Raw genomic sequence first — 113,409 nt, forward strand, 5'->3', positions numbered from 1 at the left:
CGCCCCCCCGGGGGGGTTGGGGGGGGGGGGGCGGGCCCGGGCCGGCCGCCCCCCCCTGGGGGGGCCCCGGGGGGGGGGGCGCCCCCGGGTTGGGGGGGGGGCCCGCCCGGGACCGCGTCCGGGCCGAGGCGTTCGCCGCCGAGCACGGCGTGGAGCGGGTGGTCGCCTCCGACGCCGATCTGGTCGCCGATCCCGAGATCGAGGTCGCTACAACCCTCCCCCAGACTCCGTCCGGGGGCACCCCCATCTCGCTTCGCTCGCCAACGGCCTGCACGGGCCGTGGAACCTGGCCGCGCTTCAGGCCGGCAAACACGTCCTCACCGAGAAGCCGTCAGCGAGCAACGCCGAGGAGGCGGCCGAGGTCCACGACGCCGCGGCCAAGGCCGGCACGGTGTTCATGGAGGGCTTCCACTACCTGTTCCACCCGGTCACCCGGCGCCTGCACGAGCTGCTGGACAGCGGGGAGTCGGGCGAACTCCGGTATGCCGAGACCATGGTCGCCATGCCTGCACCGCCGGACGACGACGTACGGTGGTCGCTGCCGCTGGCCGGGGGCGCGCTGATGGACCTGGGCTGCTACAGCCTGCACGCGCTGCGGATGCTCGCACCCTGGGCCGGGGGCGCACCACGGCTGGTCGCCGCGCACGGCGAACGGCGCACGGGGGCCGGGGACGTCGACGAGTGGCTGTACGCCGACCTGGAGTTCCCGGGCATCGCCACCGGCACCGCCCGCTGCCACATGGGCCACCACGAGTGGGGGATGAGCCTGCGTGTGGTGGGCACCCGCGGGGAGGCCACGGCGATGAACTTCGTGCAGCCGCACCTGGACGACCGGGTGGTGGTGCGCACGCCCGCCGGCGAGCGCACCGAGGAACTCGGCCGCCGGTCGTCGTACACCTACCAGCTGGAGGCCTTCGCTGCCCACTTGCGGCACGGTGCGCCACTGGCACTCGACGCCGAGGACGCGCTGACGACGATGCGGCTGATCGACGGGTGCTACCGGGCGGCCGGCTTCCCGGTCCGGCCGCGTTCGGCCCTGGCGAGCTGAGTGGACGGGAGGCAGGACGGGATCACGAGGTGCACGTCCGTCGAGCAGGTGTCCCACGACCGCACTTGCCAAGCGGGACGCTGTTCCGGTTATATTCGGGACAGTGTTCCGCTTAGGAGTCCATCCGGTGGTCGCGTCGGCAGAATCCGCGCCGACGACGTATCCCCGTGGATCCGGCGCTCTTCGCAAGTGAAAGGCAGTGACATGCCAGTATCCGAAACGGTCACCCAGGGCACCGTTCCCGCTTTGAACTCGGCAATCATCAGCGTCAGGCCGGTGGTCCTGCCCGCGCCGGAGCGCGGCGACGACCTGCAGGTACGTGTGTCGGCGCCGGTCACCGGCACCGACCTGCCGATCGTCGTCCTCGCCCATGGCTTCGGTCAGTCGATGTCCTCGTACGACCCGCTGGTCGATTTCTGGGCCGCCAACGGCTTCGTCGTCGTACAGCCCACATTCCTCGATTCGCTCACCCTCGGCATCGCTCCCACCGACCCGCGCTACTCCGACATCTGGCAGATCCGAGTCCAGGACGTCGAACGTGTACTCGACGAACTCGACCGGATCGTCGCCGAGGTCCCCGGGCTCAGCGGCCGTATGGACCGCAGCCGCATCGCCGTCGCCGGACACTCCTGGGGCGGACAGACCGTCAGCATGCTTCTCGGTGCCCGCGTCGTCGGTGCGGACGGGCAGCCCGGTCCCGACAAGACCGACACGCGCGTGAAAGCCGGTGTGCTCCTCGCCACGACAGGCATCGGCGGTGACACCTTGACGCCGTTCGCCGCGGAGAACTTCCCCTTCATGAACCCCGACTTCGACCGCCTGACCACGCCGACCCTTGTCATCGCGGGCGACCACGACCAGTCACTGCTCTCGACCCGCGGCCCCGACTGGTTCACCGACGTGTACCAGTACAGCCCTGGGGCTCAGAGCCTGCTCACCGTGTTCGGGGCCGAGCACTCGCTCGGTGGGATCCACGCCTACAACGCCAAGGACACCACGGACGAGAGCCCCGAACGCGTCGCTCTGATCCGCAAGGCTTCATGGGCCTACCTCCGCAGCGCCCTCGGGATCGACGACACGGCATGGAAGGAGACCCGGACCACGCTTGCGGAGGCTCCCGAACCGACCGGACGCATCGACGACAAGTAGGACCGTCAACACCGCGGGCCGCAGCGGGCAGCCGTAGCGGACGACCGTAGCGGCGGCCCGCGCCGGCTGAAGGAGTTCGACGACGAAGGGGACCAGGTCGTCGTGCAGCCCTCGATCCCGTCGGTACGGCGAGAACCGATCGCGTCCTTGGCCCTGGCCGTTCTCTGCTCAAGTGCCTGCCCACCGACCCGCTAGCCGGACCTGGACGCGATACGGCTGGAGTCGACAGGGGCTCCTGCCCCCCTTCTCTCCTCTATGCGAGCAGCGCCACGGCCGTGCGGTAGGCCGTGTCGGCGGCCTCGCGGACCGGGAGTGTCCTGTGCGTGTCGGAGAGGATCTCCACTCCCCAGGGTCCGCACCAACCGGCCGTGCGGAGCGCGCTGATGATCCCCGGCAGGTCGAAGGTGCCCTCGCCGCACAGGCGGCGGCGCCGGACGGTGTCCTCGAACAGGGTGCCGATGACCTGTGCGTCGGCGTCGTCGAGTTCCACGCCCACGATGCGGGAGCCGGGGACCTCGGCCAGTTCGGCCGCCGGGGTGCCGGCCCGCTCGGTGTGCCAGGCGTCGATGATGAGGCCGCCCGCCGGATGCCCGGCGGCCTCGACGAGCCGCAGGCCGTCGTGCACGGTCTTGAGGTTGGACCAGGGCAGGAACTCGATACCGAGCCGGGCTCCGACTCCGTCGGCCTGTGCCGCCAGCGCGGCGAACTCCTCGGCCCAGACGTCGGGGTCCCAGGGGCCGTCCGTCACATCGGGACCGATCTTGAGAGTGCGTGCGCCGAGTACCTCGATGGCCCTCAGCAGGTCGCTGCGGACGGCGTCCGACGCGGCACGCCGGGGGCCGTCGGCCCACCAGTCGGTGAGGAGCTCCAGCTCTATGTGGGTGAGTCCGTTGTCCTCGAAGAGGGAGCGGATGCCCGCGAGCCCGTAGCCGCGCTCGGCCTCCACCAGGTCCGTGTACAGCAGGCCGAAGCCCTTGAACCCGGCGTCGGCCGCGGCCTCCGCGCGCTCCCGCAGGCTCAGCGGGCTGCGTTCGTCGGCGCGGCCGGGCGCGGCGTCGCCCGCAGTCGTCCAGCAGGTGGCCAGCAGGTCCTCAGTGGTCATGTTTTCCCGCTTCCTCGATCCGCCCGTGACTCACGGCCCTTGTCGATACGGCCGGAGCGCCACTGAACCCGCCGCCGTCCTCACGCCGCCGTCCTCACGACGCCGTGCTGCGCAGCACCGAACGCAGGTGTTCGGCGCTTTCCCACACGTCCTCGACCGGTCCCTTCTCCTTCGGCTCCTCGGTGAGGATGGTGTCCTGTTCCAGGACGTACCAGCCGTCGTAGCCGCGGGCGCTGAGGTGGGTGACGATGGCCTGAACGTCGACGTCACCGGCGCCCAGCGGGCGGTACATACCCGCGCGGACGGCATCGGTGTAGGTGAGCCGGCCCGACTGGACCTTGGCGGCGAGGGAGGCGTCCACGTCCTTCATATGGGTGTGGGCGATCCGCTCCGGGGCCTGCCGGGTCAGCTCGGCCGGGTCGGTGCCGCCGATGAGCAGGTGGCCGGTGTCGAGGCAGAGGGAGATCGTCGAGTGCTCCAGGACACGGCGGACCTCGTCGCCGTTCTCGATCATCGTGCCGACGTGCGGGTGCAGGACGGCACGCACACCGCGCTCGGCGGCCAGTGCGGTCAGCCGGTCGAGGTTGGACAGCAGCAGCTTCCAGCCGTCGGCGTCGAGTTCGGGGCGGGAGTCGTAGCCGTCCTGGCCGGTGATGGCCGACAGGACGAGGACTTCGGCGTTCGAGGCGGCGTAGCCCTCCAGGAGCCGTTCCGCCTCCGGCAGCGGGTCGTGTCCGGGCACGTGCAGCAGCAGCGGGGTGAAACCGCCGATGGCGTGCAGGTCGTGGTCGGCGAGGACCTGGGCCATGGCGTCCGGCGCGGCGGGCAGGAAGCCGTCGGGACCGAACTCGGTGGCGGCCAGACCGACCTCGCGCATCTCGTTCAGGACCCGGTCGGGCGTCAACTGGTAGCCCCAGCCGGGCACTTCGCACACACCCCAGGAGATGGGCGCGCCGGCGATCCGGTTCAGCTGTGGGGTGGTCATGCCATGGCCTTTCGGTGGTTCCGGTCGGGGTCGGCGACCGCGGTCGGCGGTCGGCCGGCGAGGACGTCCGCGACGCCTCGGGCCGCGTGACGAAGGCCGGCTTCATCGCGCACTACGTCATGCCCCTCAGGTGAGGGGTGAGGACGATGTCGGGGTGGTCGAAAAGCGGGTGGTGGAGGGTCGGCTCGGGCTCGAACACGTCCGGTCCGACGCCCGCATACCGGCCTCGCTCCAGGACGGCCGACAGAATGCGACCCTGGCGGCCTGCCGGCGACCGCCGGTCAGCAACTCCACGGGCGCCATCGCCCCCTCCCTCCTGGAAACCGTCCGGGCAAGGCCGTGGCGAGCGGGTCAGATGCTGTCGCACGGCCAACGGCCAGGCCGTTTACGTGCTTGCAACGCTAGGTTCGCGAAGGGAGTTGTTGAAGCCCTCAGATCCATCATTTGGCCATCATCAAGACCCTCATTTTCCCTTCACCGCACATCACCGACATGTGCCGGCGATGCCGTCGGATCACGGACGGGTCTTACGACAGGGGGCCGTCTCCTCATAGAGGGCCGTGCGCCCACGCCCTCTCATGGCCGGGCGATGGCCTCCTGGCACCCCGAACACAGTCCCCACCAGGTGATCTCGGCCTCGTCGACGGCGAAGCCCTTGTCCTCGTCGGGGCTGAGGCACGGTGCCGCGCCCACGCTGCAGTCGACGTCCTCGATCAGACCGCATCGACGGCAGACGAGGTGATGGTGATTGTCGCCGACCCGCAGTTCGTACCGGGCGGGCGAACCCGCGGGTTCGATACAGCGGATGAGCTGCGCCTTCGTCAGGTCTTCGAGCACGTTGTACAGACCCTGCCGGGAGAGTCCGCCGGTCTCGGGCTTGTCCGTGCCCGCACCGATACGCGTCTCGAGATCGGCCGCCGTGGAGTGCGGATGACCTTGGAGAGCGGTCAGTACGGCTCTGCGCTGGGCCGTACTGCGCAGTCCCCTGCGCTTGAGCAGGTCGCCCGCAAGCTGATCCATGGCCATTTCGCTCTCCTACGGCATTCCGGCCACCCACGGTACAACCCAGAATTGACTCGGTCCGTTCTAGGCGGCTTCCGCCGTGCGGCAGGCGCCGCAGACCAGGCGCCGGGCCGGGAGGGCGCTCGTCATGGGGATCACCCCGATGGGCCGCTGGACGGTCGTGCGCACGACCTTTGAGTGATCGGCACAGGTGAAGAGCCCGCAGCGGGTGCAGGCGCCGATCCCGGTGTTCTCGTTTCGCCCTTCTTGGGCGCAGTCGTAACAGTGCATGGTGCTTCCCGGAGAGAACTGGCCCACTCGCCTTGCGAAGTGGGGTGTGTTGGGTGCGTGGCATCGAACATAACCCACTAGTTTTGACAGAGTCAATTCTAGGGTTGATGTCGGGGCGGGTCGCCGCGGCGAAGGAAGTGGCTGGCGACCTCTGGACCTCGGCCACTTGTTCACCTACTGTCTAGACATGCCTGGACAGGTACACAAGCATCATCGCATCGCCCGCGTACTCGCCGACGAGATTCGCTCCGGGGTTCACGCCGACGGCAGCCGGCTCCCCGGGGAGCACGCGCTCCGGGAGCGGTTCGGCGTCAGCCGCACCACTCTTCGGCAGGCCCTGCAAGTTCTCGGTGAGGAGGGACTCATCTCCACCCACGCGGGCATCGGCTCGTTCGTCACCTTCGACGGGACGCCGCTCGACAACCGCCTCGGCTGGACCCGGGCCCTGGCCGAGCAGGGCACCGAACTGACGACGGAGATCCTCCGCTTCGAGGAGGTGACCGACCCCGCACTGGCCGCCCGGCTGGAGCTCGCCTCGACCGCGTTCGTCGCCCTGGACCGGGTCAGACGGCTGCCCGGTGGGCAGGGCGTCTCGCTGGAGCGCAGCAGGGTACCGGCCGTCGGGATCCTGGCCGGGCTGCCCGGGCGCGGGCTCGACGGGGGGTCGCTCAGCCGGACGCTGATCGCGGCGGGCCGGATCACCGACTCCGGTGAGGGGGTCGTCTCGGTACGCGGTCTGGAGGAGGCCGAGGCCGAGGTGCTCCGGCGCTCCCCCGGCACCTCCTTCCTCCGCCTGGACCAGGTGTACCGGGCCGCCGACGGCTCGGTGGTCGAGCAGGTCGGCAGTCTGCTCGACCCGGCCCACTTCGAACTGCACGTACGCTCCGGCAACGGAGGCCGCTCGTGACAGGTCAACTCGACCGCGCTCTGGGCGCGTTCTACGGACTCGCCCTGGGTGACGCCCTCGGCATGCCCACGCAGGTGATGTCCAGGCAGGACGTCGTCCGGGTCTACGGCTCCGTCACCGGCTTCGAGTCCGCCCGGCCCGACAACCCGGTCAGTGCGGGCATGCCCGCCGGGTCCGTCACCGACGACACCGAACAGGCCGTCATCGTCGGACGGCTCATCGACGAGGGCCGGGGCCGGATCGATCCACTGCGACTGGCCCACGAACTGCTCGACTGGGAGAAGGAGATGAAGGCCAAGGGGTCCTTCGACCTCCTCGGTCCGTCCACCAAGGCCGCGCTGGACGCGGTGGCCCGTGGTGTCTCCCCCCGGGAGGCGGGCAGGTACGGCACGACGAACGGCGCCGCGATGCGTGTCACCCCGGTGGGGATCGCCTTCGCCGCCGACCCGCTCGACGCGTTCGTCGACCGGGTCGTGGAGTCCTGTCAGGTCACCCATGACACGACCATCGGCATCGCCGGCGCGGCCGCCGTGGCCGCGGCCGTCAGCACGGGTGTCGCCGGCGGCTCGCTGGGTGAGGCCGTCACCGCCGCCGTGACCGCCGCTCGCGCCGGTGCGCGGCGCGGGCACTGGATCGCCGGGGCGGACATCGCCGCCCGGATCGAGTGGGCGTGCGAACTGGTGCGGGACCTCCCGGAGACCGAGGCCCTGGACCGTGTCGTCGCGCTGGTCGGCACCAGCGTGGCGAGCCAGGAGTCGGTGCCCGCCGCGTTCGCGGTGCTCGCCGTGGCGGACGGCGATCCGTGGCGGGCTGCGCTGCTCGCCGCCAACCTGGGCGGCGACAGCGACACCATCGGTGCGATCGCCGGGGCAGTCGCCGGTTCGGTCGCCGGCTTCTCCGCACTGCCGGCCGAGGCGGTACGGACCCTTCGCACCGTCAACTCCCTTGAGCTGGAGCCCTTGACAGCCCGTCTGCTCACCTTCCGCTGAATCACCCCGTCATCCGGCCCCAGGGCAGCGAGGTTTCCGTCCGCTGCCCCGGGGCGCCATGCCCGCCGCCCTTCCGCACCATGCAAGGAGGTTCCGTCATGGCCGTTTCGAAGACGAACGATCGCGTCGGTGCCATCGAGACCCGGGGGATCGAACCGGTCCCCGACAACGAACGGCACGGCCACGCCGGGCAGATGTTCTGGACCTGGTTCGCCGCGAACATCAGCATCCTCGGGCTTCCGCTCGGGGCCACCCTGGTGGCGTTCCGCGGCCTGGCCGTCTGGCAGGCCGTACTCGTCGCCGTCCTCGGCTCCTTCGGCTCGTTCGCCCTGGTGGGCGCCCTGAGCCTGGCGGGCAAGAAGGGCGGCGCCCCGGCTCTGACCCTGTCCCGTGCCGTCTTCGGCCAGCGGGGCAACGCGGGCCCGACCCTGGTCACCTGGCTGAGCCGGGTCGGCTGGGAGACCATCTCCACGACCACCGCGGCCTACGCGCTGCTGGCGCTGCTCGACACGGCGTTCGGCATCCGGCGGAACACCGTGCTCACCCTCGTCTGCCTGCTGGTGTTCATCGCCTGCACGCTGCTGATCAGCGGTCTCGGCCACGCCACCATCATGTGGATCAACAAGTGGGCCACGGTCGTCTTCGGTGTCCTCAACCTGGTCGTCATGGGCTTCCTGATCTCGACCGTCGACTGGAGCAAGGTGCTCGACGCCCCGGCGGGACCGACCAGCGCGGTGGTCGCCGGCGTGGGCTTCATCGCCTCCGGGACGGGCATCGGGTGGGCCAACGCCGGCGCGGACTACGCCCGTTATCTGCCGCGGACGATCCCGGGCCGCCGGCTCGTCGCGGCCTCGGCGTTCGGCGCGGGCATTCCGCTCGTGCTGCTGATCTCGCTCGGCTCGCTGCTCTCCGCGGGCGACCGGACGCTGGCCACCGCCTCCGACCCGGTCGCGGCGGTCGACGCGATGCTGCCGTCCTGGATGGCCGTCCCGTACCTCGTCGCGGCCTTCGGCGGACTGCTGATGTCGAACCATCTGTCCACGTACTCCGCGGGGCTCACGATGATCACCCTCGGCCTCAAGGTGCCGCGTGCGTACGCCGTCGCCCTCGACGTCGTGCTGATGTTCGCGGGCGGTATCTACTTCATGCTCGTCGCCGACGATTTCTACGGGCCGTTCTCGACGTTCCTGACGCTGCTGGCCGTGCCGATCTCGGCCTGGATCGGGGTGATCGCGGTGGACTCGCTGCGCGGGCGCACCTACGACCCGCGCGCGCTGATGGACACCAGCCGCTCCAGCGCGTACTGGTACACGGGCGGTCTGCGGCTGCCCGCCGTGCTCGGCTGGGTCCTCGCCATCGTGGCCGGACTGCTCTTCACCAAGGCATCGACCGGCGCGACCGACGTCTGGTTCGCGGGCCCGCTCTCCGACACCTGGTTCGGTGTCAACGGCCTGGGCTGGGCCGTGTCGATGGCCGTCGGCGCCGGGGTGTACGCGCTGTTCGGCCGTCGTGGCACGCCTGTTCCGGTTGGCACCGACGAACCCGCCGCCGCCCGCCTCCAGGGAGCCGACCGATGAGCGGCCGGGTGGTCCTCGCCGGGAACGTGATCGCCGATCTGGTGATCGAGGTCCCCGCGCTGCCGGAGCGCGGCGGCGACGTCATCGGTACGCGTACCGAGACGACCGCCGGCGGCGGTTTCAACATGCTGGTGGCGGCCCGCCGGCTGGGCACGGAGGCCGTGTACGCAGGTCTGCACGGCACGGGACCGTACGGCGATCTCGTGCGCGCGGCGCTGGCCGCCGAGGGCGTCGGGGCGCTGCTGCCGGCCCGCGCCGACCGCGACACGGGCTTCACCGTGGCCCTGGTCGACTCCGGCGGCGAACGCACCTTCGTGACCAGCTTCGGAGCCGAGGCCACACTGGCTCCGGCCGACGTGGCCGCCGTAACGGCGCAGTTGCGTGCCGACGATATCGTCCAGGTCTCCGGTTACGGGCTGGTCCTGCCGGGCAACGGCCCACTGCTGTCCGGCCTCGCCGCCGCACTGCCCGCCGCGACCACCCTCTGCCTCGACCCGGGGCCGCTGGTCGCCGACATCCCCGCGCGCGTCCTCGCCCCCGTCCTCGCCCGCACCGACTGGTTGAGCGCCAATGCCCGCGAGGCCCGGCTCATGACCGGACACGAGGACCCGCGCGCCGCGGCCGCGGCTCTCGGGCAGCGACTGGCCCCTCGGGCGGGTGTGCTCGTACGGGCCGACAGGGACGGCTGCTGGCTCGCCGTTCCCGGTCACCCGCCCGTGCACGTACCGGGCTTCCCGGTCACCGCCGTCGACAGCAACGGAGCGGGAGACGCCCACGTCGGTGCGTTCCTCGCCCTGCTGGCCCAGGGTCTCGACCCGTTGACGGCCGCCCGCGGCGCCAACGCGGCGGCGGCCAGCGCCGTGACCCGCCGCGGCCCGGCCACGGCGCCCGACCGGACGGAACTGGCCGCGTTCCTGGCCGACGACCCCCTCGCCGCGACGATCGCCGGCCTCGGGAAACGCTGACCCCGAGGGCTGTCGGCGGGGCTGTGTTCCGCCATGGCCGAGGCCGCGATCCGCACCTCGACGATCCGGCCCACGGGCGGCGGCGCGCGGTGGGGTGCGCAGCGCCACGGAAGGGCTCGCCGGCCGCGGCGCCGTGTCCACTGGGTGCCCCCTCGGCGATTCCGTCCTTGGCATGACCTCCCTCAAACCCACAAAGGCCGCTATACGGAGGGATATTTACCGGCGTACGGTCGGAGGCGGTCGATCTCCGTACTCTCCGCGTAGTTCTTGCTCTCGCTGAGAAAATGACGGACGTGCGGCTGACGTCCGTGTTCGTCAAAGGCTGCGCGATCGGCGTACAGCTCGAAGAAGACGCGCTGGTCGGGCGCTCCCTCGACCTCGGTGCAGGCGTACACCAAGGTGCCCGGTTCATGTTCGAGGACCGCCGCAACGGCCTGCCGGACCAGCTCGTCGAACGCTTCACCGGCACCGTCACGTAGCGTGAAGCGAACACAAAGTGCCACCTGGCTCATCTCTGCCTCCTTCTTGCCACCCTCAGTCTCTCCACGCATCCCGTGGCCCGCGCGCGGCGGCGGGGCCACCACGCGCTCATGACGGCCGGCAAACATGAGCTCAACGGACGTGTGACCTGCGGACATACCTGTACGCAGGCATGGTGCGGTCCCCATGTCCCAGGCATCCGGGAACGGCGACTGCGGGGAGCGGACCGACGCCGGACTGCCCCGGCGTCACGTGCTGCGCACGACCGGTGCGGGTGCGCTGGGGGTCGGCCTGCCGGGCTGACTTCATCAAGACGTTCACCAGCCGTTTCGTCCAAGCCAATGGAATCCGTCGGCACGTGGTCGGCAGGACGCCTTGCGGGGCGGCTGCGGACGGCACCGGGCCCTCGACACCACCCGTGCCCAGGACCAGTGACGCAGGCGCTGGCCTGCTCGAACGGGGGCTTCGTCCGGCGGCCCTGGCGCGCCGCCGACGCAACTGGCAGGGCCGCTTCCTACCTGTCGTCCTCGTCCCGGCCGTCTTCGAAGACGAACAGAGGCTTGGTGCCGTGTGCGGGTGCTTCGGCGAGAGCGACGGCTTCAGGGAAGCGTTCGAGGGGGAAGGGCCGGCCTTGGGGAATGCTCAGCACCTCATCGGCGACGAGACCTCGAACCCGGGCCAGCGCGCGCAGAGCCGTCTCGGGTGAGGCGGTGCCGAACCAGCGGTTCAGCCAGAAGCCCCGGACCGTCTTGGTCTCGTAGATGACCGAGCGTGCCTGCAGCGGGATCGTCAGTGCCGCAGGGTCGCTCTGCCGGTGCGTGGAGAGCGCGCCGTAGACCACCAGCTCTCCTCCCGGAGCCAGTGCCTGGGACACCTGAGCGCCGACGGGGCCTGCAACGCAGTCGATGGCCTTGCGTACGCCGGCCGGTCCTGCTGTCTCAGCGACACGCCGCACGAGGTCTTCGTCCTCGGTGCAGATGACCTCATCCGCGCCGAGCGCCTTGATCTCCTCGACGGCACCGCGTCGCCGCACGACATTGATCGTGCGGATCCCCAGGTGCCGGCAGAGCTGGATGACAAGTCGGCCGACGGTGGAGCCCGCGGCGGTCTGCAACAGCCATTCGCCCGGCTGTACGTCGAGTTCGCGCGTCACGAGGAGCAGCGCGGTCAACGGATTGACAGCGAGTTGGCAGGCGCTGGAGTCGCTCAGCCGGTCGGGAACCGACAGGAGCCGGTGTGTGTCGGCGACGAGGTATTCCTGCCAGGTGCCGGCCACAGGGGGCCCGGGTACGGCCGGGATCGCAGCGGCCACCACGCGCTCGCCGACCTTCAGCCCCTCGGTTTCCGGGCCCAGGGCCGCGATACGGCCCACGCACTCCATGTTGCCCCCGACAGCGGGAAACTCCGGGGAGAAGCCGTAGCGGCCGCGCAGCACGTGCAGATCACTCGCGTGAACCGGGGTCGCCTTCACCCGGATCAACGCCTGACCGGCGTCCGGAATGGGAACGGGCCGGGATTCCAGCCGCAGGACATCGGTGGGCTCACCGGCCTCCACGGCTACGAGCGCGCGCATGGATCGAGGCATGAACGGCCTTTCGTCTCTCGGCCCGCGAGGAACCTGGAGGAACCCGGCGGGCCTCCCGGCAGAGCGATGCCGAGCCGGCGCCCTCGCGGGCGCCCTCGCCGGTGCCGCAGACGAGGATTCTGGGCTCACACGGTCCGTCAAGGCGCGACCCCAGGACCTCGCCACAGCACGAGTCCGGCTGTGAATCCGTCACTTCACGCTACGCCTGGCCTCGGGAAGGTTCTCGGCGGTGGACCCTGCACCACGGTGAGAACGAACCACGAGTGCGGACGGCTGCGACACGGCAGGGACAGTGAAGCCGACCGGGGCTGGGTAACCGGTCGGCCTGTACCGGTCCCGTCCCGGGGCACGGCCGGTTTCCTGGGCGTCCCGCGCCCCCGCCGAGTCCGCATCCGCAGCCGGCAATCCAGCGTCCGTGCGGCGACGAAGGGCACAGCGGAGGCGTTCAGCGCGGAATCACCCAGTCCGGGATCCAGGTCCCGGCGGCGCCGTGGCCGGACGCAGTGGTGGCGAGGTGGGTGCGGAGGATGGCCAGCGCCGGGTGGGGGTTGTCGCGGTGCCACAGCAGCGAGTGCGGGTAGACAGGGGTCGGGTCGGTGACCGGGATGCGGCGCAGGCCGTAGCCGGACGGCCAGACGAGGCGGGTCTGCTCGCTCATGAAGGTGGCCAGGGCCGGGGTGTCGGCGACGGTGTCGAGGAGTGCGTCGGAGCCGAAGTTGGGGCCGGTCGCCTCGATGGTGAGGCCGAACTCGGCCACGAGGTCGTCGTAGTAGGCGGCCCACTCGGTACCGGGGACGATGCCGGGCATCCAGATCCGGTGCCCGACGAGCTGGGCGAGGGTCACCGAACGGGCGCCCGCCAGCACGTGGGCAGGACCGGTGAGCAGCTGGAGCGGTTCGTCGAGCACCCGGACGGACTCGATGTCCTCGGGAAGGGGCCGGCCGGGCATGGCGACGGCCCGGAACGACGCGTCGATCGCACCGGACCGGATGGCGGCGACGGCCGCCTCGACGTCGAACAGCATCACCACGTCGAGGTCGATCTCGGGGTGTGCGCGGTGGAAACCGCGCATCAGGCTCGACTGCGCGCTGCGCGAGGCGATCACGTCGACGCGCAGCGGACGGCGGCCGGTGCGCACGGACTCGACGGCGCGTTCGGCGACGCGCAGCAGTTCACGCGCGTGGGGCAGGAACGCCTGCCCGTCGATGGTGAGCTCGGCGCCGCGCGGTGTGCGGGTGAACAGCCGTACTCCGAGGTCGCGCTCCAGCGCGGCGATGCGCTTGGACACGGCCTGCTGGGTGACCGCCAGATCGATGGCAGCCGTCTGGAACTGCCCCGATTCGGCGGCGGCGACGAAGGTCCGGACGGTGTCGAGGTCCATGCCGCCACCCTAGGGGTACAACCGTCGGTTGTGTCCGGCGGTCCTGCGCGCGTCCGGGGGGCAGCGGGCGGCCCGGCGAGGGCATGCTGGACCCATGATGGTGCTCGCCGTGCTCTTCGCCGTCCTGGGCGCCGTCAGCAATGCGGCGGGCACGGCCTTCCAGCGCAAGGCCGCGTCCACGGTCCCCGGCCGGAGCGGGCTCCGTCTGCTGCTCACTCTCGCGCGGCAGCCCGTCTGGGCGATCGGTATCGCCGGGGTCACGGGTGCCGCCGTCTTCCAGGCGCTCGCCCTGATCAACGGGCCGATGGCACTCGTCCAGCCCCTGTTCATGCTGGAACTGCCGTTCGCCCTGCTGATCGCCATGCCGCTGATGCACCGGCGGCTGAACCCGCAGGGGTGGCAGGCGATCGCGGGAGTGGTGACCGGTCTCGCCCTCCTCCTGGCCGCCGCGGCCCCGTCGGGCGGCCGGCAGCAGGCCTCCATGCACCGCTGGATCCCCGTTCTCTTCCTCACCCTGGGCGCCGTCACGGTCGCGGTGCGGCTCGTACGGTCCTCCTCGTCGCCGTTGTTCCGCGCGGCGGCCCTGGCCGCGGGAGCCGCGATCGGCAACGCGCTGACGGCCGCCCTCATGAAGTCGGCCACCGGCCGCCTCGCCGACGCGGGCCTGCCGGCCTTCCTCACCACCTGGCAGACCTACGGCTTCGCGCTCGCGGGGATCGGTTCGCTGATGCTCCTGGAGAACGCGTTGCAGGCCGGTCCGCTCGTCGCCTCGCAGCCCGCGCTGACGATCGGCGACGCGGCGGTGAGCCTGCTGCTGGGCGTGACCCTGTTCGGGGAGTCGGTCCGCACCGGCTGGTGGCTGGTGCCAGAGGTGCTCGGCGCCGGTCTGATCCTGTGGGGCGTCGTACGGCTGACGCGCGTCGTGCCGCACCTCATGAACGTCATCCGGTGAGGAGGGTCGGCATTCCCCGCCCGGTCGATACCGGCCGGATTCCGGCAGTTCAGTGGCTGTTACACGGACCGGTGTGCGCCGGGCGGGTGACCGGTGAGATGATCACAGGGTGAGACCGGAAGAACTCGTTCGGCGCCGGACGCGCCGACCCGCCACGCCGTGACCCGGCGTCCCTGATCACCGAGTAGACCTTCCGTGACCCCTGGAAGGGGAAGAAGAGTGTCCGTGTTTCAGCGCATCCTCGTCGCCGTCGATCCCAGCCCCGCCCGCCACTCCGCCGTACGGCTGGCCGGCGAGCTGGCACAGCTGACGAACGCCGAGGTCCGCGTCATACACGTCATCGCCTCCGCCGCCTCCATCGCCGCGATCGTCCCCCTGGAGGAGGACACCGAGGCCAAGGCGGTGCTCGACGAGGCGCTGGCGGCCCTGCGTGACAAGGGGGTCAAGGCCGAGGGAACCCTCGTCCGGGGTCTCACCACGCAGGTCGCGCAGGCCATCTCCGAGACGGCCGAGGAGTTCGCCGCCGATCTCATCGTCCTGAGCCCCCACCACCGGGGTGCCGTCGAGGCGCTGTTCGACCCGCGCGTCAGCGACGCCGTCGCGCACCGCACCAACACGGCGATCCTGCTGGCCCCGGAGGGCCACGAGAGCGCCTGACCGCACAACCACCGCCGATTTGGAAGGCCACGGAGCCGTTGCGGCCCCGTGGCCTTCCGGGTCGGCGGAGACCGCCGGGCGGGCGGCGCTCAGCGATCGTGGGCGGGCAGGTGTGCCAGGCCGGTGTCCAGCAGGACGCGGTCGATCGTCGCGGTGAGCGTGCTGTCGGCGCCGATGACGGTCTCCACCCCGCCGGGCAACAGATCGCGTTCCCGGTACCAGGCGCGCAGCTCGGCCTCGCCGAACTCGTGCGCCTGGGGCTTCGTGGCGTGGCGGGCGAGGGTCTCCTCGAACGCCACGTCCAGGTAGTAGCCGTGGGTCGGGCCACGGTGGTCGGCGCGCAGCCGGGCGAGCATGTCGCCGTAGCGGTCGGCGTACAGGACGCCCTCCACCACGACATGGAACCCGGAGTCGAGGGCGTAGCGGGCGGTCAGGTCGATCAGCCCGATGTTGGCCGCGCCGGGCCGGTCCCGCTCGCGCAGCACCGTGCGGCGCAGGTTGTCCTGGCCGACCAGTGCCAGGCCGCGGCCGAACTTCTCACGGAGTCCGGCCGCGACGGACGACTTTCCCGAGGCACTGTTGCCACGCAGCACGACCAGCCGGGTTTCCGCGGTTCCCACCATCATGGGAGTGAACCTAGCGGCGCGGCGCCGCCGCATCGCCCCCGATCGGCCGCGCCGCGGACGACTGCCCCGTGGGGTTACTGTCCGGATGCCTGACGCAACCGGCTCAGGGTTTCGTCCGAGGCCATGTTCGCCGCGCACGGCGGGACGGTCCCGTCCTTGGTGGCGGCCACGATGTAGTGCTCCCCCACCGTGAACGTGAGGGTTTCCGGCTGATCGGGGTCGCTGTTGAGCCGTACGGTCTTCGAGTCACCACCGCGGAACCAGTGATCGACGCGGAAGGTGACCGAGGAGCCCTTGACGGAGGTGGCCGTGCCTTCGAAGAGCGTCGGGTACCCGCGCAACAGCTCCGGAGTGGGCTCCATGCACTTGGTGTCGGCGGTACCGCCCACGACGGTGAGTGTCAGCGGGCCGGACGCGGACGGGTGACCGTGGTCGTTGTGCGTCATGATTCCTCCGGCGATACCGCCTCCGGCCAGGAGCAGTGCGGCAGCCGCCGCGAGGCCGAAGAGACGGCGGCGGCCCGCGACGGCCTGCGCGGGGCGAGTCGTGCTGCCGGTCGTGGTCGTCTCCGGCCGGGGCGTGGTGTCGGTGGTCAAGGCGGCCTCCACAAGGCGGTCGATGTCGGGCGGCGGAGCACTCGGGGTCAGTGCCGGATCCGCAGCCCTCAGCCGGGTCAGCAGTTCGTCGTCGTTCACTGACCGCTCCTTCCTTCATCCGTCTTGTGTCCGGACCGTTCCGTGTTCTTTCGCCCCGTCTCCAGCTGTTTCGCGAGTTTCTTCTTCGACCGGTGGAGCCGCAGGCTCACCGCGTTGGGGGTCAGGCCGGTCACGTCAGCGATCTGACGTGGCGCCAGTTCCTCCCACGCCCACAGCCGTACCACCTCGCGGTCGAGTTCCCCGAGGGCGTCCAGCGCGGCGTGCAGGTCGCCGTGGTCGGCGGTGTCCACCGGTTCGTGCTGACGGGCCCGTATCAGCCGCTCCACCAGCCGGAGCCTGCGCCCGTCGGCGCGGTGGGCGTTGGCCAGACAGCCACGTGCGACGCCGTAGCACCACGGCAGTACGTCATCGGGTCGCGGCGTGGCGTCTGTTCCGAGGCCGGGCACGTCGTCGATACGGCGCCACAGCACCAGCATGGTCTCCGACAGGACGTCGTCGACCAGGTCGGCGTCGGTCCGTCGCAGCAGATACCGGTGCAGCGGTTGCGCCACCACCTGCGCCAGTTCTTCGAAACGCGCCCGCTGCCGCCGGCACGTCTCCTGTTCCGTCATGGATTCCACGCCCTGTCCTGTCCGGCGCCGGGCGGTTCCTTTCAGCACGGCGACGGCGCGGTCTCATCGTGCGGTGGGCGGACGCCCGCCCTACCGTCGCCGCCAGGGCAGGGCCTCCTGGTCGTCGCTGTCGGCGTCCATGCGCTGGAGGGCGGTGTTGATCGCCTCGCCGATCGCGGCGAACTGGGTGACCTGCTCGGGGGTGAGGGCGTCGAAGATCGCGCGGCGGACCGCCCCGACATGGCCGGGGGCCGCGTGCTCCAGGAGTCTCGTACCGGCCGGGGTGAGGACGGCCAGCTGGTTGCGGCGGTTGGCGGGGTCCTCGCGGCGCTCGACGTAACCGGACTCCTGGAGACGGGTCACGGCATGGGTGAGGCGGCTTCGGGTGATCTTCAGGCGTTCGGCCAGCTCGGACATGGTCAGGCTGTGATCCTTGACCGACGACAGGTGGGCGAGCAGGGTGTAGTCGGCGTGGGTCACCCCCGCGTCGCGCCGCAACTGCCGGTTCAGCTGGTCGGACAGGTGGGTGGAGAACTGGACGTAGGCAAGCCACGCCCGTCTTTCCTCGGGATTCAGCCAGCGTGGCGCCGTTTCGGTCATGATCCCATAGTAACCTTTCAGTTTTAATCTTCAAACTTTTTCCCAGGGGGTTCTCATCCATCGCGTGGATGAGCCGGATACGCGATTCGGATCGCGTGAGGGATGGCGACCGGGGTTCCGGACGCCCCATAGTCGTCGGTACCCCGCACGTCGCTGTCCGGACCAGCCGCCGGTGCGCGGGTTCTTCCCCGCATGCCGTGCGCCCCCAGCGGTGCGCTGACGGCATGCCCGCTCCGTTCGTTCGCCATCCCTGGAGTCGCCATGCCCGGATCCGTGTCCCCGTCCCCCGTCGCGGTGGATGACGCCGAGCCGTCACCCGTCGCCGTGTCGGGGCCCGCGCATCTGCTGCGGGTGACCCTGCTGATGGCGGGCAGCTGTCTGCCGATCCTGGGCGCGGTACTGATCGCCCCCGTCCTGCCGAAGATGCAGGACTATTTCGCCGCCGTCCCGGGCGCCAAGGCGCTGGTGCCGCTCGCGCTGACCGTTCCGGCGCTGGCGCTGGCTCTGCTGGCCCCGTTCGCCGGGGTGATCGTGGACCGGCTGGGCCGCAAGCGTCTGCTGGTCGTCGCGACCCTGCTGTACGCCGTGTTCGGCACCGCCCCGCTGTGGCTGCAGTCGCTCGGCGCGATCATCGCCAGCCGCGCGCTGGTCGGTGTCGCCGAGGCGGCGATCATGACCTGCTGCACCACTTTGATCGGTGACTACTACTCCGGGCAGCAGCGGGTGAAGTACCTCGCCCTGCAGACCATGTGCGCGTCCGCCTCGGCCACCGTCTTCTTCGTGCTCGGCGGCGCCGCAGGGTCGGCCGGCTGGCGCGTGCCGTTCTGGGTGTACGCCGTGAGCCTGGTCCTCGCCCCGCTGATGGCCACCGCGCTGCCGAGCCCGGCGGTGGCCGGTACGGCCGTGACGGAGGCGCCCGGCGCGAGCCGACGGGCCTTCCCCTGGCGGCAGTTGGCCGGGATCTGTGCCCTCACCTTCTTCGGCGCGATGGTCTTCTACACCGTCCCGGTCGAGATGTCGTACCTGCTCGACGACCTCGGTGTGAAGAACACCGGTGTGATCGGGCTGGCCACCGCGATCGCGAGTGCCGCCACGATGGGCGGTGCGATCACCTTCGCGCGGCTCAAGCGTTCTCCCGACCCGATGCTGCCGGCCGTACTCGCCGTCTGCGCGGTCGGGTTCGGGCTGATGTTCCTCGCGGGGAACGCTCCGCTGCTGGTCGTCGGGGCGGTCGTCAACTGCGTCGGTACGGGGATGCTGTTGCCGGCCCTGCTCACCAGCGCGATGTCGCGGCTGTCGTTCGAGGACCGGGGGCGGGGCACGGGGCTGTGGACGGCGGCGTTCTTCGGCGGCGAGTTCGTGTGCCCGCTGGTGCTGCTGGCCGGGGAGTCTGCCGTGGGCACGCTCGCCGGGGCGGTGGGTGTGCTGGGGGTTGCCTGTGCGCTGGTGGCGGGCGGGTTGTTCGTCGTGCGGCGGCGGGCCGGGGCGGTGGATTCCCGGCCGTTGCCGGAGCAGTTGGCATGAAGGGCGGTACAGCGCCTGAGTACGTGCCTCAGTAGACCGTCGTGCGCCTGCGGCACCGTCGTGGTTGATCGCGCAGTTCCCCGCGCCCCTGTCGGGGCGCTGATGCCGGGCCGGAGATCAGTTCCGGCCCGGCATCAATGTCTCGCCCACCTCTGCCGCCTTCTTGCGCAGCCACATGTGGGCCGCGTCCTGGGCGTGCACCGGGTGCCACCACATCGCCTCCTGGACCGGGACCACCTCGAAGGGGCAGGGCAGGACGCGTACCGCGGCGGAGGGGGCCACCTTGCGGATCAGGCGTTCCTGGATCAACGCCACCCTGCGGGTGCCCTCGACCATGTACGGCAGCAGTTGGAAGGTCTGCACGGAGACCTCCACCCGCGGGCTGATGCCGAGCATGCTGAGCTGGCGGGCGGCGGGCACGTCGTACGGGCGCTGGTAGACCGCCCAGGGCAGTTCGGCCAGGTTGTCGAGGGTCAGGGCGTTGCCCACTTCAGGGTTGTCGTCGGCGACCATGCACAGCCAGCGGTCCTGGTAGAGATCGACCGCGGGGAAGCCGTCGATGATGCCGTGCGGCAGCAGCAGGCCGTCGATGGTGCTGAGGGTGGTGGCGGTGTTCTCCTCGACGTTCGGCTGTATCTGCCGGAAGGTGAGGCGCACCCCGGGGGCCTCGTGGTGCAGGGCGCGAGCCAGCGGGGCGCCGAAGACGGCCGCGCCGTAGTCGGAGGCGAGCAGCGTGAACTCACGGGTCTCGGCCGCCGGGTCGAAGTCGGGCTGGCTGGAGAACACCCGGTCCAGCAGGTCGCAGGCGGTCGCGCTGCGGTCGCGCAGGGAGGCGCCGAGCGGGGTCAGCTCGTAGGCGTTGCCGGTGCGGGCGAGCAATTCGTCGTCGAAATGGCGGCGCAATCTGGCCAGTGCGGCGCTCATGGCCGGCTGGCTCAGTCCGATGCGCTCGCCGGCCCGCGTGACATTGCGTTCCTCCAGCAGTGCCCGCAGGGCGACGACCAGGTTGAGGTCGAGTCGGGACAGGTTCACCGGGTACCGCCTAGCCGATCGAGAGCCATCCATGTCGTCGATTCGGCGCATCCACAGGATCTATTTCCGTGATTCGCCGATCAGGGCCAGAGTAGACCGCGACCCCGCAGGAGGAAATCTGATGGCAATGCTCGCGCAACCTGCCGGCCCGTTCGCGCTCGGCACGTTCTCCGCCCCGGACCGGGAGCCGTTCCCCGGTCTGCTGGCCCGGGAACAGGTGCTCGACCTGAGCAGAGCGCTGGACTGGACGCCGGCCGGCCTGCGCGCCGTGGTCGAACGCTGGGAGGAGACCCTCCCCGTACTGCACTCCCTGGCGGACGACGTGACGCTGGACTGGCAGCCGCTGGAGGGTCTGCGGGTGCACGCTCCCATCGAGCCGCGGCAGATATTCCAGTCCGGTGCCAACTACCGGCAGCACGTGATCGATCTGGAGGTCGCCCACCGCTCCCCCGACGACCCGCGCACGGTCGAGGAGGCGCGGGCGGAGATCGCCGCGGTGATGGACCGGCGGGCCGCCGAGGACCTGCCGTACGTGTTCATCGGTCTGCCGACCACGATCGCCGGGCCGTACGACGACGTCGTGCTCCCCGGGTGGGCCCAGCAGCCGGACTGGGAGCTGGAGTTGGCTGCCGTCATCGCCAAGCCGGCGTACCGGGTGTCGGTCGAGGAGGCCCTGGAGTACGTGGCCGGGTACACGATCGCCAACGACCTCACCGACCGGGCGACCGTCTTCCGGCGGGACATGAAGGCCATCGGCACCGACTGGCTGCGCTGCAAGAACGCTCCCGGCTTCACCCCGCTCGGGCCGTGGCTGGTGCCGGCCGGGTCGATCGCCGACCCGGGTGATCTGCGGGTGACGCTGAAGCTGAACGGAGACACCATGCAGGACGAGTCGACGAAGGACATGCTCTTCGGGATCGCCCGTCTGGTGTCGTACATTTCGCAGACGGCCCAACTGCTGCCCGGAGACCTGGTGTTGACCGGGAGCCCGGCCGGGAACGGCATCCACTGGGGGCGGTTGCTGCGCGACGGCGACGTGATGGAGGGTTCCGTCACGGGGCTCGGTGTACAGCGCACCCGCTGTGTCGCGGAGGGGACGGAATGAGCCTGGACCGGCACGACCCGGAGGGCGCGATCGCCGAGGCCGCCAAGGCGTACTCGAACTGGGGGCGTTGGGGCGAGGACGACGTGCTCGGCACCCTGAACTTCCTGGACGAGGCCAAACGGCGCGAGGGTGCCGCGCTGGTACGACGGGGTGTCAGCTTCTCGCTGTCGCAGGCCTTCGACATGGACGGCCCGCAGAAGGGCTGGCGCCGGCGCACCAACCCGGTGCACACGATGCTGGACACCGGCACCGACGCGGCCCTCGGCAACCAGGGCTTCCCGCACGGCATCGGCGGCGCCGACGACGTGATCGCGATGCCGTTGCAGTGCTCCACCCAGTGGGACGGGCTCGGGCACATCTTCGACCACGGCAAGGCCTGGAACGGGCGGGACGCGGCCAAGGTCGTCACCTCCGACGGCGACCTGGTCACCGGCATCGAGCACATGGCGCCGTACGTCGCGGGGCGCGGGGTGCTGCTGGACGTGGGCCACGTGGTGGGTACCGAGGGCGAGTTGCCCGACGGGTTCGCCATCACCGAGGAGCAGCTGGCAGCGACTGCCGCGGCGCACGGGGTGGCCGTGGGCCGCGGAGACATCGTCCTAGTGCGGACCGGGCGGCTGGCCCGGGCCCGGCGTGAGGGCTGGGGCGAGTACGCGGGCGGGCCCGCGCCGGGGCTGTCGTTCACCGCTGCCGGGTGGCTGCACGGCACCGAGATCGCCGCGATCGCGACCGACACCTGGGGGTTCGAGGTGCGGCCGAACGAGTTCGAGAACGCCTTCCAGCCGCTGCACCAGGTCGCCATCCCCAACATGGGTCTGCTCATCGGCGAGATGTGGGACCTCGACGCCCTCGCCGCGGACTGCGCGGCCGACGGTGTGTACGAGTTCTGGCTGACCGCCGCGCCGCTGCCCATCACAGGCGCCGTCGGTTCGCCGGTCAACCCGGTCGCCGTCAAGTAGCTCCCCAACTGCACCAGTTCCGCCAGGTCCGCCAGTTCCGCACAGCCGCCGGATGTGCCGCCCTCCTCGGACAGCAGCGGCGCATCCGGCCCGCACCTCCGTCTCCACCCCTGGCCCGCCGCACCGGCGGGCAAGAGCCGCATCCACGCCGCCCGAAGTCGCGCGGCCCGAACCCGGGAGGTATCCCCCGACATGGCTGACAGCCTCACCCCTACCGTCCTCGTCGTCGGCGGGGGCACCTCCGGTAACGCCCTGACGGTGCTGCTGCGCCGAGCGGGCATCGCCGTCGATCTCGTCGAGGCGAGCCCCGACTGGAAGGCCTCGGCCGGTTCCGGCATCACCCTGCAGGGCAACGCGCTGCGGGTGCTGCGCGAGGTCGGCGTCTTCGAGGAGATCGAGAAGGACGGGTACGCCGCCAACGGCGTCGCGGTCCTCGCCCCCGACGGCACCGTGATCCACGCCCACGAGGAACTCCGCACCGGCGGCGACCAGTTGCCCGCGCACATCGGCATGCAGCGGCCCAAACTCCAGCAGCACCTGATCGACCGGGTGCGCTCCTCGGGCGCCGACATCCGGCTCGGCACCACGGTCACCGCGTTCGAGCAGGACGACAAGGGCGTGGACGTCACCTTCTCCGACGGCACGAGCCGCCGTTACGACCTGGTGGTCGGCGCCGACGGACTGAACTCCGCCACCCGCCGGATGATCGGCATCACCGACGAGCCCAAGCCTGTCGGCATGGGCATCTGGCGTGCCCCGGCACCCCGCCCGGCCGGTGTGGACCGCACCGAGATGATCTACGGCGGCCGTTGTTTCATAGCCGGCTACTGCCCGACCAGCGAGGACACGGTCTACACCTACCTCGTCGAACCGGCCCGCGACCGCGCCACGATCGACCCGGCCTCGTACGCCGACGAGATGCGGTCGCTGTGCGAGGGCTACGGCGGCGCGTGGAAGGAGCTGCGCGAGGCGTTCACCGATCCCTCGGTCGTCAACTACACCTGGTTCGACCGGCACTTGGTGGAGGGGCCCTGGCACCGCGGCCGGGTGGTGCTCGTCGGCGACGCCGCCCACGCCTGCCCGCCCACCTTCGCCCAGGGCGCCGCGATGTCCCTGGAGGACGTCCTGATCCTGGCCGAGCTGCTGACCGGCCTCGACGACTGGGACGCCGAGTCCCTCGACCGGGTGCTCACCGGTTACCACGCCCGGCGGCTGCCCCGGGTGACCATGGTGGTCGACGCCTCCTGCCAGCTCACCGACTGGATGCTGGAGGGCCGACGGGACGCGGACGTGCCCGGGCTGATGTTCCGTACGCTCACCGCCCTCAAGGAACTGCCGTGACCGAGCCCGGGTCGACACCGACGATCGACGTCCACGCCCATCTCCTCCTCCCGGACGTGGAGGAGGCCGTCGCCGGGCAGCCGGGGCTCGCGGAGGCCCGCGCCCTGGACGCCCGGCGCAACGGGCCGGCGGCCCTGGCCGTGAACGGCCCGATGGTCGGGCAGCGGGTGCCCCGGCTGACGGACGTCGCCGTGCGCCTGGCCGCGATGGACGAGCAGGGCGTGGACGTGCAGCTGGTCAGCCCCTCGCCGTCGCACTACCACTACTGGGCCGACGCCCAACTGGCCGACCGTGTCTGCCGGTTGGCGAACGAGGGCACCGCGCAGCACTGCGCGAAGGCGCCGGACCGGCTGTACGGTCTCGGTCTGGTCCCGCTCCAGCACCCAAAGTCGGCTCCGGCGTTGCTCGACGACGCGCTGGAGCAGGGGCTGCGAGGGGTTGAGATCTCCTCGCACGCGCCCGGCCGTGAGCTGTCGGACCCGGCTTACGATGCCTTCTGGGCGCGGGCGGAGGAGACGGGGGCGCTGGTCTTCCTGCACCCGTTCGGCTGCACGCTCGACGAGCGCCTGGACCAGTGGTACCTGTCCAACACCGTGGGCCAGCCCACCGAGAACGCCGTCGCGCTCTCGCACCTGATCTTCTCCGGTGTCCTGGACCGCCACCCCGGCCTGAAGCTGATCGCGGCCCACGGCGGCGGCTATCTCCCCACCCACCTGGGCCGCTCCGACCACGCCTGGCGGGCCCGCCCCGACGCGCAGGACTGCGCGCGCGAGCCGAGCAGCTACCTCCAGCAGCTGTACTTCGACTCCCTCGTCCACGACCCGCACGTACTGCGGGAGTTGATCCGGGTCGCCGGCGCCGACCGGGTGCTGCTCGGCTCCGACTTCCCCTTCGACATGGGCACGGAGGACCCGCTGGGCGCGCTGCGCGCCGCGGACCTGTCCGACCCCGACTTCCATGCCGTGCGAGGCGGCACCGCCGCCGCACTGCTGAATCTTTTCTGAACTGCTGGATCTGTTCCGAACTGCTGAATTGTTCTGAGGAGGAACCCCCATGAGCAACCGTCTGCTCACCCACCTCCGGCACGTCGACCTCGCCGTGCCCGACTACGACAAGCAGCTGGACTTCTACGCCGGTGTCTGGGGTCTGACCAAGGTCGCCGAGGAATCGGGCATCTCCTTCCTGGCCGCCGAGGGCTCGCCCGAGCAGTACGTGATCCGGCTGCGCCAGGCCGACGAGAAGCGCCTCGACCTGGTGTCGTACGGCGCCGCCTCCGCCGCGGACGTCGACATCCTTGCCGAGCAACTCCTTGCCGGTGGCGTGCAGTTGATCTCACAACCGGGCAAGGTCGACACGCCCGGAGGCGGTTACGGCTTCCGGTTCTTCGACGTGGACGGCCGGACCATCGAGGTCTCCGCGGATGTCGAGGTACGCCGGCACCGGAAGATCGAGGAGAAGGAGTCGATCCCGGTCAAGCTGTCGCACGTGGTGCTCAACTCCCCCGACCTGGACAGGACCCGGGCCTGGTACGAGGAGCACCTCGGTTTCCGGCTCTCCGACACGCTCAGCTCGCCGCACATGGGCGAGGTCATGCACTTCATGCGGATCTCCAACCAGCACCACTCGATGGCGCTGGCGAAGGGCCCGCACACCTCGCTGCACCACGTCTCCTTCGAGATGCGCGGCATCGACGAGTACATGCGCGGCTCCGGCCGGGTCATCCGGGCCGGTTTCAAGAAGGTCTGGGGTCCGGGCCGGCACATGGCGGGTGACAACACCTTCACGTACTTCCTCGACCCGCACGGCAACACGGTCGAGTACACCACCGAGTTGGAGCTCCTCGACGAGGACACCTGGCACCCGAGCGTCTACGACTTCTCCAAACCCGAGGTCACCGACCAGTGGGGCACGGCCAACCCGATGAACGAACTGGTCGCCAAGGAGTCGTTCAACGACGTCGACCGCGGTGTCTTCGTGGCCCCGCCGGTCTGACCGTCCTGCTCCTCGCCTCTGCTCCGGGGGCGCGGCGACTCCCTGTCACTGCCCTGACTGCCCGCCGCGTCCCCGGGCTCGTTCCACCCGTTCTCCTGACGAACTGGACCTCCCATGCGTTTCGCCACGTACGAGTACCGCTCCCGACGCCAGGTGGCCGTCGTCGAAGAGGACGACCACCTGTATCCGCTGCCCGGGGTCACCTCGCTGGCCGGGCTGCTCGCGGCGGGCGGGGGGCTGCCCGAACTCCTGGAGGCGGGCGCGGCGATGCTCGATATGCCGGCCGGTCCGCATGTCTCGGAGGTGCGGCTGCTGCCGCCGCTCCAGCCGCCCACCGTGCGGGACTTCGTCACCTTCGAGGAGCATGTCGAGGGCGTACGGCGGTCCATCGACGGCAACGCGGGCGTGCCCGAGCAGTGGTACGCGGCTCCGACCTTCTACTTCACCAACCCCTACGCGGTGTACGGCCCGCACGACCACATCCCCGTACCGCCCGGCTCCCACGTGCTGGACTTCGAACTCGAAGTCGCCGCCGTGATCGGCAGGGAGGGCCGCGACCTCACCCCCGAGCAGGCCCGCGAGCACATCGTCGGCTACACCGTCTTCAACGACTGGTCCGCGCGCGACCTGCAGTCCGCCGAGATGAAGGTGAACCTCGGCCCCTGCAAGGGCAAGGACACCGCCACCACGCTGGGCCCGTACCTGGTCACCGCCGACGAGTTGGAGAAGTACCGGGACGAGGACGGCTTCCTGCGGCTCGCGCTCACCGCCGAGATCAACGGCGAGGTGGTCGGCGAGGACCTGCTGTCCAACATGAGCTGGACCTTCGAGGAGATGGTCGCGTACGCCTCCCGGGGCACCTGGGTGCGCCCCGGTGACGTGCTCGGCTCGGGAACCTGCGGCAACGGCGGCTGCCTGGCCGAGCTGTGGGGTGTACGGGGCCGACAGGACCCGCCGCCGCTCAAGCCGGGCGACACCGTCACGCTCACCGTGGAGGGCATCGGCAGCGTCTCCAACACGGTGGTGACCGGATCCGAGCCGCTGCCGCTGCCGGTCGCCCGGCGCCGTGACCGGGCACGGCCGTGACCGACGACCTGCATCCCAAGAGGCTCCTAGGCAAGGTCGTCGTGGTCACCGGCGCGGCCGGCGGGCAGGGCGCGGCGGAGGCCGAGGCGCTGACCCGCGAGGGCGCGCGGGTGATCGCCACCGACGTCGTCGAGGCACCGGGCTGCCGCCGCCTCGACGTGACCCGCGAGAACGACTGGGCGAAGCTGGCCGCCGATCCGAACGAGGCGTACGGGCAGGTGCACGGCCTGGTCAACAACGCGGGCATCACCTGGCGGGCCCGCATCGACGACGTACGACCCGCGGACATGGCCCGCGTCCACGCGGTCGACGTGACCGGGCCGCTGCTCGGCATCCAGTACCTGGCACCGCTGATGCGGCCCGGCGCGTCGATCGTGAACGTCGGTTCGGCGGCGGCCCTGACCGCCCATTACCCGGTGGCGTACACGGCCGGCAAGTGGGCGCTGCGCGGCCTGTCGAAGACGGCCGCGATGGAACCGGTCCGCGCGGTATCCGCGTCAACACCGTCCTGCCGGGCTTCATCGAGACGGAGATGACCGCCTCGGCCGCGCCCGCGTTCCGCGAGGCGAACCTCCGGGAGACCCCGCTCGGCCGCACCGGAACCGTCGACGAGGTCGCCCCGCTCGTGGTGTTCCTCCTCTCCGACGAGGCGTCCTTCGTCACCGGTGCCGAGATCCCGGTCGACGGCGGTCTCATGGTGCACGGCGGCATGAAGTCCCTCTCGCACGCCGTACGCGCCGGCTCCTGAACGAACAGCAACAACAGAACCCTGCCGCTGACCGGCGAGCACTGCGTCCACCGGGTCATCACCGGCCTCGGCGTCCTCGACGTGACACCCGGGGGACTCGCGCTCGTGGAGTGCGCGCCGCGGGTGACGGCGGAGGAGATCACGCACCGTACGGACGCTCCGCTGGTCCGGACGGTGTAGGCACCTGTTCCTGAACCGACTTGCGGGTCGCGGCGAGGAGCCGGTCGGCCAGGTCGCGGTCCAGCCGGACGGTCTTCGGGGGCTGCGGGGACGTGGTCCAGGCGGGCAGCCGTACCGAGTGTTCGTCGTGCAGGCGCTGGACGTGCTGCTCGGCGCGTGGCACGGATCCCGGGAACGTGTCCGGGGACAGGCACAGGACGAACAAGCCGATGCCCGGGGGGCCGGAGCCGTGGTCGAAGGGGGCCGCGTCGACGGAGAACGCGGCGCCCGCCAGGGTGGCCAGCAGTTCGCCGAGGAGCGCAATGTTGCCGCCCCGGTGACCGCCGAACGGCAGCAGTGCGCCCTGGAGCGCCTGGTCCGGGTCGGTGGTCGAGGCCCCGTCCGGTCCGACGGCCCAGCCTTCGGGAAGCGGTGTTCCGGCCTGCGCCGCCCGGCGCACGTTGACGTACGCCGTCTGCGACGACGCCTGGTCGATGACGAACGGCCGGCTGTCGGCGCGGGGCACTGCGTAGGCGATCGGGTTGGTCCCGAGCACCCTCGTGGCGGAACCCCCGAGTGACATCAGAGCCGGGCTGTTGGCGCATGCCACGGCGATCAGTCCGGCCTCGGCCAGCCGCCGGGGGTAGTGGCCGAGCTCGCCGCAGGTGTAGGAGTTCCGGATCCACAGCGTCGCCGTCCCCAGCCGTGCCGTCGTCTCCACCAGCTCCGGGAAGGCCTCGTCGAAGGCGACCTGGGCGAGTCCGTCGCGGGCATCGGCCACGATGCAGGCCGGTGCGGGCCGGAGCACCTCCGGTTCCACGTCGGCGACGATACGACCGGACTCGTACGACCGGAGGTAGTCAAACAGGTGCGCGACCCCTACGGCCGTGTTGCCCGCGCTCTCCGCCTCGACGGTGGCCAGGGCGAGCGACCGCGCGGCACACTGATCGGCACCCGCGGCCTGCGCCGCCTGCGTGCAGAGTTCGATCAGCCGATCGCGGTCGACCGTGACCGTCCCTGCCTCGCCGGACTGCTGTGCCATGGATGTCCTCTCCTCCTCGACGCACCGTGTGCCCGCCCTGTGGGTCACGCCCACAGGTCGCCAACCGTGAAGCCCTCGGTGAAGGGGTCGTCGGGATCGAGGACATAGGTGCTGTACCCGGAGATCCAGGCTTCGCCGCTGATCGTCGGAACGACCGCCTTGTACGGGCCGACCTTCGTCTCCTTGATGAGCTCGCCGGTGTAGACGGTGCCGAGGATCCCTTCGTGGCGGAACCGCTCGCCCAGTCGCAGCTCGCCCTTGGCGTGCAGGGTGGCCATGCGTGCGCAGGTGCCGGTGCCGCAGGGACAGCGGTCGATCGAGCCGGTCCAGGTCGCGGGGTCGGCGAAGTCGACGGGGCCGCTCGCCACGGTGACCGCGTTCTTCCGGTCGGTGGCCGGGTTGTCGGTGGGTCCGGAGAGCTGGGAGATCGTGATGCCGATCCCCGGGTACTCCGGATGCTCGACCGGCAACTGTTCCTGGGCGGCGCGGAGGATGAGCGAGGAGACCCGGGTGATCTCCCGGCCGTGCGACGGGGTCAGCCGCAGCCCCTTGAACTGCCGTACGTCCGCGATCACGTAGAACATGCCGCCCCAGCCGACGTCGACGGTGACCCTGCCCAGTTCGGGGACGTCGATCACGGCGTCGAGGTGTGCGGCGAAAGCGGGCACGTTCTCGAAGGTCACCTGCCTGACCTTGCCGTCCCGGCACTCGGCGCGGATCCCGATGAGCCCGGCCGGAGCCTCCAGCTTGAACTCGGTGACCGGCTCCTGCATCGGGATCATGCCGGTCTCCAGCAGCACGGTCGCAACGGCGATGGTGTTCCCGCCGCTCATCACCGGGTACTCGACCTGCTCCATGATGATGTAACCGGCCGCCGCGTCCGGGTGCTTGGGCGGAACGATCAGGTTGCAGCACAGGGGAGGATAGCCTCGGGGCTCGCGCAGCATGAGTCGGCGGAGCTGGTCGTCGTTCGCCTCCAGCCACTTCATCTGCTCGTGGACCGAGACACCGGGAATGTTGGGGACACCCCCGGTGATGACACGCATCGGCTCGCCCGAGTGCGTCTCGACGGCGTGGATCATTCGCTTGAACGTCATCACAGAATGCTGTCGATGAAGGAGCGTGTGGACTCGTGCGCGGGTGCGTCGATGACCTGGGACGGCGGGCCCTTCTCCACGAGCCGGCCCTCGGACATGAAGACCACCTCGTCGGCGACGCCCCGGGCGAAGCCGATCTCGTGGGTCACCACGATCATTGTCATCCCACTGGTGGCGAGCCGCTTCATGACGTTGAGGACTTCACCGACCAGCTCGGGGTCGAGCGCCGAGGTCGGCTCGTCGAACAGCATGACGCTGGGCTTCATGACAAGAGCGCGGGCGATCGCCACCCGCTGCTGCTGACCGCCGGACAGGGTACTCGGGTAGACATCGGCCTTGTGGGCCATCCCCACCTCTTCCAACGCCTGCAGCGCGTCCCGCGTGGCGGTGGCCCGGTCCACGCCCTTGACCCGGCGCGGGGCCTCGATGAGGTTCTCCATCACCGTCATGTGCGGGAAGAGGTTGTACGACTGGAAGACCATGCCGGTCCTGGTGCGCTGCTTCGCGATGGCCGACGGCGGCAGCTCGTGCAGCTTGTCGCCCTTGATGCGGTAGCCGATCACCTCGCCGTCGACGATGACGGTGCCGCTGGAGGGGCGTTCGAGGTGGTTGACGCACCGCAGCAGGGTGCTCTTGCCCGAGCCGGACCGCCCCAGCATGACTACCACCTGACCGCGGTGCACCTCCAGGTCGACGCCCTTGAGGATCTCGACCTGCCCGAAGCTCTTGTGGAGATCGATGACCCGGACGATCGGATCGGTCTTCGGGCTGTCAGTGGCGCGGGTTGCCGTCTCTGTTGCGTTCATTCGGAGCTTCACCGGTCCTTTCGTCACGCCGTGGTCGGGTTGTCGTTCGCCCGGGGCTGCTGCGGACGCCGCGAGCCCAGTGCCCGCAGTTTCGCGACTCCGCTCGGCCGGCCCGCGCCGGCCTGGACTCCGCGGCCGTAGTGACGCTCGATGTGGCCCTGGATGTAGGAGAGCACCGTGGTGCACACGAGGTACCAGATCGAGATCACGACGAGCAGCGGGATGGTGTGGAAGTTCTGGGAGTAGATGAGTTGTGCCGAGTACAGGAGGTCGGCGAGGGCGATGATGCTCACCAGCGAGGTGTGCTTGAGCATGCCGATGACCTGGTTGCCGGTGGGCGGCACGATCACTCGCAGGGCCTGGGGCAGCACCACCCTGCGGAAGGTCAGCCAGCGGTTCATGCCGAGTGCCACGGCCGCCTCCGACTGGTGTCCGGGCACGGAGAGGAGTCCGCCGCGGACGATCTCCGCCATGTAGGCGGATTCGTTCAGGGTCAGACCGATGATGGCGACGGCCCACAGGGTCAGCACACTGTTGGTGGACGCGCCGACGATCTCGACGCCGCCGAACGGCACGCTGATCGACAACCGGGGGTAGAGGGCCGAGAGGTTGAACCAGAAGATCAGCTGGACGAGGAGTGGTGTACCCCGGAAGAACCACAGGTAGGCGCCCGCAAGGTAGGAGAGCACCCGGTTCTCGGACATCCGGCAGGCGGCCAGGACGATCCCGAGGACGATGCCCAGGGTCATGGACACCGCGGTGAGGATCAGCGTGGTGCCCAGGCCCTTCATGATCTCGGCGTTGAACAGGTAGTCCCGGACGAGCGGCCAGTCGAAGTTGCGGTTGTTCACCACGGAGTAGCCCAGGTCCGCCGCGATGAAGAGAACGATCAGGGCGGTCAGGCGCCGGCCCTGGTACCGCATCGGCACGATCTCCGAAGGCGGAGTGGCTGACGGATCCACATGTGTGGCGTCGACGGTGGTAGCTGCTTTCATCGTTCGCGTCCCCTTCGATCAGCCGGCGGAGGACGGCAGGATCTCGGCCTTGTCGATCAGACCCTGGCCGTCGTTGAACTTGTCGAGGATCTTCTTCAACTCACCGTTCTCGATCAGGTGGTTGGTGGCCGCCTCGATCGCCTTCGCCATCTGCGCCGAATCGCTGTTGTGGCCCAGCACGAAGCCGGTCTTGTACTTGGGGGCCCAGGGCAGCTCGACCAGCTTGAACCCGTCCTTGGACTGGCTCAGCACGTAGGCGATCTGGCTGGCGCTGCTCACCGCCGCGTCGACGCGCCCGCCGCGCAGGGCGAGGTTGACGTTGGCCTGCGCCTCGAAGGTCTTGACGGTGATCGCCTTCTTGCCCGCGCTCTTGCACTTGTCCGCGAGTTCCCCGGCCAGCTTGGCCTCGGCGGAACCGAGCTCGGCGGCCAGGGTGTGACCGCAGAGGTCCGTTTCCGAGGCGGCGCTGGTGATCCCGCTGCCGGCGGGCACCATGAGCGCGTCGCTCGACGAGTGGTTGATCACGAAGGTGACGGTCGCGGTGCGCTCGGGCGTCGCGTAGATCTCTCCGGTCGCGCCGTCGTAACGGCCCGCCTGGAGACCGGCGATGATGCCGCCGAACGGGACGATCTTGACGTCGACCTTCAGGCCCAGGACCGCCGCGATCTGCCGCACGTTCTCTACGTCCCAGCCGGTCGGCGTGGCGCCGTTGGCCGGCTCGATCACCGCGGGCGGGTAGGTGGCCGCGGCGATCGTCAAAGTCCCCTTCTCGGCAATGGCCTTGGGGACCATGGCGGCGATCGAGTCGACCTTCTTCGACACATCGCCCGAGCCGGCGGAGGCGGTGGACCCGTCGTTCGACGAACCGCACGCGGCCGTCGACCCGATCAGGGCGAGGGATCCGACGATCGCCGCGAAGTGGACAAGACGAGGATGACGCAGACGCTTCATGACGCGCTCCTTTGGCGGAAAATGCCAGGGCGGATTGATTCCGACTCGGGCCCGGATCACGCTGACGCGGGGCTCGGTGGTGGCACGTAACTTCGCACCTCCACTAGGGCCTGACAAGATGTGATCACATATCTTTTTTGCTTCGTTATCTGCCAAAGAGCCTGTGACCTGGGAAAACGCTACTTTCGAAAAATTCGATGCGTTGGTGCGGGGCCGATCACGAGGCTCACGGGCATGCCGGAGCGGGCGGTGGCACGGCCGGCCACCGCCCGCGTGAACCACCTGTCCGACTCACGTCGGGCAGTTCGGGGCACAAGGATTCAGTGACGTTCAGTGACGATCCGGACGAATTCCGGTCACCGGACGCCGGTCCGGGAGTCCGCGAGGCAAGTCCCGGGCTCGGTCGAGGAGTTGAGAACCGCCGGAGCGGGCGTCAGCCCTGGGGTTCGAGTCGCGACTTGATCCGGTCGGTGGCATCGACGAGCGACTCGTTGGAGATCGCGGCCGCCGTCTCGGGATCGCTCGCGTCCGCGGCCTCGACGAGGCGTTCCTGGTAGCGCCAGAGCGAGTTGTCGCCGGGCGCGTCGAGCGCGGCGCGGGCACCGACGATCTTGTAGGCGCGGCAGTGCTGCCACATCGTGCGGATCGTGCCGAGCAGCACGGGGTTGCCGGCCGCCTCGTAGAGGATGGCGAGCAACGCCTCGTCGTGGTCGAGGTAGGGGACGACGGCGCCCTCGGTGATCGCGCGCCGCATCAGCTCGTACTCCTGGCGCATACGGGCGACGTCCGCGGAACCGATCCGCGCGGCACCGCGGCGCGCGGCCTCGACCTCCAGGAGGCGTCGTGTGTCGTAGACGTGGAGCAGTTCGGCGGGGTCCAGGCCCTTGACCACCGAGCCCTTGTGCGGAACGCGTTCGGCGAAGCCGGACTCCTCGAGGCGCCGGATCGCTTCACGCACCGGCATCACACTGGTTCCGACCTCGGCGGCGATGTCGCGGATACGCAGACGGTAGCCGGCCGGATACTCGCCGGTCGTGATGGCCTCGTGCAGCACCGCGTACACCTTGTCGGTCAGCGAGGGCGAGGGCTCGACGCGCTTGGACATAGGCACGACTGAATCATAAACAGGCTGGTCGGTGGAGGGGTTCGGGGCGCCACCTCCGCCGCGGCCTGCCCCCTGGACGCGGCAGGGACATGTGCGCGGTTTCAAGGGCTCCTGCTACGGACGCGACCTGTCACGGCGGCTCAGATCGCCCGGCAGAGGCGTGCCGCGTCCAGCATCGCGGCGTGGACGTTCCTGCTTGCCACCGCATCCCCGATGCGGAACAGCCGGAACGAGCCCTCTTCGTTGCGTACGACCGACTGGGGCCCGCGGTCGAGGAGAGCCGCCAGGTCGACGGCACCGAGGTTGGTCGAGGAGCCCACCAGTTCGTCGTACAGCTCCTGGACCGGGTCGGTGCCCATCTCCGCCACGACGGCGTCGAATGTGCGGCGTTCACGGAACCCGAAGCCGTCGACGCCGAATTCCGCCTCCAGGCCGTCCGGAGTCCTGCTGACCCCGTGCAGCCGGCGCAGGACCGTCACCGTGACACCGTTCTCCGCCAGCGAGTTGAAGTAACCGGCCGCTGTGAGGGAGCCGACGTCGGGCGACGGCGTTCGCTCCGGTGTGACGAGCTCGACCGTGGCGCCTCCCCCGACGAGGGCCTCCACCGCGTCGAGTGCCTGGTTGCCGCCGTGGTCGTCGTAGACCAGCACATGTCCCCGGGGGCGGTGTGCCCCGGAGAGGACGTCCCAGGTGTCGGTCACCAACCCGGCCCCGGGGATGCGGGGGGCCGCGGGTGTACCGCCGGTCGCGACGATCACGACGTCCCATGGCTGGTCGTCGAGGAGGGTCTCGGCGGTGACATAGGTGTTCAACGAGATCCGGACACCCAGACGGGCGAGTTCCTCGGTACGCCAGTCGATGATGCCGCGCAGATCACGGCGGCGCGGAGCGAGCGAGGCGAGCAGCAACTGGCCGCCCACCTTGTCGGCGGCCTCGAAAAGGTGCACGTCGTGGCCGCGTTCGGCGAGGACCCGGGACGCCTCCAGACCTGCGGGCCCGGCCCCCACGACCGCCACCCGGCTTCCCGTGCTCGCACGGTCGATGCGCTGGGGTACCTCCAATTCCCGCCCGGTGGACGGGTTGTGCATGCAGTACGCGGCGCCGGAGGCGTAGATGCCGTCGATGCACATGTTGGCGCCGACGCACGGGCGGATCCGGTCGGTGCGGCCGTCGCGGACCTTGTTGGGCAGTTCGGGGTCGGCCATCAGCGCCCTGGTCATGCCGACCAGGTCGAGCAGTCCCTCGGCGACGGCGTACCGCGCGGTGGCGACGTCGCTGATCCGGGCTGCGTGCATGACCGGGACGGAGAGCTTCTGTCTGATCCGGCCGGCGAACTCCAGGTGCGGGGAGGCCGGTGTGGACATCGGCGGAATGGTGCGGGCCAGATGGGCGTCGGTGCCGATCGAGCCCTTGATCAGGCTGATGAAGTCGATGCCGGCCGCGGTGATGTCCTCGGCGATGCGCAGCGCCTCCGGCGTCTCCAGGCCGCCCTCGCGCTCCTCGTCGAAGGTCATCCGGGCGCCGATGACGAAGTCCGTTCCGACTGCTGCTCGTACGGCTCGGATGACCTGGAGCGGGTAGCGCATCCGGTTCTCGTACGTGCCGCCGTAGTCGTCGTCGCGGTGGTTCCAGAACGGCGTCCAGAACGAGTCCAGCAGGTGCCCCCAGGCCATGAGTTCGATGCCGTCCAGGCCGGCCGCCTCGCAGCGCTGGGCGACGTCGACGAAGTCCTGGAGCACCCGGTCGAGGTCCCACTGCTCGGCCGCCTTGGCGAACGCCCGGTGTGCGGGCTCGCGGACGTTGCCGGCCGAGATGGCCGGGAGCCAGTTGTCGGTGTAGTTGCTGGTGCGATGGCCGAGGTGGGTGAGCTGGGTCATCACGGCGGCGCCCTGCTCGTGCACCTGGTCGGCGAGGCGGCGCAGCCAGGGCTCCGCCTCCTCCTTCCAGAGCTGGAGGTTGCCGAACGCGGGTGCGCTGTCCCGGCTGACCAGGGCGCTGCCGCCGATCATCGTCAACGCGACACCGCCGCGGGCCTTCTCGACGTGGTAAGCGCGGTAGCGGTCCTTGGGCAGGCCGTCCTCGCTGTACGCGGGCTCGTGTGACGTGCTGACGATGCGGTTGCGCAGGGTCAGGTTCTTCAGGACGAACGGACTCATCAGGGGGTCGTCAACGGTCACAGCAGACCTCCGGGTACGGACGGGTTCAGCGCCCGTGGTTGTGCATGACGTGCTTGGTGCGCGAGTAGTCGTCCAGTGCGTAGATCGAGAGGTCGCGGCCGTAGCCGGAGCCCTTGAAGCCGCCCCAGGGGACCTCACTGGCCAGCACGAGGTGGGAGTTGACCCAGACAGTCCCGAAGTCGAGGCGGGCTGCGATGTCGTGGCTGCGGCGGGCGTTCTCGGTCCACACGGACGCGGACAGGCCGAGGGGGACGTCGTTGGCTCGTCGTACGGCCTCGTCCTCGTCGGTGAAGGTCTCGACCGTGATCACCGGGCCGAAGATCTCCTCACGGGCGGCCTCGGCTCCTTCGGGGACGTCGACCAGGACGGTCGGGGCGACGAAGTAACCGGGACCGTCCAGGGCCCCGCCGCCGATCGCCACCCGGACACCCTCCTTCTTCGCCCGCTCCAAGTACCCCGTGACCCGGTCGAAGTGGGCCTTGGAGACCATCGGGCCGACCTCGACGTCCTCACCGGCCTGCGGCTCGCCGACGACCAACGCCCCGACCTCGCCTACGAGTTCCTCGACGAACGCGTCGGCGACCGACTCGTGGACGAGGACACGGCAGGCAGCCCCGCACTCCTGGCCCGAGTTCCAGAAGCCTGCGACGCGCAACGCTGCTGCTGCGGCCGTGAGGTCGGCGTCCTGGAAGATCACCACCGGTGCCTTGCCGCCGAGTTCGAGGTGGACGCGCTTGAGGGTGTCGGCGGCAGCCCGGGCGACGGCGCGGCCGCTGTTGACCGAACCGGTCAGGGCGATCATGTTCACGTCCGGATGCTCGGCGAGCCGGGCACCGACGGTCGTACCGTAGCCGTTCACCACGTTCAGCACACCGGCAGGCAGCAGGTCGGCGACGAGTTCGGCGAACTTCAGCGTGGTCAGCGGGGTCTGCTCGGACGGCTTGAGGACCAGGGTGTTGCCTGCGGCGAGGATCGGGGCGATCTTCCAGACCGCCATGAGCAGGGGGTAGTTCCACGGGGTGACCACGCCGACGACACCCAGGGGTTCGCGCAGGATGACCGAGAGGTGGTTCTCCGCGTAGTCGCCGGCGGCCAGGGACGTGGTCGCGCGGACCGCGCCGGCCATGAAGCGGAAGGTGTCGATCGCCTGGCCGACGTCGTCGCGGGACACCGCGAGCGGCTTGCCGGTGTTCGCCGACTCCAGCCTGCTCAGCAGGTCGGTGTGGTCGGCCAGCCGGTCGGCGATCGCGTGCAGCAGCTCGGAACGCTCCCTGGGCAGCAGCCGGGCCCACCGGCCCTTGGCCGCCACCGCGGCCGCCACCGCCCGGTCGACGTCCTCGGCGCTTCCCTCGGAAATCCGGGCGATGACGTCCTCCGTGCACGGGTCGACCACGTCGATGACACGGTCGGTCGCCAGCTCGGCGAAGGCACCGTCGACGAAGTGCCGGGCCGGCGGAAGGTCGCCCTCGGCGAGCAGGGACGGTACGTCGGCCGCGCGCCGAACGGCGGCTGTCGTCTGGTCGGCAGCAGTGCTCATGGTCGGTGGCTCCTCGGGGAGTGGTCGGGTCGTACTGCTGGGGTGCGGTGGCCGCCGTGTCGTACGGCCGGGTGCGGTGGCCGTACCGTCGTGCGGCCGATTGCCGTGGTGTCGTGCCGTTCGTCAGTGCGCGGCGGAGAGCTGCGGCAGTGTCGCCTCGACCAGGGCGGAGATCCTGGCCGTCGTGGCGGCGTCGAGCCCGAGGAGAGGTTCACGGGGGCCGCCGACCGGGACCCCGGCGGCGTTCAGTGCGGCCTTGACGGCCTGGATGAAGGGGGCGGACATGATCGCGTCCATCAGCGGGTAGATCCGCGCCCACTCGGCCCGGGCCCGGTCGAGTTCACCGGCGCGCAGTGCACGGTGGATGGAGACGAGTTCGGCGGGCATGACGTTGGCGGTGCCGGCCATGACGCCGGCGGCACCCTCGGTGATGGCCTGGAGGAGGAGGCTGTCCCAGCCGATGAACGTCGAGATGACGTCGCCGTGGTTGTGGATCAGGCGACCGGCCTGGGCCATGTCGGCGCTGGTGTCCTTGATGTACCGGATGTTGTCGACCTCGCGGGCGAGCTGTCCGACAGTGTCGGGGTCGAGGTTGACGCCGGTGGCACCCGGCAGGTTGTAGAGCATGATCGGGATCTGCACGGCCGCGGCGACGGTGCGCAGGTAGTGCAGGGTCTCGTCCATGGTCAACGGCTCGTAGTACGGGGTGACGACCATGAGGACGGAGGCTCCGGCGGCCTCGGCGTGCCGGGAGAGTTCGACGGCCTCGCGGGTGCTGACGGCGCCGGTCTGGGCGACGACGGGGACGCGTCCGGCGGCGTGGTCGACGACCGTCTCGACGACCTGGCGTCGTTCGGCGCCGGTCATCGCGGCGAACTCGCCGGTGGAACCGCAGGCGACGACGCCGTCGACACCGCCGTCGATGCTGCGGTCGACCAGACGACGCAGTGTCTTCTCGTCGAGCTGCCCGTCCGCGGCGAAGGGGGAGGCAAGTGCGGTCAGGACACCGCTGAGCTGTGCCGACATCTCTGGAGTCTCCTAAGGATCAGGATCAGGATCGGGTTCGGGTTCAGGTTCGGGTTCGGGTGAAGCAGTGGGTGCAGTGGGGCAGTGGGAGGGCCGGTCCTACGACGCGCTCGGCTCCCGAGTCAGGTCGCGCAGGGCCGTCTGCCGGTCGGTGGCGAGGAGGCTGCGGACTTCCTGAGCAGCGGAGAGGCCGGTCTGGATGGCGGTCTCGGTGTAGAGGGTGCCGAGGTAGTCACCGGCCAGGAACACCCGGCCACTGCGGCGCATCAGCGTCTGCTGGAGCCTGCCGCGCCCGGGGAAGCAGTACGGGGCGCCAGTGGGCCAGCGCTGGATCTCGGATTCCACGACGTTGTCGGGGAATCCGGGCAGGACCTGGTCGAGGTCGTCGAGGTAGATACGGCGGATGGTGTCGTCGTCGTGCTCCATCAGCTCGCGCGCGAGACTGCCGGGCGAGAAGGTCATGATGCTGCTGCCGGGCCGGCGCTCCCGTTCGTAGCCGTGCACCACGTTGGACATGTTCAGGGCGACGTTGAAGGACCGCTTCGGGGTGGCGATGCCGTAGGCGTCGTCCCAGACCTGACGGCCGGACTCGTCGGAGAGGAACGCGGCACTGACGTACGGGCCGTAGACGATCTTCGAGAGGGCCTCGCGGACCTCACGGTCGAGGTCGACCGCGACCCGGTGGCTCACCGTCGCCGGCGTGGCCAGGACCACGTAGCGGGCCTCGACCTCCTGCTCGACGCCGTCCTGGCGGTAACGGACCACGACCGAGGCGTCCTTCTGGACGATCTCGTCGACGGTCGCGTTCAGCCGCATCCGGTCGTCCAGGGCCGCGGCGATGGACTCGGTGAGGGTGGACGGGCCGCCCAGGATGCTCTGCGACAGACCGCCGCCGATGTTCCACACCAGGCTGAAGTAACCGACGCCCGCGCCTGCCGCGAGCTGGTCGATGTCCGCGGCGGACCGGGTGACCGTCGGCTTGAACAGGGCCTCGGCGTCCTCGGGCAGGTCGCCGATGAAGTCCTTGAAGGAGCGGTCGTTCATGAAGTCGTAGATCCGCTGCTGGTGCTGGGCCGCGCTCTCGTTCCGCCGCCGCTGCACGATCCGGGCGTAACGCGCCACGCGCAGCGCGACCTTGGCACCCGCCTTGACCATGCCGACCCGCGACTCCATGGACATCGGGATGCGGAAGGGGTACGTCTCGACACGGCCCTTGAGCAGCAGCTTGCCGTTCATCGCCAGACCCGCCAGCGAACCCGGCACCGCCACCGAGTCGACACCGGTGTTGTCCAGCAGCCACGCGGTCGCGGAGTTGCCGCCGGCGTAGACGTGCCCGCCCCAGTTCAGCCAGTACGGTCCGCGGCGCTCCGAGCGGATACGGCCGCCCACCCGGCCCTCGGACTCCAGCAGGACCGTGTCCCAGTGCCGCAGCCGCCAGCCGGCGGCCAGACCCGCGATACCGCCACCGACGATGACCACGTCTTTCATGGAAAACCTCCTGCGTATTCATGGGGGAAGATCTCGGCCGACGGACATGCCCGCGCGAGCCGCGGCGAGCGTCCGGGACTGCGGCCGAGGGGCGGCCCGGGGCCCCGGATGGTCGGGGCCCGTCCTGCCGGTGAAGCTCAGACGGCGGCGGGACGGCCGACGGGCTCTGACGTGGATGGCAGTGCGGCGGCCTCGTGCAGGGCCATGCCGCGGGTCTCGGGCGCCCACAGGACGGAGACCACGGCGCCGACGGCGTTGATGGCGGCGGCCGCGATCATGGTGCCGCCGATGCCCCAGCCGGTCAGGGCCATGGGCACAAGGTAGGTACCGACGGCGGCGCCGATGCGGCTGGCGGACGAGGCCAGGCCCACCGCGGAGCCGCGGACCTCGGTCGGGAACAGCTCGTTCGGGTAGACCCACTGCAGGATCTGGGTGCCGCCGATCAGGACGGCGTACGCGGCGAACAGCACCATGATCACAGCGGCCGGGGCGCCGGGGAAGACGCCGAGCAGCAGCAGGGCCAGGCCGGACCAGACGAAGCTGTGGATGACCAGCGGGCGCCGGCCCATCTTGTTGACGAAGAACAGCGAGATGACACAGCCGACCAGGAACATGACCGTGATCAGCGCCGAACCGACGTTGGCCAGGGAGCCTTCCAGGTGCAGCGCGCCGAGGATCTTCGGGCCGAAGGCGTAGACGGCGAACAGCGGCACGATGGAACAGGTCCAGAAGACGGAGATGTACAGCATCCGCCCGCCGTAGCCGGAACGCAGGATCGCCTTGATGTCGACGTTCTCGCGCTGCTCTCCCTCGTCCGGCAGGTCGGCGATCGACGCGTCCGGACCGTAGACCTTCTTCAGGACCGCCTCCGCCTCCGCGACTCGGCCCTTGTTCGCCAGCCAGCGCGGGGACTCGGGCGTGCCCAGGCGCAGCAGCACGATGACGGTGGCGGGCAGTGCGGCGCTCGCGAGCATCCAGCGCCAGCCGTCGTCACCGGTCTTCAGCAGCAGCTCGCCGACGATGTAGGCCGCCGCCGCGCCCACGAACCACATGACGACCAGACCGCCGAGCAGCGGGCCCCGGTAGCGGCGCGGGGTGAACTCGGCCAGCAGCGAGGTCGCGATCGGGTAGTCGGCGCCCACCGCCATACCGATCAGCAGCCGAAGCACGAACAGCCATACCGGGTCGTGCGCCCAGAACTGGGCGACGGAGCAGCCGATGATGGCGACCAGGTCGATGGTGTAGAGGACCTGCCGGCCGAACCTGTCCGTGAGGTAGCCGCCGGCGAAGGCGCCGAGGAAGATGCCGATGAGCGCGGACGCGCCGATGAGGCCCTGAGCGGAGTCGGACAGGTGCAGCTGCGGGGTGATCTGCACCATGGCGACGCCGATGATGCTCAGGACGTAACCGTCGAGGAACGGCCCTCCGGAGGAGTACAGCGCCAGTTTCTTGTGGAAACGCGACAGGGGCGCGTCATCCACCTTGTTTCCTGCGATTTCGGTCATCACAGCCTCCGGGAGCGGTCCCCGGACCACCTGTTCAAGGTACGTCCGGTCCGGGTGGGGTTTGATGGCTTGCCGGGAACGCCGCGACACCACTTGGGCTCTTGTCGCCCTGTGGGGACGTCGGCGCGGGCCGGCACGATCGGTACTGCGTTCTTCGGCCCGTCCGACAGGGGGACGGTGTCGTGGCGGGTGGGGCGAACTCTCGGTTTCCGGGGGACGCCGGCGGCATGGCCACCGGGTTGCCTCGAAGTATGTGAAGGCCGCGGTGGGCCAACAATGCCCTCGTTGCGGCAGGGGGTACGGGGGTACTTCCGAGTCAGAAGTTCGGCTACGGTTGCCGCATGGCCGGTCGCCCCCGAAACGCCGTGGTCCTCACCGAGGACGAACGGGCCGCACTCCTGCTGTGGACCCGCAGTCGCACCTGCTCACAGGCGCGGGCCCTGCGCGCGCGGATCGTGCTGGCCTGCGAGGGCGAGCCCACCAACACCGCCGTGGCCGAGCGCCTCGCCATCTCCCGCGACATGGTCGGCAAGTGGCGCGCCCGCTTCCTCGCCGAACGGCTGGCCGGTCTGGACGAGCAGCCCCGCCCCGGACGGCCGCCGGCGGCCGACGACGACACGGTGGCGCATGTCCTGGTCCGCACCCTCACCCCGCCGCCGCCCGGTGCGACGCGGGGCTGGTCGACCCGTTCGATGGCGGCCGAGACCGGGCTGAGCCAGAGCACGGTGAGCCGGATCTGGCGGACCTATCGCGCCCAGCCGGGTGTGCGCGTCCAGGCCGGCCCGCGTCGGGCGTGGTCCCTGCCCGACCGTGCCGAGGACGTGGTCGGACTGTTCATCGCCCCGCCGGTGTGCGTGCTCGCCGTGACGGTCCGGGCGGGGCGGGGCAGGTCCGTGCGCGGCTCCGGGGCGACCGTCGCCGGCCGGCTGTTCGGACAGGACCGGGACGCGGCCCACGTACTGGCCGTGGTCAGCGCGTTCGCGGCCCTGCGGGGCGAGCGGCAGACGGCGGACGTGCCCGGGCTGCAGGCGTTCGTGGAGCAGGTGAGTTCGGCCGCGGGTGCCGGGACGAGCGTGCACCTGCTGGCCTACGGCGCGTCCGGTGCCCTCGACCGGCCGGACACCTCCGGGCGCCGGCACCACGCGCCCAGCCCCGAGGCGTGGACGGAGGAGGCCCACCGCTTCCTCGCCGCCGACGACCGGCTCCCCCACGAACCGGCGTCCCGCGCGCCCCGTCTCCGTGACGCCCTGCTGACCTGGTCCACCACCTGGACCCCGTCCGCGGCCCCCTTCATCCGCATCGCCCCGCCGCGCCCGGCGTACGTCATCCCGGCCATCTGCGGCCCCGGAAACGACTCGAACGCCCCCGACACGCGCACACTCGGCCACCCCGGCCCGGCCGAAGCGGCGCAGATCACAGACCTCGATGCCGCGCCAGGCGCCCCGATCACCTCCGACCCGGTCATCGGCCGGCTGCGCGAGGCCCTTCTCACCGACGGCTACCGGCCGGGCGACCGGGTCCGGGAGGCCCCGCTCGCGCACGGCCTCGGACTCTCCCGCCGGGTCGTTCGCGCCGGCCTGCGGGGGCTCGCCGAGGAAGGCATGCTCGATCTGCTGCCCGGCGGTGCGACGGCGATCCCGGACGTCACCGCGAAGGACGTCCTCGACCTCTACGCCCTGCGCGCCAGCCTCGGTGCACTTCTGATGCGCCGCATCGCCATGCTGGGCCCCGAGAACCTCGCGCCGGCCTCGGCCGCACTGGCGGAGGTCCACGCCGCCGCCCGCGACAACGACCACCTCCGCATCCGGGAGGTCGACCTCCGCTACCAGGACGCCCTCGCCCGTATCGCGGACCTCCCCCAGGCCGCCCATACCTTCGAGCGCCTCACGGCCCGGCTGCGGATGTTCGTCACCGTCCTGGACATGGACTACAGCCAGGCCTGCGACACGATCGCCGACGAGGACACCGCCGTGCACGACGCGTTGCGCGCCGCGGACGGGAACGAGGCGGCGCGGCTGTGGCGGGTGAAGATCGAACGCTGCGTCCGCTACATGATCGCCCAGCTCTCCGAGGACGACGTGGCCCCCTACCTGTGGACCACGCTGGCGGGCAGGCCTCGCCTGCGACCGGGCGAGCCACGACGCGCGGCAGCGCACTGAGGCGAGTTCAGGCGCGCGGGTCGGTGGGCCGGGAGGTGAAGGCGGCCCCCGGTCATTGCCGCAGTCAGGTGGTCCTGGTCCGCCGGCGGCGTACGGCCGTGTAGCCGGCGGCGGTGACCGTCGCGCCGGCCACGACCGCGACTGCGACAACAGTGCCGGTGCGGGAGGAGGAACCGCCGGCCTGTTCGCAGTACCGGCCGTTGTCGTCCTCGACCGTGATGGTCAGGTGCCCCCGGTTGCCGATCGCTGCGGACTTCCCGTGCTGTCCGGCGATGTCGACCGGGTAGCTTCCCGGCCGGATGCCGCAGCTGATGGTTCCATAGCCCTCCCCAAGGCTGTTCTTCCCCATCTCCATCGTGACGTCCTTGGTGAACGCCGGGGACTTCACGGTGAAGCTGCCGTTGCCGTCCGCGGCCAGAGAGGTCAGGTCGGCGTCCGAGGTGACCACGACGGGCGCACCCCGCCGCAGGGGGCCGCCTGCCGTGCTGTCGCTGTCGTTTTCGCGGATGCTGACGCTCAGGCCCGAGCCGTCCGCCGCCGAGGCGGTGGGAGAGCCCGTGAGGCCGATGACGGTCGCGGTGAGGACGGTCGCCGCAGTACGCAGGTACATCGCGCGTAGCTCGCCTTCCTGGGAGGGGGTCAGCCGGCCTTGGGCGGTACGAGCATGTGCCCACGACCGAGGGTGGTGGAGGTGTCGGTGTAGAGGGTGGTCTCACCGTCCGACCAGCGCACCAGGAGGTCGTCGGGATCGCCCGGTGTGTAGGCACCCGCGGTCATGACCGAGGCCTGGGTCCACAGTCGGTCGGAGGGCGGCATCCGGACTTCCGTTCCCACACTGGAGGGGCCCGCGTCGCGGTAGAGCGAGACTCTGCCGTCCGACCAGCGCACCATCACGTCCCAGTTGGAGCCGCCGGTGAAGTTGCCGGCGGTGAGCAGCGTCGCTTTCTTCCAGGTGTCGTTGGGATCCCTGAGCCTGTGTTCGTGGAGGACGTCCTGGCCGTCGACGTCGGTGTACAGGGAGAGTTTCCCATCGCCCCAGCGGACCATGAGGTCGTCGGTCCGCTGGTTGTCGCTGAAGCGTCCGGCCGTGACCTGGGTGGCGTTCCGCCAGGTGGCGTTGGGTTTCTGGAGCTGCGTCTCCTCGGCGAACCCGCCATTGCCGTCGCCGGTGTAGAGGGTGACCTCACCGTCCACCCAGACCACTACGAGGTCGGCGGAGTCGCTGCCGGTGAAGTCGCCTCCGGCGATGACCCTGGCGTCCTTCCACGTGTCGGACTTCGTGATCCTTTTCTCGCCGGAGAAGCCGCCGTTGCCGTCACCGGTGTAGAGGGTGACTTCGCCGTTCCCCCAGACCACGACCATGTCGGTCCTGCCGTCGCCGTTGTAGTCACCGGAGGCCATCTTCTTGGCGTCGGTCCACCGGCCGCCGCCGGTGGGATACATGCTGTAGCCGCGCGGATATGTCTGTGGTTGGGTGTTGTTCTTCGCGGCGGCGTAGATCTCCAGGGCACGCTTGTCGTAGGTGACGGCGAAGGAGATGCGGTCGCTGTTGTTCTCCAAGCCGCCGCCGTAGTAGCCGCCGAGGTCGCCGATCACGGTTCCGCTGCCGGTCCTGGTGTTCAGGCCGGTGATCCAGGGGCTTCCGGAGGTGCCCCCGTAGAAGCCGCCGCAGTCCACACGCAGCTGCCGGTAGCCGGGAAGCCGCCGGGTCGTGACGCCGGGGCAGATGATCGGCCGGTTGCGGGGGTTGTGGCTTCCCGGGTAGCCGACCACGGTCACGGTCCGGGTGTAGTCGCCATTGACCTGGCCGAGCTTGAGGGCGGCACCGACGGCTTTCTGCAGGCTTTGGTTCCTGCTGTTCGTGCCCACCCGGGCGAAGGCGTAGTCCAGGTCGGAGTAGGCGTCGCGGGTGGGCTCGCCGCCCACCTTGTACCAGCGGGAATCGCGGATCCACTGCTGCACCGGGAACCGGCCGTAGGGAGCGGGGTTCGTCGCCAGGCCGTCGTAGCGGGGCACGAACATGCCCTTGCTGCCGCCTGAGCAGTGCGCGGCGGTCAGGATGACGTTGCCCTGCGGGCTGTCGACGACACTCGCCGAGCAGAAGCGCCCCTCCAGTTGGTCGGTGGCGGGATTCCTCGTGTAGTGGAAGAAGGTTCCGACGGTGGGAACGCCTGCGAAGTAGTAGCCGTTCTTGGCGGCTGCCGCGGCCGGCAGGCGGGCGGCGGGCTTCCAGCCTGCGGGCGCCTCGGAGCGGGGAGAGTCCGGTGTGGCCGCGGCCATCCGCTTGAACGTCCAGAACTTCTCGGCGGCTTCGCTCGTCCACTGGTCGTCTTGGACCGCTTGGACGTCGGCGGCGGGTGCGGGCGTCGAGGGTGTGGGCGTCGCCGACGTGGAGGGTGCGGTCGAGAGTAGGGGGTCGGCGATGGCGGGTGTGGCAGTTGCCAGCAGGACCAGCGCACAGGCTGACATCAGTAGCTTATGCATTCGAGTTATGTGCATGTTTCCTCAACGTGGCGGCATCCGGGTCCGAGGCGGCGGACTTCATGTGGTCGCCGCCGCGGCAACTGCGCTGTTCCGGCCGTTACTTCAGGGAGAGCCTGGCTCCCCGTTCATCCGATCTGCTGGTACCGCGTCATGGGTTCCCCGTTCCCTGAGCCGCGGCCGGACGGGCGAGTTGGTCGGACTCCCCCGTGCTCCGGCCCGGCATGCATGTCTTCGGCAGATCCCCGCCGACCTTGATCCAAAGCTACCCCCTGTGCGTCTGTCTCCCATGGCCGACGTACCGCGGCGGACACAGCTGAACGCCAAATGTCATCACCCAGGTGGTACATCCCGGGCATTATTGGCCCCATGAAGCACGATGGCGGAAAGGAGCCGAAACCGAGCGCCCCAAAACCTGTCCGCCATGAGGCCGCCGGGCTGCGGGTCGGCGTTCTCGGTGAGTTGACCGTGACGCGCGACGGACAGCCCCTGAACCTCGGCGGACCCCGGCCACGTACGCTGTTCGCGCTGTTGGTCCTGGCCCGGGGCGCTGTCGTCACCTGCGACCGGCTGATCGACGCCGTGTGGGACGAGGAGCCGCCGCCGAGCGCGGTCGGTGCTCTGCAGGCGTACGTCTCCCGACTGCGGCGGGAACTGGAACCGGCCCGGACGGCAGGTACCCGCAGCAGTGTCATCGTGCGGGAAGGGGCCGGTTACGCGATCCGCCTCGCCCCGGACGAGGTCGACGCCTGGCGGTTCGAAGCGCTGCTGGAGCGGACCGGGCGGTCCATGCCGTCGGCCTCGGAAAGGGTCGCCCTGCTCACCGGGGCTCTCGACCTCTGGCGGGGGCCGGCTTTCACCGGGTTCGAGGACGAGCCCTGGTCACGGACCGAGGCGGCGCGCCTCGCGGAACTGCGTGAGGTGGTACGGGAACGGTGCCTGGCGGCCCGCCTGGAACGCGGGGAACACGACGAGGCAGTGTTCGAAGCGGCGGAGGAACTCGTCGGCGCACAACCCCTGCGCGAGGAGCGCTGGTCTTTGCTGGCCCTCGCTCACTACCGAGCCCACGGCCAGGCCGAAGCCCTCTCGGTCCTCCGTCGCGCCCGCCGAACTCTCGCCGACCGGTTGGGCATAGATCCAGGTCCCGCGCTGCGTGACGTCGAGGCCGAGGTCCTCTCCCATGCACCGCGCCTCGCCGCGCCCGTACCGCCACCTGAGTCCGCGCCTGCTTCGGTCTCCTCCCCCGCGCTCGGTCGACTCGTCGAGCGAGAACACGAGTTGGAGGAGCTAGGGCACTGTCTGTCGGAGGCGGTCGCGGGCCGTGGCGGACTGGTGTGTGTTCAGGGCCCTGCCGGGATCGGACGGAGCGCGCTGCTGGCGGGGGTGGGGCGGCTGGGCGCGGAATGGGGCGTACGGGTCCGTGGCGTCGGTACCGGTCCGGGTGGTAGGGCGGGGGCTGCGCCTCTTCCTCGTGATCCCTACGATGTCGTACGACAGTTGCTCGGCCCGGTGGTCGCCGAGCAGGGCGGCCTGCCGGCGGCCGGGGCACCGCCGGTTTCCGAGGGGCAGGTCTCCGACGGGGCGGACGGATTCGACGTCCTGCACGGGCTCTACCGCCTCACGGAGCGCCTGGTCACCGTCGACGAACCGTCGCGACGGCCCCTGCTCCTCCTCGTGGACGACCTGCAGGCGTGCGATACGGCGTCCCTGCGCTTCCTGGCCCATCTGCTGCCGCGCATCCAGGCTCTGCCCATCCTGGTCGTCACCGCGCTGCGCACCGGGGAGTTCCCCGCCCCGCCCGAGCACGAGCAGGTCCTCGCCGACATCGCGCAGGATCCGACGGTGGTGCACATCCGGCCGGAACCGCTCAGCGCGGCCGGCGTCGCTCATCTCGTACGTCGGCAGCTCGGCAACTCTGCGCACGAGGAGGTCGTCCATGCCTGTCACCGGGTGTCGGTGGGGCTGCCGTCGCTGCTGGCACACGTGCTCGGGGCGTTGGAGACGGTGGAGCAGGTGCCAGACCCGCGCGTCGTGGAGGAGGCCGGTATCAGTGCCGTCTCCGACCTCGTGCTCGCCCGGCTGGACCGGCTGCCGCCCGCCGCCGGGGACGTCGTACGGGCGGTCGCGGTCCTCGACGGCGGAGCCTCGCTGCCGGCGGTCGCCGCCTTCGCGGAGCTGTCCGAGCGGGACGTGGCCTCGGCGACGGCGGTGCTGGTGCGGGCGGAAGTGGTCCGTGACCAGTACCCGTTGGCCTTCGTCCATCCCCTGGCCGCGGAAGCCGTGCTGCGGGCGGTGCCGCAGCCGGAGCTTCCGGCCCTGCGTGAAAGGGCGGCAAAGATCCTCGACGGCGCCGGTGCGGCTCCCGAGCAGACCTCCGCGCACCTGCTCCTGGTGCCCTACCGGGGCGACCCGTGGGTGGTGGACGTCCTGCGTACGGCCGCGGCCCGCGCGAGCGCCCGTGGAGCCAACGACGCGGCCGCCACCCTGCTCACCCGGGCGTTGCTCGAACCACCGACGCGGGACGTTCGGCCCGAGGTGCTGCTGGAACTGGGCCGGGCCGAAGCGCTCGTCGACGGGCCGGCGGCGGCCCGGCACCTGCGGGAGGCGTACGAGTCGTCACCGCCGGCCCTCGGCGCCGCGCGCCTGCTCGCGCAGACGCTGATCTACACCGGCAGGCCCGGGGAGGCGGCCGAGTTCGCGGCGCGGGCGGCGGCGGAGTACCCGCCCGCCACACAGACCACCGTGGAGGCCACCACGCAGACCACCGCGGAGGTCACCTCGCAGACCACCTCGGACGGTACGGCCGACGAGCGGCAGGGGTTGCTGGCTCTGGCACGGCTCGGCGCCTTCGCGCACGGGCTCTACACCGTGGGCGCCGACGGCGCGGATGTCCCGGCGCCGTCTCCCCTCGGCGACGGGCCGGGCGCGCGCATGCTCGCGGCCGAGGCCGCGAGGGAGGCCACCGTCCGGGGGCTCGACCGCGCGGCGGCCGTCGCCTCCGCCCGCTTCGCGCTGACGGAACGGGTGCTGCTGCACGGCGGCGAGATCCTCTCGTGGTGCACGGCCGGCCTTGTGCTGCACCTGGCCGGCGAGGACGTGAGGCTGCTGTGGGACGAGACCCTGACGTACGCCGAGCAGCGGGGGTCGCTGATCGGGACGCTCTCGGCGCATCTGTGGAAGGGGTTCACTCAGTGGCGGCACAGCGAGTTGACCCAGGCGCGCCGGTCGCTCGGAACCGCGCTCGAACAGTTCGGCGCGTGGGGGGTCACGCCCGGCGCCCCGCACTGCCGGGCCTTCCTGACGGGCGTGCTGCTGGACCTCGGGGACACCGCAGGGGCACGTGCCTGTCTGGAGCGCATGCGGCAGCGCAGCGCGGGGGCCGAGGGGGCCCGGTTGCGCGCGGAGAGCGAGGCTCGCGTGCTGATCGCCGAAGGCCGGTACGGGCAGGCACTGGCCGCCCTGGACGGCGTACGGCAGCTCCAGCCCGAGGTGGTGAACCCGGTGTGGTGGGACGGGGAACTGCTGCGGATACGGGCGCTGACCGGGCTGGGTGAGCGGGGCCGGGCCGAACGGCTCGCCCAGGAGCAGCTGGTGATGGCCCGTCGGTGGGGTGCGCCCGGCACCGTCGGCCGGGTGCTGCGGCTGCTCGGTGAGGCACGCGGGCTCGACGGCGCTGCCGAACTCCGGGAGGCGCTCGCTCTTGCGGCCGACAGCCCGAGCCGCCTGGAGCACACCCGTGCCCTGCAGTCCCTGCATGCCGTGACCTGCGGTGACAACTCCGGGGACGGCGTCGTACGCCGATTCCCCCCTGCGTGACCGGCGTACGACAGGCCGTCGGGAGGAGAATCCGACGCCCGACTTGCGATCGGCTTGCAAGCGGTTCGCAAGACCGGTGGTGCATCGTCCATGCCGCAGGCGAAGCAGCCGCCTCACGAGGCGCGCGCACCGCAGGAACACGAACGGGGGCGGCCTCTGCGGGGGCCGAGATCAAAGGACATGAGCGAAGCGATACGCGGCGGGGACCAGTGGACCGTCCCCGGCTACACACAGAACAAGGAGCTGGGCTCGGGAGCCAGCGGGCGGGTGGTCCTGGCCACGCACGACACCACCGGCACCCGGGTGGCGATCAAGTACCTCGCCGAGAAGCTCAGTGACGATCCCGCCTTCCGCGAGGTCTTCCGCGCCGAGGCCCGGCTGCTCGGCGAGCTCCGCTCTCCGTACGTCGTGCAGTTGTACGAGTACGTCGAGAGTCCGCGCGGTGCCGCCATCGTCATGGAGCTCGTGGACGGCGTACCGCTGCGCAAGCTGCTCCGCGAGCACGGCGCCACGGCCCCCGAGGCCGCGCTCGTCGTGCTCAAGGGCTCGCTGCTGGGCCTCGCGGCGGCCCACGCGGCGGGGGTCGTGCACCGCGACTACAAGCCGGACAACGTCCTGGTCGCCGCCGACGGTTCCTCCAAGCTGGTGGACTTCGGCATCGCCGTGCCGAGCGGGGTGGCCGCCAACGCCTCGGGCACCCCGACCTACATGGCACCCGAGCAGTGGACCGGCGGTGTGGCCGGGCCGGCCACCGACGTGTACGCGGCGACGGCCACCTTCTTCGAGTGCCTGACCGGTATGAAGCCCTACCCGGGTCAGACGCTGGCCGAGCTGGCCCTCCAGCACATCGAGGCGCCGATCCCGGACGAGCTGGCTCCCGAACCGGTGCGCCCGCTGATCCGCAGGGGCCTGGCCAAGACGCCCGAGGAGCGTCCGGAGAGCGCGGCGGTGTTCGTCGAGGAACTCGAAGCCGTCGCCGCGGGCGCGTACGGGGAGGAGTGGGAGGAGCGCGGCCGACGCGAACTCGCCGCTCTCGCCGCCCTGCTCTTCCTTCTCTTCCCGCTGGCGGACGATACGGCCTCGGGTACCACGGCGCTGGCCACGACCACCCTCGGACCGGGCGCCCGGCTGGTGCGCGGCCGCAGCGGGAAACTGCTCGCCGGGCTGACGGCGGGAGTCGTGCTGGCGGTCGGCGGGCTCGCGGTGACGGCGGTGGCCACGGGCGTGACCGGCGGACACCGCACGTCGAACGGCGCCGGGGCCGGTGCCGGGTCGGGCAGCCCGACCGACGGGGCCGGTCCCGGCGAGTCCGCCGGTTCTGCGGACGGGGGTCCCTCGGCGTCGGACGGTTCCTCGCCGTCCGCCGCGAGCGGGTCGCCGTCCGCATCGGCGTCCGGGGACGCCAGTGCCTCGCCCAGTGCGGGCGGCGGGTCCGGCGGCACGACCGGCGGATCGTCCGGCGCAGGAGGAGCGACGACCACGACGGGCGGGGGTACCGGCACGACCGGTGGCAGCGGAACCACCGGCGGCAGCACCTCCGGCGGCGGTACGACCACGTCCGGCGGTGCCTCCACCGGAGGCGGTACGACCACGACGGGCGGCGGCTCCACCAGTGGCGGTACGAGCACGACCGGCGGCGGTACGGGCACGGCGGGCGGCGGTTCCACGAGCGGGGGCGGCGCCTCCACACCCGCACCCACTCTCGACGTCAAATCCGCGCAGATCAACGCGGTGAGCGCGACCTCGGCCACCTGCACCATCGTGGCCTCCGTCAGTGTGACGACCGATGGCGCCGCAGACGGCACGCTCTACCTCAGCTGGTACGCGAGCGACTCGGCCGGCGCCGTCGGGACCGTCGTCGCCACCGACCCGATCGCGCTGCCCAAGGGGAAGACACAGATCTCGGGCCGCTACACCCACGCCTTCCCCGTCCCGACGCGCAACGCCTATCTCGGCGCCAGGGTCACCACCGATCCCGCGGCCGACTCCGGCAACGGTTCCTTCCAGTCCACCGCCGCACCCTGGGAATGCGACCCGCCCCGATGAGCACACCTTCCGAGGACCCCCGACTGCGGTTCGCCCGTACCGACCGGGCGTCCGGCCCCGGCACCCCCGACCTCGACGTCACCCTCCCCACCGCGGATCCGGCCGCGACCCTGCACCTTCCGCTCCCGGACGCGGAGGCGGCCGAGGGGGAGATCCGTTTCGGGCCCGGCGTGCCCGGTGCGGGGGACACGGCCGAGGACCGCGCGACGGGCATCTGGCGCGGCACGGTCACAACGGAGGTGTCGTCCGGGGCGGCCTCCCGGCGCCCTCGGCCGTGGTGGCGACGCGAACTGCGGTTCCTGCTGGTGGTGGTCGCGGTCGTCGTGGCCGTCGTGCTGGGCATGCGGTCCTGCACGGTGGCCGGACTGCACGTGCTGGGCGCCAAGGTCACGGCGCCCGAGGTCGGCCGCTGTGCCAAGACGGTCGTCGTCACCGGAGTCCTGCGGACGGACGGCCACCCCGGCACCGTCGACTACCGCTGGAAGCGCAGCGACGGCACGGCCTCTGCCGTCCTGCACCAGACGGTCGGCAGGAACGTCAAGAGCTCGGCGGTCGTACTGCGCTGGAGCTTCGACGGCCGCGGCACCATGAAGGCCACCGCCACCCTCGAAGTGCTGTCGCCGGACCGGGTGACGGCCTCCGCCGGCTTCACGTACACCTGCTCCTGATCACAGCCGACGAACCCCGGTCGCAACCGCCGTGGACACCGTCGGCTCTGATTACGGTCACCTGGCGACGCCGTGTTCCGCGAGACCCGCCGCCCCGCACTCCCGCGCGATGCTCCGGCCCCGGATCAGCAGAGGGCCGGCCTCGTCCTGCGGGGCGTACTCGGCGAGCGCGTACAGCGCGCGAGCGTACTCCAGACGCGCCGGACCGGGCGCGAGGACGGCGACCGCCTCGCGCAGCTGGGGCTCGCCCTCGGTCCCGCGCAGCTGCCCGACGGTCCGCAACACCCGCCCGAGCGCGCTGGGCGCTCCCCAAGTGCGGGCGACCGTCAGTTGCTCCTCGGCCAGAGCCAGCGCCTCGGCACTCCGGCCGACGCCCGCGAGCGCTCGCACCCGCAGCAGCGACCACGGCCACCACGCGGGGTTGGCCGCCGCGGGCTGGAGATGCCGTATGTCGTCGAGGGCGGACAGCGCCTCCTCGTGGCGTCCTTCCGCGTTCAGTACCCGTGCCTCGCTCTCCCCCAGCAGCCGCTGCCCTTCCGCACCCCGGATCCAGCCGCGCATCCGCTCCAGACAGGCGCGAGCCCCGGCGGTGTCGCCGAGATCCAGCAGGACGGCGGTCAGGAAGGTGCGGCCCTGCGGGGCGCCCGGCGCGAGACCCCAGACCTCCGACTGCCCGACCGCGGTCTCCAGTGACCGCCGTGCCGCGTCCAGGTCCCCGTGGTTCCACTGGGTGAAGCCGCGCCACAGATGGGTGGCGAGCACGGAGAACAGTGAGCCGCGCTCGACGGCACGGGCCACGGCGGCGTCCCACAGCTCGCCGACCTCCTCGTCGGCGAGGTGCAGCACGATGGCGGCGGTGTACCAGAGCATCTCCTCCCCGGCGGCCTGGAGCACGCCGTCGGAGACGGCGAAACGGGCCAACTCGACAGCCCTGCTCCGGTCGCTGCCGTCCGACGCGGCCTCCCGGGCGAGGTTGGCAGCGAGCATCCGGGCGCCGGGACCCTCGCCCTCGACGACCGGGTCCTCGGCGGTGCGCCAGAGCCGCTGGTCCAAACCGTGCATGAAGCCGCTGATGCGCTCCAGCGCCAGCAGCCCCTGCCGTTCGTCGCTCAGCCCGACAGGCAGTCCCGCCGCCGCCCGACGCGCGAACTCGGTGGCCTGGCCATGGCCGCCGGCGAAGACCAGGAGGCGGGCGAGCAGCAGGGCCGCGACCGCCCTGCGACCGGGGTCGGTGAGCGTGTCGTAGGCCTGGCGCAGATGTTCCACGGCGGCCGGGCCGTTGCCGAGCATCTCGACGCGCCCGAGTTCGAGCAGCACCTCGGGGCGGCGTTCGGGGTCCGGTGGTTCGTCGAGCACCCGGGTGAGGTAGGTGGCGGCGGCGTCGGGGGCGCCCCGGCCCACGGCCTCGCGGGCCGCCGTACAGAGGATGTCCACGACATCCGCGTCGCCACGATGCGGGGCGAGCAACAGCTGGGCCGCCGTGCGCTCCGGTGGTGCGCCCGCGGCGGACAGCGCACGGGCCGCCCGTTCGTGGCGCAACTGCCTTTCTCCAGGCGGCAGTTCACGGTAGATGGCATCCCCGACCAGGGGGTGCACAAATGCGTGGGGTTGGCCGTCGGTCAGGATCTCGGCGTGCACGAGCGGCGCGATCGCCTGTGCCGCCTCCGCCTCCGGCCGTTCCATGAGCGCCGCCACCTCGGCGAGCATCGCCGCCCCGTCGCCCAGAACGGCCACTGCCTGCGCCGCGATCCCCGCCTCTTCGGGCAGCCGCGCGAGCCGGCCCAGCACCAGCCCGGACACCGCCCGCGCCCCGGTCTCCGCGACCTCCTCGCTGTGCGCGGCGTCGGGCCGGGTGCCGCGCGCGTGCAGTGCCCGCAGCAACTGCCGTAGCAACAGCGGGTTTCCGGCCGTGGCGCGATGGCAGGCCGCCGTGAACTCCTCCTGCGGCTCTTCGCCGAGCGTCCGGCGCACAAGGCCTGCGACACCGCTCGCCGTCAACCGTGTGGGCCTGATCCGCACCACCGAGGGGCCGGCCATCAGTGTCCCCGGCAACTCCTCACCCTGCTGCGGCTCCCCCGTTCGCAGCGTGAGGGCGACGAGCACCGGCAGCCCTTCCAGCCGGCTCGCCAGATACGCCAGGAACCGTACCGAACCGCTGTCGCACCACTGCAGGTCGTCCACGGCCAGCATCAGCGGCCCACGGGCCTGGACCAGCCTCCGCGTCAGCTCGCACAGCCCGTTGAGCACCGCGAAACTCTGCGGCTGCTGCCCCCACACCGTGCCGAAGACCGCACCCGCCGCGGCGGCGGACCCGGCGAAGAACGCCTCCTGGCTGTCGCTCACCACCCGCTCGAACAACTGGCGCACGACACCGAAGCCGTAGTCCTTCTCCCGCTGGCTGCCCCTGGCGGTCAGGGTCAGTACCCGTTCCCCGGCCGCCAGTTCGCGGACCTCGCCGAGCAGGCGGCTCTTGCCGATGCCGGCCGGGCCCTCGATGAGAACGACCCCGGGTCTGCCGTCCATGGCCGCGCGCAGGCTGCCGCGCAGCTCGGCGATCTGGAGGTCGCGCTCCACGAGCAGGTCGGTCCGTGCAGCGGGGCGGGCACCCGGCTCCACCACCGGCGGGGCGGACCTCCCGGCCGGCGCCGGGGCGAGGTCCGGCCGGGGCCGGGACGGGGCATCCAGTGCGGGAGACTGGGCCAGGATCCCGGCTTCCAGGTCACCCAGGGCCGTTCCCGGGGCTCCGGATCCGGCCGGCAGCAGCTTCCTCCCGCGGCGGATCGTCTCCAGGGCGTCGGCCTGGCGGTGGGCCCGGTAGAGGGCGAGGGCGAGGAGGCGCCGGCGTTCCTCACGCAGCGGGTTCTCGGAGACCAGGGATTCGAGTTCGGGGACGAGGACGGCGTCCTCTCCGAGGGCGAGGCGGGCGCCGAGCAGGTGTTCGCGGGCCAGCTCGCGCAGGCCGGCGAGGCGCGCCGACTCCGGGCGGGCCCAGGGCTCGGTGGCGTACTCCGCATAGGCCGGCCCACGCCACAGCGCGAGCCCGGACTCCAGGACGAGCAGCGCCTCCGACGGGCGGCCCTGCTCGGAGTGCACACAGGCGGACCGCAGCGCCTCCTCGAACCGCCAGGCGTCCACCGCGTCGTCGGGCAGCCGCAACGCGTACCCCGCCCCCTCGCTGACGATGACGCCGACGCGTGCCCTCGCCGCCCGCTCCGGTTCGAGACAGCGCCTCAGATGGGAGACATGGGCGTGCAGCGAGGCGGCGGCACGGGCCGGCGGTGTGCCGCCCCACACCCCTTCGACCAACCGGTCGCGGCTGACGACGGAACCCCGGGCGACGACCAGCAGGGCGAGCACGCCACGCTGCCGCCGCCCGCCCAGCTCCAGGGGCCGGTCCCGGAACCGGGCACCGACCTCACCGAGCACCGTCAGACGCAGTTCGTGCAGTGACACGGGGGCATCACATCAGAACATCACTGCACGATTCCACGGCAATCCCACAACAGAAACATAAGTAATTCGCATGATCCCCAAATCTCACATGTCCGGGGAGGGGGGAATCGGTCACCTCCGGCCGCGGTCGCCGTTCACATGGCACACACAGGCGCCTCCTTGTCACGTCGGCACCAATCCCACCCTCTCGGGACTCAAGTCCCGCAAAGAGAACAGCGATCTTCCCGAACGGCACTCCCCCACTGCCATATTCGAAAGCCCCTTCGGAGGTGGCAGTGACCCAAGAGGCGACAACATCACGGGCGAAGCAGGCGCCGACGCCTGCGTTCGACCGTACAGTCGAGCGCATCGCCGACCTGGACGCCCGTCGGGCGCTGGCGGTGGCTCCGGGCGGGCCGAGAAGACGCGGGGAGTTCGGCGCGCGGGAGCGGATCGAACGGCTCCTGGACCCGGGCTCCCTCACCGAGACCGGTCTGTTCGTCAGAGCCAGAACCGCCGACGACGACACCCGGCGGCCGTACGGCGACGGGGTGGTCACCGGACACGGCACGGTCGACGGCCGTCCGGTCTGCGTCTTCGCCCAGGATTCCACGGCACCGCATTCGGCTCCGGGCCCAGTTCCTCCGCGGTCCGCCCCAGCGGTGCACAACGGACGACCGTGGGGGAGTCGCCGCCTGCCGCGCTGAACAATGTGCGATCAAGGAGATCTGGCGCGTGAACGAAACAAGTGCCACGGGTTCGAACGGCTGTTGCCGCGTTCCACCCCCGTTCGTAGCGGGCGACCACTCTGGGATCGCCGGACCCCCCTTCAGTGGTCGCCGAGCCGGAGAAGGTTGCCGCCCCGCAAGGCCAGTTGAGGGACTTGTCCGCGCCCTTCCGTGCCGACCTTCAGCCAACCGCGCGCCACGATGTGACCGGGGAACCGGCGACGGAGCCGGCAAGCAGACGGGGAGGCGGGCGGCACCGCACCAGCGGTACCGCCCACCTCCCCGGTGTTCTGTCAGGAGCCCGTGACAGCCGTCGCGTTCTGGGCGTGCTGCCCTGCCGGCGTCACCCCGTCGCGAATCCACAGGGGCTTCAGACGGTACGTCAGCAGGTACAGCACCGCCCCCGCTCCGGCCGCGACGAACATGCTCAGGTCGCCCGCGCCCGGATAGGCCTTGGAGAACGGCCCGGTGTAGAAGCTGGACTGCCAGAACGGCACCGACGCGGCGACCCCGCCCGCCCAGGCTACGAATCCCCAGTCCAGGACCCGGCGGCGGTCGTACAGCTCCGCGATCCGGGACGGGTCGGAGCGGCCGCCGAGGTAGAAGTCGAGGAGCAGCACGACGGCGAACGGGGCGATGAAGTACGCGGTCAGGTTGAGGAAGACCTTGAACTTGGCCTCCGTTCCGGACTCGCCCCACAGGCTGATGGCGTAGGCCAGCAGACAGATGGCGGTGACCGCCTGGGAACGGGTGACCGGGACCTTCAGGGTCTGGACGGAGATCGCTCCGCCGTAGACGTTGAGGAAGTTCTGCGCCAGGGCGGACAGGCCGACGGCGAGCAGGGCGGGGACGGCGAAGGGGCCGGCCAGCTGGTGCAGGGCGGTGATGGAGTCGGAGCTGGTGGCGCTGGAGCCGACGACCACACCGAGGATGCCCAGCCAGCAGATGGTCACGAAGTTGCCGAGGCCGGTGTACCAGGCGGTGCGGGTGACGACCTCGGGGGTGTCGGGGAGGTAGCGGGAGTAGTCCGAGGCGAAGGGGGCCCAGGCGACGAGGAAGGAGAGGAACCAGCCGCCGAAGGTGATCCAGCCGCCGGTGGAGCCGATGTAGCCGGAGGCGTGCGGGTCGGCGTGGAAGAAGCTTCCGCCGCGCACGACCGCGACCACGGTGATCAGCAGGAACAGCGGGGTGAGAACGTAGGTGAGCACCTTCTGCAGGTAGTTGATCATGTTGTAGCCGTAGATCGCGACCACCAGCTGGATGGCGGTGAGCACCCCGGCGCACAGCCAGAACGGCAGATGGGTCAGCCCGGCGAAGGCCTTGCCGCCCAGGATGACGGTGACGGCCGCCCAGCCGATCCCCGCGAAGACGTTGATGTACGCCACCGGCAGGAAGTTGCCGAAGAAGCCGAGCGGGCCGCGGGCCTGGATCTGCTGCGGCACGCCGAGCCGTACGCCCATCCGGGACATGACCGCCATCAGCAGCGAGCCGACCGCCGCGCCTATGACGATGGCGGTGACGGCGGTGGCGAAGCTGAGCCCGAACCAGGCGGCGCTGAAGCCGAGCAGGATGATCGGGAAGTTGAGGCCGGCGGCGAACCAGACGAAGAACTGCGAGCTGGGCTTTCCGTGGCGCTCGCTGTCGGGGATGTGGTCGACACCGAAGGGTTCGATCTTGGTGACCGCGCTGCCGTACACCGGCGCCGAGGCATCGTGGGACATGGCGTGCTCCTGGGGACGGAGAGAGAAAGATGCTTCAGTGGGGGGTGGGGCTGTGGGGCGCGCTGTCGGCCTACTGGAACGCCGGTACGACTTCCTTGATGAACAGTTCGAGCGAGTTGCGCTTCTCCTCGTGCGACAGACTGGTGTCGATCCAGAAGCTGTATTCGTCGACGCCGAGTTCCTGGTAGGCGCGCAGCCGTTCGATCACCTCGGCGGGGGTGCCGATCATCGCCGTCCTGTGCAGTGACTCCGGCGTGAACTCGGGGCGGCCTTCGAACTTCGACTCCGGGCTGGGGTCGAGGAACCCGTTCGTCGGGGTGGTCCGGTTGCCGAACCAGGCGTCGAAGGTGCGGTAGAACCGTCCGATCGCCTCCGCGGCCGGCCGCCATCCCTCGGGCTCGTCGGGCGAGTGGACGTGGGTGTGCCGCAGCACCATCAGCTCGGGACGCGCCACCTCGGGGTGGTTGGCCACCGCGGTGTCGAACTTCCGCTTCAGGTCGACGACTTCCTCGTCGCCCTTCATCAGCGGGGTGACCATGACGTTGCAGCCCTGGGCGACGGCGAAGTCGTGGGAGTCCGGGTCACGGGCGGCTATCCACATGGGCGGGCTGGGCTGCTGTATCGGCTTGGGCACGCTGGTCGACGTCGGGAACTGCCAGATCTCGCCGTCGTGGGCATAGTCGCCCTGCCACAACGCCCGGACCGCGGGCACCAGTTCGCGCAGGTGCTTGCCGCCCTCGCGGGCCGAAAGACCGCCCGCCAGTCGGTCGAACTCGAACTGGTAGGCGCCCCGGGCGATGCCCACCTCCATCCGGCCGTTGCTGATGACGTCGAGCAGCGCGCACTCACCGGCTGCGCGGATCGGGTTCCAGAACGGGGCGACGATGGTCCCGGCGCCGAGCCGGATGGTGGAGGTCTGAGCGGCCAGGTGGGCGAGGAGTGGGATGGGGCTCGGGGAGATGGTGTACTCCATCGAGTGGTGCTCGCCGATCCACACGGTGCCAAAGCCGCCGGCCTCGGCCATCAGGGTCAACTCGGTGAGATTCTCGAAAAGTTGGCGGTGGCTGACCTCCTCGTCCCAGCGCTCCATGTGCACGAACAACGAAAACCTCATGGCTGCTCCTCGTCCTGCGGGCCGGCCGGGCGTCGGCTCTTGTCCTGGCCGGGGTGTTCGTCGATGGCGGTGCCGGACGGTCCCGTGCCGGCGGCGTCCATCTCGGTGAGGGTGACGTCGCCGGTGGCCCAGTGCGACCTGGGCACCTCGTGGACGACGACACGGATGTGTTCGGGGCGGGTGTTCGTGGTGCGCAGGACCGCGGCGTGCACTTCGTGCAGCAGGGCCCGGATCTGCTCCGGGGTGCGGCCCTCGGCGAGGGTGATGGCGACCTGCGGCATGTCGGCTCCGGTCAGCTGCGCATGGTGAACGGGTCGGCGACCGGCTCTTCGCTGGTGTTGATCCACACGCTCTTGAGGCGGGTGTATTCCTTGATGGTCTCGGTGCCGTGCTCGACGCCGACGCCGCTGGTCTTGAAGCCCTGCCGCGGGGACATGGGGGACATGGCCCGGTAGGTGTTGACCCAGATCGTCCCGGCGTCGAGGCGCGCCGCCATCCGGTGCGCCCGGGCGAGGTTCGTCGTCCAGACGCCGGCCGCGAGTCCGTAGTCGGTGTCGTTGGCCAGCCGGACGACCTCCTCCTCGGTGTCGAACGGCATGACGGCGAGCACGGGCCCGAAGATCTCCTCACGGACGACGCGCATGTCGTTGTCGACGTCCACGAGGATGGTGGGCTCGTAGAAGTAGCCGCCGAGGCCGCCGTCGGTGGCCTTCCCGCCGGTCAGCACCCGGGCGCCCTCGCTGCGGCCGAGGTCGACGTAACCGGCCACCTTGTCACGCTGGCCGGCGAAGGCCAGCGGGCCGAGCTCGGTCCGAGCGTCCAGCGGGTCGCCGATCCGGATGGTCTCGGCGCGTTCGGTGACCCGCTCCAGCAGTTCGTCGTAGACGGACCGGTGGGCGAAGACACGGCTGCCCGCGATGCAGGTCTGTCCGGCGGCGGCGAAGATGCCGGCCACGACGCCCATCGCCGCGTTGGGGATGTCGGCGTCCTCGAAGACGATGTTGGGGGACTTGCCGCCGAGTTCGAGCGTGGAGCCGATGAACCGGCCGGCGGTCGCCGCCGCGATCCGGGCCCCCGTGGCGGTGGAGCCGGTGAAGGAGATCTTCGCGAGATCGCGGTGGTCGACCAGGGCCTGTCCCGCCTCGGCCCCGAACCCGGTGACGACGTTGACCGCGCCCGGCGGGAACCCGGCCTCCAGGGCCAGTTCCGCGAGCCTGACGACGGTCGCCGAGGTGTACTCGGACGGCTTGATCACGACCGTGTTGCCGGCGCAGAGGGCCGGGGCGAGCTTGCTGCTGGTCAGGGTCAGCGGGGAGTTCCAGGGCGTGATCGCCCCTACGACGCCCAGCGGCTCCCGGGCCGTGTAGTTCAGCACCTGGCGGTCGGAGGTGGGGATGAAGTCGCCGTGGATCTTGTCGGCGAGCCCCGCGTAGTAGTGGTAGTACTCCGGCAGGGTGGCCAGCTGTCCGCGCATCTCGCGCAGCAGCTTGCCGTTGTCCAGCGTCTCCATCCGGGCCAGGTCCTCGGCGTTCTCGGCGATCAGCTCACCGAGGCGGCGCAGCAGTTGGCCCCGGCGCGTCTGGCTGAGGTCGCGCCAGCGCGGGTCCTCGAAGGCGCTCCGCGCGGCGGCGACGGCCCGGTCGACGTCGGCGGCATTGCCGCGCGCCGCCCGGTAGAGGACCTCTCGGGTGGCCGGGTTGGTGCTCTCGAAGTACTCGCCGGACGCGGGCTCCACCGGAGCCCCGCCGATGAAGTGCTGCAGTGCGGTGAGGTCAGACATGAGCGCACTCTCCGAGGAAGGTGGTGAGGGGGTCGGCCAGCGCCTGGGGACGCTCGACGGGCAGCATGTGGCGCGCCCCGGGGACGATCACCGCACGGCAGTCGGGAAGGGCCGCGGCGAGCCGCCGGGTCATCTCGGGGGTGGAGCCCGGATCGTTCTCACCCGTCACCGCGAGTGCGGGTACGGCGATGGAGCCCAGGTCCGGTCCGAGTTCCACGTCCGCCGTGGCGAACACGCGGTAGCAGCCGAGGAAGGAGTCGACGTCGCCTGCGAGCAGCGTGGCCTCGGTGCGAGCCACCCAGCCGGCGTCGACGTCGGTGCCGTCGTACCACCGCTTCAGGGACGCGGCCGCGCTCGCCGCGAAGTCGGCTTCCGCGGTGCGCAGCCGGGCGAGGACCGAGCTCCGCTCCTCTTCCGTACGCTCGCACACCGAGCTGACCGAGGTCAGGGTGGCCGCCAACGCGGGCCGGTGCAGCGCCAGATGCTGGGCGACCAGCGCCCCAAGGGAGAATCCGACCAGGTGCGAGCCGGCCGGGATCTCGCCGGCCACTCCGTCGGCCAGGTCGGCGAGGGTCACTCCGTCGCCGACCGGCGGGCGGTTGCCGTGGCCCGGCAGGTCGGGGGTGATCACGGTGAAGCGGTCGGCCAGCAGCGCGGCGGTGGGCTCCCACATGGTGTGGTCGAGCCCGACGCCGTGCAGCAGGACCACGGTCGGCTTGCTCATGGAGCACCTACTGTTCGGTCGTGAGCGGCGCCAGGCGCTGCTGGGGGCGTCCCTGAGCCGCGGCGGCGAGCGCGATGACGATCTCGCCCGGGTGCGGGGCGTCGCTGATGCGGACCTCGAAGCTCTGATGGTGCGAGCGGATCGTGGCGTCGGTGATGTGCTTCAGCGGGATGTCGAAGACCACGCCGGCGGGGCCGCGCTTCTCGACCGCGGGCAGCAGCGTGGTGGCATTGGCCGCCTTGCGGAAGTGGTCGCCGAACTTGAGGGTGTGGATCAGCGCCGAGCCGTGCTCGATCTCGCCGTCCAGACCGACGATGGCGGCCTTGCCGTACGCCTCGGCCGGTTCTCCGAGGGCGTCGAGGACCGCCGGCGCGAGCAGCGCGCCGAGGTCGGAGGCGTTCTCCTCGATGCCGGGGGCCAGATCCTCGACGAAGCCCTGACCGGCCCAGGGGTTCTCGATCACCGCCGCGACGACGGCGATCCGCGCGGGACGGGCGAGTTCGCGGCCGCCCTCGGCGTGGATCTCCTCGACGACGGTGACGATCCTGCGGACGCTCATGAGGAAACAACCTCCAGGGTTTCGGTGGTGACGACGGGGTCGGTCAGGCGGTCCCCGATCCGGGGATGTGGGCGCGGTCCCGTCGACGCGGCCGCGATGACGACGATCTCGTCCGCGCGCGGCCCGTCGGACACCCGGGCGCTGATGGTCTGGTAGTGGCTGCGCGTCGCGGCATGGGTCTTGTGCCACAGGGGGATGATCAGCGGCTCCCCCGCCTCGGCACGCGTGTCGGCGAAACAGATGATCGACTCGCCCTGGAGGAACTCCCGCACCAGGTTGCCGAAGTACGGGGTGTGGATGAGCGCTCCGGCGTGCTCGATCTCCCCTGCCGTGCCGACGATGGCGGCCTTTCCGAACGACTCGATCTCGTCCACGCCGCCCAGGGAAGTGATGAGCCGGTCGGTCAGCAGCTTCGCGAGTACCGGTGCGATGCGGGCCTGCTCCAGGATCAGGTCGGTCGAAGGACCGGAGCCCAGCCATGGATTCCGTATGACCGCGGCGACGCTCGCTCGCCACGCGGGTTGCGCCGGCGCCTCACCCGCCTCGGTCAGGACGACGTCACGGTAGAGCACGAGCTTGCGGAGACCGATGCTTGCGTCAGTGTGTTCCAAGCTCTCTTGCATGGCACAGGACGATAAGCACACGCCCACAACCCGGTCAAGGGCTATGCCGAACGACCTGTGCACGCCTTCCGATTCTCGTGTGATGCGGCCGAAAAATCGCACTTGAACTGCATGTTCTGACGATCTGGAGAGGTCGGGGCGCGATCCGAAACGACTCACCCCTTGACGGTCCCCTTGTGGCGTGCATTACTGCTTCTTGTATGCAAGAGCTGCCGGAGAGGCAGCCGTATGGACCCAGCGGTCGAGCCGAGAGCGCTCCCGTTCACGCCGAATGACCGCGCACTCCAGAGAGCCGTCACCGTGGAAGGGAAAGAGATGGCGCACACCGACGCCCGTCGAGAACTGATCGAGAAGGTATGGGCCGAGGCCTGGGGGCAGGGCGACGTCGACGCACTGGACGCGCTGCTGAGCCCCTCCTACCTGCGCCACGGGACGGACCCGCACCCGGAGAACCTGGACGCCTTCAAGGCGGCGATCGTCTCCACCCGTGCGGCGTTCCCGGACCTGACCACCGTCATCGACGACATCGTGATCGAAGGCGACAGGGTTGCGATCCGCTGGCACAGCAGCGGAACCCATGAGAACTCCTTCCTCGGTGTCCCGCCCACCAAGCGGCACGTCGACATCAGCGGCGCCACTTTCGCCCGCTTCGCGGAGGACCGGATCGTCGAGGAGCACGTGACCTGGGACCCCCGGGCACTGCTCGCGGCGCTGGGCATCATCAGCGTGGGACAGGACTGACGACCAAGATGACAAGGAGCACCCTCATGACCGCCGCTGTCTCCTCCCCCGACATCGCCGTGATGAAGCAGGTCAACCGACAGTTCGTCACCGGTGTCACGGTCGTGACCGCCATGGACGGGGAGACGCCCAGAGGGCTGGCCGTCAACGCGTTCTCGAGCATCTCGCTCGACCCGCCCACGGTGATGGTGTGTGTCCAGCACACCTCCTCCACTCATGACTGTCTGTTCCGGGCGGACCACCTCGCGATCAACATCCTGTCCACGGACCAGCTCGACGTCGTCGGCACCTTCGCGAGCAAGGCCGCGGACAAGTTCCAGGACCTGGAGTGGGAGAGCGGCCCGTTCGGCAGCCCCCTGATCGCCCGGAGCAGCGCACAGATGGAGGTCCGGATCCGCGAGCGACTCCAGGCCGGCACCCACACCATATTCATCTGCCGAGTCGTGCACGCGGCAGTCACCGGGCTCCATCCCATGGTGTACAGCGCGGGCAGGTTCTTCGACGGCGGGGCACTCACGTCTCTGGGATGATCCAGTGGGCGGCACGGGAGATGGAGGAGCGTTCGGTGAATCGGGCGAAGAGCGAACCGAAGTCGGGGTCCCCCCGGCCGAAGGCCGGGGAAGGGTCGATGCAGGCCACGGTGATCGCCGAAATGCGCAGGCGCATCATCAAAGGCGATGTCGAACCCGGGTCTTCGCTCTCGGAGACTGCTCTCGCGGAGGAGTTCGGTGTCAGCCGTACGCCGGTGCGCGAAGCCCTCAAGCAGCTGCAGACCGAAGGGCTCGTGGAGATCCGGCCGCGCGTCGGGACGTTCGTCACCGTCCCTTCCCGCCGTGAGATCACGGAACTATTCGAGATGAAGGAACTCCTCGAGGGCGCGGCCGCGCGTCTCCTCGCCCAGCGCGGCCGGGTCCCGGAGATCGACGCGCTGGAGCGAAACCTGCGCGCGGCCGACGCGGCGGTGGAGCAGGACGACCGGGAGCAGTACGCGCTGTTGGTCCAGGAGTTCCACGACCTGCTCATGGCCGGCTCCGACAACAACAAGCTGCAGGCCCACTACCGGATCCTGATGAACCAGCTCGCGTACCCCCGGCTGGTGAACACCTCCCTGAGCCAGCCGGGCCGCGCCATCCAGTCGGACCGTGAGCACCATCTCGTCCTGGAGCTGATCCTGGAGAAGGACGGCGACAGCGCCGAGCGCGTCATGCGCGAGCATGTCAGGGCCAGCCGACGCGCCCTGCTGGCGGGCCTGCCCATCGCCGGCCGCCACGAGGGGTCCGACGGGGCACGCTCCTGATCTCATGTCGAAGGTGTTCGGCAGCCGGAGCCGGCGTGCGAACCGCTCGGCGCAGGCCTACCGGTCCAGCCTGCGGCTGCCGACGGCCACCCTGGTCTTCGTCGGCGGCAAGCGCAGTCAGTTCTTGTTCAGTGTTCGTGAGACCCCGGCGAGCGCCGCCGTCGTCAACAGCCATCCGGCCGCGATGAGGGCATAGGCCAGCCATGCTGTTGCTCCTCCCGTCCAGTACCAGGCGCTGCGCTGGCCGAGACCGCCGATGGGGATCAACAGGTCAAGCGTGTAGACAAAGGCGTTGAACGGGGGCACTTGGCCCGGCTGGGTCGGTTTCGGTGAATGTGCACTGAAGACGATCGTCCCGAGCAGGGCCAGCGCCGCAAGCCACACGCCGGCGAGCCACGGGCGGTACCCGTAACCGACAGTGGCGTCCAGCAGGTGCCCCCACATGCGTGCGGGGTGACTCAGAGTCCGCCTACGGTGGCGTTGCTTGGCAAGCAGTACGCGTCGGGCGTCGTCGTCACGGCCGGTCTGCCGGTACCACGTCGCCAGTTGCTCGTACGGCTGCGAGGCGAAGCCGGACTCCCGTCGTATCCAAGACACCCGGTATGCCACGGAGTTCGTCCGGGAACCGTCCTCCTCGTGCAGGGAACCGTAGGTGAACCCTTGCAACCGCACGGTGTCCGGCCACGCACCCGCTCGATCGCGGACGGTCACAACCTGGGCTCCCTGCAGGTCGATCAGGCCGGACGGCGGCGCGACCGGGGTGAAGACAAAGACGCCCGCGCGCATCTGCGTGCAGTCCAGCGCGATGTCCGGAGCATCAAGGACAGCACCGTCGAAGCTCAGTTGATCCGCTATCTGCGCGCCGCGCAGACTTATCGCCCCATGGGCCGTGAACGCGTCGGACAACATCAACGTCCCCACCTTTGCGCTGTCGGCGAGAAGTGCGACAGCGCCAGGGTGGTGAATCTGCGCTCGCTGCATGTGAAGGCCACCGGCGATGTGCGCCCCGAGGAGTCGCATCCCCCCGTACACGGTGGTTCGTCGGCAGAAGGCCCCGCCCTCCACCACGAGTCCGCCGGCGAAGAGAGCCCAGTCGTCGGGGTGCGAGAGGGTCGCCCGGCTGAGAATCAACTCGCCGACAACGCGAGCGTTCATCAGTGCCAGCATGCCGTGCACAACCGTGCCTCTCAGTGAGACGCGACCCTCGACACGGGCCATGGTCAGATCGAGACCGGGAATACGGCTGCCCTTGATCTCGATCGTCCGGGTCGCAGCTCCGTAGAAGCTCGCGCCCCGGTCGAACCAGCACTCGTCGAACCACAGCCCATGCCTGATCTCAGCGCTACTGAGATCGAGGGCTCCGCTGATGCGGGCACCCCTGAGCCTCAATGCCGGCGCAGTCCCCGGTTGCCCCGGATGTACACCGAGCAGCAGAGCTGCCACGACCGTGGCACGGATCGTCCGGCCGGCATCCCAGGCATCCCCGTTTTCCGGGTTGTCCTCCGCATCACCCGTACGGAGGTCCACCAGGCGACCGGTGGGGTACGCGTTCCACAACTCACGCTCTGGCGACGTCAGTTCCTCATACGAGTGCACTCGGGAAGGTTAACGGCTTCCCTGCGGCAGCTGATCAGCTCCGGCCACCGTGCTCGCGCCGTGCGCATCGAGTCGCCGTCCGGGATCCTCGGCGCCCACGCTGGGGTCACGTCTGCCGACGCCTTGCGAGGATGGGCTTCCGGCACCCAGCCCGAGCAGGCGCCGGTCGACTCAGGGGCCGCCAACTGGTCTGTGGCACAGGAACGTTCGCTACCGGGCTCGCCACCACCATCGCCTGACAGCAAGGCCGGGCGACTGCGATCGGCCTCCCGATCCAGCCCCCCGGCCAGTTACCCGTTCCTGTCCCACGCTCCTAACCGGCCACGTCCGCGGTCTCGGCGGTGCCGGTGGCCTTCTGTTGCAGGGTCGTGCCTGCCGGTGGCGCCTGTCGCACGGCGCGGTCGGCCGTGGTGAGGAGGGCCAGGGCCAGCAGCCATGCTCCGCAGAGCCAGACCAGGGGCTTGGCGCCGAGTGTGCTGATCAGCGCGCCGCTTGCCAGCGCACCGATCGACAGGGCTCCCGTCGTGAGCGTCGAGACGGCACTCGTCGTTCGGCCTCGCAACTCATCCGGGGTGATGGCCAGTTGGTGGGCGGTCATGGCCACCGCGTACACCGGAGCCACCAGCGACTCGGCGGCCGCGACCGCCGCCAGCAGCAGCGGGTCGGGGGCGAGCGCGTACAGCGGGAACATCAGCGCCTCCAACCACAACATCACCACGGCGATCCTCCCGAGCGGGAAGCGACGCGCGGCCCGGTCCGCGACCAGCGCCCCCGCCAGGGCGCCGACCGCCGCGCCGCTGAAGATGACGCCTATCCACAGGGAAGATGCGCCGAGTTGCCGGGCGAGGGTGATGATCAGCAGATACCCGGCGCCGTACCGCACTTTGTCAGCGGCCGAGACCAGAGTGAGGAAGCGGATGACCGGCTGGTGCCAGAGCCAGCCGAGACCTTCACGGATTTCGGCGGTGAGCCGGGATGTCCGCGCGTCCTGCCTGTCCAACTGGAACCGGGCGCGCATGAGACGGAGCGACGCCGCGGACACGGCGAAGGAGACCGCGTTGACGGCGAAGGGCACGGTCCGACCGGCGGCATAGAGCGCACCGGCGAGCGAAGCCCCGAAGACGCCCACCGCGCTGCCGGCTGACTGCGAGTAGCCGAGTGCGGCGGACAACTGCCGCCGACCGACCACGTTGGGCAGCGCCGCGGTGTTCGCCACCTGGAAGAGGGTGGTCAGGATCCCGGCGAGTACGGTCGTCGCGTAGAGCTGGGGCATCGTGAGTTTGTCCAGCCACAGCGCGACAGCGACGGCTCCGGCGAGCACGGTCCGACCGAGCTCGCACCAGATCATGGTGGCCTTGCGGTCCCACCGGTCGACGAGGGCACCCGCGACCAGCCCGAACACCAAGAAGGTAAGGGTACCGAGGCCGAGAACGAAGCCGGCTTGGGTGGCCGACCCGGTGAGGGCCAGGACGATGAGCGGCAGGGCCATGCTCTCGGCCTGGTTGCCGATGGCAGAGATCAGTTGGCCGCTCAACAGCAGCGAGAAGTCCCGGTTCCGGAACAGGCCGGGACCGTGAAGGGTAGTCATGCTCGTTACGCTCCGTAACAGCTCAAGGGCACAAGGGTGACGTCGAGGCTTGTGTCCGAGCTAAGAAACGCGGGGCGTTGTGAACATGGGCGGACCATATCCAGGGCACGGACGGGGCGGCAATCGCATTTGCCGTGAGGACCGCACCGGGCCAGAGCCTCTCCCCGGTTCGAAAGCGGTACGACCGCTCGCACCTGCCGCACGGCAGCGAGTACTTCGCCGGCTTGTTCAAGCCGGCGGGGCTCAAACCGACGAGGCGCCGCCGCTCGACGTCGCCCTCATCAAGGCGAAGCAGATTTCGGGCGCCTCGATTGCCGCGGGGAACGCTTCACCCAACGGCGTACGTCCAACGTTCTGGAGAACGATGGTCCATGCCGAACGATTCGAGTAACGATCCCTCTGCGGTGTTGTCCGAGCCGGGGCGAATCGGCCCACTGACCGCCAAGAACCGTCTGTACGGATCTGTACGGGACAGGTCGAGGATCACCCGGCCTCCGGCATCGGGCCTTTCATCGAATTGCGGATCTGGGACGACCAGGACATCCCCGTCATCGCCCGTATCGCCGACGCCATCCACGGCGGTGGCCCCCGCGCCGGCATCGAACTGGCCCGCAACGGCCTCAACTCCCCCAACCCCTACAACACGGAGACACCGCTCGGGTGAGGGAGTCGTTGCCGGCAATCACCGAGGTAGGACCGCTCAGCCCAGTACGTCGCGCAGCAGTCTCGCGTTCTTCACCACCTGACTCGAGCCGCTCCGCGCGGCGGCCGTCGCGACCTCTGCTATCCCGCCCTTCGCCGCGCAGCGCGAGGCGCAGTCGACGCCGAGGGCGAGCAGCGCTCCGGTGCCCCGGACCACGGGGTCGCACAGCAGCTGGGGCAGGGCGGCTTCGAGCACGGACCAGACGGTGGCGTACGCGCCGGTCTCGGCCGCCGTACGCAGGGAGGCGGTCACCCGGTTCGCCTCGATCTCCCCGCCGCGCAGCAGCTCGGCCAACTGCCGTCCGAGCAGACGGGCATTGAGCTGTCCTCGCGCGGCGAGCACCAGCAGCGCGTCCACCGCCGCATCGCGTTCGCGCGGCCGGTCGTAGGTGAGGGTGTACGCCAGTGCCAGGTGCAGCGCGAATCCCGCCGGGCCACCGGACTCCGCGGCGAACGGCAGGGCGTGGGCCCAGCGGCCCCGCATGAAGACGCGGTACCTGAAGTAGTCGCGAGCCAGCACGACGTCGCGGTGGTGGGGCAATTGGGCGAGCCAGAAGGGGACCATCGGGTCGCTGAGGCCGTGGTCCTGGCGCGGCCCGATCAGAGTCGCGGCGACCGGAAGGAGCGGCGGACCAGGGGCCGGCTCGGGGCGTACATGGCTCAGCCACTCCGTCGGGCGCCGGTGCGAGTGGGCGTCGGGCCAGTCCGGCGGCCCGCAGTCCCAGTGCGGCAGACCGCCCTCGCGCAGCCACCGCGCCAGCCGCTGCCCGGCGTCGGACCCGAGCCGCCCGGCCGCACCCAGTACCTTCTCGTCCGCGGTCGGGGAGACGCGCAGCAGCGCCTGTGCCAGGTCGACCGGCGCGGGTGTGATGCCGTGTCCGTCGAGCACCGAGATCCGCCGCACGAGAACGGCGGCGTCCAGCGCACCGGTGGAATCGGTCGGCACGGCCAGCAGGAACGGCTGCGCATCGGCCTCGATGATGTCGATCGCCTCGGCCAGGCGCGCCCTCAGCAGCTCCCCTGCCGGGGAGACGCTGCGGTATTTGAGGCGGACGGTGAAGTGGAGCTCCCTCGGCTCGTCGCCCCGCAGCGCCGCGGCCACGTCGTAGACGTCGGACTGGGTGCAGTCCATGTCCGAGCGGGGTTGCCTGCGCATGACCGGTTCCAGCGCCCGGGCCAGCGCGACCCGGTCGAGGTGGGCGTGCCGGACCAGCCCGTCCAGGACACGCTCGAACGTCACCACGTCCTGGTCGTTCGCGACGACCGCCGCGAGCTCCTCTGCTACCTCGAAGACCGTTTCGATGGGATCCGGAACAGGGCGCGGCTCGGGCACTGGAGGGAGCATGTCGGTGTACGGCTCCGAGAACTGGTCCGGCGCGCTGCCGAGCAGCTCGGCGGCCCGTTGCGCGAGACCGGGGCTGATCCGCGCGGCGGCCGTGCGCAGATCCGGCAGTACGGAGTCGCCCGCGGCCCCGAGGTGCCGGGCGACCACGTCGAGAGCGCGCTCCTGTATGTCGACGTCCCGGTGGTCGAAGGCCGTCGCCGTGTCGAGCACGGTGCGGGCGGCGCGTGCGGGGTCCCGGCGGGCCGCCCGGTCGAGCCGGGTGAGTTGGGCGCGGACCAGCTTCTTCTCCGGGCGGAACAGGACCCGTTCACACACCTCGGTGAACACGTCGGGCTCCAGCAGCCCGGCCTCGTCCAGACCGATCAGGACCTCCTGGGCGTAGGCGGCCACGGGCAACGACAGGTCGAGCAGCGCCACATGGTCCCTGACAGCGGGTGCGTTCTCGGCCGGCGTGAGCACGAGCGCGCGCAGGAACGCGAGCGGCGGCGCGGTCTCCGCGCGCGTGCCGTCCTGGAGCAGCCGCGCACGCAGGGGCTCGGCGAGCGCGGTGCGTTCACCGGCCACCGAGGCGAGTTCCGCCGGGGTGAGGGCGAGTTCCGTCAGCGCGAGGGCGGCGTCGAGGCCCCACGTCGTGGTGGCATCCAGGTCGGCGAAGACGCGCCGGATCAGTGCGGTGCGGTCGACCAGACCCTCCGCGCCGAGTCTCATGAATGCGCCCAGCCGGGTGTCCTCCCGCACATACGCCATGCCGTGCCGCGTCATCCGGTACTGGAAGCCGTCCACGCCGAGGTGGATCTCCGGGCGCTCCACGACCAGCGGGAGGAGTTTCGGCGACAGGTCGTCCGTGCGCAGCCGCTCCAGGAGGGTGGTGCCGGGCCGTGCCCCGCCGCGCAGGCATGGGGGATGCTCCCATCTTGCGTCGCGGCTGCTCAGCCAGCCGTCGATGAACCCGTCGGAGCGCGGGACCGGGCAGCCCGTGTCGTGGACGAGGTGTTCGACGAGGTCGGCCCGCGCGGAGCAGCCGGGCGTCAGACGCTCGGCGAGCCGCGCGGCCAGCTCGGCCCGCCAGGCCATGGGGTGGAGGTTCAGGACGTCGAGCACCCAGGCCCCCGCGAGGGGCAGATGGACCCACCAGGCGCGGGGTTCCCATTCCTGGATCCAGTCGGCCGCGGCCACGGGATCGGTCCGGCAGCCGAGTTCGGCGGCGAGCTGGGCGGCCTTCTCCTCGTCGGGGCGGTGGTACCAGTCGGCCCGCAGCGTCGCGCGCCGCGCTTCCAGAGCCTCCGTCTGTGCCGCACGTTCGTCCGGGGTCAGGGCGCCGAGTTCCTTCAGCACCCCCTCGACGTCGAAGGCTTCCGCGAGGTGGACCAGCTTCATCGTGCCGTCTCCGATCGTGCCGTGCGCGCGGTCGCCTCCGCGTCCGGCGCCGTGCCGTGCGCCAGGCCCACCGCGAGCACATGTGTGCAAGGACCTCGTCCGCCCCGGTACTTCGCCCACGAGGAGCAGGTGCGGCTCAGCTGACCCGACGCGTCATCGGCGCGGTCCGCATGGGCGTCGTCGCCTTTCCCGACCCGGGCCACCGGGCCGTCGAGCCGAGTGCGCCCCGCCAGGCAATCGTGCACGGCCGAGGGCCGTAAGTAGGAGTAGCTCCGCATGAGTCGAGTCACGCGCACACGCTACGACCATGGACTGACACCGGGCCGCGGGGGCAGCGCCCGCACCCCCGGAGCCCCTGTTGTGGCGGTGCACGGTTCCGGTTCGGTCGGCCGAGAGGGCCGATCCGTCCGGCGACACTGTTTGACCTTGGCTGAATTTCCGACGGCCGGCATTCTCCGCACGGACGAAGGAGCGATGACCGGTATCGACCTGATAAGGCCCTATATCTTTGGATCAGGACCTTTCAGGCCGGAGAAGGGCATAACGCTTTCCGTCGCGAGACTCCTGCGCCGCATAGGCCACATCACCCTGAAAGCTGTATAGTTCAGCCGTCAACTGGCACTGCCCTCATGCCAGTTCCTCTCCCTTTCTCAGAGCGGAGGCCAGGTGCCCTTCGTGCGTCTCGTCATGGGCGCAGATGCAACTCGGGCCACCACGGACTGCCTTGAACAACCATCACGAGAACCTGCCGCAGCCCGGCCCATTTCCATACATGCATTTCCCACGCAGGTGACCGGGATCCCTCTTCGCCCTCCCCCGCTACATCTCATCGAAAGCCTCCCCCTTTCGTGGCCATCACCGTGCACGAGGACCGGCCTGTCGGTCGGCATGCCGCCGTTCCGTCCGGCAGTCTCTTTCGGCGCATCTATGCTCCGCGCGCCAGTGACGCGCTGGCATTTTCCATGGCGACATACGCCATGCCACTCCTGGTCCTGACAATTACCGGTTCATCGTCCTTGACCGGCCTGGCGTTCGCGTTGGAGTGGACCCCGCGGATCGCGGCGTTCGTCCCTGCCGGCAACGCGGTCGATCGCCGGGGTGCGGCCATCGTCTGCTTCATCGCCTCGCTCGCCCGGGCCATGGTGGTGGCGGTCTCGGCGGTCGCCCTTCTCATGCTTCCACGGAGCACTGCCGAGACCGTGGTCGTGCTGGCTCTGGCAGCCGTGACCGGCACCCTCTCCCAGTTCGGCTTCGTTGCCAACGAGGCCGTCGGAGCGATCGTCACCCGGCGGGACCAAGCCCGGCCTCATGGGGTACAGGCCGTCCTCGTCGGCATCGACCAGACCGCCGCGGTCATCGGTCCGCTGCTCGCCGGCCTCCTGCTCCTGGCCGGACCGGGATGGATGCTCGGGTGCCTGAGCGCAGTGTCCTTGATCGCTGCTGTGCTCGGGCTGCAGACTCCGCCGACTCCACTCCGCGCCGCACGTGCCGGCGCCACAGGAAGTGACAGCGCCCTGCGCCTGGGCCTGCGTACTTTGCTGACACTTCCCGCCCTGGGCTGGCTGGTGGCGGGACTGGCCTGTTCCAACCTCGCCCTCGGGCTGATCCAGTCCGCCAGCCCTGTGATCGTGGTGGAGACTTTCGGGCGCTCGTCCGCCGACGTCGGCGCCATGTGGTCCGCTGCCGCCGTGGCGACCCTGCTGGCCATAACGTGCTGCCGGCTCGTCCTGAGCCGACTCGACCTCTGGGGGGTGGGCATGGTGTCCGCGACCCTCGCCTCCGCCGCGTGTCTTGCCATCACCCAGGCTCCGTCCTTCGCCTCCTACACCGTCCTGATAGCGATCTTCATGGCGGGAGACGGCGGCCTCACGGTCGTGTTGCGCACGGTCCGCTCGCTGATCATCCCCACCACAGCACTGGGTGCCACGCTCTCACTGACGATGCTCCTCCTGCTGCTGCCCTTCCCCGCGGCAGGCGTCCTCGTAGCGCTCACCCCGCCACCGCACCTCAGCAACGTCATGCTGGCCTGCGCTCTCGTGCAGGCTGCCGCTCTGGTCACCATCTTCATAAAACTCCGCAACGAACCGACTCTGCGCATGGTCGCCACCCGAGGGTGAAGAACAGCGCTTTGGGCTCACCGGTACCTGTCGGCGCAGCGCAGCCGAGGCGGGCGGCGAGACCGAGCGGGACTCCGCCGGGAGGCACCACCGACCGCGCGGGCAGGACGGCCTCCTCGGCGAAGGCGCCGACGCCCGTGCACGCGTGGTGTGCACCTCGGAGCCCGCCATCGAGGTGTCCGCCGAACAGGCTGACGACGCCCTCGACCGCGGCGCACCGCCACGGCTGATCGTGTCGGCAGAACCAGCATTCACGCCGGGGCGCGGCCGAGTTGGGCACGTCCCCGGCGTGACACCGAGCCCGCCCCGCGTCACGCCGGATGATCGACCGCGTCGTTCCGCAACTGCACCGCCGCCAGCAGGCTCAGTCCCGGCTCGGCCTGTCGCAGCGCCTTCACCGCCGCGGCAGAGGTGAGATCTCCCGAGAAGCCGACATCGGCCAGCCGGGCGCGGACCCAGTCGCCGCGCAGCCGACTCGCGGTGGCCGTGGCGGTGGATTCGACGATGGTGACCGCGTGTTCCAGGCCCGCGCGGGTCTCGGCCGAGGCGCCGGCGAGTGCCTCACGCAGTGCCGCAGCCACCACCTGCGCGTCCCGGATCACCACGATGTTGTCGCTCTTGCCCATCTTTCGGATGCCTTTCGCAGAAGACAGCTGTTCTTGCAGGACATACGTCCGGCGGATAACGAGGCGTCAGCAAGATATCCGGCACCGCGCATTCCGCAGGACGGAAGATGCGAGTGAAGGCCCGCTGGTTCCCTTGCTCACGTGACCGATGACCGAGTGCGTCAGCGGGTCGGAGCGGCGCTTTCGAACGAGGCCAGGCCGGTGTCGATGAGCTTGGCTGCGCGGCGGACGTCCGCAGTCACCGCTTCATGGACCTGTGTCGGCGTGCGAGCGCCGTCCAGGTGTCTCCCAAGGCTTTGGAACTGGATCGACCACAGTCCGAGCAGGGCGGTCGCCGCGATCTGCGGTTCCGGGTCGTCCGGGCTTGTGCGGGTGCGCTGGGCCAGCGCCTCGGCTGCGACGGTGACGAGACGGTCGGTCATGTCCCGGTGATAGGCCCTCAACGAGGGCGCGGACCTGGTCAGCACACCGAAGCGCCTGATCTTGGCAGCGGCGTGGACGGGGTCGTCCTGCGCGGCGATCCAGGAGGTCATGGCGCGCAACTCGCCGGAGAGGATCCGTAGCGCCGCCTCGACCGGAGAGCGATCCGGTTCGGCCAGGCCGGCACGCAGGGCGGCCATCGTGGCCTCGCCCCGGTCCAGGATGAGCGACTCCTTGGTGGGGAAGTGGTTGAAGACCGTTTTCTCCGAGACTCCGCACGCCTGGGCGATCTCTGACACCCGGACGGCGTCGAAGCCGCGCTCCAGGAACATCTCGGTCGCGGTGTCGGACAGGTATTGCCGCAACCGGCGCTTCTTCTGCTCCCGCAACCCTTCGGCTCCGGGCTCCGCGGCCTGCGCGCGCCATGCCGTCCAGTCCACCGTGCTCATGGCGACAGGGTAGTACAGCAGCAGAATAATTACTGCTACTGTAAATTTTCAGTGGCTGTACTTTCTGTCGTTCGCCCGATCGCTTCAGGAGTCCCATGAGCACCATCCACATAGTCCGCGACTACCCGCACCCTCCCGCCAAGGTCTGGCATGCCGTCACCGACCCCGAACTCATCCCGCTATGGACCGCGACCGGAGCCGGGGCACGCCCGGAAGGGTTCACCACGGCCGTCGGCGCCCGGTTCCAGTTCATCGCCAAGCCCAAACCGGGCTGGAGCGGCATCGTCGACTGCGTCGTACTGGAGGCGGATGAACCCCGGCTGCTGCGCTACTCGTGGACCGACCACGGCGGCGGCGAGACCACCGAGGTCGCCTACCGCATCGAACCCCACGGCGCAGGAACACGCTTCACCTACGACCACACGGGCTTCACGGGTGCGGGCGGGCTCATGATGGCCCAGATCCTGGGTCACGTACGGCGGAAGATGCTGCGTGTCGGCCTGTCCGCCGTGCTGAACGACCTGGACGAGGCAGGCAAACTCCGCCCCGGAAGCACTCTCAAGCCCAAGGTCTGACCTTCAGGACAGCCACCGCCGATCACCAGCATCGCCAAGCGGGTCAGGGAGAATACTCCGGACGTGATGGTAGGCCTCGGCGGGAACACCGACGTCACCGTGCCGGCAGTTGCTGACGGAGCAGTCCGATCGCGACCTGGGCCACGGTGAAGGCGTCGGCCGAGCGCGGGGACGCCGCCGGTGCGGGCCTGGTCAGCGCCGGCATTTCGTGCGGGGAGCCGGTCGGGATCCGAGCCGGGGCACGCCGTCTACAGCGCAACTGGTAGTCAAGGATGTCGGTCTGTCAGTCGGGCTCCTTGGTCACGCTCCCTTGCGGGTACCGGGTTTCGCCGCTCCCGGGCTCGGTGCGCGGGAGCCCTGGGTCACTCGACGTCCGGATCAGCATCGCCCGCCGCCGATGCCCGGGTGCGGTAGGCGGCGAGGAGCCGGCGCAGGGCGTCGACGCCTTCCTTCGTGCGCGCCGGCCCACCGGAGGTGACCTGGTGGAAGACCAGACCGTCGAGAGCCGCGAAGACGATCTCCGCCATGTCCTCGGACACGTCGAAGCAGGCCAGTGCCTCGCGGACGGCGTCGCGGTAGGCGTCGTAGAGCATGTCGACGTGGCGGCGCAGTTCCGGGCGCCGGTTCGATTCGAGCTTGAGCTCGTACTGGAACGCCTGCAGGTCGGGGTCCGCCGCGATGAAGTCGGCCAGGGTCACGGCGAAGTCCTCCAGCCTGCCGCTCGCGGGAACCAGCGAGGAGGTTTCGATGCTGCGGGTGACGCACCACCGCATTGCCTCTTCGAGCAGGGTGTCGCGGGAACCGAAGTGGTGGGCGACCAGCCCGTGCGTGACGCCGGCTTCGGCAGCGACGGACCGGTAGGTCAGTTTCCGCAGGCCGCCCTGGGCCACCACCCTGACGGCCGCGGCCAAGAGCGCGTCACGTCCTTCGCCATAGCCGGGCCTGACGTCCGGGCCCGCCTCACCGTCCGCTCCTGACGCGGCAGTCACTCGCCCCTCCTGTGTCTGTGCGTTCCCTCCGAGCCCAATCTATCCTATTGACAAGTTATCCACATGGATAGATTCTCGCTGTGACGCTGTGCCGCACGGTCGCTGCGCCGCACGCCCTCTATCCACTGGAGTCCCCATGGCCGTCCCCGAAGGATTGAGCACCACCCCGTTCGCTCCTCGTTACGCCGACCGCGTCGAGGAGTGGATCGACGTCTACGGCAACGCCGTTCCGCTGGCCATCGGCGACCCGGCCGAGGAGTACGAGGCCGTCCGCACCGCCGTCGGCGCCTCGGAGTACTCGATGCTCTACAAGTGGCATGTCGAGGGCGAGCGGGCCGTCGCCACCGTCGATGCCGTCTTCTCGCGCAGTGTCAGCGGGCTCGGCGCCGGGCGTATCGCGTACGGGGTGGTGGTCGATGCGGACGGCATGATGATCGACGATGTGACCGTGGCTGTCCTCGCGCCCGGCCATGTCGTCGTCACCGGCGGCAACCCCGCCACCCGGCAGGCGCTGGCCGCGCACTCCCCGGCCGGCACGACGGTCACCGAGCGGCGCGACGACTTCGCCGTCCTCACCCTGCAGGGCCCGCGCAGCCGCGCCGTGCTGCAGCGCCTCACCCGCGTCGATGTCTCCAACGAGGCTTTCCCCTACTACACCTTCCTCCAGGACACCCCGGTCGCAGGCATCCCGGCGCAGGTCGGCCGGCTGGGCTTCACGGCCGAACTCGGCTACGAGATCCAGGTCGGACGGGACCGGGCGCTGGAGCTGTGGGACGCGGTCCTCGACGCGGGGGCGGACCTCGGCATCAGGGCATTCGGCGCGCTCGCCCTGCTGACCTGCCGCACCGAGGCCGGGATGATCATGGGCGAGTTGGAGTACGACCACACGGTCACGCCGTTCGAGTGCCGGATGGGCTGGGCGCTGGACTTCGACAAGGGCCCCTTCCAGGGCCGGGACGCGCTGCTGGCCAAGAAGGACAGCGTGACGGGGCGTGTCGTCAGCGTCGTCGTGGACGTCTCGCCGGAGGCCGCCGAGGGCGCCCGACTGGAGCTGGACGGCCGGGACGTCGGCTACGTGACGATGGCGGTGCCCTCCCCCGCCCTCGGCGGCGCCACCCTCGGCCTGGCCCGCGTGCACCGCGACGCCGTGCGATCCGGCACCGCGCTGACCGCGGTCGCCGCCGACGGCTCCAAGGCCGACGCCACGGTCCGGCCCACACCTGTGTACGACCCCGAGCGCGCCCGCGTACGGGCCTGAACCAGGAGGCACCACAGCCATGCAGCGCTACATCCTGACCGTGAGCTGCCCCGACCAGCCGGGCATCGTGCACGCACTCTCCGCGGGGATCAACGAGAGCAAGGGCAACATCCTGGAGAGCGCCCAGTTCTCCGACCCCGCCACCGGGACCTTCACCGTACGGGTGCTCCTGGAGACCCCGGTAGCCGATGCCGAAGGCCTGCGGGACGAACTCTCCCTGCGGCTGGCCCGCTTCGACCCCGTGCTGTCCCTGCGGCCCGAGGAGCAGCGCCGGCGGGTGCTGCTGATGGTATCGAAGTTCGACCACTGCCTGGTCGACCTGCTCTACCGCTGGGACCTGGGCGAACTCCCCGTCGACATCCCGCTGATCGTCTCCAACCACCTCGACCTGGCCCCCATCGCGGAGCGGTACGGCATCCCGTTCGTCCGTCTCCCCGTCACCCGTGACACCAAGCCGGAGGCCGAGGCCGAACTGCTGCGACTGGTGGCCGAGCACCGGGTCGACTTCGTGGTGCTCGCCCGCTACATGCAGGTCCTCTCCGACGACCTGTGCCGCAGGCTGTCCGGCCGGGTCATCAACATCCACCATTCCTTCCTGCCGGGCTTCAAGGGCGCCAAGCCCTACCACCAGGCTCACGAACGGGGCGTCAAACTCATCGGCGCCACCGCCCACTTCGTCACCGCCGACCTGGACGAGGGCCCGATCATCGAGCAGGACGTGGTCCGCGTCGGTCACCGCCACACCGCTCCGGAACTCGTCTCGATCGGCCGGGACGTCGAGCGGATCGTCCTGGCCCGGGCGGTCCGGCTGCACGCGGAGGACCGCGTCGTCCTCACCGGCTCCCGCACCGTCGTCTTCTCCTGACGACCGCACCTGGAAGCCCCTATCGAGAGGCCCGTACGACATGCCCACCGCGACGCTGCTCGACGGCAAGGCCGCGGCAGCCGAGATCAAGCGTGAACTCGCCGAGCGGGTAGAGGTGTTGAAGCGCCGGGGCATCGCCCCCGGCCTGGGCACCGTCCTCGTCGGCGACGATCCCGCCAGCCGCTCCTACGTCGGCGGCAAACACCGCGACTGCGCCCAGGTCGGCATCGCGTCGATCCGGGTGGAGCTGCCCGCCACCGCCACCCAGGCCGATGTCGAGGCCGCCGTGCTCCGGCTCAACGGCGACCCCGCCTGCACCGGATTCATCGTCCAACTGCCGCTGCCCGCCCACATCGACACCCATGCCGTGCTGGAACTCATCGATCCGGTCAAGGACGCCGACGGGCTCCACCCGGCCAACCTCGGCCGCCTGGTCCTGGGCATTCCGGGGGCGCTGCCCTGCACCCCGCGCGGCATCATCGACCTGCTGCGGCGCAACGAAGTACCCATCACCGGACGGCAGTTCTGTGTCATCGGCTGCGGTATCACCGTGGGCCGCCCGCTCGGCCTGATGCTGACCCGCGGCACCGAGCACGCGACCGTGACCCTGTGCCACGAGGCGACCCAGGACACCGCGGCCCACGCCCGCGTCGCCGACGTCGTCGTGGCCGCGGCCGGCGTGGCCCATCTGGTCCAGCCGGACTGGATCAAGCCGGGCGCCACGGTCCTGTCGGTGGGGATCACCCGGACGGTGGAGGGCATCCTCGGTGACGTCCATCCGGACGTCGACCGGGTCGCCGGCTCCGTCGCCCCGCCGGTGGGCGGAGTGGGACCGATGACCCGCGCCATGCTGCTGACCAACATCGTCGAGGCCGCCGAACGCGCCTCCTCATGACACACGGCTTCGGGCCGAGCCGAACAGGCCCGGCCCGAAGCCGTGTTCCACGCTGTCGCGCGCCCCTGGGCCGACGCGCGCTGCCCACGTGTCTACGAACGGCCGGCATAGCGCGTGTAGCACTCCACCGGGTCTCCGTCGTGACTCCATGGCCAGGGTGTCACCAGCCCGTCGACGGCGGCGAAGACGGGGCCGGCTTCACGCACCCGGCCCGCTCTGCTCAAGGCGTAGGCGAGCAGCCCCAGATCGGCCACCGCGGCCGCGTGGCGCAGCCGGCCGGGGGGCATCCAATGGGCCAGTGCCTGGTCCAGCCACCGAGCGGTGTGCGGCTGTGCCCAGTACTGGCTTATCCCGAGCGTCCGCGTTCCGCCGGCGTCCAGGTCCCGGTGGTACTGCCGCACCGCGGCGGCCAGCGGCAGGCATGACGTCGGTGCGTCCGGCGGCATGACCGCGACGACGTCGTCCAGGAAGTCACGCAACACGGCATGGCTTCCCTGCTCTTCCGGGGAGAGGTAGCCCAGAATCTGCAGATGCGCCTCTCGGTGCCACGGATCGCGGGCGTGGATCTCCCTCCAGATGGGGGCGAGTTCAGAGGTGGGCCGGCCCAGAATCCTTACCGCCGCCAGCGCTCCCACCCAGGGAGTCGGATCGCCGGGGCGGATCTCGGCGGCGCGGCGGCAGGTCGCCAGAGCGTTCCACGGATCGGTGGCCAGTTCCGACCAGGCGGCCAGGACCAGCGCATCCGGATCGCTCGGCCGGTGCTCACGCCAGGCGCGGGCCAGCGCGGGCGCCGTGTGCGCGAGGATGCCGATCCGGTGGGAGCGGCGGTCCCAGTCATGTTCTGTGTCCCTCAGGAGCCGCTCCACCTGGGCGACGGCGAGATCCTGCGGACCGATACGGCGGGTGGCTGCGATACCTCTCAACACCCGGCCCAGCGGAACATCGTCCAGTTCGGGGGCGAGGCGGGGTTCGTGTTGTCTGCGACTGAAGAGTGCCACGGCCGTGTCAGCGTCTCTCCTGGGCGGCTTGGACGCGCTCGTGGGTGATGTCCAGCATGCGGGACCTCCGACTATTTTATTTGATTCCAAACGATATGATGGATGCGGAGCAGTCATCACGGCTCACGGGCCCCGAGGCTGGTTCGTGAGCCCCGGAAGGAGCCCACCGTGCGCGCCCTCGTCATCCAGCACGACCACGCGACCGACCCCGGCCCCGTCGGAGCCCGGCTCGCGGAGCGCGGATACGACCTGACCGCGTTGACGGTCGTACCCGAAGAGCGCTACCTCGCGCCCGACGTGACCTTCGACTTCCCCTCCGCCGACGACTGGGACCTGGTGGTGTCGTTCGGCGCCCCCTGGTCGGTGTACGACGAGACGGCGATCGGCTCCTGGATCGGCGGCGAACTGTCCCTGCTCCGCAAGGCCCACCACGTGGGCGTCCCGATTCTCGGCGTCTGCTTCGGCGCACAGGCACTGACCACCGCGCTCGGCGGCTCGGTGGTGGCGTCGCCGCGCCCCGAGATCGGCTGGGTCGAGGTCGGCACCGACGATCCCGCGATCGTCGGCCCCGGTCCGTGGTTCCAGTGGCACTACGACCGCTGCCTGCCGCCGCCCGGGGCCGAGGAACTGGCCCGGAACTCGGTGTGCACCCAGGCGTTCCGGCTCGGACGCAGCCTGGGCGCGCAGTTCCACCCGGAGATCACGGCCGCGACGGTCCGCCTGTGGCTGGAGCTCGACGGTACGGAGCAGTGCCTGCGCCAGGGCGTGGACCCCGGCGAACTGGTCGCCCGGACCCAGGAGTTGGAGGAGGCGGCCCGACTGAGCGCCCACCGCCTGGTCGACGGGTTCCTCGACCGGGTGGCACACGCGGCGGACTGACGGGCGCTTACGGATGGCACGGGGAAGTCCTCCAGGGACCGGTGACAGTCGGGTGTGGCCGGCCGGTCCCCGGGAGAGCGGGAACCGGCCGGCCACACCTGGGGAACAGAGCCGTCAGCCCTGGGCCATCGCCCTGTCGCGCGTCACGCGGGCGGCGACGACGCCGAGGACCAACACCGCCGGAACCGTGACCTGGAGCCAGACGGCCGTGGTCCGGTCGCCGCCGATGAGCGTGGTGAAGTTCTCGACGATCAGCCAGATGGCACCCGCGATGCCGAGCGCGCCCAGGACAGGGGCGATCCGCGTGTTCCAGGGGCGGGTGTCGGCACCCGAGCGGCGGAAGAACATGACCACGGACACCGAGGTCAGGAAGTACAGCAGCATGATGCCGAGCACCGCCACACCGCTGAACCAGGAGAACAGGGTCAGCACGGGGTCCTTGCCCAGGATGGCGAACGGCATCACCAGAAGCACGGAGATCGCGGTCTGCACGATACCGGCCGCCCAGGGCGAGTGACGCCGGTTGATCGCGGTCAGGCCGTGCGGCAGCAGCCCTTCCCGGCCGAGGGAGAAGAGATAGCGGTTGGCGGAGTTGTGGAAGGCCAGGATGCCGGCGAAGAGCGAGGTGGCCAGCAGGATCGGCAGCACGTCGTTGGCCCAGCCGCCGAACAGGTCGGCGATCGGCGCGAAGACGAACGAGGTGGCGTCGCCGCTCTGCAGCGCCTTGCCCGCGTCGGCGGTGGCCCGGGACGCGCCGTGCGCGGAGATCAGCATCCAGGACACGAAGGCGAAGAACCCGGTGACCACGACGACCGACAGATAGGTGGCCCGGGGCACGGTCCTGCGGGGCTCGCGGGCCTCCTCGCCGTAGATGGCGGTGGCCTCGAAACCGAACATCGACGCCACGGCGAACATCAACGCCACCCCCGGCGCGCCCTTGAGCGCCGCGGACGGTGAGAAGCTGTCCGTGAAGCCGAGCCCGGCGGGCCCGCCGCCCTTGACGAGGGTCACGACGGCGAAGGCGATCAGGATGCTGAACTCCGCCAGCACGAAGACGGCGAGGATCTTGGCACCCATCTCGATGCCCGACGCGCCGAGGACCTGGACGATCACCATGGTGACCAGGGTCCAGACCCACCAGGCGACATGGACGTCGGTGTAGTGCTCGACCAGGCCGCTCACGGTGGCGCCGTACAGGCCGTACATGGCGGCCTGGACCGCACAGTAGGCGAAGAGGGCGACACCGGCGCTGCCGGAACCGGCCGGGCGGCCAAGGCCCTTGCCGATGTAGGTGTAGAAGGCTCCGGCGTCGACGACGTGCCGGCCCATCGCGACGAATCCCACGGAGAAGAGCAGGACGATGACGCCGGCCGCGAGGTAGGCGGCCGGGACGCCGGCGCCGTTGCCGATGCCGACGGCGATGGGCACGGCCCCGGCGATACCTGTCAGCGGCGCCTGGGCGGAGAGAACGAAGAAGAGAATGCCCAGCACACCGAGAGAGTCGGGCTTGAGCCTGCCTGCCATGGATGCGTCTTGAGCGGTTTGCGTGGAGACCGCGGTCTGACTGTCCACTCGAATCACCTACCGGGACGGAGAGGGGCGACATTTCGTTTTAGGCCAAACGAGTTGCCTCATGCTGGGCGGGAACTATCCGTTTGGCAAGGGGTTTGGCGTAAATCCGTTCGGCGGTCGCGGATCCGTTTGGCGGTCACGGATTCCTCTCCGGAGCCACAACCCGGGCCGCACGGCGGTCCCGTACGCACGGCCTGACAGCCGGACACGGAAGAAGGGGCGACGGCCCGGAGGGCAGGCGGCACGCGTGGTGGTGCACCGGCCGACGGACCGGGCATGGCCGGCGCGCTCCACAGGCGCCGTTCGCCCCGGAGCCGACGACGCGATCCCCTCCGGCCGCACGCCACGGATGGCGCCTCCTGGCGCAGCCCAGGCGATACGGGGGTACGTCGCCCGCATACCCCCGCCCCACGGAATCCTCGACGGGACAACCCGCGATCGCGGCCCGGCTACCCGTGCACCGTGATGGCCTGCAACGGACAGACCTCGGCGGCCTCGTACAGTTCCTCGGCGTTCGCCTCGTCCACGTCGGCCGTGTACACATCGGTCGCGCGCGCCCGCAGGGACAGGCGTCCGTCGTCGTCCAGTGCGAACAGTTCGGGGGCGGCATAGACGCACTGGCCGTGGTCCTGGCACTTGTTGAGGTCCACTGCAACCTTCATGACGGCTCCTGTCTCTCGCATGGATGGGGTAATCAGCGGAAGCGGACGGGGAGTTGGGTGATGGTGCGCAGGAACTCGGTGTGTGCGTAGGCGGGTTCGCCGCTGAGTTCGACGCCGGTGAACCGTTCGGTGATCGCACTGAAGACGACGTCGGCCTCGGCGCGGGCCAGGACCTGGCCCGCGCAGCCGTGCATACCGGAGCCGAAGGCGAGGTGCTGGCCGGCGGCGACCGGGCGGGCGTGGTCGAAGGTGTCGGGGTCGGCGAACACCTCGGGGTCACGGTTGGCGGAGGCGATGAGCAGAGCGAGGGCCTCTCCCGCGGGTACGGTCGTGTCACCGATGACCACGTCCCGGGTGGCCAGGCGGACCACCATCGACTCCGGGGTGTCGATGCGCAGGATCTCGTTGATGATGCCGGGGCGCGCCTCGGGTTCGTCCCGGTAGACGGCGAACAGCTCGGGCTTCTGGGTCATCAGCCAGATGCCGTGGTTGATGAGGTGCTTGACGTCGAGGTGACCGACGGCGAAGAACAGGAAGATCGTGTGGACGACTTCCGCCTCGGTCATCCGGCCCTCGCTCTGCGCGGCGATGAAGGCGTCGATCAGGCCCTCGCCCGGATGGGCGCGCTTGTCGGCCACGAGCCGGCGGATGTGTTCGGCGAACCAGGCGAGGGCCTCCGCGGTGGCCGTCGCCTCCTCCTGGTTGCCGCCGGGGCCGAGGCTGAGCCCGATCTCGTAGGTCTTGCGCTGGACGGTGAGCATGTCGGTCGGTTCGATGCCGAAGATGCGGCAGATGGTGTCGAAGGTGCACTTCAGGGCGAGCCCGTCGGCCACGTCCAGGACACCGTCGCCCTTCTCGACCTCGTCGAGCACGGCCGTCACGGAGGCCCGCATCACCTCGGCCCACGCCTCGACGGCCTTGGGCGTGAACCAGCGGTTGGTGATCCGGCGCAGCCGGGTGTGGTCGGGGGCGTCCTTGCCGAGCATCGTGTCGTGGATCGGGTCGGCGGGCCCGAAGTCGAGCCGCTGCACGCTCAGGGTGGGGTTGCGGATCAGCCGGGCGACATCCTCGTAGCGGGAGACGACATAGAGGCCGGTCGAGTGCCGGTAGACCGGATGCCGCTGCCGTAGCCGTGCGTAGTACGGGTACGGGTTCGCACGGAAGCCGGGGTCGCGGAAGGGCAGCAGATCCTCGGTCGCGGACGCGGGTTCGGCGGTGGTGACGATCATGGCGTGGCACTCCTCGTATGGGATGCGAGGTAGAAGAAGTGAGGGGGGCCGACAGAGAGCGGGGGGCTGACGGCCCTACCCCGCGAGAATTATCCACTCGGATAGTTCCGTCAATACTTCGCGCGGACGCAATCGGCTCTTTACTTGTTCGGAATCAAACGAGTCCCCGCCGCTGAGCGACGGGGACTCGTTCTGACCTGCTGTTTCGTACGGCCCAGAGCGGGAGGGACTACTCCGCGTCTGCCCTCTTCCGGGTCAGCAGGGAGCGCAGCTCCTTCAGCGCGGCCTCGGTGACCTCCGGCTCGCCGAGGACCAGCTGGTGCAGTACCAGCCCTTCGAGCGCCGCGAAGACGAGCCGGGTCAGGGCAGGGTCGGCTCCTTCGGGCAGGATGCGGCACAACTCCCGCTCCGTGGCCTCGAAGTACTCGCTGTACAGCGCGCGGATCTGCGGCAGCAGCTCGGGCCTGCGCCGCGATTCGAGCATGAGCTCGTACTGGAAGAGTTGCATGTCCGGCTCGCGGATGACCATGTCCGACAGCCCCGCCGCGAAGTCCGCGACGTTGCCCGTGCCCGGTTCCAGCGCGCTCGTGCTCGCGCTGGTGCGCACCGCATGAGTGAGGGCCGCCTCGATCAACGCGTCACGCGAGCCGAAGTGGTGCACCACCAGACCGTGTGTGACACCTGCCTCCTGCGCGACGGCACGGTAGGTGAGCTTGCGCAGGCCGCCCTGGGCCACCACACGGACGGCCGCGTTGAGCAGTGCCTCGCGACCGGTCCCGTAGTCCACCCGCTTGCGCGGCTCGGCGGCGGGCACCTCGGAGGAATCGGTCATGACCGCGACCCTACCCGCACCCCGAGGGACCCGAGGCAGCCCGGACCGCCCGGCGGACACACCCGGTCAGGTCCGCCCTCCGGCGGAACGGAAGCGGCCCGTCCTGTCGTCTCACCCACGACTCCCGCACGCCCTGCGGGTGCCTGTTCCCACCGGAACTCGATTCGAGTGAAGGATGCATCGATGGCCGCACCGACCCCATCAGCAGCACCAGGCGGCTTCCCGGCCGCACCGGTCCCGCCCGAACTCGTCGGCCGGCTGCGGGACCGACTCGTCGCTGTCGCCGATGAGGTGGAAGAGGAGGTCCGGAGACAAGTACCCGAGTACGCGCAGCCGGAAGGTGCTCTGGAAGGCCGACTCCGCACCGGCGTGGTAGAGGCCCTGACCTTCTTCGTCGACCACATCGCCGGCCCCGGCGACCAGCGGGCGGCGATCGCGGAGACGTACTACGAGCTCGGATGGAAGACCGCTGCGGCGGGCCGGAGCCCGGAGGCCTTTCAGTCCGCTCTACGGGTCGGTGGTCTGCACGCCTGGCACCTGATGGGTCGGACAGCGGAGGACCTGGGGCTGGAGTCGGCGCTGGTGTCAGCCCTGGGCGAGCTCGCCTTCCGCACCCTCCACGAAGCCGCGTAGGCGGCCGCCGCCGGATGCGGGGAAGCCAGGCTGCGTGACTCCGGGGAGCTGGAGCCGCGTCGTCGGCGGCTGCTCGGGCTACTGCTCGGCGAGCAGCCCGCGTTGCCGCAGGTCGTGCGGGAACTGGCCCACGGCGCGCGGTGAGCCGTACCGGAACAGGTCGCGGTCGTGGTGTTCGCGACCGGTCCCACCGATGTGGAGGACCCTCCGCCGACACCGGTGGGAGCCCTGACCGATCTGGACGCACACCCGCCCCGGCTGTTGCTGCCCGACCCTGACGGCTGCGGCCGCCTCGACGACCGGGCGCTCGCCCTGGCGCTGAGCGGCCGTCCTGCGGTGCTCGGCCCGACCGTTCCGCTCGCCCAGGCCGCACAGTCGCTGCGCTGGGCCAGGCGCGCCCTCGATCTTGTGGAGCGCGGCGTCCTGCCCGGACAGGGGCTGCTGCGCTGCGCCGACCATCTCCCGGCACTGCTGCTGCGCGGTGACGAGCCGCTCCTGGCCCACCTCGCGAGCCGCGCCCTCGCTCCGCTGGAGGCGGTGCCAGCGGCTGTCACTTGGTGTCAGGCATGGTGGTTCTTGAGCCGACGCCGACAGATCGGCGACGTCCTCACAGCCTTCGACAGCCCGGACGGACTCGCGGCCTTCGCCGGCTCGGCTCCGGCATCGCACGATTCCGGGAAGCGCAACGCTAACCCGCACCGGCCCCGCCACTACCACCGGGGGCTCCGGCGAGTCTCCTACATGTCCGCCCTGACGAGCGTCCGCTTCGACCCCGACTCCCGGACTTTTCATGACCGCAAGCGCGCCGAGGGGAAACACCATACCCAGGCCGTGATCGCGCTCGCGCGCCGCAGAGTCAACGTGCTGTGGGCCCTGATCCGAGACCGGCGCCCCCTACGAAGTTGCCCCACCCCAGCCCACCGGCCAGTACCCGATGCTTCGCAGGTCACCGGTTCAGAAGACCAGGGCTGCCACGCCCACCACCACGAACGAGACGCCGGCCAGGAGAAGCGGGCCGAGTAGCAGGAAGAGTACCGCGCCGAACACCAGCCCCGCCCCGTCCTGCCGCGGCTCGTCGGCGTCCCGTACGGGCAGTGCACGCCGGACCACCTTCGCGAACTCGTGCACGGCGGGGCCACTGCGACACCTGAGGTCGTAGACCACGGGCTCGTCGCCCGTCAGCACGACAGTCAGCCGTCGGCCCTTGGGACCGTGCACGTCGATCCGTTCGATCGCCGCCACCGGTATCCGGCGCCGTACACCGTCCGCGGCCAGCAATACCGCGCCGTCCCGAAGGCGGACGGAGCGTCTGCCGTGCAGTATCAGCGAGGACGTCTCTGTTGAGTTCACGCGGGCACATTCGGCGACCTCGGCCCCGCAGAGGACTATTCGTCGCATGCCATGCCAGGGCATCCAGCCCGAGGCCGCGAAGGCTGTACAGGGCCACACTCGGCTTGACCACATCTCCATCGGGAAGCCTTTGTCACCGCGGATTCCTCGCTGAACGTGAGTGGACGTCATCTGCAAGGCGGCCCAGCAAGAGGCGCGCGGGCCCTTCACTCCGTCACCTGCACCGCGCACGGAGGCCATCGCCACGGTCCAGCCCCGCCGGCCTTGACAACGCTCGCGATCAATACCCCTGGGGCCCTGACCTGAGGCGGCCTGGTACGCCCACCGGGGCGTAGGAGGCGCCTGTCGGCGGCGGTGGCCGTCCGTTCCCTGGACCGGCCGAAACGGTATGGCGCCGCCGTCAGGTGTGGGTCGGGTTGACCTGAATGGAGGGATAGGACGGGGTCGGGACGAGGGGGTCGGTGGGGAATGAGGGTGCTGAAGTGGGCTTGGTCGGCTTGCCGTCGGCGTCGCAGACAGCAGGATCGGTGGGCCTGTCCACCTTGGTGTCCATCACACGGTTCGTGTGGAAGTTCACCGAGTCGAATGTCAGGAAGTCGTCACCCGAAATGATCTTGCTCGGCAGTTCCTTCTCGGTGAGTGGGCCACCCGTGTAATACGCCACGAGGCCGCCGACGCAGGGGCTCCGGTGAGTTGAGTAGTAGCCCTTCGGCGGAGACACGGTCACGTCCCGGCGTCCGTCGACGCGCACTTCGACGTGTTTCATGGAAGCCATCGTGAAGTAGTAGTCAGGGGCTGAGCTCGTCGATCCGTCGGCCTGGGCGCCGACCGTGGACCGGTAGGTGAGCCGCCAGAACTGGACCTGGACGGTGATCGGTTCGCACAGCGGCCCGTTGAAGCCCGCCGTGCTTTTCACGAACCCCACCTCGCCCGTCGGGTTCTCCTCCTGCACCAGCCAGGCTGCGGTCTGCCGTCGGCTCCAGCCCTTGTCGGGGTGGCAGCCGTCGGCGTTGACCGGATAGGGCGGTGTGGGCGACGGGTGGACCGAAGGCGTGGAACGGACCGGTGACACGGTGATGGAGGGACTGGCCGATACGTCGGCCCCGGCTCCGGTTCCCTGGTCCGTGCAGCCGGTCGCCAGCACCGCGAACGCCGCGCACGCAGTGATCCCCGGCCACCGGCCCGCGGCAGTACGGGATATGTTCACCGGCACCCAACTCCCCGTCGTACGGCCTGCCGTGTCCTCATCCCCGTCCCTCCTGATGCTCCATGTCGGCGGCGCCTACTTCGGAAGTCCGTGCCGCCGCCGGCCGTAGTTGCTCATGGCTGTTGCCGCTCCCATGACCCAGGCCAGGGACAGGGCCAGAAAGAAGGCCCAGAAGCCGAAGCCGCCGTTCTGGTTGCCGCTGATCGCCCAGAGCAGCAGTGCCGCCGGTCCTGCCACCACAAGTGGTCCCAAGAGCCACCAGATCAGGTAAGTACGCATGATCTCCCGGCTGTCGAGACGGGTCTCCTCATGCAGGACGTACCGGGTCAGGGTCTGGCTGCCGGTGCCCCTGGGGACGTACGCGCTGGCGCCGACGGTGAGCCGGTAGCGCCGCAGTGGCAGAACGGGCAGGTCGAGGACGACGAACCATTGGGTGGCGTAGTGACTGCCGTCGCGGTTGCGATTGCCGAACCCCAGGAACTTGGTGCCGATGCCGTTCATCGTGGACACGCCGGGTTCCTCCTCTGACGACGATCAGCGTCGGGCGTCCTCCGGACATGAGTGCCATGCCGTGCAAAGCGACGGAATGCCACCGGAGCGATGCGCCGCTGTCAGGATTCCAGCCGGTGATCACCATGGGCATCCGTGAAACCACGTAATCCGGGCGGCTGCCGCGGTGCGCCGGATCCCCTCCGGCGGCGAACCGGTCGCGCTGCGCTGGGACTCCCTGCGGCGACCCCACGGGGCGGCCGACGGCAGGCGGGACCGGAGCGACCGGTCAGGCGGTCGGGCGGTGCACCACTCGGCCGAGTGCGCGCGGCAACGACGCCCGGGAGGGGATGTCGAGCTTGCGATAGACGCGCCCGAGGTGGGTTTCGACCGTCCTGGTGCTGACGAAGAGCTGCTCCGCGATCTCCTTGGTGCGTTTGCCCTCTGCCGCCAGTTCCGCGATCTCCCGCTCCCGCTGGGTGAGAAGGGCCACGGTCGTCGGGGCACTCCCGTTCTGCGCCGTTGCGGCCACCGCACCGGTGGCGGCGCGGGATGCCGGCAGCAAGACCCTGGTCTTTGCCGCCTCCTCAAGGATCCGCTGGGCGCCACAGGCCCGAGCCGCCTTTCCCGCCATGTCGAGCCACTCCAGCGCCTGTTGGGTGCCATGGGCCGCGTGCACCGAGGGCGCCCCGGTCACCAGGGTCCAGGCGTGTTCCACCGGCAGGCCGGCGCGGCGGAACGATTCCGCGGCCTCGTGGAACAGCTCTGCCGCCAGACGGTGTTCTCCCGCGGCGGCGTGGAGCGCGGCCCGCGCTCTCCGTACGTGCTGCTGTTGCAGCGGCAGCCCCAACTGCTCGGCCGCAGCCTCCCCCGTCCGGGCCCAGTCACGTGCGGCGTCGATGTCACCGCATTGCAGTGCCGCGACGGAGGCGAGGGCCAGGAGAGAGGGTTGCCAGGCCCGCAGCAGTCGTTGTAGCTGCGGGCCGCCCTGCTCGGCGAGGGTGCGCAGACAGCCTGCCGGGTCCCCGCCGAGGAACTGGGCGTGGGCGTGCAGGCCGACCGCTACGGCTGCCCGCCAGCCCCGCTTGCGCAAGGCAAGGGAAAGTCCCTCCCCGGCGAGTTCGAGCAGCCTGTCGGTGTCCCGCCGTGACCGGGTCCACAGCAGCCCCGTCGCCCGCAGGAGCATGGCGACCCCGGCGGCTTCGTCGGCCCCGGTCGTCCGGGCGAGCAGCTCGGCCTCGCCGGCACGGCGACAGAGCGACTCGAGACGTCCCGTCATCTGGTCGAGATGGCACAGAGCCACCAGTTGGTTGATCCGGATGAACCTCCGGGTGGCACCCGTGGTTGTCTGCAGTCCTCGTTCCAGGTGCCGGTAGGCGTCATGGAAACGCTCCTGGAACAGCTCCGCGCAGCCGAGCATCGCCAGGACGTCGGGCATGGTGACGGCCGCGGCGTCCGGCAGGGCGTCCACGATTCGCGCACACTCGGTGACCTCGGCGACGGCCTCGGGCAGCAGCCCGAGCTGGCTGTCCCCGAGGGCGCTCAGGGCCCGCAGATAGGGCACCGCCGGGCCGGCGGCTCCGGCAGCCTCCGCCGCCTCGCGGACCACGTCACGTGCCTCGCCGTAGGCGCCCCGGAACAACTGCACACGCCCGTAGGCGGTGACCAGTTCGGCCACCGGCGCCGGCAGCGGCACGGGCAGTGGGCGGGGTACGAGGTCAAGTGCCGTCCGGACCACCGCATCGGCCTCCTGGTGGCGGCCCAGCAACCGCTCCAGCTCTCCGCAGACGGCGTAGGCGCTGAGCCGCAGGTCCTCGGAGAGATCCGACTGATGCCGGAGCAGTTCGTGCACCAGGGAACGGGCTTCCCGCAGCCGGCCCACGGCGCTGAGAGCCCGGCAGCAGTCGAGCACCAGAACGACCCGGGAGGCGCTGGTCCCCTCCCCGGCGGGCAGGTGGTCCAGCGCCAGGCGCAGCCAGCGGGCGGCGACGGCCGGGGACTCGGCCATCGCCTCCGCCGCGCCCTCGACCAGAACCTGCCCGGTCTCCGCGCTGCCCGCGCCCACCAGGTGTTCGGCCTGCCGGGCACGCCGGTACGCCGATGCTCCTCGCTTGGTGAGCAGCTCCAGGGCGCGTCTGTGGGCGTTGACGCGCAGCGCCGGCGAAGCGTGTTCCAGGGCGACGTGGCCGAGCACCGGGTGCCGGAAGACGTAGCCGCCGCCCCAGGGCAGCGGCCGAATCAAGTCCGCTGCGACGAGTTCGGTGAACGCTCCGAGGGTCGGTTGCAGGCCGAGATCGGAGACAGCAGCGACGTCGTCGGGCAGGAAGGGATCGCCGAGAACGGCGGCGACCTGGACCGAGCGGGCGGCGTCAGCGCTGATGGAGGCCAGCTCGGTGACGACGGGGACGGCCTCCCGGAGCATGCCGTCCCGGTCCGGACCGGCACTGAGCGGCCACTCGTCAGGGTCCCACCGCGCCGCGACCAGGATCCGCAGCATCCGCGGGTTGCCGCCGGAAGCGGCGTGCAACTGCTCGGCGTATGTGCCGTCGATCACGGGTGCCGGGGAGGCGCGCCACTCGGTGTACGCATGGTCACGCGCCGGGTGGGAGACGGCGTGCCGGGAGGTGGTGTCGGCGTGTGAGCCCTCGGGACCGAGGAGGGTGGATGTCTCCTGGAGATCCAGGGAGGACGGGGCCAGGCGGATGACCGAGCCGGTCTCGACTCCGTGTTCGAGCGCCTCCCTCAGTACCGGGCTGGACTGCCGCGGGCGGTGCGCCAGCGCCAGGACGAACGGGCCGGGCGGGGGTGTCCGCACGAGTTGCGCGATCAGCCTCGCGGACTGCTCGTCGCACAGCTGCAGGTTGTCGAGGACAAGCACCCCGCCGCGCCGCGCCGCCCAGCGCCCCAGCACGCTCCGCACCTCGGTGCCCGCCCCGGCGCCGGGCTCCCGGGTCATCGGGGAATCCCGCACCTCCAGGGCATCCAGCACCTCTCTGATGACCTGGCCGGGTTGGGTCGTACCGCTCGTGGCGTGGGCTCGCGCCACCAGTGCCCCTGCCCCGGCTGCCCGCTCGGCGAGCAGGCCGAGCAGGGCGGTCTTGCCGATGCCCGGCTCACCCGTGACCTCCAGGACCGCTCCCCGGCCGTCGGTCAGATCCTGTACGACCGCGGAAAGACACTCGACCTGCGAGTGTCTGCCGACGAGAACAGCGCCGTTCTCATGGGCCGGATCCTTTGAGGGCAAGTGATCCTCTCCCTTCCCATGGGTGCGCACACGAGTGATCACGCCCTTTGTCATCGATTCGGATATTAGGCCATGACGTTGGCCGACTTGTGGCGTGAACGGTGACCTGCGGGAGACCCGGAGTCACCAGCGGCCGCTGCTCGACGGTGTTTCGGTGCGGCGATGGACAGCGCACCACCGAATCCGGCGACCGGAAGGCGGCACCGCCGGTGAATCACCCTTGCGAGGCCGCTCTCCGATCGGAGCTTCTGTTGTCGGGCGAGCGCACTGAACCGTTCTTGTCCGCGGGTGTCCCGGCGCCCGTCCGGGGCAGAACGAGCGCCGTACTCGGTGGCTGACACGCCACGCCGGCGGCTGCATCGCGACCAGTTGCTCGTCGGGACCAGGAGCGGGCTGCCCACCGGGTAACCCTCGACAGGCTCCGCGGTCTCCAACTCCACTGCGGCAACGCAGATTTGACGACTCTCCCGTGATCATCGGATTCGCCGTCAGATTCACACTCCCCGTACTCACCTGCTACGGGGAAAGCTACGTGGTTTCACGGACGTCAAGATCGGCTGCGCTTGCGAGAGTGCGGATTACACACGATTTGGAGGTTCGGATGGGCCTGGCGGAACGCCGCAGCGTTGAGCGGTTCAAGAACGACGACTACCCCGGCTGGAAGTCGCGGATCGACGAGGCGGCAGGATTCGAGGTGCCGGTCGAGGTGGCGTGGCAGGAGCTGGCTGTCGCCGACTACGCCGACAGGTACGCCGAATACTTCCCCCAGGTGTACTTCCAGCCGCTGGTGGACGCGTTGAGCGCGGTCGCGGCCGACGACCTGGGCAAGGAAGCGCTCCGCGAGGGGATGTCGAAGGTCGTCATCCGGAACACCGGCGAGTTCTTCAGCCCGTCGGGGATCTCCTTCACCGACGGCGTGCTGACGTTCGACCACATGTCGGATACCAACACCCACCATGGCGAGGAGCGCACGAAGGTTCTCCAGGACGTCCTGGAATCTGCGCTCTGAGCTTCGCTCGTCACCCTGTGCCCGGTCCGCGGACGTTGGTTGGGTGAGGTACGGGACATGGAACGGCCATCGCGGGACTCTCCAGGCTGGTGAAGACCTGGGAGGTCGCGATGGCCGTCGCCGTGAGTGTGCTCGGGGCTGGAGCCAGGACGGATGAGCCTGCAGCTCGGGTCAGCTGTGCATGCCCCGTCGGCGGCGCCATACCAGGGCCGCCCCGACCGCCAGCAGCGCGGCCGCGATGCCCGCGAGGGTGAGGGCTTCGGTGCCGGTGGCTGCCAGGCCGCCGCCCCCGCCTCGGTTCCCGCCGCCGTTCCCCTCCGGCGGGGTGGACGGCCCGGGTGTACCGGGCGCCGGAGTGCTGTGACCCGGGGACGGAGTGTGCGTCGGCGACGCGGACGGCTTGCCCGTGGAGGTGGCCGTCGGGGTCGGCGTCGGGGTGCCGCCGCCACCCGCGGACAGTTTGCCGCCGCCCAGCAGGAGCAGCTGGGCGTTGTCCGCGCTGGTGGTCATCGCCCTCGCGGACGTCTTCGTGGAGCGCGGCAGGTTGCGGTGCTGCAGGGTGAACTGGGTGCGGGAGACGTTGCGTTTGGGCGCCTTGGAGAAGTCGACGCCACCCAGCACGCAGACCTTCTGCCCGCACGGGTAGCTGTAGTCGCCCTGGGTGAAGGACTTGTAGTACGCCTCCCAGGTCTGGCGCGGAGTCCAGGTGCGGTTGGCCCCCCTCAGCGGCCACTTGGCCACGTTGTTGCTGTTGATGATCGACCGGTACTGGGTGGCCTGCTGCTGGTCCTGCTCGCGGACGTACTCGGCGGCGACCCGGGCGCTGTAGACGCGGCGCAGATCCGCGTACTGCGGAGCGGTGTTGATCTTCTGCTCGATGTCCGGGACGATCAACTGCCGTACCAGCGTCTGGTAGGTGAGGCGCTGGGCTGCCGACAGGACGCAGCTGTTCGGGGTCGGTGTCTTCACCGTCGCAGCGACGGAGTTGACCTGAAGCGGGGCAGCCAGGATGTAGAGGCCGTTGCTGTCGGCGCGGACCTGAGCAGGCTTCGGCACGATCCAGTTGCGCTCGACGGAGCCGCAGGGCAGACCGGCACGCCGGATCGCGTCCATGAGTTGTTGTCCGAGGCCCTGGCGCGGGTCCAGGTCCTTGGCGAAGTCGTGCTTCATCTGGAGGTCGGCCTGGAGCAGGACCCGGCCGGCGTCGGTCTTGCCGAAGGTGTGGTCCATGACGCGGTCGGGCTGGTCCGGGTTGAGGTTCACCCAGAACTTGTCCGGAGTCAGTGCCAGCCAGGTGAAGAAGGCGTCGGAGATGAGCTGCGCCTTCTCCTTGCCGCCGTACCCCAGGCCCGCGGACTCGTCGACCTGCCGCGCGGAGTAGGCGTAGTCGAGGGCCTGGCCCCGAACGGGCTTACCGACATAGGAGAGTTGGAGGGTGGAGAAGTCGACACCGCCGGGACCGTGGACCGCCTCGTCCGCGCCCTCCTCCTCGCTGATGAGCTGCTGCTCGGCAGCCATCTCGCCCGGTGTCTCCTCGGACCCCTCGATGGCCTGAGAGGCCGCGCCCCCGGGCTCCTCCCCGGTGTTCAGGTTCGGGTCGGCCGACGTGTACGGGCCGGGCTTGTACTCCGGCTCGCCCTCGGTGATGTGCTCGTAGCTGACGACCCGGGGGCGGCCCTCGGAATCGTCGCCCGCCTGCTGGGCGAGTTTGTCGAGGTAGTTCTTGGTGGAGTTCTGCTTCTCTTCTCCGTTGACGTAGACGATCCGGGCGTCGCGGCGCTGCGGGTCCGCCAGGAACTTCTCGTTGGCAAGGTTCTGCTTGGAGTCGTAGCCGCCGCCGGCCTTGAACTCGACGAACTGCTTGGTCTTGTAGTTGACGGCGTCGAACCGGCGGACCAGCGGTTTGCCGTCCTCGATCACCGGGTCGCCGTTCTCGTCCAGAACGGGGACGTCCTCCTGGCAGAGCCAGTCGGGCCCGATCAGCCCCAGATCGCCGACCGCCTTCTTCTCGAAGGCGTTGCCGCGTTTGTTGTTGTTGTTCGGCTGGATCCAGCCGTAGCGCAACCAGTCCGCGAAGGTGTTGTACTTGCGGGACTGTGCGTTCTTCCTCAGATAGTCCCGGTACTGGGCCAGGACCCGCTCACGGCTGTTCGCGGGGTACTTCTTGTACGGCTTGGTGATCGTGGCGAGGATCTTCGCCTGCTCGACCGGGTCGTCCGGCAGGGTGAGCCCGTCCAGGGCCTGCCGCGGAGCGGAGAAGCCGTAGGAGTCCCAGTCGTTCACACTGCGTTGGGTGATGCCCTCGTCCCAGGGCAGGGAGGTGGACTCGTCGCCGTTCAGTTGGTACATCCGGTCGCAGCGCTTGCCTTTCGCCGCGTACGCGGTGCCCTGCAGGGACGCCAGGCCGGTGATGGTCAGGGCACCGGTGCAGGCGAGCGCGAGGGCGATGTTCCGCCACTGCCGTCGGCGGTGGGGTATCGGTGTCGGGTCGGTTCCGGTTGTCACGTGAGTTCTCCAACGGAGCCCCGTTGGTGGCTGGTTCGCGGCGCCAGGGGCCCCCGTGACATGTGTGGCGCCGCCAAGAGCCACAGAGTAGGAACTCCGGAACAACGACGTCTCGTAGTTGCTCGGCCCGTCACACGCCGACCCCACTTGCTCACAGGATCCTTACAGCTCCTGGCAGTTCACCCCTTACGCTCGCCCCATGAACCCGATCGACACGCCCGAGTGGGCCGACAACCCCCGGCTGAACACCTGGCTTGCCGCACAGCGGGAGGCCTTTCCTCTGTGGGCCGAGGAGCACGGGGGCGGCTGGGACTTCACGATCGACTCCCTCGACCGGCTCGAAGCGCTGCTCCGCGAGCGGTTCGCCACCTGGGAGGAGGCGAGGGCAGCCGCCGACGGACCGCTGCTGTCGGTCGCGGCCTGGTACCTCGGGGAGACACTGATCCGCAGCTCCGGTGCCGAGTGGCGCTGCGTCCCCACAGAGCCGCCCGCGGATCTCCCGGCGGGCGGAAAGCCGATCCTGATCATTCCGCTGGAGACGATGACGGACCGGGAGCTTGCGGCACTTGAGCGGGAGGCGAAGCGCGGCGACGACCCCCGGCCCTATGTGGAGCCGGCCGGAGAGATCAGTTCGATGTTCGCCGTCGGTCCTGACCACAGGCTGCGCGACGCACTCGAATGGTTCGAGGACTTCGCTCAGTGGCGTGTCAGGGTCGCCCGCCGCTGAGCCTGCCGACGTGATGTCGTGGCGGCCGACCCGCTGTGGTTGCCACAGCAGGCCGGTCGTACGAGGCATCCGCAACGGGGCGGACCGACCGCGGAGCGACGGGCGTTTCGGGCACATCCTCGACGACTTCGCTCTGCTCCGACGGCGCCGCTGTGCGCAGCGCTCCTTCGCGGGATCGCTGACGATCCTGCTCTCATCGCAGTAGACGATGTAGTTGGGGTCCTCGGTTTTCGAGGTCCTGTCCGAGCGCGTCGAGATGTGTGCCGCGCAACGAGCTACGCACCCTCGCTGTCACCGTGCAGGGAACGGATCATGCTCTGCAGGATCCGGAACGCGTCCGACTGCTCGGGCTCGGTCAGGCCGCCCAGCATTCTGGCCTCGACGGACCGGACGGCTGCGCTCGCCTTCTCGAGGCTTCGTCGGCCGCGGGGCGTGAGCCGCGTGGGAAGCACCTTCCCGACGGGTGCCTCCGCGGGCCGGGTTACGTAGCCGTCTCGCTCCAGGGCCTGGAGCAGCACATTCATCGTCTGCCGTGTCACGAACGCGCCCCGCGCGAGCTCGGAGTTCGACAGGCCCGGCCGTTGCGCCAGCAGTTCGAGGCAGGAGTAGTGCGTCACGCTCATCCCGAGCGGCCGCAGCACTTCCTCCATGGCCGCGCGCAGGGCGCTCGACGCTTCTTTGAGCAGGTAGCCCAGTGACGTCTCCAGGTCGACGCCGACACCTTCTTGACTCATGTCAGCATTCTGACATAGCTTGCCGCATGTCAGAAAACTGACACAGAAAGAAGGAGCGCCACCATGCCCGCCACCGGCCCCGACTTCATCTCGCTCCAAGTGCGCGACCTCGACGCTTCGCAGGCGTTCTACGAGCAGTACCTGGGCCTCGTCCGCTCGCCGGCCGGACCTCCGCACGCCGTCGTCTTCGAGACGAAGCCGATCGCCTTCGCACTCCGCGACGTCATTCCCGGCACCGACCTCGCATCCGTCGCCCAGCCCGGCATCGGTGCCGCGATCTGGCTCCACGCCACCGACGTCCAGGCCATCCACGACGCGCTCGTCAGCGACGGTCACACCATCGCCTCCGCACCGATCGACGGCCCCTTCGGCCGGACCTTCACCTTCGCCGACCCCGACGGCTACCAGGTCACACTCCACGACCGCGCCTGATCAACCGAACGCCACCGGACGAAAATCAGCGGTGGCGCCCCGGGCCGGCGCACGGGCAGTGATGCGGGCGTTGAAGAGTGTCGGCATCGACCGGATGTCGCTCGCCCGGATCGCCGCCGCACTCGGAGTGTCCTGGCACACCGTCATCGACGCCGTCCTGGCGAGGGAACCCCGGACGACGTCCTGCCGAACCCTCAGCATGAGCGCACCTGCTCCTTCCTGGCACGTGTCCTGCGAAAGCGTCATTGCAGCCTCCCTGATCGCGCGCGACCGAGCCCGCTCGGTCCGCGCCGGCTTCGCCACGGTGAACCGGGACACACCCCAGGGGCCCACGACCAAATACCGATGCCCCGTATGGGCCTCGCCTGTCAGTTCGACAAACATCGCGTCGCGCCGCCTGCCCGCCTGGCCGGCCAATTCCGTCCTTCCCACGGCACAGGTTCAGCAGCTGAAAGCCGCGCACCGCACACGAGAACGCACGAGTGGGGCGGACAGGAACTCCCCCTGCCCGCCCCTCGCCGTCGTTACGAGAGCGGCATGACCTTGCGGTAGGCGAACACCACGATCACCGCGACCGCGACGTGCATCAGGAGAAGCGCCCCGACGCCGATCGCGCCGCCGTTGCCGTAGAGGAGGAAGTCGGGCACGAAGGACACCACCACGACGACCGGCACCAGCCGGCGCACCAGGGCCTCGGGGTCCTTCGACACCCTGCGGACGATGGCCCAGCCGAGCGCGCCTATCAGGGTGCCGACCGCCGTGAGGAAGATGTACGACCCGGCCTTCAGCGGCTGGAAGTCGTCCGGGGCGCCGGCGGCGAGGGCGATGAGCGAGATGACCGTGTTGGCGACCGAGGCCGCCACGATCGCGGCGATGACACCTCCCGCCACGACGAGCGGGCCACGGCGGACGGCGACTGCCTCAGAGGTGACGGACACAACAACTCCAGGGGGATGGCACTGCGAACACACCCGGCCAGGGTGCGTTTGAAATATCAAGCAGTGCCCAGTGTTGCCCAGCCCATTTGAAGTCTCAACCTCTCGGCCCTGTCAGTCTCCTGTCGACCCGCGGGCGTGGAAGTCGGCGATCCGCTCCCACATCGCGACGGGGTTGGCGTACATCGGCCAGTGCCCGCTGTGCGGGATCGCGGCCGACTCGACGCCGTGCTCGGCGAGTTCGGGCAGGTAGGACAGGTGCGCGTTCTCGACGCCGTACATGAACATGCGCGGGAAGGGCAGCGCGAGGAACTTGTGCATCAGGTCGCCGTGGTCGGACAGGTCGACCATCGACTCGAAGATGCCGCGCACCGCGCCGGGCCGTACTTTGTGGCGCAGGCTCGCCGCGTACAAGGCGCTGGAGGTCTCGGGCGAGCGGCGGGCGCGTTCGGCGAAGGCCGCGAGGAAGTGCTCGGGGTCGTCCGTGCGGTGGGTGACGATCTGGCGGCTGAGGAAGCAGTCCTCCGGAGCGAGGTTGCCCTCGATGTCGACGAAGCTCAGCACCCGGTCCGGGTGCCGGTCGGCCAGCAGCAGGGCGGTGAGGCCGCCCATGGAGTGGCCCACGAGGTGGAAGCTCTCGGTGCCGGTGTGCCGGAGTACGGCTTCGGCGGTCGCGAGCAGAAACGGGACGGAGATCTTCGACAGGTCCTCGCAGGTCGTCTCGCCGCAGCCGGGGGCGTCGTACGCGAGGAACGGGCGTCCGGCGAAGTCGGCGTAGTCCTCCTTGGTCGAGCCGAAACCGTGGAGGAAGAGCACGGGGGCGCCCTCGCCCGTACGGCGGAGGGTGGCGATGTCGAGGGCCACGCCGTCGATGCGCAGTTCCACCCGTTCGTTCGTGCGGTCGGTCATGGCGTCTTCCTCCGGCCCAGGCGGTAGTACTCAAGGGTCGTCACCCCGGCGCGGACGGCTTCCAGGGCGCGCTGCTCGGCGGCGACCCGGTCGTCCGACCGGTCGAGGGTCTCGGCCACGGCTTCGGCCGGTACGACGATCACGCCGTCCGCGTCGCCCACGACCAGGTCCCCGGGGTGTACGACCGCACCGCCCACCCTGACCGGGACGTCGAGGTGACCGGGGTGGTCCTTGCCGGTGCCGACGACGGTGATGTGGCGGGCGAAGACCGGGAAGTCCAGGCTCGCCTGCTCGGCCGTGTCGCGGACACCGCCGTCGACGACCAGGCCGAGAATGCCGCGCTGCTGGGCGGCGACGGCGAGGATCTCGCCCCAGTGGCCGTGCCGGGCGCCCTGGAGGTCGGCCACGAGGACGCTGCCGGCGGGGGCCTGCGCTACGGCTCGGTGGAGGGCGAGGTTGTCGCCGCCGATGCCCTGGACGGTGAACGCCGGCCCGGCGACGCGGGCGGCCGGCCAGGCGGCCCGGAGCTCGGGGCCGCAGGCGCGGGCCGTTGCGGCGGAGGACTCGTACAGGGTGGCGGTGCTGTGGCCGCGGGCCGCGTCCGTCATGACTGCCTCCTCGTCTGGAGCCGGTGGTAGCCGTACCGCTCGCGGGCCCCGCGCAGGCTGCTGCCCTCACGGGCGGCTGTGACGATGTCCGCCTCGACGCGCTCGATGAGTTCCGCGGTCTCCGTGACGCGCTCCGCCTCGGCGGCGGGCACGGCTACGACGCCGTCGGCGTCGGCGCAGATCAGGGCGCCGGGACGGATCTCGATGCTGTTGACGGTGACCGGTTCGCCGACGGCGGCCAGCCGGACCCGGTCCTTGCCGGTCCGCATGAAGCGGCCGCGGGTGAAGAGGGGGTACTGCTGCGCGAGGGAAGCGGAGACGTCTCGGCAGACGCCGTCGATGACGGTGCCCGCGATGCCGCGATGGGCGGCGACCTGGGTCATGATGCCGCCCCAGACCGTGACGTCGGTACGGCCGTCGTTGGCGATGACCACGACCGCGCCGGGCGGGACGTCGTCGAGGAAGTCGCCGACCGTGCCGCCCGTGGTGCCGTCGACGGGGGCGTAGCGGACGGTGAAGGCCGGGCCGACGGCGCGGAAGTCGTCGGCCAGCGGGGCGACGCCGTGCAGGGCGCCTTCGATGCCGATGCGGTCGAGCGCGTCGGAGACCGCGGCGGTCGGCAGGGCGCGGAGGCGGTCGACGAGACTCACTGGTCCTCCTTTCCGGCGAGGCGGGCGTCGCGCATCGCCTGCTGCAGGGGGACCCCGGCGCGGACCTCGGCCTCGATGGCGGCCTCCCGCCCGGCGAGCCGCTGCGCCTGCGCGAGTACGTCGGCGGCCCGGTCGCGCGGGACGACCACGACACCGCCCTCGTCGGCCAGGACGACATCGCCGGGGTGCACGGTCACCTCGCCGATGACGACGGGTTCGCCGGAGGACCTCTGCCGCAGCCGGCCCCGGGCGGTCGCCGGGACCTGGCCCCGGGCGTAGACCGGGAAGCCCAGCTCGCGCGCCTGGCCGACGTCCCGGCAGACGCCGTCCGTGACGACACCCCGTACCCCGCGCACCGAGGCGCCGACGCTGACGATGCCGCCCCAGGAGGAGACGTCCGTACGGCCGCCGTTGGCGACGACGATGACGTCCAGCGGACCGGACTCGGCGACCGTGCCGGTGAGGATGTGGGAGCCGTCGTGTTCGCCGGTGAGCGGTTCGAGCTCGATCGTCCTCGCGAACCCGGCCGCCTTCGGCCGGCCCCACATCGGGCGCAGTCCGCCCTGGCCCGCCGGGAGGCCGCAGGCGTCGAGGGCGTCGGAGACGGTGGCCGTGTCCAGGGCTGTGAACTGGGACAACAGGGTTGCTTCGGCTGACATGTCTCTCAGTGAAACAAGCCCGATCCATATACTGAAGGTCTGATTTCCTGTACCGGTGATATGCAGAGCGACTTATAGAAGGTGACCGATGATCGAGGTGCGGCAGGCCCGCTACTTCCTCGCCGTGGCCGAGACGCTGCACTTCGGCCGGGCCGCCGAGCAGCTGCGGATGTCCCAGCCGCCGCTGAGTCAGGCGATCCTCCAGCTGGAGCGGCAGCTCGGGGCGCGGCTCTTCGACCGGACCGGGCGGAAGGTCACCCTGACGGAGACCGGGCGGGCGTTCGCGGTGGAGTGCCGGAAGCTGGTCGCGGCGGCCCGGCATGCGCAGGACGTCGCCGGTCAGGCGGAGGCCGGACTGGTGGGGACGCTGCGGATCGGCGTGGTGGCCTCGGCACTGAGCGAACCACTGCTGGGCACCATCGCGGAGTTCCGACGGACGCGGCCCCGTGTCGAGCTGCGGGTGGTGGAGGTGGACACGCCGTCCGGGCAGGACCTGGTACAGCGGCACGAGATCGATATCGCCGTCGTACGACCGGACTCACCCGTGCGCGGGCTGCGCGCCCGGCCCTGGCGGCACGACCGGTTCGTCGTGGCGCTGCCTGCCGGGCATGGCCTCGCCGACGGGAGCGGGCGGCCGGTGGAGCTGGCCCGGTTCGCCGACGAGCCGTGGGTGTGGCTCAGCCGGGACGCGTCGCCCGACTATCACGACCAGCTGACGGCCACCTGCCGCCGGGCCGGGTTCACCCCCGACGTACGCCATCTGGCCAACTCGATCATGACCCAACTGGCCATGGTGGACTGCGGCTTCGGGGTCACCCTGGTGCCCGAGGTGACCGTGCGCTCGGCCGGTCCTTCGACCGTCAGCAGGCCGCTCACGGACCGCGCCGACATCGTCGAGCTCTCGCTGGTGTGCCGGAGCGGTGCGCAGGAGCCGCTGGTGGAGGAGTTCCTGCGCATCGCGTCCGCATAGGCGCGGTCAGGCGCCGACGTACTGTGCGAGGTGCTCGGCGGTGAGCGTTGCACGGGCGGCGACGAGGTCGGCCGGGGTGCCCTCGAAGACGATCCGGCCGCCGTCGTGACCGGCGCCGGGGCCGAGGTCGATGATCCAGTCGGCGTGGGCCATGACCGCCTGGTGGTGCTCGACGACGATGACCGACTTGCCGGAGTCGACCAACCGGTCCAGCAGGCCGAGGAGTTGCTCGACATCGGCGAGGTGCAGGCCGGCGGTCGGCTCGTCGAGGACGTAGACGCCGCCCTTGTCGGCCATGTGCGTGGCCAGCTTGAGGCGCTGGCGTTCGCCGCCGGACAGGGTGGTGAGCGGCTGGCCGATGGTGAGGTAGCCGAGGCCGACGTCGGTGAGCCGCTGGAGGATGCGGTGGGCGGCCGGGATGTGCGCCTCGCCCGCGGCGAAGAACTCCTCGGCCTCGGTCACCGGCATCGCCAGCACCTCGCTGATGTCGCGGCCGCCGAGGCGGTATTCGAGGACGGACGCCTCGAACCGCTTCCCGCCGCACTCCTCGCAGGTGGTGGCGACGCCGGCCATCATCGCCAGGTCGGTGTAGACGACGCCGGCGCCGTTGCAGGTGGGGCAGGCGCCCTCGGAGTTGGAGCTGAACAGGGCCGGCTTGACTCCGTTCTCCTTGGCGAAGGCCTTGCGGATCGGTTCGAGGAGTCCGGTGTACGTCGCCGGGTTGCTGCGCCGGGAGCCGCGGATGGCGCCCTGGTCGACGGAGATCACCCCGGAACCCGTCGGGATCGAGCCGTGCACCAGGGAGCTCTTGCCGGAGCCGGCGACGCCGGTGACGACGGTCAGTATCCCGAGGGGGACGTCGACATCGACGCCCTGCAGGTTGTGGGTCGACGCGCCGCGGATCTCCAGCGCTCCGGTGGGCTTGCGGACGCTCTCCTTGAGGGAGGCCCGGTCGTCGAAGTGGCGGCCGGTGATGGTGCCGCCGCTCCGCAGGCCTTCGACGGTGCCCTCGAAGCAGACGGTGCCGCCGCCCGCGCCGGCGCCGGGGCCCAGGTCGACGACGTGGTCGGCGATCGCGATGACCTCCGGCTTGTGCTCCACCACGAGCACGGTGTTGCCCTTGTCGCGCAGCCGCAGCAGCAGGCCGTTCATACGCTGGATGTCATGGGGGTGCAGGCCGGTGGTGGGCTCGTCGAAGACATAGGTGACGTCGGTGAGCGAGGAGCCGAGGTGGCGGATCATCTTGGTGCGCTGGGCCTCGCCGCCGGAGAGGGTGCCGGCCGGGCGGTCGAGCGAGAGATAGCCGAGGCCGATCTCCACGAACGACTCCAGGGTGTGCTGGAGCGTGGCGAGGAGCGGTGCCACCGACGGCTCGTCGAGGCCCCCGACCCAGGCGGCCAGGTCGCTGATCTGCATCGCGCAGGCGTCGGCGATGCTGATCCCGTCGATCTTCGAGGAGCGGGCGCCCTCGCTCAGGCGGGTGCCGTCGCAGTCGGGACAGGTGGCGAAGGTGACCGCGCGGTCCACGAACTCGCGGATGTGCGGCTGCATCGACTCCTTGTCCTTGGAGAGCATCGACTTCTGGATGCGCGGGATCAGACCTTCGTAGGTCATGTTGATGCCCGCGATCTTCATCCGGGTCGGCTCACGGTGCAGGAAGTCCTGCAGTTCCCTCTTGGTGAACTTGCTGATCGGCTTGTCCGGGTCGAAGAAGCCGGACTCGATGTAGAGGCGGGAGTTCCAGCCGCCGCCCTTGTAGCCGGGGACGGTGATCGCGCCCTCGTTGAGGGACAGGGTCTCGTCGAAGAGCTGGGAGAGGTCCAGGTCGGTGACCGCGCCGCGGCCCTCGCAGCGCGGGCACATGCCGCCGGTGATGCTGAAGCTGCGGCGCTCCTTGACCTTCTGTCCGGCGCGTTCGACCGTGACGGCGCCCGCCCCGCTGATGGAGGCGATGTTGAAGGAGAACGCCTTGGGTGAGCCGATGTGCGGCTTGCCGAGGCGGCTGAAGAGGATGCGCAGCAGGGCGTTGGCGTCGGTGGCGGTGCCGACGGTGGAGCGGGGGTCGCCGCCCATCCGCTGCTGGTCGACGATGATCGCGGTGGTGAGGCCGTCGAGTACGTCGACCTCGGGGCGCGCCAGGTTCGGCATGAAGCCCTGGACGAAGGCGGGGTAGGTCTCGTTGATCAGCCGCTGGGACTCGGCGGCGATGGTGTCGAAGACCAGGGAGCTCTTGCCCGAGCCGGAGACGCCGGTGAAGACGGTCAGCCGGCGCTTGGGGATCTCGATGCTGACGTCCTTGAGGTTGTTCTCGCGTGCGCCGTGCACGCGGATCAGGCCGTGGCTGTCGGCCACGTGCGGCTCGGACGTCTGCGTCTCGGTCTTTCTCGCCATGCTCAAAACCCACTCCATCTGCTGCGCGAGGCCTCCGTCGATGGCGGCCACGCTAGCCGGGGAGCGACGCGAACGCTTCTCCATTCCTGACGGGGTCGGGTACGAGCACGACGCGCCTGCCCGTCCGGGGGTGGCTAGGCTGGCACTGCCGGGGAAGGACGGTGCCATGGATGCCGAGTCCGGGATCAGGGCCGCGATCGAGGAGCATTGGCGGGCGTCGGAACGCGGGGACATCGCCGCCGAGCATGCCGTCTACGCCTCCGACGCGATCCTGGACTACCCGCAGTCGGGCGAGCGTTTCCGGGGCCGCGAGACGATCGCGGCGCAACGCGGTGGGCACCCGGCCGACCGGCACTTCACCGTGCTGCGCATCACCGGCCACGCACAGCTCTGGGTGAGCGAGTGCGTCATCAGCTACGACGGAGTGCCGTCGTACTCGGTGAGCGTCATGGAATTCGCCGGTCGGCAGGTGGTGCACGAGACGCAGTACTTCGCAGGCCCCTTCGGCGCGCCCGCGTGGCGGGCCGCGCTCGCGGAGCCGATGCCGGGGCGGACCGTCGAGGAGGCCTGACCTGCCGGGTACCGACGGCCGATGTACGGTCGGTGTACGGCGTAGGTGCGGGCCTCCCAGCCGACGCACGGGCCGGCGCCCCGCGCACGCCCGGGAGTGCCCATGGCGCAGCAAGCGAACATCGCCGCACAGACCGCTTTCGGTGACGCCGTCGTCGCCGGGAACCTCGACGCGCTGGACGAGATCATCGCACCCGATTCCGTCGATCACGACCCCGCCCCGGGGCAGGCCCCCGGGCCCGCCGGGTACAAGGCCATGTTCAACGATCTTCGCGTGGCCTTCCCCGACCTGCAGGTCGAGGTGGAGCATCTGCTGGCGACCGACGACGAGTTGGCCTTCGCCTACCGGATCAGCGGGACGCATCTGGGGCCGTTGATGGGGCGGCCGGCGACCGGCCGGAAGGTCCACTACCGGGGCATGCAGATCAGCCGCTTCGACAGTGACGGCAAGCTGGTCGAGCGCTGGGGCAGCAGCGACGAACTGGGCATGCTGCGTCAGCTGGGCCTGGCCGAGGCGTGACCCGTCCGGCGCCGGCTCAGCCGAACCACCGGGTGAGGGCCGTTTCGAGAGGGCTGCCGTCGGTCGTGGACCAGGCGATGTAGCCGTCGGGCCTGACCAGCAGGGCCTCGGCGCCCGCCACGTCCTCGTCGGTCTTCGCCGCGACGTGCTCGACCCGGTCGGAGCGGTGGCCCACGGACCGCTGCCTGCCGTCGAGCGAGAGCAGCAGGCCCCGGCCGGAGTGCGTCAGCCCGCTCACCAGGGTCGGGCCGGACTCGGTGGTCAGCTCCAGGTCGATCATCCGGGGGCCGACACCGGGGTACTGGGTGTCGAGGCCGGACATCACTCCCGACAGGTAGCGGTTGGTGTCGGGCAGGCGCAGCAGTTCGGTCGTCAGGGTCCGGACCGCCGCGACCTCCTCGTCCTGGCCGGGATTCATGAGCACGGCCTGGGCGCGGGTGTGTTCCAGCACCCGTGCGGCGACCGGGTGCCGCTCGTCGTGGTAGGTGTCCAGCAGGCCGGCCGGTGCCCAGCCGCGTACCTCTGCGGCCAGCTTCCAGCCGAGGTTGACCGCGTCCTGGATGCCCAGGTTCACGCCCTGGCCGCCGATCGGCGCGTGGATGTGCGCCGCGTCCCCGGCGAAGAACACCCGCCCCTCGCGGTACCGCTCGACCTGCCGGACGGCGTCACCGAACCGGGATGCCGCGCACAGCTCGCCCAGTTCGGTCTCACGGCCGTACACGGCGTGCAGCACCTCGCGCACCTCGTCCGCGGTGACGGGTGCCTCGCGGTCCGGGCCGTCGCCGGAGAGCCTGCCGAAGATGAGCCGGTACCGGTCGCCGTCGAGGGGGTGCAGGATGCTGAAGTAGCCGCCGGCGGTCCTGGGGTACTGGCTGAAGTGCCCGCGGGTGGCGGGAACCGCGTCGGATGCGGCGACGAGGGTGAGGTCCGCGGCCACAGCGGACATCCGGCCCGCCCTGCCGGGGAACGGGACACCCAGCGCCGCACGGACCGTACTGTGCGCGCCGTCGCACGCGACCAGGTAGCTGCCGCGGATCTCCCCCACGCTGACGCCGTCCGCGTCCTGCTCCACCGCCGACGCCTCCTGTCCACGCAGCACGGGTACGCACTGCTCGACGAGCCGCTCTTCGAGGAACGCCTCGAGCCGGTCCTGCGGGAGTGTGACCGGGTAGGGGTGGCGGGTGCGCCAGGGCCGGCAGTCCAGTTCGACGGGGAGCATCGCGAAGTGCCCCCCGTGCGTGTTGTGGGACGGTGCGTCGGCGAGCAGGGGGTCCAGCAGTCCGCGCAGGTCGAGCACTTCCGCGGTGCGCGGTTGCAGGCCGCCCGCCCGGGACTGGGGGTTGCGCGTGCGCTGCTTCTCCAGGACCACGACCGGTACGCCGGCCAGGGTCAGTTCATGGGCCAGCATCAGTCCGGTCGGACCGGCCCCCACCACGATGATCTCGGTTCGCATGACACCTCCAGAGATGCACTCAGTGCAAGAATGCACCGAGTCTACCACCCGTAAGGTAGACTGAGTGCATGAATCAGCGGATTGGCTTGCGGGAGAGCAAGAAGGAACGCACCCGGGAGACGGTCTCGGCGACAGCGATCCGTCTCTTCCTGGACAGGGGCTTCGACCGGGTCTCGATCACCGAGATCGCGGAAGCGGCGGAGATCTCCCGGCGGACCCTCTTCGCGTACTTCCCGACCAAGGAGGACCTCGTCCTGCACCGGTTCGCCGACCACGAGCGCGAAGCGGCCCGTATCGTGCGCGCCCGCGCGGCGGATCAGCAGCCGCTGGACGCGCTGCGGGAGGCGATGCTGGACGCGTTGGCGCGACGGGACCCGAACACCGGCCTGAACGACACTCCCGAGATCGTCGCCTTCATGAGGATGGTCTTCAGCACGGAGAGCCTGGCGGCGCGCCTGACGCGATACACCGCGCGCGGGATCGAGGTACTGGACGAGGCGTTGCGGGAGACCGGCGTCGATCCGCTGACCGCACACCTGGCGGCGGCCCAGGTGATCGTCGTGCAGCGGCAGCTGGCCGTCATGAACCACGAGGCGCTGGCGGACGGCGGGTCCGCCGACGACCGCTACCCGGAGGCCGTCCGAGCGGCCCGCCAGGCGTTCGACCTCCTCGACGGCGGCCTGGGGGCCTGGCTCAAACCCGCTTGACCTCCTCGCGTGAGGGCTCCTGCGGGACGCAGGTCAACAGCGGTTCCAGCCCCCGTCGTCGGCCGGCCGCTCCAGTTCCCGGCGGTCCGGGGGCGCCGCGTGGTCGCTGTGCACCCGCAGGACGGCCGCCGCCAGCAGGTGCCCCCAGCGCAGGGCGTGCAGGGGCGGCCTGCCGAAGCGCCGCGCGGCGAGGTACCCGGCGGCGAACGCGTCGCCCGCACCGACCGGCTCGACCACCTCGACCGCGGGCGCGGCGACGGCGTACCGCTGCCCGTCGGCGAAGGCGACGGCGGGCCCGGCGCCGTCCTTGACGACGAGTTCCGAGGGACCCGGCAGCAGCTTGCGGACGCCGTCCGGGTCGTCCGTCCCCCAGAGCGTGGCGGCTTCGTCCGCGCCCACGAAGACCGTGCCGGCGCGCCGGGCGAGGACGCGTAGCGGCTCCGCCGCCTCACCGGGCGGCCACAGGGCCGCCCGGAGGTTGACGTCGAAGGAGACGGTGTACCGGCCCTTCCGGTGCAGCAGGTCTCCGACGAGGGCCTCGCAGATCTCCCAGGCCCTCGGCCACCGCTGACGCCGGGCACGACAGGGCACGGCACGCCAGAGGTCGGATACAACCTGCCCCGCCGTGCCCGGCTACGAAGATTTTGCGTTCTCGCGGGACGCCCATGAACCGGCCCCCACCTGCCCGGAGTCCGCTATGTCGGACCGTGCGGCCGACCGGTAACTGTGAGTTCACCCGGCCTGTCTTCCTCGGCAGTCTACGCGCGTGGTGTCATGCCCACGCTCACCCACCCCCCACGTGAGCGTCAACTCGACTAGGAGTCACGCATGCTGTCGAAGCTTCTCGGTCGCGCGGGAGTCGCCCTCGCGGCCAGTGCGGTCGTGGTCGCCACCGCGGTCCCCGCGAACGCCGCGAGCTACACCGCCTTCGCCTTCTCGCTCAGCAGCAGCGAGCCCACGATCTACGACTTCATCAACTCGGCCACCAGCTCCCTCGACATGACCATGTACGAGCTGGAGGACACCACGGCCGTCAACGACCTCATAGCCCTGGAGAACAAGGGCGTCACCGTGCGGGTCGTCCTGGACCGCCAGCACCAGAGCGCCAACAACTCCGCCTACACCTCCCTCACGAACGCGGGTGTCGGCGTGGTGTGGTCCTCGTCCAGCTTCGTCTACACGCACCAGAAGACGATCACGGTGGACACCACCAAGTCGCTTGTCCTGACCGGCAACCTGACCTCGCAGTACTACGCGACGGGCCGGGACTACGGCGTGTTCACCGATGACACCAGGGACGTCGCCGCGATCGAGAAGGTCTTCAACGCCGACTACGCCGGCACCTCGGTCACCCCCACCGACGGCGACCACCTGCTCTGGTCCCCCACCGACTCGCGCAGCCGTCTGCTGTCCGTGATCAACGCCGCGACCACGACGCTCGATGTCGAGGAGCTGGAGTTCAGCGACAGCACGGTGGTCGACGCCATCGCCGCCAGAGCCGAGGCGGGCGTGAAGGTCCGGATGGTCCTGGAGACGCCGGCCAGCTACTCCAGCGAGGTCTCCGAGATCGAGGACGCCGGCGGCACGGTGGTCGGCTACTCCGACTCCAACGGCTTCTACATCCACGCCAAGGCCATGGTCGCCGACTACGGCCTGTCCACCCAGGAGGTGGAGGCGGGCTCCATGAACATCAGCAGCAACTCGCTGTCCAACAACCGTGAGCTGGGCATCATCCTCACCGGCACCGGGGTGGCGCAGTCGGTGGCCACGACCATCGAGACCACGTTCAACAGCGACTACGCGGGCGGTACCGCCGCGTAGTGGTCTCCCGCCCCTGACGGGGACGGCCGGCCGCGACCACGGCCTCTTCGGCCGCCGGGTCCGCGACCGGCCGCTCCCGCGACACCCCCCGGGAGTCGGCACGGGCGTCCGCAGCAGCAGCCCGCGGGCCGCGCACCACGGGCCCGAACCCGGCGGCGTGCCGGTACCGGACCGCCCCCTTTGGCTACCGGGTAGCCAGCCGTCACCTCTGGCCCACCCGGGACCAGTACTGGAAGTGAGACCGCGCCGGAGTGGCCTGGCATCATCCGCACCGATCCCCGGCCGCCCGCCCGGCCTCCGCCCGACTGCCCGGCCTGACCCCCGACTGCCGGCCTGACCCCCGACTGCTGGTCTGACCCCCGACTGCCCGGCCGACCTCCGTCCAACTGCCGGCCCGACCACCCGGCCTCGGCCCGACCGTCCGGGCTCCGTCCAACTCCCCACCCAGCCGCCCCGCCAGCGCCCACCGGCCCGCCGACCCAAGGCCACCTTCCAGCGCGTCGCGGCCGGGGCCGAGGCCCGGGGCCTGCCGCCCTCCTGACGGCCGCACGCCTTCTGGAGCCGACGCCGTGTGGTGACGGGCCTGGTCAGCGCACCGGCGGCGACACGATCACGCCGACGACGGGGGGCGACGATCCCCTGGTCGAGTGTCGCGGTCGAAAGCCTGCGGGCCGAATCCCGTGATCACCATGTCTCACCTGGCGATCTATGCTTCATGGAGGAGGAAGGTCGCCAGACCGTCGAAGGAGAGGGTGCCCGTGTCCGGCGCGACGCTCCCTGTCCGGCATCCGCACCGTGTCCGTCTCTCCCGAGGAAACCCCGTTGAACTTCTGGTCGATCTATGAGCATGGCTTCGCGCGTGTCGCCGCGTGCACGGGCCACACCGTCATTGCCGACCCGCGCGCCAACGCCGAGGCGGTCCTGCGCCAGGCCCGCCGCTGCGCCGAGGACGGGGTCGCGGTGGCCGTCTTCCCCGAGCTCGGCCTGACCGGTTACTCGATCGAGGACCTGCTGCTCCAGGACGTCGTGCTCGACCAGGTCGAGGAGGCGATCGCGACGGTGGCCGCCGGTTCGGCCGGGCTGCTGCCGGTCCTCGTCGTCGGCGCCCCGCTGCGCCATCGCAACCGGATCTACAACTGCGCGGTGTTCGTGCACCGCGGCCGGATCCTCGGTGTCGCGCCCAAGTCGTACCCGCCGAACTACCGGGAGTTCTACGAGCGGCGCCAGATCGCCTCGGGTGACGACGAGCGCGGCGGGACCATCCGGATCGGCGGCGAGAACGTGCCGTTCGGGGTCGACCTGCTGTTCGAGGCGGAGGACGTCCCTGGTCTCGTGCTGCACGCCGAGATCTGCGAGGACATGTGGGTGCCGGTGCCGCCGAGCGCGGAGGCCGCGCTGGCCGGGGCGACCGTGCTGGTCAACCTCTCGGGCAGCCCGATCACGGTCGGCCGCGCCGAGGACCGGAAGCTGCTGTGCCGTTCGGCGTCCCAGCGCTGCCTCGCCGCGTACGTGTACGCCGCGGCCGGTCTGGGCGAGTCGTCCACGGACCTGTCCTGGGACGGCCAGACCATGATCTACGAGAACGGCGCGCTGCTGGCCGAGACGGACCGGTTCCCGCTGGACGACCAGTACGCGGTGGCCGACGTGGATCTGGATCTGCTGCGGCAGGAGCGGGCCCGGATGGGCTCCTTCGACGACAACCGCCGTACGCACGCGTCCCGCACCGGCGACTTCCGGACCGTCCCCTTCCGGCTCGACCCGCCGAACACCGATCTGGGCCTGCGCCGCCGGGTCGAGCGCTTCCCGTTCGTGCCCGCCGACGCCCAGCGGCTCGCCCTGGACTGTTACGAGGCGTACAACATCCAGGTCGCGGCGCTCCAGCAGCGGCTCTCGGCGATCGGTGGCCCGAAGGTGGTCATCGGGGTGTCCGGCGGCCTCGACTCCACGCACGCGCTGATCGTCGCGGCGCGTGCGATGGACCGGATGGGCCGCCCGCGCACCGACATCCTGGCCTTCACCCTGCCGGGCTTCGCCACCGGCGAGCACACCAAGGGCAACGCCCACCGGCTGATGAGCTCGCTCGGTGTGACCGCGGCCGAGCTGGACATCACGCCGACGGCGCGGCTGATGCTGAAGGAGATGGGCCACCCGTTCGCGGCCGACGAGCCGGTGTACGACATCACCTTCGAGAACGTCCAGGCCGGGCTGCGCACGGACTACCTGTTCCGCCTCGCCAACCAGCGCGGCGGCATCGTGCTCGGCACCGGTGACCTGTCGGAGCTGGCGCTCGGCTGGTGCACCTACGGCGTCGGCGACCAGATGAGCCACTACAACGTGAACTCCGGTGTGCCGAAGACGCTGATCCAGCACCTGATCCGCTGGGTCATCAGCAGCGAGCAGTTCGACGCGGAGACCGGCAAGACCCTTGCCGCGATCCTGGACACGGAGATCAGCCCGGAACTCGTGCCCGGCGAGGAGCTCCAGTCCACCGAGTCCAAGATCGGCCCCTACTCGCTGCACGACTTCACCCTCTACCAGGTGCTGCGGCACGGGTTCCGGCCGTCGAAGATCGCCTTCCTGGCCTGGCACGCCTGGCACGACCGTGAGGCGGGCGCCTGGCCGCCCGGCTTCCCCGAGTCCGACCGGAAGGCGTACGACCTGGCGGAGATCCGGCACTGGCTGGAGTACTTCTGCCGCCGCTTCTTCGCCTTCGCCCAGTTCAAGCGCTCGGCCATGCCCAACGGCCCGAAGGTCTCGGCAGGGGGCTCCCTCTCCCCGCGCGGAG

General features: G+C 70.4%; 97 protein-coding genes and 4 pseudogenes (1 of these 101 only partly in view). 42 read left to right on the forward strand and 59 right to left on the reverse strand.

The genetic code is table 11. The features are described from left to right. Positions 1 to 104 precede the first annotated feature (104 nt). Both ACIRR9_RS26515 and ACIRR9_RS26520 read left to right on the forward strand, forming a co-directional pair. Positions 105 to 1,048 (forward strand): annotated as a pseudogene (locus tag ACIRR9_RS26515) (Gfo/Idh/MocA family protein); the annotation flags it as partial. Between the two features lie 204 nt (positions 1,049 to 1,252). Further along, the gene (locus tag ACIRR9_RS26520) at positions 1,253 to 2,197 is read left to right on the forward strand and encodes an alpha/beta hydrolase family protein (RefSeq protein ID WP_403756395.1); all 945 of its coding nucleotides are present in this window, start codon (positions 1,253 to 1,255) and stop codon (positions 2,195 to 2,197) included. A gap of 253 nt (positions 2,198 to 2,450) precedes the next feature. Here the strand turns inward: ACIRR9_RS26520 and ACIRR9_RS26525 are convergent, their stop codons facing one another. From ACIRR9_RS26525 to ACIRR9_RS26545, 5 genes are all read right to left on the reverse strand, one after another. Further along, positions 2,451 to 3,299 carry a sugar phosphate isomerase/epimerase family protein gene (locus tag ACIRR9_RS26525; RefSeq protein WP_403756398.1) on the reverse strand — a complete coding sequence of 283 codons (849 nt, stop codon included), beginning with the start codon at positions 3,297 to 3,299 and terminating at the stop codon, positions 2,451 to 2,453. Positions 3,300 to 3,393: 94 nt separating this feature from the next. Next, positions 3,394 to 4,284 carry a sugar phosphate isomerase/epimerase family protein gene (locus ACIRR9_RS26530; protein WP_384573421.1) on the reverse strand — a complete coding sequence of 297 codons (891 nt, stop codon included), beginning with the start codon at positions 4,282 to 4,284 and terminating at the stop codon, positions 3,394 to 3,396. A 112-nt stretch (positions 4,285 to 4,396) separates the two neighbouring features. Further along, complete coding sequence (locus tag ACIRR9_RS26535) at positions 4,397 to 4,651, reverse strand: NAD(P)-dependent oxidoreductase (protein WP_403756401.1); 255 nt, start codon at positions 4,649 to 4,651, stop codon at positions 4,397 to 4,399. Between the two features lie 209 nt (positions 4,652 to 4,860). Then, a complete protein-coding gene (locus ACIRR9_RS26540; RefSeq protein WP_403756404.1) occupies positions 4,861 to 5,304 on the reverse strand; it encodes a Fur family transcriptional regulator in 444 nt (147 codons plus the stop codon). Positions 5,305 to 5,370: 66 nt separating this feature from the next. After that, entirely contained in the window at positions 5,371 to 5,577 is a 207-nt protein-coding gene (locus ACIRR9_RS26545) for a DUF2180 family protein (RefSeq protein WP_403253412.1), read from the reverse strand. A gap of 187 nt (positions 5,578 to 5,764) precedes the next feature. Here ACIRR9_RS26545 and ACIRR9_RS26550 point away from each other — a divergent pair, with 187 nt between their 5' ends. The 4 genes from ACIRR9_RS26550 to ACIRR9_RS26565 all read left to right on the forward strand — a co-directional run bounded on the left by ACIRR9_RS26550 (position 5,765) and on the right by ACIRR9_RS26565 (position 10,015). Beyond that, complete coding sequence (locus tag ACIRR9_RS26550; protein ID WP_403756406.1) at positions 5,765 to 6,484, forward strand: GntR family transcriptional regulator; 720 nt, start codon at positions 5,765 to 5,767, stop codon at positions 6,482 to 6,484. Next, on the forward strand, positions 6,481 to 7,473 hold the full coding sequence (locus ACIRR9_RS26555) for an ADP-ribosylglycohydrolase family protein (protein WP_403756408.1): 993 nt from the start codon (positions 6,481 to 6,483) through the stop codon (positions 7,471 to 7,473). The genes ACIRR9_RS26550 and ACIRR9_RS26555 overlap by 4 nt, the downstream gene beginning before the upstream one ends. Positions 7,474 to 7,571: 98 nt before the next feature. Next, positions 7,572 to 9,050, forward strand: a complete 1,479-nt coding sequence (locus tag ACIRR9_RS26560; RefSeq protein WP_403756411.1) for a purine-cytosine permease family protein — start codon at positions 7,572 to 7,574, stop codon at positions 9,048 to 9,050. Further along, entirely contained in the window at positions 9,047 to 10,015 is a 969-nt protein-coding gene (locus ACIRR9_RS26565; protein WP_403756414.1) for a PfkB family carbohydrate kinase, read from the forward strand. Before ACIRR9_RS26560 ends, ACIRR9_RS26565 begins: the two co-directional genes overlap by 4 nt. A 200-nt stretch (positions 10,016 to 10,215) precedes the next feature. Here ACIRR9_RS26565 and ACIRR9_RS26570 read toward each other — a convergent pair whose 3' ends face one another. The 3 genes from ACIRR9_RS26570 to ACIRR9_RS26580 form a co-directional block, all read right to left on the reverse strand. Continuing rightward, positions 10,216 to 10,527 carry a putative quinol monooxygenase gene (locus ACIRR9_RS26570; protein WP_403756417.1) on the reverse strand — a complete coding sequence of 104 codons (312 nt, stop codon included), beginning with the start codon at positions 10,525 to 10,527 and terminating at the stop codon, positions 10,216 to 10,218. A 482-nt stretch (positions 10,528 to 11,009) separates the two neighbouring features. After that, positions 11,010 to 12,068, reverse strand: a complete 1,059-nt coding sequence (locus tag ACIRR9_RS26575; RefSeq protein ID WP_403756420.1) for a zinc-dependent alcohol dehydrogenase family protein — start codon at positions 12,066 to 12,068, stop codon at positions 11,010 to 11,012. A 457-nt stretch (positions 12,069 to 12,525) separates the two neighbouring features. Continuing rightward, positions 12,526 to 13,461, reverse strand: coding sequence for a LysR family transcriptional regulator (locus ACIRR9_RS26580; protein ID WP_403756423.1), 936 nt, complete (start codon positions 13,459 to 13,461; stop codon positions 12,526 to 12,528). 94 nt (positions 13,462 to 13,555) lie between these two features. On the opposite strand from ACIRR9_RS26580, the gene ACIRR9_RS26585 reads away from it, so the two are divergent. Beyond that, positions 13,556 to 14,413, forward strand: a complete 858-nt coding sequence (locus tag ACIRR9_RS26585) for a DMT family transporter (protein WP_365350003.1) — start codon at positions 13,556 to 13,558, stop codon at positions 14,411 to 14,413. Positions 14,414 to 14,638: 225 nt separating this feature from the next. Next, the gene (locus ACIRR9_RS26590; protein ID WP_365350005.1) at positions 14,639 to 15,070 is read left to right on the forward strand and encodes a universal stress protein; all 432 of its coding nucleotides are present in this window, start codon (positions 14,639 to 14,641) and stop codon (positions 15,068 to 15,070) included. Positions 15,071 to 15,159: 89 nt separating this feature from the next. Here ACIRR9_RS26590 and ACIRR9_RS26595 read toward each other — a convergent pair whose 3' ends face one another. The 4 genes from ACIRR9_RS26595 to ACIRR9_RS26610 all read right to left on the reverse strand — a co-directional run bounded on the left by ACIRR9_RS26595 (position 15,160) and on the right by ACIRR9_RS26610 (position 17,563). Next, positions 15,160 to 15,693, reverse strand: a complete 534-nt coding sequence (locus ACIRR9_RS26595) for an AAA family ATPase (protein WP_403756963.1) — start codon at positions 15,691 to 15,693, stop codon at positions 15,160 to 15,162. A 77-nt stretch (positions 15,694 to 15,770) separates the two neighbouring features. Further along, entirely contained in the window at positions 15,771 to 16,391 is a 621-nt protein-coding gene (locus tag ACIRR9_RS26600; protein WP_403756426.1) for a hypothetical protein, read from the reverse strand. Next, entirely contained in the window at positions 16,388 to 16,963 is a 576-nt protein-coding gene (locus ACIRR9_RS26605; protein ID WP_403756966.1) for an RNA polymerase sigma factor, read from the reverse strand. Before ACIRR9_RS26605 ends, ACIRR9_RS26600 begins: the two co-directional genes overlap by 4 nt. A 90-nt stretch (positions 16,964 to 17,053) precedes the next feature. Further along, on the reverse strand, positions 17,054 to 17,563 hold the full coding sequence (locus ACIRR9_RS26610; RefSeq protein WP_403756429.1) for a MarR family winged helix-turn-helix transcriptional regulator: 510 nt from the start codon (positions 17,561 to 17,563) through the stop codon (positions 17,054 to 17,056). Positions 17,564 to 17,824: 261 nt separating this feature from the next. Here ACIRR9_RS26610 and ACIRR9_RS26615 point away from each other — a divergent pair, with 261 nt between their 5' ends. Then, positions 17,825 to 19,087 (forward strand): MFS transporter, encoded by a 1,263-nt coding sequence (locus ACIRR9_RS26615; protein ID WP_403756432.1) that lies wholly within the window; start codon positions 17,825 to 17,827, stop codon positions 19,085 to 19,087. Positions 19,088 to 19,204: 117 nt separating this feature from the next. Here ACIRR9_RS26615 and ACIRR9_RS26620 read toward each other — a convergent pair whose 3' ends face one another. Continuing rightward, entirely contained in the window at positions 19,205 to 20,119 is a 915-nt protein-coding gene (locus ACIRR9_RS26620) for a LysR family transcriptional regulator (protein WP_403756435.1), read from the reverse strand. A gap of 121 nt (positions 20,120 to 20,240) precedes the next feature. Here ACIRR9_RS26620 and ACIRR9_RS26625 point away from each other — a divergent pair, with 121 nt between their 5' ends. From ACIRR9_RS26625 to ACIRR9_RS26655, 7 genes and pseudogenes are all read left to right on the forward strand, one after another. Continuing rightward, positions 20,241 to 21,224: a fumarylacetoacetate hydrolase family protein gene (locus ACIRR9_RS26625; protein ID WP_403756438.1), complete on the forward strand. Its 984-nt coding sequence runs from the start codon at positions 20,241 to 20,243 to the stop codon at positions 21,222 to 21,224. Then, on the forward strand, positions 21,221 to 22,183 hold the full coding sequence (locus tag ACIRR9_RS26630; RefSeq protein WP_403756439.1) for a cyclase family protein: 963 nt from the start codon (positions 21,221 to 21,223) through the stop codon (positions 22,181 to 22,183). The genes ACIRR9_RS26625 and ACIRR9_RS26630 overlap by 4 nt, the downstream gene beginning before the upstream one ends. Positions 22,184 to 22,375: 192 nt before the next feature. Continuing rightward, positions 22,376 to 23,524: an FAD-dependent oxidoreductase gene (locus ACIRR9_RS26635; protein ID WP_403756441.1), complete on the forward strand. Its 1,149-nt coding sequence runs from the start codon at positions 22,376 to 22,378 to the stop codon at positions 23,522 to 23,524. Beyond that, positions 23,521 to 24,528, forward strand: a complete 1,008-nt coding sequence (locus tag ACIRR9_RS26640) for an amidohydrolase family protein (RefSeq protein ID WP_403756444.1) — start codon at positions 23,521 to 23,523, stop codon at positions 24,526 to 24,528. Before ACIRR9_RS26635 ends, ACIRR9_RS26640 begins: the two co-directional genes overlap by 4 nt. A 49-nt stretch (positions 24,529 to 24,577) precedes the next feature. Then, a complete protein-coding gene (locus ACIRR9_RS26645) occupies positions 24,578 to 25,516 on the forward strand; it encodes a VOC family protein (RefSeq protein WP_403756446.1) in 939 nt (312 codons plus the stop codon). 114 nt (positions 25,517 to 25,630) lie between these two features. Further along, positions 25,631 to 26,602, forward strand: coding sequence for a fumarylacetoacetate hydrolase family protein (locus ACIRR9_RS26650; RefSeq protein ID WP_403756449.1), 972 nt, complete (start codon positions 25,631 to 25,633; stop codon positions 26,600 to 26,602). Between the two features lie 8 nt (positions 26,603 to 26,610). Next, positions 26,611 to 27,350: pseudogene (locus tag ACIRR9_RS26655) on the forward strand (SDR family NAD(P)-dependent oxidoreductase). Positions 27,351 to 27,489: 139 nt separating this feature from the next. Here ACIRR9_RS26655 and ACIRR9_RS26660 read toward each other — a convergent pair. The 11 genes from ACIRR9_RS26660 to ACIRR9_RS26710 all read right to left on the reverse strand — a co-directional run bounded on the left by ACIRR9_RS26660 (position 27,490) and on the right by ACIRR9_RS26710 (position 41,238). Then, positions 27,490 to 28,551, reverse strand: a complete 1,062-nt coding sequence (locus ACIRR9_RS26660; protein ID WP_403756451.1) for an Ldh family oxidoreductase — start codon at positions 28,549 to 28,551, stop codon at positions 27,490 to 27,492. A 44-nt stretch (positions 28,552 to 28,595) separates the two neighbouring features. Next, positions 28,596 to 29,648 carry a proline racemase family protein gene (locus ACIRR9_RS26665; protein WP_403756454.1) on the reverse strand — a complete coding sequence of 351 codons (1,053 nt, stop codon included), beginning with the start codon at positions 29,646 to 29,648 and terminating at the stop codon, positions 28,596 to 28,598. Further along, positions 29,648 to 30,454, reverse strand: coding sequence for an amino acid ABC transporter ATP-binding protein (locus tag ACIRR9_RS26670; protein ID WP_403756457.1), 807 nt, complete (start codon positions 30,452 to 30,454; stop codon positions 29,648 to 29,650). The genes ACIRR9_RS26665 and ACIRR9_RS26670 overlap by 1 nt, the downstream gene beginning before the upstream one ends. Before the next feature lie 23 nt (positions 30,455 to 30,477). Beyond that, on the reverse strand, positions 30,478 to 31,449 hold the full coding sequence (locus ACIRR9_RS26675) for an amino acid ABC transporter permease (RefSeq protein ID WP_403756459.1): 972 nt from the start codon (positions 31,447 to 31,449) through the stop codon (positions 30,478 to 30,480). Positions 31,450 to 31,467: 18 nt separating this feature from the next. Then, positions 31,468 to 32,400: an ABC transporter substrate-binding protein gene (locus tag ACIRR9_RS26680; RefSeq protein WP_403756462.1), complete on the reverse strand. Its 933-nt coding sequence runs from the start codon at positions 32,398 to 32,400 to the stop codon at positions 31,468 to 31,470. 433 nt (positions 32,401 to 32,833) lie between these two features. Next, the gene (locus tag ACIRR9_RS26685; RefSeq protein WP_403756969.1) at positions 32,834 to 33,505 is read right to left on the reverse strand and encodes a GntR family transcriptional regulator; all 672 of its coding nucleotides are present in this window, start codon (positions 33,503 to 33,505) and stop codon (positions 32,834 to 32,836) included. Between the two features lie 140 nt (positions 33,506 to 33,645). Then, entirely contained in the window at positions 33,646 to 35,682 is a 2,037-nt protein-coding gene (locus ACIRR9_RS26690; RefSeq protein ID WP_403756465.1) for an FAD-dependent oxidoreductase, read from the reverse strand. 25 nt (positions 35,683 to 35,707) lie between these two features. Further along, on the reverse strand, positions 35,708 to 37,219 hold the full coding sequence (locus ACIRR9_RS26695) for an aminobutyraldehyde dehydrogenase (protein WP_403756468.1): 1,512 nt from the start codon (positions 37,217 to 37,219) through the stop codon (positions 35,708 to 35,710). A gap of 123 nt (positions 37,220 to 37,342) precedes the next feature. Beyond that, complete coding sequence (dapA, locus tag ACIRR9_RS26700; RefSeq protein ID WP_403756471.1) at positions 37,343 to 38,245, reverse strand: 4-hydroxy-tetrahydrodipicolinate synthase; 903 nt, start codon at positions 38,243 to 38,245, stop codon at positions 37,343 to 37,345. Positions 38,246 to 38,344: 99 nt separating this feature from the next. Continuing rightward, positions 38,345 to 39,733: an NAD(P)/FAD-dependent oxidoreductase gene (locus tag ACIRR9_RS26705; RefSeq protein WP_403756474.1), complete on the reverse strand. Its 1,389-nt coding sequence runs from the start codon at positions 39,731 to 39,733 to the stop codon at positions 38,345 to 38,347. 137 nt (positions 39,734 to 39,870) lie between these two features. After that, positions 39,871 to 41,238, reverse strand: a complete 1,368-nt coding sequence (locus ACIRR9_RS26710) for an MFS transporter (RefSeq protein ID WP_403756477.1) — start codon at positions 41,236 to 41,238, stop codon at positions 39,871 to 39,873. A gap of 341 nt (positions 41,239 to 41,579) precedes the next feature. Here ACIRR9_RS26710 and ACIRR9_RS26715 point away from each other — a divergent pair, with 341 nt between their 5' ends. Further along, positions 41,580 to 43,397: a helix-turn-helix domain-containing protein gene (locus ACIRR9_RS26715; RefSeq protein WP_403756480.1), complete on the forward strand. Its 1,818-nt coding sequence runs from the start codon at positions 41,580 to 41,582 to the stop codon at positions 43,395 to 43,397. A gap of 64 nt (positions 43,398 to 43,461) precedes the next feature. On the opposite strand, the gene ACIRR9_RS26720 is transcribed toward ACIRR9_RS26715, so the two are convergent. Together ACIRR9_RS26720 and ACIRR9_RS26725 are read right to left on the reverse strand one after the other, a co-directional pair. Next, positions 43,462 to 44,007: a hypothetical protein gene (locus ACIRR9_RS26720; RefSeq protein WP_403756483.1), complete on the reverse strand. Its 546-nt coding sequence runs from the start codon at positions 44,005 to 44,007 to the stop codon at positions 43,462 to 43,464. A 29-nt stretch (positions 44,008 to 44,036) separates the two neighbouring features. Then, on the reverse strand, positions 44,037 to 45,866 hold the full coding sequence (locus ACIRR9_RS26725) for an FG-GAP-like repeat-containing protein (RefSeq protein WP_403756486.1): 1,830 nt from the start codon (positions 45,864 to 45,866) through the stop codon (positions 44,037 to 44,039). 381 nt (positions 45,867 to 46,247) lie between these two features. On the opposite strand from ACIRR9_RS26725, the gene ACIRR9_RS26730 reads away from it, so the two are divergent. The 3 genes from ACIRR9_RS26730 (at position 46,248) to ACIRR9_RS26740 (ending at position 52,408) form a co-directional block, all read left to right on the forward strand. After that, positions 46,248 to 49,694, forward strand: coding sequence for a BTAD domain-containing putative transcriptional regulator (locus ACIRR9_RS26730; protein WP_403756488.1), 3,447 nt, complete (start codon positions 46,248 to 46,250; stop codon positions 49,692 to 49,694). A 180-nt stretch (positions 49,695 to 49,874) separates the two neighbouring features. Then, on the forward strand, positions 49,875 to 51,740 hold the full coding sequence (locus ACIRR9_RS26735) for a serine/threonine-protein kinase (RefSeq protein ID WP_403756491.1): 1,866 nt from the start codon (positions 49,875 to 49,877) through the stop codon (positions 51,738 to 51,740). Continuing rightward, positions 51,737 to 52,408: a hypothetical protein gene (locus tag ACIRR9_RS26740; RefSeq protein WP_403756494.1), complete on the forward strand. Its 672-nt coding sequence runs from the start codon at positions 51,737 to 51,739 to the stop codon at positions 52,406 to 52,408. The genes ACIRR9_RS26735 and ACIRR9_RS26740 overlap by 4 nt, the downstream gene beginning before the upstream one ends. Positions 52,409 to 52,465: 57 nt before the next feature. On the opposite strand, the gene ACIRR9_RS26745 is transcribed toward ACIRR9_RS26740, so the two are convergent. Continuing rightward, entirely contained in the window at positions 52,466 to 55,861 is a 3,396-nt protein-coding gene (locus ACIRR9_RS26745) for a BTAD domain-containing putative transcriptional regulator (RefSeq protein ID WP_403756497.1), read from the reverse strand. Positions 55,862 to 56,136: 275 nt separating this feature from the next. On the opposite strand from ACIRR9_RS26745, the pseudogene ACIRR9_RS26750 reads away from it, so the two are divergent. Beyond that, positions 56,137 to 56,454: pseudogene (locus ACIRR9_RS26750) on the forward strand (carboxyl transferase domain-containing protein); the annotation flags it as partial. A 407-nt stretch (positions 56,455 to 56,861) separates the two neighbouring features. Here ACIRR9_RS26750 and ACIRR9_RS26755 read toward each other — a convergent pair. The 7 genes from ACIRR9_RS26755 to ACIRR9_RS26785 form a co-directional block, all read right to left on the reverse strand. Next, positions 56,862 to 58,289 (reverse strand): purine-cytosine permease family protein, encoded by a 1,428-nt coding sequence (locus ACIRR9_RS26755; RefSeq protein ID WP_403756500.1) that lies wholly within the window; start codon positions 58,287 to 58,289, stop codon positions 56,862 to 56,864. A gap of 70 nt (positions 58,290 to 58,359) precedes the next feature. Beyond that, positions 58,360 to 59,403: an LLM class flavin-dependent oxidoreductase gene (locus tag ACIRR9_RS26760; RefSeq protein ID WP_403756503.1), complete on the reverse strand. Its 1,044-nt coding sequence runs from the start codon at positions 59,401 to 59,403 to the stop codon at positions 58,360 to 58,362. Beyond that, positions 59,400 to 59,684: a 4-oxalocrotonate tautomerase family protein gene (locus tag ACIRR9_RS26765; RefSeq protein WP_403253457.1), complete on the reverse strand. Its 285-nt coding sequence runs from the start codon at positions 59,682 to 59,684 to the stop codon at positions 59,400 to 59,402. The genes ACIRR9_RS26760 and ACIRR9_RS26765 overlap by 4 nt, the downstream gene beginning before the upstream one ends. 11 nt (positions 59,685 to 59,695) lie before the next feature. After that, positions 59,696 to 61,183 carry an aldehyde dehydrogenase gene (locus tag ACIRR9_RS26770; RefSeq protein WP_403756506.1) on the reverse strand — a complete coding sequence of 496 codons (1,488 nt, stop codon included), beginning with the start codon at positions 61,181 to 61,183 and terminating at the stop codon, positions 59,696 to 59,698. Then, positions 61,176 to 61,907 (reverse strand): alpha/beta fold hydrolase, encoded by a 732-nt coding sequence (locus ACIRR9_RS26775; RefSeq protein ID WP_403756509.1) that lies wholly within the window; start codon positions 61,905 to 61,907, stop codon positions 61,176 to 61,178. Before ACIRR9_RS26775 ends, ACIRR9_RS26770 begins: the two co-directional genes overlap by 8 nt. Positions 61,908 to 61,914: 7 nt before the next feature. Then, positions 61,915 to 62,466, reverse strand: coding sequence for an amino acid synthesis family protein (locus tag ACIRR9_RS26780; protein WP_403756512.1), 552 nt, complete (start codon positions 62,464 to 62,466; stop codon positions 61,915 to 61,917). After that, entirely contained in the window at positions 62,463 to 63,089 is a 627-nt protein-coding gene (locus ACIRR9_RS26785) for an amino acid synthesis family protein (RefSeq protein WP_403756515.1), read from the reverse strand. The genes ACIRR9_RS26780 and ACIRR9_RS26785 overlap by 4 nt, the downstream gene beginning before the upstream one ends. 315 nt (positions 63,090 to 63,404) lie before the next feature. Here ACIRR9_RS26785 and ACIRR9_RS26790 point away from each other — a divergent pair, with 315 nt between their 5' ends. The 3 genes from ACIRR9_RS26790 to ACIRR9_RS26800 all read left to right on the forward strand — a co-directional run bounded on the left by ACIRR9_RS26790 (position 63,405) and on the right by ACIRR9_RS26800 (position 65,127). Beyond that, the gene (locus ACIRR9_RS26790) at positions 63,405 to 63,830 is read left to right on the forward strand and encodes an ester cyclase (protein WP_403756518.1); all 426 of its coding nucleotides are present in this window, start codon (positions 63,405 to 63,407) and stop codon (positions 63,828 to 63,830) included. Between the two features lie 26 nt (positions 63,831 to 63,856). Then, on the forward strand, positions 63,857 to 64,360 hold the full coding sequence (locus tag ACIRR9_RS26795) for a flavin reductase family protein (RefSeq protein ID WP_403756521.1): 504 nt from the start codon (positions 63,857 to 63,859) through the stop codon (positions 64,358 to 64,360). Positions 64,361 to 64,458: 98 nt separating this feature from the next. After that, positions 64,459 to 65,127 (forward strand): GntR family transcriptional regulator, encoded by a 669-nt coding sequence (locus ACIRR9_RS26800; protein ID WP_365348498.1) that lies wholly within the window; start codon positions 64,459 to 64,461, stop codon positions 65,125 to 65,127. A 117-nt stretch (positions 65,128 to 65,244) separates the two neighbouring features. Here ACIRR9_RS26800 and ACIRR9_RS26805 read toward each other — a convergent pair whose 3' ends face one another. Next, the gene (locus ACIRR9_RS26805) at positions 65,245 to 66,723 is read right to left on the reverse strand and encodes an oxidoreductase (protein ID WP_403756524.1); all 1,479 of its coding nucleotides are present in this window, start codon (positions 66,721 to 66,723) and stop codon (positions 65,245 to 65,247) included. A gap of 313 nt (positions 66,724 to 67,036) precedes the next feature. Next, positions 67,037 to 68,311: an MFS transporter gene (locus ACIRR9_RS26810; RefSeq protein ID WP_403756527.1), complete on the reverse strand. Its 1,275-nt coding sequence runs from the start codon at positions 68,309 to 68,311 to the stop codon at positions 67,037 to 67,039. A 517-nt stretch (positions 68,312 to 68,828) separates the two neighbouring features. Here ACIRR9_RS26810 and ACIRR9_RS26815 point away from each other — a divergent pair. Further along, entirely contained in the window at positions 68,829 to 68,975 is a 147-nt protein-coding gene (locus ACIRR9_RS26815) for a hypothetical protein (protein WP_403756530.1), read from the forward strand. A gap of 36 nt (positions 68,976 to 69,011) precedes the next feature. On the opposite strand, the gene ACIRR9_RS26820 is transcribed toward ACIRR9_RS26815, so the two are convergent. Next, the gene (locus ACIRR9_RS26820) at positions 69,012 to 71,735 is read right to left on the reverse strand and encodes a DUF6493 family protein (protein ID WP_403756533.1); all 2,724 of its coding nucleotides are present in this window, start codon (positions 71,733 to 71,735) and stop codon (positions 69,012 to 69,014) included. A gap of 848 nt (positions 71,736 to 72,583) precedes the next feature. Here ACIRR9_RS26820 and ACIRR9_RS26825 point away from each other — a divergent pair. Further along, the gene (locus ACIRR9_RS26825) at positions 72,584 to 73,852 is read left to right on the forward strand and encodes an MFS transporter (RefSeq protein WP_403756536.1); all 1,269 of its coding nucleotides are present in this window, start codon (positions 72,584 to 72,586) and stop codon (positions 73,850 to 73,852) included. A gap of 311 nt (positions 73,853 to 74,163) precedes the next feature. Here the strand turns inward: ACIRR9_RS26825 and ACIRR9_RS26830 are convergent, their stop codons facing one another. Together ACIRR9_RS26830 and ACIRR9_RS26835 are read right to left on the reverse strand one after the other, a co-directional pair. Next, positions 74,164 to 74,478, reverse strand: coding sequence for a hypothetical protein (locus tag ACIRR9_RS26830; RefSeq protein WP_403756539.1), 315 nt, complete (start codon positions 74,476 to 74,478; stop codon positions 74,164 to 74,166). Positions 74,479 to 74,639: 161 nt separating this feature from the next. Then, complete coding sequence (locus ACIRR9_RS26835; protein WP_403756542.1) at positions 74,640 to 75,347, reverse strand: TetR/AcrR family transcriptional regulator; 708 nt, start codon at positions 75,345 to 75,347, stop codon at positions 74,640 to 74,642. Positions 75,348 to 75,442: 95 nt separating this feature from the next. Here ACIRR9_RS26835 and ACIRR9_RS26840 point away from each other — a divergent pair, with 95 nt between their 5' ends. Further along, positions 75,443 to 75,922 (forward strand): SRPBCC domain-containing protein, encoded by a 480-nt coding sequence (locus ACIRR9_RS26840; protein ID WP_403756545.1) that lies wholly within the window; start codon positions 75,443 to 75,445, stop codon positions 75,920 to 75,922. A 362-nt stretch (positions 75,923 to 76,284) separates the two neighbouring features. Here ACIRR9_RS26840 and ACIRR9_RS26845 read toward each other — a convergent pair whose 3' ends face one another. Continuing rightward, on the reverse strand, positions 76,285 to 76,911 hold the full coding sequence (locus ACIRR9_RS26845; protein WP_403756548.1) for a TetR/AcrR family transcriptional regulator: 627 nt from the start codon (positions 76,909 to 76,911) through the stop codon (positions 76,285 to 76,287). Between the two features lie 136 nt (positions 76,912 to 77,047). Between ACIRR9_RS26845 and ACIRR9_RS26850 the strand changes: the two genes are divergently transcribed. The 3 genes from ACIRR9_RS26850 to ACIRR9_RS26860 are packed head-to-tail and all read left to right on the forward strand — an operon-like array spanning position 77,048 to position 79,929. Beyond that, positions 77,048 to 78,169, forward strand: a complete 1,122-nt coding sequence (locus ACIRR9_RS26850; protein WP_403756551.1) for an aminomethyltransferase family protein — start codon at positions 77,048 to 77,050, stop codon at positions 78,167 to 78,169. Between the two features lie 19 nt (positions 78,170 to 78,188). Continuing rightward, the gene (gene purU / locus ACIRR9_RS26855; protein ID WP_403756554.1) at positions 78,189 to 79,034 is read left to right on the forward strand and encodes a formyltetrahydrofolate deformylase; all 846 of its coding nucleotides are present in this window, start codon (positions 78,189 to 78,191) and stop codon (positions 79,032 to 79,034) included. Positions 79,035 to 79,074: 40 nt separating this feature from the next. Beyond that, the gene (locus ACIRR9_RS26860; protein WP_403756557.1) at positions 79,075 to 79,929 is read left to right on the forward strand and encodes a bifunctional methylenetetrahydrofolate dehydrogenase/methenyltetrahydrofolate cyclohydrolase; all 855 of its coding nucleotides are present in this window, start codon (positions 79,075 to 79,077) and stop codon (positions 79,927 to 79,929) included. 92 nt (positions 79,930 to 80,021) lie between these two features. Here ACIRR9_RS26860 and ACIRR9_RS26865 read toward each other — a convergent pair whose 3' ends face one another. Next, a complete protein-coding gene (locus ACIRR9_RS26865) occupies positions 80,022 to 80,927 on the reverse strand; it encodes a hypothetical protein (protein WP_403756560.1) in 906 nt (301 codons plus the stop codon). A gap of 168 nt (positions 80,928 to 81,095) precedes the next feature. On the opposite strand from ACIRR9_RS26865, the gene ACIRR9_RS26870 reads away from it, so the two are divergent. Then, positions 81,096 to 81,806, forward strand: coding sequence for a type 1 glutamine amidotransferase (locus tag ACIRR9_RS26870; protein WP_403756562.1), 711 nt, complete (start codon positions 81,096 to 81,098; stop codon positions 81,804 to 81,806). Positions 81,807 to 81,920: 114 nt separating this feature from the next. Here the strand turns inward: ACIRR9_RS26870 and ACIRR9_RS26875 are convergent, their stop codons facing one another. From ACIRR9_RS26875 to ACIRR9_RS26890, 4 genes are all read right to left on the reverse strand, one after another. Next, positions 81,921 to 83,378: an APC family permease gene (locus ACIRR9_RS26875; RefSeq protein WP_403756565.1), complete on the reverse strand. Its 1,458-nt coding sequence runs from the start codon at positions 83,376 to 83,378 to the stop codon at positions 81,921 to 81,923. Positions 83,379 to 83,827: 449 nt separating this feature from the next. After that, the gene (locus ACIRR9_RS26880) at positions 83,828 to 84,040 is read right to left on the reverse strand and encodes a ferredoxin (protein WP_403756568.1); all 213 of its coding nucleotides are present in this window, start codon (positions 84,038 to 84,040) and stop codon (positions 83,828 to 83,830) included. Positions 84,041 to 84,072: 32 nt separating this feature from the next. Continuing rightward, positions 84,073 to 85,269 carry a cytochrome P450 gene (locus ACIRR9_RS26885; protein ID WP_403756571.1) on the reverse strand — a complete coding sequence of 399 codons (1,197 nt, stop codon included), beginning with the start codon at positions 85,267 to 85,269 and terminating at the stop codon, positions 84,073 to 84,075. Between the two features lie 229 nt (positions 85,270 to 85,498). Then, positions 85,499 to 86,101: a TetR/AcrR family transcriptional regulator gene (locus tag ACIRR9_RS26890; RefSeq protein ID WP_403756574.1), complete on the reverse strand. Its 603-nt coding sequence runs from the start codon at positions 86,099 to 86,101 to the stop codon at positions 85,499 to 85,501. A gap of 183 nt (positions 86,102 to 86,284) precedes the next feature. Here ACIRR9_RS26890 and ACIRR9_RS26895 point away from each other — a divergent pair, with 183 nt between their 5' ends. Together ACIRR9_RS26895 and ACIRR9_RS26900 are read left to right on the forward strand one after the other, a co-directional pair. Next, complete coding sequence (locus ACIRR9_RS26895) at positions 86,285 to 86,734, forward strand: hypothetical protein (protein WP_403756577.1); 450 nt, start codon at positions 86,285 to 86,287, stop codon at positions 86,732 to 86,734. A 606-nt stretch (positions 86,735 to 87,340) separates the two neighbouring features. Continuing rightward, positions 87,341 to 87,656, forward strand: a pseudogene (locus ACIRR9_RS26900) (transposase); the annotation flags it as partial. Between the two features lie 32 nt (positions 87,657 to 87,688). Here the strand turns inward: ACIRR9_RS26900 and ACIRR9_RS26905 are convergent. The 4 genes from ACIRR9_RS26905 to ACIRR9_RS26920 all read right to left on the reverse strand — a co-directional run bounded on the left by ACIRR9_RS26905 (position 87,689) and on the right by ACIRR9_RS26920 (position 93,024). Beyond that, positions 87,689 to 88,084 carry a hypothetical protein gene (locus ACIRR9_RS26905; protein WP_403756982.1) on the reverse strand — a complete coding sequence of 132 codons (396 nt, stop codon included), beginning with the start codon at positions 88,082 to 88,084 and terminating at the stop codon, positions 87,689 to 87,691. Positions 88,085 to 88,484: 400 nt separating this feature from the next. After that, positions 88,485 to 89,291 carry a hypothetical protein gene (locus ACIRR9_RS26910; RefSeq protein WP_403756579.1) on the reverse strand — a complete coding sequence of 269 codons (807 nt, stop codon included), beginning with the start codon at positions 89,289 to 89,291 and terminating at the stop codon, positions 88,485 to 88,487. A 75-nt stretch (positions 89,292 to 89,366) separates the two neighbouring features. After that, positions 89,367 to 89,801 carry a hypothetical protein gene (locus tag ACIRR9_RS26915; protein WP_403756581.1) on the reverse strand — a complete coding sequence of 145 codons (435 nt, stop codon included), beginning with the start codon at positions 89,799 to 89,801 and terminating at the stop codon, positions 89,367 to 89,369. A gap of 268 nt (positions 89,802 to 90,069) precedes the next feature. Beyond that, positions 90,070 to 93,024, reverse strand: a complete 2,955-nt coding sequence (locus ACIRR9_RS26920; RefSeq protein ID WP_403756583.1) for a LuxR C-terminal-related transcriptional regulator — start codon at positions 93,022 to 93,024, stop codon at positions 90,070 to 90,072. Positions 93,025 to 93,493: 469 nt separating this feature from the next. On the opposite strand from ACIRR9_RS26920, the gene ACIRR9_RS26925 reads away from it, so the two are divergent. After that, complete coding sequence (locus ACIRR9_RS26925) at positions 93,494 to 94,033, forward strand: hypothetical protein (RefSeq protein WP_403756586.1); 540 nt, start codon at positions 93,494 to 93,496, stop codon at positions 94,031 to 94,033. 171 nt (positions 94,034 to 94,204) lie between these two features. On the opposite strand, the gene ACIRR9_RS26930 is transcribed toward ACIRR9_RS26925, so the two are convergent. Then, positions 94,205 to 96,538 (reverse strand): hypothetical protein, encoded by a 2,334-nt coding sequence (locus ACIRR9_RS26930; protein ID WP_403756589.1) that lies wholly within the window; start codon positions 96,536 to 96,538, stop codon positions 94,205 to 94,207. Positions 96,539 to 96,737: 199 nt separating this feature from the next. Between ACIRR9_RS26930 and ACIRR9_RS26935 the strand changes: the two genes are divergently transcribed. After that, complete coding sequence (locus tag ACIRR9_RS26935; RefSeq protein WP_403756592.1) at positions 96,738 to 97,265, forward strand: hypothetical protein; 528 nt, start codon at positions 96,738 to 96,740, stop codon at positions 97,263 to 97,265. Between the two features lie 275 nt (positions 97,266 to 97,540). Here ACIRR9_RS26935 and ACIRR9_RS26940 read toward each other — a convergent pair whose 3' ends face one another. Further along, the gene (locus ACIRR9_RS26940) at positions 97,541 to 97,999 is read right to left on the reverse strand and encodes a MarR family winged helix-turn-helix transcriptional regulator (RefSeq protein WP_403756595.1); all 459 of its coding nucleotides are present in this window, start codon (positions 97,997 to 97,999) and stop codon (positions 97,541 to 97,543) included. 63 nt (positions 98,000 to 98,062) lie between these two features. On the opposite strand from ACIRR9_RS26940, the gene ACIRR9_RS26945 reads away from it, so the two are divergent. Next, positions 98,063 to 98,431 carry a VOC family protein gene (locus ACIRR9_RS26945; RefSeq protein ID WP_403756598.1) on the forward strand — a complete coding sequence of 123 codons (369 nt, stop codon included), beginning with the start codon at positions 98,063 to 98,065 and terminating at the stop codon, positions 98,429 to 98,431. Between the two features lie 524 nt (positions 98,432 to 98,955). Here the strand turns inward: ACIRR9_RS26945 and ACIRR9_RS26950 are convergent. The 5 genes from ACIRR9_RS26950 to ACIRR9_RS26970 all read right to left on the reverse strand — a co-directional run bounded on the left by ACIRR9_RS26950 (position 98,956) and on the right by ACIRR9_RS26970 (position 102,192). Beyond that, positions 98,956 to 99,369, reverse strand: a complete 414-nt coding sequence (locus ACIRR9_RS26950; RefSeq protein ID WP_403756601.1) for a DUF6069 family protein — start codon at positions 99,367 to 99,369, stop codon at positions 98,956 to 98,958. A gap of 111 nt (positions 99,370 to 99,480) precedes the next feature. Then, a complete protein-coding gene (locus tag ACIRR9_RS26955) occupies positions 99,481 to 100,275 on the reverse strand; it encodes an alpha/beta fold hydrolase (protein ID WP_403756604.1) in 795 nt (264 codons plus the stop codon). Continuing rightward, positions 100,272 to 100,883 carry an RraA family protein gene (locus ACIRR9_RS26960; RefSeq protein ID WP_403756607.1) on the reverse strand — a complete coding sequence of 204 codons (612 nt, stop codon included), beginning with the start codon at positions 100,881 to 100,883 and terminating at the stop codon, positions 100,272 to 100,274. Before ACIRR9_RS26960 ends, ACIRR9_RS26955 begins: the two co-directional genes overlap by 4 nt. After that, positions 100,880 to 101,533, reverse strand: coding sequence for an RraA family protein (locus ACIRR9_RS26965; RefSeq protein ID WP_403756610.1), 654 nt, complete (start codon positions 101,531 to 101,533; stop codon positions 100,880 to 100,882). Before ACIRR9_RS26965 ends, ACIRR9_RS26960 begins: the two co-directional genes overlap by 4 nt. Beyond that, positions 101,530 to 102,192: an RraA family protein gene (locus ACIRR9_RS26970; protein WP_403756613.1), complete on the reverse strand. Its 663-nt coding sequence runs from the start codon at positions 102,190 to 102,192 to the stop codon at positions 101,530 to 101,532. The genes ACIRR9_RS26965 and ACIRR9_RS26970 overlap by 4 nt, the downstream gene beginning before the upstream one ends. Positions 102,193 to 102,280: 88 nt before the next feature. Between ACIRR9_RS26970 and ACIRR9_RS26975 the strand changes: the two genes are divergently transcribed. Further along, on the forward strand, positions 102,281 to 103,162 hold the full coding sequence (locus tag ACIRR9_RS26975; protein ID WP_403756615.1) for a LysR family transcriptional regulator: 882 nt from the start codon (positions 102,281 to 102,283) through the stop codon (positions 103,160 to 103,162). A gap of 6 nt (positions 103,163 to 103,168) precedes the next feature. Here ACIRR9_RS26975 and ACIRR9_RS26980 read toward each other — a convergent pair whose 3' ends face one another. Next, complete coding sequence (locus ACIRR9_RS26980; protein ID WP_403756617.1) at positions 103,169 to 105,553, reverse strand: ATP-binding cassette domain-containing protein; 2,385 nt, start codon at positions 105,551 to 105,553, stop codon at positions 103,169 to 103,171. Between the two features lie 166 nt (positions 105,554 to 105,719). Between ACIRR9_RS26980 and ACIRR9_RS26985 the strand changes: the two genes are divergently transcribed. Both ACIRR9_RS26985 and ACIRR9_RS26990 read left to right on the forward strand, forming a co-directional pair. Continuing rightward, positions 105,720 to 106,124, forward strand: coding sequence for a nuclear transport factor 2 family protein (locus ACIRR9_RS26985; protein WP_403756620.1), 405 nt, complete (start codon positions 105,720 to 105,722; stop codon positions 106,122 to 106,124). 102 nt (positions 106,125 to 106,226) lie between these two features. Continuing rightward, positions 106,227 to 106,643, forward strand: a complete 417-nt coding sequence (locus ACIRR9_RS26990) for an ester cyclase (protein ID WP_403756623.1) — start codon at positions 106,227 to 106,229, stop codon at positions 106,641 to 106,643. Between the two features lie 16 nt (positions 106,644 to 106,659). On the opposite strand, the gene ACIRR9_RS26995 is transcribed toward ACIRR9_RS26990, so the two are convergent. Continuing rightward, positions 106,660 to 108,096 (reverse strand): FAD-dependent monooxygenase, encoded by a 1,437-nt coding sequence (locus ACIRR9_RS26995; RefSeq protein WP_403756625.1) that lies wholly within the window; start codon positions 108,094 to 108,096, stop codon positions 106,660 to 106,662. A 68-nt stretch (positions 108,097 to 108,164) separates the two neighbouring features. Here ACIRR9_RS26995 and ACIRR9_RS27000 point away from each other — a divergent pair, with 68 nt between their 5' ends. Beyond that, positions 108,165 to 108,803 carry a TetR family transcriptional regulator gene (locus tag ACIRR9_RS27000; protein WP_403756627.1) on the forward strand — a complete coding sequence of 213 codons (639 nt, stop codon included), beginning with the start codon at positions 108,165 to 108,167 and terminating at the stop codon, positions 108,801 to 108,803. A gap of 33 nt (positions 108,804 to 108,836) precedes the next feature. Here the strand turns inward: ACIRR9_RS27000 and ACIRR9_RS27005 are convergent, their stop codons facing one another. Then, on the reverse strand, positions 108,837 to 109,394 hold the full coding sequence (locus ACIRR9_RS27005) for a PfkB family carbohydrate kinase (RefSeq protein WP_403756630.1): 558 nt from the start codon (positions 109,392 to 109,394) through the stop codon (positions 108,837 to 108,839). Positions 109,395 to 109,631: 237 nt separating this feature from the next. On the opposite strand from ACIRR9_RS27005, the gene ACIRR9_RS27010 reads away from it, so the two are divergent. Both ACIRR9_RS27010 and ACIRR9_RS27015 read left to right on the forward strand, forming a co-directional pair. After that, entirely contained in the window at positions 109,632 to 110,624 is a 993-nt protein-coding gene (locus ACIRR9_RS27010) for a phospholipase D-like domain-containing protein (RefSeq protein WP_403756633.1), read from the forward strand. An 822-nt stretch (positions 110,625 to 111,446) separates the two neighbouring features. Next, positions 111,447 to 113,409, forward strand: the 5' portion of a protein-coding gene (locus ACIRR9_RS27015) for an NAD(+) synthase (RefSeq protein WP_403756971.1). The gene runs 71 nt beyond the window's last position; the window shows 1,963 of its 2,034 coding nt (coding positions 1-1,963); its start codon is at positions 111,447 to 111,449; the stop codon falls past the right edge of the window.

This window comes from Streptomyces sp. NPDC101234, from assembly GCF_044767525.1.
Lineage (GTDB): Bacteria > Actinomycetota > Actinomycetes > Streptomycetales > Streptomycetaceae > Streptomyces > Streptomyces sasae.

Coding starts and splice junctions, on each gene's coding strand:
- ACIRR9_RS26630 (WP_403756439.1), top strand. CDS start 21,221: ATGAGCCTGGACCGGCACGACCCGGAGGGCGCGATCGCCGAGGCCGCC.
- ACIRR9_RS26595 (WP_403756963.1), bottom strand. CDS start 15,693: ATGGTGGGAACCGCGGAAACCCGGCTGGTCGTGCTGCGTGGCAACAGT.
- ACIRR9_RS26960 (WP_403756607.1), bottom strand. CDS start 100,883: ATGACGGACGCGGCCCGCGGCCACAGCACCGCCACCCTGTACGAGTCC.
- ACIRR9_RS26610 (WP_403756429.1), bottom strand. CDS start 17,563: ATGACCGAAACGGCGCCACGCTGGCTGAATCCCGAGGAAAGACGGGCG.
- ACIRR9_RS26615 (WP_403756432.1), top strand. CDS start 17,825: ATGCCCGGATCCGTGTCCCCGTCCCCCGTCGCGGTGGATGACGCCGAG.
- ACIRR9_RS26525 (WP_403756398.1), bottom strand. CDS start 3,299: ATGACCACTGAGGACCTGCTGGCCACCTGCTGGACGACTGCGGGCGAC.
- ACIRR9_RS26975 (WP_403756615.1), top strand. CDS start 102,281: ATGATCGAGGTGCGGCAGGCCCGCTACTTCCTCGCCGTGGCCGAGACG.
- ACIRR9_RS26665 (WP_403756454.1), bottom strand. CDS start 29,648: ATGACGTTCAAGCGAATGATCCACGCCGTCGAGACGCACTCGGGCGAG.
- ACIRR9_RS26880 (WP_403756568.1), bottom strand. CDS start 84,040: ATGAAGGTTGCAGTGGACCTCAACAAGTGCCAGGACCACGGCCAGTGC.
- ACIRR9_RS26735 (WP_403756491.1), top strand. CDS start 49,875: ATGAGCGAAGCGATACGCGGCGGGGACCAGTGGACCGTCCCCGGCTAC.
- ACIRR9_RS26970 (WP_403756613.1), bottom strand. CDS start 102,192: ATGTCAGCCGAAGCAACCCTGTTGTCCCAGTTCACAGCCCTGGACACG.
- ACIRR9_RS26725 (WP_403756486.1), bottom strand. CDS start 45,866: ATGTCAGCCTGTGCGCTGGTCCTGCTGGCAACTGCCACACCCGCCATC.
- ACIRR9_RS26580 (WP_403756423.1), bottom strand. CDS start 13,461: ATGGACCTCGACACCGTCCGGACCTTCGTCGCCGCCGCCGAATCGGGG.
- ACIRR9_RS26790 (WP_403756518.1), top strand. CDS start 63,405: ATGGCGCACACCGACGCCCGTCGAGAACTGATCGAGAAGGTATGGGCC.
- ACIRR9_RS26850 (WP_403756551.1), top strand. CDS start 77,048: ATGGCCGTCCCCGAAGGATTGAGCACCACCCCGTTCGCTCCTCGTTAC.
- ACIRR9_RS27000 (WP_403756627.1), top strand. CDS start 108,165: ATGAATCAGCGGATTGGCTTGCGGGAGAGCAAGAAGGAACGCACCCGG.
- ACIRR9_RS26545 (WP_403253412.1), bottom strand. CDS start 5,577: ATGCACTGTTACGACTGCGCCCAAGAAGGGCGAAACGAGAACACCGGG.
- ACIRR9_RS26885 (WP_403756571.1), bottom strand. CDS start 85,269: ATGATCGTCACCACCGCCGAACCCGCGTCCGCGACCGAGGATCTGCTG.
- ACIRR9_RS26720 (WP_403756483.1), bottom strand. CDS start 44,007: ATGTACCTGCGTACTGCGGCGACCGTCCTCACCGCGACCGTCATCGGC.
- ACIRR9_RS26585 (WP_365350003.1), top strand. CDS start 13,556: ATGATGGTGCTCGCCGTGCTCTTCGCCGTCCTGGGCGCCGTCAGCAAT.
- ACIRR9_RS26860 (WP_403756557.1), top strand. CDS start 79,075: ATGCCCACCGCGACGCTGCTCGACGGCAAGGCCGCGGCAGCCGAGATC.
- ACIRR9_RS26810 (WP_403756527.1), bottom strand. CDS start 68,311: ATGACTACCCTTCACGGTCCCGGCCTGTTCCGGAACCGGGACTTCTCG.
- dapA (WP_403756471.1), bottom strand. CDS start 38,245: ATGTCGGCACAGCTCAGCGGTGTCCTGACCGCACTTGCCTCCCCCTTC.
- ACIRR9_RS26635 (WP_403756441.1), top strand. CDS start 22,376: ATGGCTGACAGCCTCACCCCTACCGTCCTCGTCGTCGGCGGGGGCACC.
- purU (WP_403756554.1), top strand. CDS start 78,189: ATGCAGCGCTACATCCTGACCGTGAGCTGCCCCGACCAGCCGGGCATC.
- ACIRR9_RS26935 (WP_403756592.1), top strand. CDS start 96,738: ATGAACCCGATCGACACGCCCGAGTGGGCCGACAACCCCCGGCTGAAC.
- ACIRR9_RS27010 (WP_403756633.1), top strand. CDS start 109,632: ATGCTGTCGAAGCTTCTCGGTCGCGCGGGAGTCGCCCTCGCGGCCAGT.
- ACIRR9_RS26625 (WP_403756438.1), top strand. CDS start 20,241: ATGGCAATGCTCGCGCAACCTGCCGGCCCGTTCGCGCTCGGCACGTTC.
- ACIRR9_RS26780 (WP_403756512.1), bottom strand. CDS start 62,466: ATGAGCGTCCGCAGGATCGTCACCGTCGTCGAGGAGATCCACGCCGAG.
- ACIRR9_RS26785 (WP_403756515.1), bottom strand. CDS start 63,089: ATGCAAGAGAGCTTGGAACACACTGACGCAAGCATCGGTCTCCGCAAG.
- ACIRR9_RS26675 (WP_403756459.1), bottom strand. CDS start 31,449: ATGAAAGCAGCTACCACCGTCGACGCCACACATGTGGATCCGTCAGCC.
- ACIRR9_RS26895 (WP_403756577.1), top strand. CDS start 86,285: ATGGCCGCACCGACCCCATCAGCAGCACCAGGCGGCTTCCCGGCCGCA.
- ACIRR9_RS26775 (WP_403756509.1), bottom strand. CDS start 61,907: ATGAGCAAGCCGACCGTGGTCCTGCTGCACGGCGTCGGGCTCGACCAC.
- ACIRR9_RS26530 (WP_384573421.1), bottom strand. CDS start 4,284: ATGACCACCCCACAGCTGAACCGGATCGCCGGCGCGCCCATCTCCTGG.
- ACIRR9_RS26765 (WP_403253457.1), bottom strand. CDS start 59,684: ATGCCGCAGGTCGCCATCACCCTCGCCGAGGGCCGCACCCCGGAGCAG.
- ACIRR9_RS26830 (WP_403756539.1), bottom strand. CDS start 74,478: ATGGGCAAGAGCGACAACATCGTGGTGATCCGGGACGCGCAGGTGGTG.
- ACIRR9_RS26715 (WP_403756480.1), top strand. CDS start 41,580: ATGGCCGGTCGCCCCCGAAACGCCGTGGTCCTCACCGAGGACGAACGG.
- ACIRR9_RS26660 (WP_403756451.1), bottom strand. CDS start 28,551: ATGGCACAGCAGTCCGGCGAGGCAGGGACGGTCACGGTCGACCGCGAT.
- ACIRR9_RS26670 (WP_403756457.1), bottom strand. CDS start 30,454: ATGAACGCAACAGAGACGGCAACCCGCGCCACTGACAGCCCGAAGACC.
- ACIRR9_RS26985 (WP_403756620.1), top strand. CDS start 105,720: ATGGATGCCGAGTCCGGGATCAGGGCCGCGATCGAGGAGCATTGGCGG.
- ACIRR9_RS26650 (WP_403756449.1), top strand. CDS start 25,631: ATGCGTTTCGCCACGTACGAGTACCGCTCCCGACGCCAGGTGGCCGTC.
- ACIRR9_RS26840 (WP_403756545.1), top strand. CDS start 75,443: ATGAGCACCATCCACATAGTCCGCGACTACCCGCACCCTCCCGCCAAG.
- ACIRR9_RS26740 (WP_403756494.1), top strand. CDS start 51,737: ATGAGCACACCTTCCGAGGACCCCCGACTGCGGTTCGCCCGTACCGAC.
- ACIRR9_RS26685 (WP_403756969.1), bottom strand. CDS start 33,505: ATGTCCAAGCGCGTCGAGCCCTCGCCCTCGCTGACCGACAAGGTGTAC.
- ACIRR9_RS26540 (WP_403756404.1), bottom strand. CDS start 5,304: ATGGATCAGCTTGCGGGCGACCTGCTCAAGCGCAGGGGACTGCGCAGT.
- ACIRR9_RS26520 (WP_403756395.1), top strand. CDS start 1,253: ATGCCAGTATCCGAAACGGTCACCCAGGGCACCGTTCCCGCTTTGAAC.
- ACIRR9_RS26795 (WP_403756521.1), top strand. CDS start 63,857: ATGACCGCCGCTGTCTCCTCCCCCGACATCGCCGTGATGAAGCAGGTC.
- ACIRR9_RS26570 (WP_403756417.1), bottom strand. CDS start 10,527: ATGAGCCAGGTGGCACTTTGTGTTCGCTTCACGCTACGTGACGGTGCC.
- ACIRR9_RS26695 (WP_403756468.1), bottom strand. CDS start 37,219: ATGAGCACTGCTGCCGACCAGACGACAGCCGCCGTTCGGCGCGCGGCC.
- ACIRR9_RS26565 (WP_403756414.1), top strand. CDS start 9,047: ATGAGCGGCCGGGTGGTCCTCGCCGGGAACGTGATCGCCGATCTGGTG.
- ACIRR9_RS26940 (WP_403756595.1), bottom strand. CDS start 97,999: ATGAGTCAAGAAGGTGTCGGCGTCGACCTGGAGACGTCACTGGGCTAC.
- ACIRR9_RS26755 (WP_403756500.1), bottom strand. CDS start 58,289: ATGTCCCACGATGCCTCGGCGCCGGTGTACGGCAGCGCGGTCACCAAG.
- ACIRR9_RS26890 (WP_403756574.1), bottom strand. CDS start 86,101: ATGACCGATTCCTCCGAGGTGCCCGCCGCCGAGCCGCGCAAGCGGGTG.
- ACIRR9_RS26835 (WP_403756542.1), bottom strand. CDS start 75,347: ATGAGCACGGTGGACTGGACGGCATGGCGCGCGCAGGCCGCGGAGCCC.
- ACIRR9_RS26995 (WP_403756625.1), bottom strand. CDS start 108,096: ATGCGAACCGAGATCATCGTGGTGGGGGCCGGTCCGACCGGACTGATG.
- ACIRR9_RS26705 (WP_403756474.1), bottom strand. CDS start 39,733: ATGAAAGACGTGGTCATCGTCGGTGGCGGTATCGCGGGTCTGGCCGCC.
- ACIRR9_RS26575 (WP_403756420.1), bottom strand. CDS start 12,068: ATGCGCGCGCTCGTAGCCGTGGAGGCCGGTGAGCCCACCGATGTCCTG.
- ACIRR9_RS26980 (WP_403756617.1), bottom strand. CDS start 105,553: ATGGCGAGAAAGACCGAGACGCAGACGTCCGAGCCGCACGTGGCCGAC.
- ACIRR9_RS26820 (WP_403756533.1), bottom strand. CDS start 71,735: ATGAAGCTGGTCCACCTCGCGGAAGCCTTCGACGTCGAGGGGGTGCTG.
- ACIRR9_RS26760 (WP_403756503.1), bottom strand. CDS start 59,403: ATGAGGTTTTCGTTGTTCGTGCACATGGAGCGCTGGGACGAGGAGGTC.
- ACIRR9_RS26710 (WP_403756477.1), bottom strand. CDS start 41,238: ATGACCGAAATCGCAGGAAACAAGGTGGATGACGCGCCCCTGTCGCGT.
- ACIRR9_RS26645 (WP_403756446.1), top strand. CDS start 24,578: ATGAGCAACCGTCTGCTCACCCACCTCCGGCACGTCGACCTCGCCGTG.
- ACIRR9_RS26800 (WP_365348498.1), top strand. CDS start 64,459: ATGCAGGCCACGGTGATCGCCGAAATGCGCAGGCGCATCATCAAAGGC.
- ACIRR9_RS26945 (WP_403756598.1), top strand. CDS start 98,063: ATGCCCGCCACCGGCCCCGACTTCATCTCGCTCCAAGTGCGCGACCTC.
- ACIRR9_RS26680 (WP_403756462.1), bottom strand. CDS start 32,400: ATGAAGCGTCTGCGTCATCCTCGTCTTGTCCACTTCGCGGCGATCGTC.
- ACIRR9_RS26550 (WP_403756406.1), top strand. CDS start 5,765: ATGCCTGGACAGGTACACAAGCATCATCGCATCGCCCGCGTACTCGCC.
- ACIRR9_RS26955 (WP_403756604.1), bottom strand. CDS start 100,275: ATGACCGACCGCACGAACGAACGGGTGGAACTGCGCATCGACGGCGTG.
- ACIRR9_RS26990 (WP_403756623.1), top strand. CDS start 106,227: ATGGCGCAGCAAGCGAACATCGCCGCACAGACCGCTTTCGGTGACGCC.
- ACIRR9_RS26730 (WP_403756488.1), top strand. CDS start 46,248: ATGAAGCACGATGGCGGAAAGGAGCCGAAACCGAGCGCCCCAAAACCT.
- ACIRR9_RS26770 (WP_403756506.1), bottom strand. CDS start 61,183: ATGTCTGACCTCACCGCACTGCAGCACTTCATCGGCGGGGCTCCGGTG.
- ACIRR9_RS26560 (WP_403756411.1), top strand. CDS start 7,572: ATGGCCGTTTCGAAGACGAACGATCGCGTCGGTGCCATCGAGACCCGG.
- ACIRR9_RS26605 (WP_403756966.1), bottom strand. CDS start 16,963: ATGACGGAACAGGAGACGTGCCGGCGGCAGCGGGCGCGTTTCGAAGAA.